Annotated in this window: 94 protein-coding genes and 2 pseudogenes; 58 read left to right on the forward strand and 38 right to left on the reverse strand. The window is 63.7% G+C overall.

What is annotated here, in order from left to right:
• Nucleotides 1-139 precede the first annotated feature (139 nt).
• The 6 genes and pseudogenes from UP10_RS39870 to UP10_RS39895 all read left to right on the forward strand — a co-directional run bounded on the left by UP10_RS39870 (nt 140) and on the right by UP10_RS39895 (nt 6,905).
• Complete coding sequence (locus UP10_RS39870) at nt 140-979, forward strand: aldo/keto reductase (RefSeq protein WP_044592632.1); 840 nt, start codon at nt 140-142, stop codon at nt 977-979.
• A 175-nt stretch (nt 980-1,154) separates the two neighbouring features.
• On the forward strand, nt 1,155-2,144 hold the full coding sequence (locus UP10_RS39875; protein ID WP_156180725.1) for a DMT family transporter: 990 nt from the start codon (nt 1,155-1,157) through the stop codon (nt 2,142-2,144).
• Nucleotides 2,145-2,396: 252 nt separating this feature from the next.
• A complete protein-coding gene (locus UP10_RS39880; RefSeq protein WP_156180727.1) occupies nt 2,397-2,912 on the forward strand; it encodes a hypothetical protein in 516 nt (171 codons plus the stop codon).
• Complete coding sequence (locus UP10_RS39885) at nt 2,909-3,304, forward strand: hypothetical protein (RefSeq protein ID WP_044592634.1); 396 nt, start codon at nt 2,909-2,911, stop codon at nt 3,302-3,304. Before UP10_RS39880 ends, UP10_RS39885 begins: the two co-directional genes overlap by 4 nt.
• Nucleotides 3,305-3,844: 540 nt before the next feature.
• Nucleotides 3,845-5,782, forward strand: a pseudogene (locus UP10_RS46835) (autotransporter family protein).
• Between the two features lie 40 nt (nt 5,783-5,822).
• Entirely contained in the window at nt 5,823-6,905 is a 1,083-nt protein-coding gene (locus UP10_RS39895; protein ID WP_044592635.1) for a zinc-binding dehydrogenase, read from the forward strand.
• Nucleotides 6,906-7,058: 153 nt separating this feature from the next.
• On the opposite strand, the gene UP10_RS39900 is transcribed toward UP10_RS39895, so the two are convergent.
• From UP10_RS39900 to UP10_RS39915, 4 genes are read right to left on the reverse strand one after another with little or no spacing between them, the layout of a single operon-like run.
• Nucleotides 7,059-7,805 (reverse strand): SDR family NAD(P)-dependent oxidoreductase, encoded by a 747-nt coding sequence (locus UP10_RS39900; RefSeq protein WP_044592708.1) that lies wholly within the window; start codon nt 7,803-7,805, stop codon nt 7,059-7,061.
• A 10-nt stretch (nt 7,806-7,815) separates the two neighbouring features.
• On the reverse strand, nt 7,816-8,730 hold the full coding sequence (locus tag UP10_RS39905) for a polysaccharide deacetylase family protein (RefSeq protein ID WP_044592636.1): 915 nt from the start codon (nt 8,728-8,730) through the stop codon (nt 7,816-7,818).
• A gap of 22 nt (nt 8,731-8,752) precedes the next feature.
• Nucleotides 8,753-9,508, reverse strand: a complete 756-nt coding sequence (locus tag UP10_RS39910) for an SDR family NAD(P)-dependent oxidoreductase (protein WP_044592637.1) — start codon at nt 9,506-9,508, stop codon at nt 8,753-8,755.
• A gap of 18 nt (nt 9,509-9,526) precedes the next feature.
• Nucleotides 9,527-10,816, reverse strand: coding sequence for an MFS transporter (locus UP10_RS39915; protein ID WP_044592638.1), 1,290 nt, complete (start codon nt 10,814-10,816; stop codon nt 9,527-9,529).
• A 242-nt stretch (nt 10,817-11,058) separates the two neighbouring features.
• Here UP10_RS39915 and UP10_RS39920 point away from each other — a divergent pair, with 242 nt between their 5' ends.
• Complete coding sequence (locus UP10_RS39920; protein WP_044592639.1) at nt 11,059-11,817, forward strand: SDR family NAD(P)-dependent oxidoreductase; 759 nt, start codon at nt 11,059-11,061, stop codon at nt 11,815-11,817.
• 82 nt (nt 11,818-11,899) lie between these two features.
• Complete coding sequence (locus UP10_RS39925; protein WP_044538748.1) at nt 11,900-12,568, forward strand: amino acid ABC transporter permease; 669 nt, start codon at nt 11,900-11,902, stop codon at nt 12,566-12,568.
• A 197-nt stretch (nt 12,569-12,765) separates the two neighbouring features.
• Here UP10_RS39925 and UP10_RS39930 read toward each other — a convergent pair whose 3' ends face one another.
• Nucleotides 12,766-13,644 carry a transporter substrate-binding domain-containing protein gene (locus UP10_RS39930; RefSeq protein ID WP_044592640.1) on the reverse strand — a complete coding sequence of 293 codons (879 nt, stop codon included), beginning with the start codon at nt 13,642-13,644 and terminating at the stop codon, nt 12,766-12,768.
• A 320-nt stretch (nt 13,645-13,964) separates the two neighbouring features.
• Entirely contained in the window at nt 13,965-14,873 is a 909-nt protein-coding gene (ppk2, locus tag UP10_RS39935) for a polyphosphate kinase 2 (RefSeq protein WP_044592641.1), read from the reverse strand.
• Nucleotides 14,874-15,018: 145 nt separating this feature from the next.
• Between ppk2 and UP10_RS39940 the strand changes: the two genes are divergently transcribed.
• Complete coding sequence (locus UP10_RS39940; RefSeq protein WP_044592642.1) at nt 15,019-16,191, forward strand: fumarylacetoacetate hydrolase family protein; 1,173 nt, start codon at nt 15,019-15,021, stop codon at nt 16,189-16,191.
• A gap of 698 nt (nt 16,192-16,889) precedes the next feature.
• On the opposite strand, the gene UP10_RS39945 is transcribed toward UP10_RS39940, so the two are convergent.
• From UP10_RS39945 to UP10_RS39955, 3 genes are all read right to left on the reverse strand, one after another.
• The gene (locus tag UP10_RS39945; RefSeq protein WP_044592643.1) at nt 16,890-17,315 is read right to left on the reverse strand and encodes a lipocalin-like domain-containing protein; all 426 of its coding nucleotides are present in this window, start codon (nt 17,313-17,315) and stop codon (nt 16,890-16,892) included.
• A 151-nt stretch (nt 17,316-17,466) separates the two neighbouring features.
• The gene (locus UP10_RS39950; protein WP_044592644.1) at nt 17,467-17,976 is read right to left on the reverse strand and encodes a DUF2867 domain-containing protein; all 510 of its coding nucleotides are present in this window, start codon (nt 17,974-17,976) and stop codon (nt 17,467-17,469) included.
• 953 nt (nt 17,977-18,929) lie between these two features.
• The gene (locus UP10_RS39955; RefSeq protein ID WP_044592645.1) at nt 18,930-19,391 is read right to left on the reverse strand and encodes an Lrp/AsnC family transcriptional regulator; all 462 of its coding nucleotides are present in this window, start codon (nt 19,389-19,391) and stop codon (nt 18,930-18,932) included.
• A gap of 131 nt (nt 19,392-19,522) precedes the next feature.
• On the opposite strand from UP10_RS39955, the gene UP10_RS39960 reads away from it, so the two are divergent.
• Entirely contained in the window at nt 19,523-21,889 is a 2,367-nt protein-coding gene (locus tag UP10_RS39960) for a thiamine pyrophosphate-binding protein (protein WP_044592646.1), read from the forward strand.
• Nucleotides 21,890-22,164: 275 nt separating this feature from the next.
• Nucleotides 22,165-23,598 (forward strand): aldehyde dehydrogenase family protein, encoded by a 1,434-nt coding sequence (locus UP10_RS39965; protein WP_044538740.1) that lies wholly within the window; start codon nt 22,165-22,167, stop codon nt 23,596-23,598.
• Nucleotides 23,599-23,655: 57 nt separating this feature from the next.
• On the opposite strand, the gene UP10_RS39970 is transcribed toward UP10_RS39965, so the two are convergent.
• Entirely contained in the window at nt 23,656-24,618 is a 963-nt protein-coding gene (locus UP10_RS39970) for an SMP-30/gluconolactonase/LRE family protein (protein WP_044592647.1), read from the reverse strand.
• 112 nt (nt 24,619-24,730) lie between these two features.
• On the opposite strand from UP10_RS39970, the gene UP10_RS39975 reads away from it, so the two are divergent.
• Nucleotides 24,731-25,555: an NAD-dependent epimerase/dehydratase family protein gene (locus UP10_RS39975; RefSeq protein ID WP_044592648.1), complete on the forward strand. Its 825-nt coding sequence runs from the start codon at nt 24,731-24,733 to the stop codon at nt 25,553-25,555.
• Here UP10_RS39975 and UP10_RS39980 read toward each other — a convergent pair.
• Complete coding sequence (locus UP10_RS39980) at nt 25,552-26,244, reverse strand: GntR family transcriptional regulator (protein WP_044592649.1); 693 nt, start codon at nt 26,242-26,244, stop codon at nt 25,552-25,554. The genes UP10_RS39975 and UP10_RS39980 overlap by 4 nt on opposite strands.
• A gap of 170 nt (nt 26,245-26,414) precedes the next feature.
• Between UP10_RS39980 and UP10_RS39985 the strand changes: the two genes are divergently transcribed.
• From UP10_RS39985 to UP10_RS40000, 4 genes are all read left to right on the forward strand, one after another.
• Nucleotides 26,415-28,118 (forward strand): IlvD/Edd family dehydratase, encoded by a 1,704-nt coding sequence (locus UP10_RS39985; protein ID WP_044592650.1) that lies wholly within the window; start codon nt 26,415-26,417, stop codon nt 28,116-28,118.
• Between the two features lie 144 nt (nt 28,119-28,262).
• Entirely contained in the window at nt 28,263-29,264 is a 1,002-nt protein-coding gene (locus UP10_RS39990; protein WP_502692434.1) for a TRAP transporter substrate-binding protein, read from the forward strand.
• A gap of 49 nt (nt 29,265-29,313) precedes the next feature.
• Nucleotides 29,314-29,898, forward strand: a complete 585-nt coding sequence (locus UP10_RS39995) for a TRAP transporter small permease (protein WP_044592651.1) — start codon at nt 29,314-29,316, stop codon at nt 29,896-29,898.
• Nucleotides 29,895-31,235, forward strand: a complete 1,341-nt coding sequence (locus tag UP10_RS40000; RefSeq protein WP_044592652.1) for a TRAP transporter large permease — start codon at nt 29,895-29,897, stop codon at nt 31,233-31,235. Before UP10_RS39995 ends, UP10_RS40000 begins: the two co-directional genes overlap by 4 nt.
• Before the next feature lie 8 nt (nt 31,236-31,243).
• Here the strand turns inward: UP10_RS40000 and UP10_RS40005 are convergent, their stop codons facing one another.
• Nucleotides 31,244-32,041 (reverse strand): enoyl-CoA hydratase/isomerase family protein, encoded by a 798-nt coding sequence (locus UP10_RS40005; protein ID WP_044592710.1) that lies wholly within the window; start codon nt 32,039-32,041, stop codon nt 31,244-31,246.
• Between the two features lie 261 nt (nt 32,042-32,302).
• Here UP10_RS40005 and UP10_RS40010 point away from each other — a divergent pair, with 261 nt between their 5' ends.
• Nucleotides 32,303-33,523: an NAD(P)/FAD-dependent oxidoreductase gene (locus UP10_RS40010; protein WP_044592653.1), complete on the forward strand. Its 1,221-nt coding sequence runs from the start codon at nt 32,303-32,305 to the stop codon at nt 33,521-33,523.
• Nucleotides 33,524-33,612: 89 nt separating this feature from the next.
• Here UP10_RS40010 and rbsK read toward each other — a convergent pair whose 3' ends face one another.
• Both rbsK and UP10_RS40020 read right to left on the reverse strand, forming a co-directional pair.
• The gene (rbsK, locus tag UP10_RS40015; RefSeq protein ID WP_044592711.1) at nt 33,613-34,521 is read right to left on the reverse strand and encodes a ribokinase; all 909 of its coding nucleotides are present in this window, start codon (nt 34,519-34,521) and stop codon (nt 33,613-33,615) included.
• Nucleotides 34,522-34,554: 33 nt separating this feature from the next.
• Nucleotides 34,555-35,448: a sugar kinase gene (locus UP10_RS40020; protein WP_044592654.1), complete on the reverse strand. Its 894-nt coding sequence runs from the start codon at nt 35,446-35,448 to the stop codon at nt 34,555-34,557.
• A gap of 221 nt (nt 35,449-35,669) precedes the next feature.
• On the opposite strand from UP10_RS40020, the gene UP10_RS40025 reads away from it, so the two are divergent.
• From UP10_RS40025 to UP10_RS40070, 10 genes are all read left to right on the forward strand, one after another.
• A complete protein-coding gene (locus UP10_RS40025; RefSeq protein ID WP_044592655.1) occupies nt 35,670-36,518 on the forward strand; it encodes a VOC family protein in 849 nt (282 codons plus the stop codon).
• Nucleotides 36,519-36,810: 292 nt separating this feature from the next.
• Complete coding sequence (locus UP10_RS40030; RefSeq protein WP_197087021.1) at nt 36,811-37,518, forward strand: TetR/AcrR family transcriptional regulator; 708 nt, start codon at nt 36,811-36,813, stop codon at nt 37,516-37,518.
• Between the two features lie 265 nt (nt 37,519-37,783).
• Nucleotides 37,784-38,593: an ABC transporter permease gene (locus UP10_RS40035; RefSeq protein WP_044592657.1), complete on the forward strand. Its 810-nt coding sequence runs from the start codon at nt 37,784-37,786 to the stop codon at nt 38,591-38,593.
• 37 nt (nt 38,594-38,630) lie between these two features.
• On the forward strand, nt 38,631-39,629 hold the full coding sequence (locus UP10_RS40040) for an ABC transporter substrate-binding protein (RefSeq protein ID WP_044592658.1): 999 nt from the start codon (nt 38,631-38,633) through the stop codon (nt 39,627-39,629).
• Nucleotides 39,630-39,792: 163 nt separating this feature from the next.
• Nucleotides 39,793-40,641 (forward strand): ABC transporter ATP-binding protein, encoded by an 849-nt coding sequence (locus UP10_RS40045; RefSeq protein WP_044592659.1) that lies wholly within the window; start codon nt 39,793-39,795, stop codon nt 40,639-40,641.
• A gap of 12 nt (nt 40,642-40,653) precedes the next feature.
• The gene (locus UP10_RS40050) at nt 40,654-42,057 is read left to right on the forward strand and encodes an enolase-like domain-containing protein (protein WP_044592660.1); all 1,404 of its coding nucleotides are present in this window, start codon (nt 40,654-40,656) and stop codon (nt 42,055-42,057) included.
• Nucleotides 42,054-43,205, forward strand: coding sequence for a Gfo/Idh/MocA family protein (locus UP10_RS40055; protein WP_044592661.1), 1,152 nt, complete (start codon nt 42,054-42,056; stop codon nt 43,203-43,205). Before UP10_RS40050 ends, UP10_RS40055 begins: the two co-directional genes overlap by 4 nt.
• Nucleotides 43,206-43,219: 14 nt before the next feature.
• A complete protein-coding gene (locus UP10_RS40060; RefSeq protein WP_044592662.1) occupies nt 43,220-44,413 on the forward strand; it encodes a dihydrodipicolinate synthase family protein in 1,194 nt (397 codons plus the stop codon).
• Nucleotides 44,413-45,276, forward strand: a complete 864-nt coding sequence (locus UP10_RS40065) for a sugar phosphate isomerase/epimerase family protein (protein ID WP_044592663.1) — start codon at nt 44,413-44,415, stop codon at nt 45,274-45,276. The genes UP10_RS40060 and UP10_RS40065 overlap by 1 nt, the downstream gene beginning before the upstream one ends.
• Nucleotides 45,277-45,391: 115 nt before the next feature.
• Nucleotides 45,392-46,537 (forward strand): alpha-hydroxy acid oxidase, encoded by a 1,146-nt coding sequence (locus tag UP10_RS40070; RefSeq protein WP_044592664.1) that lies wholly within the window; start codon nt 45,392-45,394, stop codon nt 46,535-46,537.
• An 84-nt stretch (nt 46,538-46,621) separates the two neighbouring features.
• On the opposite strand, the gene rocD is transcribed toward UP10_RS40070, so the two are convergent.
• The 3 genes from rocD to UP10_RS40085 all read right to left on the reverse strand — a co-directional run bounded on the left by rocD (nt 46,622) and on the right by UP10_RS40085 (nt 49,954).
• Nucleotides 46,622-47,836, reverse strand: a complete 1,215-nt coding sequence (rocD, locus tag UP10_RS40075) for an ornithine--oxo-acid transaminase (RefSeq protein ID WP_044592665.1) — start codon at nt 47,834-47,836, stop codon at nt 46,622-46,624.
• A 212-nt stretch (nt 47,837-48,048) separates the two neighbouring features.
• Nucleotides 48,049-48,726 (reverse strand): potassium channel family protein, encoded by a 678-nt coding sequence (locus tag UP10_RS40080; protein WP_044592666.1) that lies wholly within the window; start codon nt 48,724-48,726, stop codon nt 48,049-48,051.
• A gap of 4 nt (nt 48,727-48,730) precedes the next feature.
• Nucleotides 48,731-49,954: a cytochrome P450 gene (locus UP10_RS40085; protein ID WP_044592667.1), complete on the reverse strand. Its 1,224-nt coding sequence runs from the start codon at nt 49,952-49,954 to the stop codon at nt 48,731-48,733.
• A gap of 209 nt (nt 49,955-50,163) precedes the next feature.
• On the opposite strand from UP10_RS40085, the gene UP10_RS40090 reads away from it, so the two are divergent.
• From UP10_RS40090 to cnbZ, 6 genes are all read left to right on the forward strand, one after another.
• Nucleotides 50,164-50,697, forward strand: a complete 534-nt coding sequence (locus tag UP10_RS40090; protein WP_044592668.1) for a thiamine pyrophosphate-binding protein — start codon at nt 50,164-50,166, stop codon at nt 50,695-50,697.
• Entirely contained in the window at nt 50,694-51,284 is a 591-nt protein-coding gene (locus UP10_RS40095; RefSeq protein WP_044592669.1) for a thiamine pyrophosphate-dependent enzyme, read from the forward strand. Before UP10_RS40090 ends, UP10_RS40095 begins: the two co-directional genes overlap by 4 nt.
• 65 nt (nt 51,285-51,349) lie before the next feature.
• On the forward strand, nt 51,350-52,051 hold the full coding sequence (locus UP10_RS40100; RefSeq protein ID WP_044592670.1) for a TetR/AcrR family transcriptional regulator: 702 nt from the start codon (nt 51,350-51,352) through the stop codon (nt 52,049-52,051).
• 1 nt (nt 52,052) lies between these two features.
• A complete protein-coding gene (locus UP10_RS40105) occupies nt 52,053-53,246 on the forward strand; it encodes an efflux RND transporter periplasmic adaptor subunit (protein ID WP_044592671.1) in 1,194 nt (397 codons plus the stop codon).
• 82 nt (nt 53,247-53,328) lie between these two features.
• Nucleotides 53,329-56,430, forward strand: coding sequence for an efflux RND transporter permease subunit (locus UP10_RS40110; protein ID WP_044592672.1), 3,102 nt, complete (start codon nt 53,329-53,331; stop codon nt 56,428-56,430).
• Nucleotides 56,431-56,611: 181 nt separating this feature from the next.
• Nucleotides 56,612-57,355, forward strand: a complete 744-nt coding sequence (gene cnbZ, locus UP10_RS40115) for a 2-amino-5-chloromuconate deaminase CnbZ (protein ID WP_044592673.1) — start codon at nt 56,612-56,614, stop codon at nt 57,353-57,355.
• A 288-nt stretch (nt 57,356-57,643) separates the two neighbouring features.
• Here the strand turns inward: cnbZ and UP10_RS40120 are convergent, their stop codons facing one another.
• The 13 genes from UP10_RS40120 to UP10_RS40180 form a co-directional block, all read right to left on the reverse strand.
• Complete coding sequence (locus UP10_RS40120) at nt 57,644-58,501, reverse strand: hypothetical protein (protein WP_156180731.1); 858 nt, start codon at nt 58,499-58,501, stop codon at nt 57,644-57,646.
• A 210-nt stretch (nt 58,502-58,711) separates the two neighbouring features.
• Nucleotides 58,712-59,599, reverse strand: coding sequence for an ABC transporter permease (locus UP10_RS40125; protein WP_044592675.1), 888 nt, complete (start codon nt 59,597-59,599; stop codon nt 58,712-58,714).
• 4 nt (nt 59,600-59,603) lie between these two features.
• Nucleotides 59,604-60,545 carry an ABC transporter permease gene (locus UP10_RS40130; RefSeq protein WP_044592676.1) on the reverse strand — a complete coding sequence of 314 codons (942 nt, stop codon included), beginning with the start codon at nt 60,543-60,545 and terminating at the stop codon, nt 59,604-59,606.
• A gap of 148 nt (nt 60,546-60,693) precedes the next feature.
• Nucleotides 60,694-62,217 (reverse strand): ABC transporter substrate-binding protein, encoded by a 1,524-nt coding sequence (locus UP10_RS40135; protein WP_082077535.1) that lies wholly within the window; start codon nt 62,215-62,217, stop codon nt 60,694-60,696.
• Nucleotides 62,217-63,341: an ABC transporter ATP-binding protein gene (locus UP10_RS40140; RefSeq protein WP_044592677.1), complete on the reverse strand. Its 1,125-nt coding sequence runs from the start codon at nt 63,339-63,341 to the stop codon at nt 62,217-62,219. The genes UP10_RS40135 and UP10_RS40140 overlap by 1 nt, the downstream gene beginning before the upstream one ends.
• On the reverse strand, nt 63,338-64,327 hold the full coding sequence (locus tag UP10_RS40145; RefSeq protein ID WP_044592678.1) for an ABC transporter ATP-binding protein: 990 nt from the start codon (nt 64,325-64,327) through the stop codon (nt 63,338-63,340). The genes UP10_RS40140 and UP10_RS40145 overlap by 4 nt, the downstream gene beginning before the upstream one ends.
• Nucleotides 64,324-65,034, reverse strand: a complete 711-nt coding sequence (locus UP10_RS40150) for a DUF1028 domain-containing protein (RefSeq protein WP_044592679.1) — start codon at nt 65,032-65,034, stop codon at nt 64,324-64,326. The genes UP10_RS40145 and UP10_RS40150 overlap by 4 nt, the downstream gene beginning before the upstream one ends.
• Before the next feature lie 13 nt (nt 65,035-65,047).
• Nucleotides 65,048-66,853, reverse strand: a complete 1,806-nt coding sequence (locus UP10_RS40155; protein ID WP_044592680.1) for a gamma-glutamyltransferase family protein — start codon at nt 66,851-66,853, stop codon at nt 65,048-65,050.
• A gap of 97 nt (nt 66,854-66,950) precedes the next feature.
• Nucleotides 66,951-67,946 (reverse strand): ABC transporter ATP-binding protein, encoded by a 996-nt coding sequence (locus UP10_RS40160; protein ID WP_044592681.1) that lies wholly within the window; start codon nt 67,944-67,946, stop codon nt 66,951-66,953.
• Nucleotides 67,943-68,926, reverse strand: coding sequence for an ABC transporter ATP-binding protein (locus UP10_RS40165; protein WP_044592682.1), 984 nt, complete (start codon nt 68,924-68,926; stop codon nt 67,943-67,945). Before UP10_RS40165 ends, UP10_RS40160 begins: the two co-directional genes overlap by 4 nt.
• On the reverse strand, nt 68,923-69,891 hold the full coding sequence (locus tag UP10_RS40170; protein ID WP_044592683.1) for an ABC transporter permease: 969 nt from the start codon (nt 69,889-69,891) through the stop codon (nt 68,923-68,925). The genes UP10_RS40165 and UP10_RS40170 overlap by 4 nt, the downstream gene beginning before the upstream one ends.
• Before the next feature lie 14 nt (nt 69,892-69,905).
• Complete coding sequence (locus UP10_RS40175) at nt 69,906-70,886, reverse strand: ABC transporter permease (protein WP_044592684.1); 981 nt, start codon at nt 70,884-70,886, stop codon at nt 69,906-69,908.
• A 116-nt stretch (nt 70,887-71,002) separates the two neighbouring features.
• Nucleotides 71,003-72,601 carry an ABC transporter substrate-binding protein gene (locus tag UP10_RS40180; protein WP_044538700.1) on the reverse strand — a complete coding sequence of 533 codons (1,599 nt, stop codon included), beginning with the start codon at nt 72,599-72,601 and terminating at the stop codon, nt 71,003-71,005.
• Between the two features lie 388 nt (nt 72,602-72,989).
• On the opposite strand from UP10_RS40180, the gene UP10_RS40185 reads away from it, so the two are divergent.
• From UP10_RS40185 to UP10_RS40210, 6 genes are all read left to right on the forward strand, one after another.
• Nucleotides 72,990-73,244: a DUF6489 family protein gene (locus UP10_RS40185; RefSeq protein WP_044538699.1), complete on the forward strand. Its 255-nt coding sequence runs from the start codon at nt 72,990-72,992 to the stop codon at nt 73,242-73,244.
• Nucleotides 73,241-74,044, forward strand: coding sequence for an alpha/beta hydrolase (locus tag UP10_RS40190; protein WP_044592713.1), 804 nt, complete (start codon nt 73,241-73,243; stop codon nt 74,042-74,044). The genes UP10_RS40185 and UP10_RS40190 overlap by 4 nt, the downstream gene beginning before the upstream one ends.
• Nucleotides 74,045-74,120: 76 nt before the next feature.
• Nucleotides 74,121-75,671 (forward strand): WS/DGAT/MGAT family O-acyltransferase, encoded by a 1,551-nt coding sequence (locus UP10_RS40195; protein ID WP_044592685.1) that lies wholly within the window; start codon nt 74,121-74,123, stop codon nt 75,669-75,671.
• A 9-nt stretch (nt 75,672-75,680) separates the two neighbouring features.
• Entirely contained in the window at nt 75,681-76,676 is a 996-nt protein-coding gene (locus UP10_RS40200; protein ID WP_044592686.1) for an alpha/beta fold hydrolase, read from the forward strand.
• Nucleotides 76,677-76,803: 127 nt separating this feature from the next.
• Nucleotides 76,804-80,037: a bifunctional cytochrome P450/NADPH--P450 reductase gene (locus UP10_RS40205; RefSeq protein ID WP_044592687.1), complete on the forward strand. Its 3,234-nt coding sequence runs from the start codon at nt 76,804-76,806 to the stop codon at nt 80,035-80,037.
• Nucleotides 80,038-80,066: 29 nt separating this feature from the next.
• Nucleotides 80,067-80,741: a polyamine aminopropyltransferase gene (locus tag UP10_RS40210; protein WP_044592688.1), complete on the forward strand. Its 675-nt coding sequence runs from the start codon at nt 80,067-80,069 to the stop codon at nt 80,739-80,741.
• 145 nt (nt 80,742-80,886) lie between these two features.
• Here UP10_RS40210 and UP10_RS40215 read toward each other — a convergent pair whose 3' ends face one another.
• Together UP10_RS40215 and UP10_RS40220 are read right to left on the reverse strand one after the other, a co-directional pair.
• Nucleotides 80,887-81,354, reverse strand: a complete 468-nt coding sequence (locus UP10_RS40215; protein ID WP_044592689.1) for a nuclear transport factor 2 family protein — start codon at nt 81,352-81,354, stop codon at nt 80,887-80,889.
• Between the two features lie 103 nt (nt 81,355-81,457).
• The gene (locus UP10_RS40220) at nt 81,458-82,384 is read right to left on the reverse strand and encodes an alpha/beta fold hydrolase (RefSeq protein ID WP_156180737.1); all 927 of its coding nucleotides are present in this window, start codon (nt 82,382-82,384) and stop codon (nt 81,458-81,460) included.
• A gap of 171 nt (nt 82,385-82,555) precedes the next feature.
• Between UP10_RS40220 and UP10_RS40225 the strand changes: the two genes are divergently transcribed.
• The 17 genes from UP10_RS40225 (at nt 82,556) to UP10_RS40305 (ending at nt 98,266) form a co-directional block, all read left to right on the forward strand.
• Nucleotides 82,556-82,939, forward strand: coding sequence for a hypothetical protein (locus UP10_RS40225; protein ID WP_044592690.1), 384 nt, complete (start codon nt 82,556-82,558; stop codon nt 82,937-82,939).
• Nucleotides 82,936-84,018, forward strand: a complete 1,083-nt coding sequence (locus tag UP10_RS40230; RefSeq protein ID WP_044592691.1) for a PHA/PHB synthase family protein — start codon at nt 82,936-82,938, stop codon at nt 84,016-84,018. The genes UP10_RS40225 and UP10_RS40230 overlap by 4 nt, the downstream gene beginning before the upstream one ends.
• Nucleotides 84,015-84,608 carry a GNAT family N-acetyltransferase gene (locus tag UP10_RS40235; protein ID WP_044538690.1) on the forward strand — a complete coding sequence of 198 codons (594 nt, stop codon included), beginning with the start codon at nt 84,015-84,017 and terminating at the stop codon, nt 84,606-84,608. Before UP10_RS40230 ends, UP10_RS40235 begins: the two co-directional genes overlap by 4 nt.
• 187 nt (nt 84,609-84,795) lie before the next feature.
• Nucleotides 84,796-85,272 (forward strand): phasin, encoded by a 477-nt coding sequence (locus UP10_RS40240; protein ID WP_044592692.1) that lies wholly within the window; start codon nt 84,796-84,798, stop codon nt 85,270-85,272.
• Nucleotides 85,273-85,494: 222 nt separating this feature from the next.
• Nucleotides 85,495-86,778: a DUF445 domain-containing protein gene (locus UP10_RS40245; RefSeq protein WP_044592693.1), complete on the forward strand. Its 1,284-nt coding sequence runs from the start codon at nt 85,495-85,497 to the stop codon at nt 86,776-86,778.
• Between the two features lie 201 nt (nt 86,779-86,979).
• Nucleotides 86,980-87,750 carry an esterase/lipase family protein gene (locus tag UP10_RS40250; RefSeq protein WP_044592694.1) on the forward strand — a complete coding sequence of 257 codons (771 nt, stop codon included), beginning with the start codon at nt 86,980-86,982 and terminating at the stop codon, nt 87,748-87,750.
• A gap of 84 nt (nt 87,751-87,834) precedes the next feature.
• Nucleotides 87,835-88,704 carry a phenylacetic acid degradation operon negative regulatory protein PaaX gene (paaX, locus tag UP10_RS40255; protein WP_044592695.1) on the forward strand — a complete coding sequence of 290 codons (870 nt, stop codon included), beginning with the start codon at nt 87,835-87,837 and terminating at the stop codon, nt 88,702-88,704.
• Between the two features lie 75 nt (nt 88,705-88,779).
• On the forward strand, nt 88,780-89,772 hold the full coding sequence (paaA, locus tag UP10_RS40260) for a 1,2-phenylacetyl-CoA epoxidase subunit PaaA (RefSeq protein WP_044592696.1): 993 nt from the start codon (nt 88,780-88,782) through the stop codon (nt 89,770-89,772).
• A gap of 12 nt (nt 89,773-89,784) precedes the next feature.
• Complete coding sequence (gene paaB, locus UP10_RS40265) at nt 89,785-90,072, forward strand: 1,2-phenylacetyl-CoA epoxidase subunit PaaB (RefSeq protein WP_044538683.1); 288 nt, start codon at nt 89,785-89,787, stop codon at nt 90,070-90,072.
• A 150-nt stretch (nt 90,073-90,222) separates the two neighbouring features.
• The gene (gene paaC / locus UP10_RS40270) at nt 90,223-90,999 is read left to right on the forward strand and encodes a 1,2-phenylacetyl-CoA epoxidase subunit PaaC (RefSeq protein WP_044592715.1); all 777 of its coding nucleotides are present in this window, start codon (nt 90,223-90,225) and stop codon (nt 90,997-90,999) included.
• On the forward strand, nt 90,993-91,496 hold the full coding sequence (paaD, locus tag UP10_RS40275; protein WP_044592697.1) for a 1,2-phenylacetyl-CoA epoxidase subunit PaaD: 504 nt from the start codon (nt 90,993-90,995) through the stop codon (nt 91,494-91,496). The genes paaC and paaD overlap by 7 nt, the downstream gene beginning before the upstream one ends.
• A gap of 2 nt (nt 91,497-91,498) precedes the next feature.
• Nucleotides 91,499-92,575, forward strand: a complete 1,077-nt coding sequence (paaE, locus tag UP10_RS40280; protein WP_044592698.1) for a 1,2-phenylacetyl-CoA epoxidase subunit PaaE — start codon at nt 91,499-91,501, stop codon at nt 92,573-92,575.
• Between the two features lie 167 nt (nt 92,576-92,742).
• Nucleotides 92,743-93,213 (forward strand): hydroxyphenylacetyl-CoA thioesterase PaaI, encoded by a 471-nt coding sequence (gene paaI / locus UP10_RS40285; RefSeq protein WP_044592699.1) that lies wholly within the window; start codon nt 92,743-92,745, stop codon nt 93,211-93,213.
• 19 nt (nt 93,214-93,232) lie between these two features.
• Complete coding sequence (gene paaK / locus UP10_RS40290; RefSeq protein WP_044592700.1) at nt 93,233-94,564, forward strand: phenylacetate--CoA ligase PaaK; 1,332 nt, start codon at nt 93,233-93,235, stop codon at nt 94,562-94,564.
• A gap of 35 nt (nt 94,565-94,599) precedes the next feature.
• Complete coding sequence (gene iaaH, locus UP10_RS40295) at nt 94,600-96,030, forward strand: indoleacetamide hydrolase (protein ID WP_044592701.1); 1,431 nt, start codon at nt 94,600-94,602, stop codon at nt 96,028-96,030.
• 152 nt (nt 96,031-96,182) lie between these two features.
• Nucleotides 96,183-97,193 carry a quinone oxidoreductase family protein gene (locus UP10_RS40300; RefSeq protein ID WP_044592716.1) on the forward strand — a complete coding sequence of 337 codons (1,011 nt, stop codon included), beginning with the start codon at nt 96,183-96,185 and terminating at the stop codon, nt 97,191-97,193.
• A 17-nt stretch (nt 97,194-97,210) separates the two neighbouring features.
• Nucleotides 97,211-98,266 carry a YeeE/YedE family protein gene (locus UP10_RS40305; RefSeq protein WP_044592702.1) on the forward strand — a complete coding sequence of 352 codons (1,056 nt, stop codon included), beginning with the start codon at nt 97,211-97,213 and terminating at the stop codon, nt 98,264-98,266.
• A gap of 3 nt (nt 98,267-98,269) precedes the next feature.
• On the opposite strand, the gene UP10_RS40310 is transcribed toward UP10_RS40305, so the two are convergent.
• A complete protein-coding gene (locus tag UP10_RS40310) occupies nt 98,270-99,196 on the reverse strand; it encodes a DMT family transporter (protein WP_044592703.1) in 927 nt (308 codons plus the stop codon).
• 65 nt (nt 99,197-99,261) lie between these two features.
• On the opposite strand from UP10_RS40310, the gene pdxR reads away from it, so the two are divergent.
• Nucleotides 99,262-100,752: a MocR-like pyridoxine biosynthesis transcription factor PdxR gene (pdxR, locus tag UP10_RS40315; RefSeq protein ID WP_044592717.1), complete on the forward strand. Its 1,491-nt coding sequence runs from the start codon at nt 99,262-99,264 to the stop codon at nt 100,750-100,752.
• 590 nt (nt 100,753-101,342) lie between these two features.
• Here the strand turns inward: pdxR and UP10_RS40320 are convergent.
• The 4 genes from UP10_RS40320 to UP10_RS40330 all read right to left on the reverse strand — a co-directional run bounded on the left by UP10_RS40320 (nt 101,343) and on the right by UP10_RS40330 (nt 103,956).
• Nucleotides 101,343-102,164 (reverse strand): alpha/beta fold hydrolase, encoded by an 822-nt coding sequence (locus UP10_RS40320; protein WP_044592704.1) that lies wholly within the window; start codon nt 102,162-102,164, stop codon nt 101,343-101,345.
• Nucleotides 102,165-102,247: 83 nt separating this feature from the next.
• A complete protein-coding gene (locus UP10_RS40325; protein ID WP_044592705.1) occupies nt 102,248-103,219 on the reverse strand; it encodes an MBL fold metallo-hydrolase in 972 nt (323 codons plus the stop codon).
• Between the two features lie 231 nt (nt 103,220-103,450).
• Nucleotides 103,451-103,786 (reverse strand): lipocalin-like domain-containing protein, encoded by a 336-nt coding sequence (locus UP10_RS46840; RefSeq protein ID WP_082077534.1) that lies wholly within the window; start codon nt 103,784-103,786, stop codon nt 103,451-103,453.
• Nucleotides 103,783-103,956, reverse strand: coding sequence for a hypothetical protein (locus UP10_RS40330; protein WP_156180741.1), 174 nt, complete (start codon nt 103,954-103,956; stop codon nt 103,783-103,785). Before UP10_RS40330 ends, UP10_RS46840 begins: the two co-directional genes overlap by 4 nt.
• A gap of 390 nt (nt 103,957-104,346) precedes the next feature.
• On the opposite strand from UP10_RS40330, the pseudogene UP10_RS43735 reads away from it, so the two are divergent.
• Nucleotides 104,347-105,105, forward strand: a pseudogene (locus UP10_RS43735) (IS5 family transposase).
• 20 nt (nt 105,106-105,125) lie between these two features.
• Here the strand turns inward: UP10_RS43735 and UP10_RS40335 are convergent.
• Nucleotides 105,126-106,463: an IS701 family transposase gene (locus UP10_RS40335; protein ID WP_044591888.1), complete on the reverse strand. Its 1,338-nt coding sequence runs from the start codon at nt 106,461-106,463 to the stop codon at nt 105,126-105,128.
• Between the last annotated feature and the right edge of the window lie 5 nt (nt 106,464-106,468).

The raw sequence follows: 106,468 nt of genomic DNA on the forward strand, positions 1-106,468 counted from the left end.
TGCTGGCCGATGCAGCCATCCCGTCGCAAGCAGCGCGACTTCTCGCACAGCCTGCTGCGCCGGGACGACGGTGTGGAGACATTGTCGTTCGTTTGCACTATCGTTCCGTGCGGGGCACGACACGCAGAACGAGACGACCATGCAGACAAAAAAATTCGGCAACAACGGCCCGCAGGTTTCGGTGATCGGGCAGGGCACCTGGTATCTCGACCGCGGTGACCGCAAGGCGGCGATATCAGCACTCCAGCGCGGCATCGATGCCGGCATGACGCATATCGACACCGCGGAGATGTATGGCGACGCCGAGCTGGTGATCGCGGATGCGATCGCGGGCCAGCGTGACAAGCTGTTCCTGGTCTCCAAGGTGCTGCCGAGCAATGCCTCGCGGCGCGGCACCATCGCCGCCTGCGAGCGTTCGCTGAAGCGCCTGAAAACCGACCGTCTCGATTGCTATCTCTTGCACTGGCGCGGCTCCTATCCGCTCGCCGACACCGTCGCGGCATTCGACGAGTTGATCGCGGCCGGCAAGATCCGGTCCTGGGGCGTCAGCAATTTCGACGTCGACGATCTCGATGAGCTGCTCGACGTCGCCGGCGAGGGCAAGATCGCCTGCAACCAGGTGCTCTATCATCTGCAGGAGCGCGCGATCGAACACGCGGTGATCCCGTGGTGCGATGAACACGGCGTCGCTGTGGTCGCCTACTCACCGTTTGGCCACAATGATTTTCCGTCGCCATCGAGCAAGGGCGGCGCGGTGCTGCAGTCGATCGCAGCGACGCACAAGGCGACCGCGCGTCAGGTGGCGCTGAGCTTTCTTACGCGTGTTTCATCGGTGCTTGCGATACCGAAGGCATCGAACGCGGATCATGCGGCGGAGAATGCGGCGGCGGGAGATATCAAGTTGAACGACAGCGAGATCGCCGCGCTCGACAAGGCGTTTCTGCGTGGGCCGAAGCCGCGCGGCTTGCCGATGCTCTAGCGCCGCACACACAATTGCTAAGAAACAGTTTCAATCGCGGGCCCGCGTGGCCTGCGGCAGGCCGTCGCGCACCCCGACGCATATCGGAGTCCCGTTTTCAGGCATTGTTCTCCGGGCGGAATTGGAGTTTTTGAGAGCCTCGCCAGATTCGTTTTGTTTTGCCATCGAGATTGCCGTGACTCCGCCCCCCGCCGCAGCCGCCAGGCTGGACAGTGCCTATTTGCCATTGCCTGAAAAGACGACCGTCGCGCGCAAAGCACCTGCGCGCACCGACCGGCCGTTCAAGGGCATCGCGCTGATGCTGCTGTCGACGGTGTTTCTGGGTACCTCCGACGTCACCGCCAAATATCTGTCGTCGACGCTGCCCTCGATCGAGATCACCTGGATCCGCTTCGTGGTGTTCGCGCTGATCATGCTGCCTTCGATGTTGCCGGGCTCGCCACTGTTTGCGCTGCAAACCAAGCGTCCGGGCCTGCATGTGCTGCGCGGTTCGGCGCTGCTCGGCTCCTCGCTGCTCTTCATCACCGGCTTAAGCTTCCTGCCGATCGCGGAGGCGTCTGCGACGAGCTTCGTCGCGCCGCTGTTCGTCACCGCGTTGTCGATCGCCTTCCTCGGCGAGAGGGTCGGCCTGCGCCGCTGGATCGCGACCGCCGTTGGTCTGTTTGGCGTGTTCATCATCCTGCGGCCGGGTACCGCCGCGTTCCATCCCGCGGCGTTCTTCCCGATCTTTTCGGCGCTGGCCTGGGCCGGCACGCTGATCCTGACGCGCAAGATGAGCGGCGGCGAACGTCCCGCCACCATCATGGCTTATTCGTCGATCGTGGGCGTCGTCATCGTCTCCGTACTGGTGCCGTTCGTCTGGGTCACACCGACCTGGCACGACATCCTGTTCGGCCTCCTGATCGGAGTGGCGTCGACTGCGGGCCAGTGGATCGTGGTGCTGGCGTTCCGCTACGGCGATGCCTCGGTGTTGGCGCCGTTCTCCTACACGCAGCTGGTGTGGGTCAGCATCCTCGGCTTCTTCGTGTTCGGCGAACTGCCCGATGGCTGGACCATCGCGGGCGCCGCCTTCATCGTGGCCTCAGGCCTCTACACCGCCCACCGCGAGCGCATCCGCCGCTCGCAATTGCTGGCCGTGGCCGGCGAGCCGTCGCCAAACGCCTGACCGACTGGCCGAAATCGTGCGCTGGTTGCGAAGCCGGGCGCTCTGAACGTTGCACGGGTACAACAGATCGGCCGAAAAGCTTCGTTTCGGAAGCCGGCTCGGCGGCATTCGTGAAACAAACAGCAAAACTACGGGGGGCCGCGTGCTAGCCTAAGCCCAGAAGCGCCGCAGAGCGCTGGGGAATATTGGGGCGGTACGGTGCATTTTTTTCGTTTGTTTCTTTTTGATTTGCTTCAGATCCGGCTGCCTTGCTTGTTTCAAGCGCGGCTGCGTCGATGCGCGACTCGGCTCCTCGCTGGCGCTGCAGCAGCTCTGCTGTCGATCAGCGCGGCGCAGGCCCAAGGCTATACCTGGGGCGGCGCCGGTAGCACGACCAACACGGCGGACTACAACCTCAGCACCAACTGGTCGAATGCACCAGCCGGTGCGCCGCCGGTTTCAGCCGGGAAGGGCGCCTATTTCGATTCGACCGGATCGAGCAGCGTCAACATCACAGGCGGCTCGATTGCTCCCGACTTCTTCAACTTCACCGTTCCGTCGCAGTCCTACGCGTTCACCGGCGCGGACATCAAATTCAGTTCGGCCGCGGCGGTCTTCGGCGGCATCTTCGACAATGCCAATTTCGGCCAGACAATCTCAATCGCCAACAATATCGGGGAATCGGTCGCCGGCGTTCAGGTGATGTTGCAGGGGTCCAGCACGTTGGTTCTGTCCGGCACCAACACCTATTCGGGCGGACCTATGTCGGTGTCGGCACGCTGCAGGTGACCAACAACAATTCGGTCGGCACCGGAACGGTGACGCTGGGGGACGGTCTGTTCCAGGCCGAGGGTAAGAGCGACCTGACCTTCGCCAACAATTTCAAGATCGACAATTCGGCATCCGGCAGCGCGATCGACGCCAATGGCGTGAGCCTGACCATCGCCGGCAACATCACCGACGGTGCCGGCTCCGGCAAGCTCACCATTCTGGGCAGCTCGTTCGGCGGCGGTGTCGTGACGTTGCTCGGCACCAACACCTATAGCGGCGGCACCACGATCTGCTCCTGCGCGACGCTGGTGCTGGCGACGCCACCCATACCGCGTCCATCATCGGCAAAGTCATCAATGAAGGACAGTTCGCCATCCAGAATGCCGACATGTCTGGAGTCACCGCGCTGACCAATTACGGTCTCACGGAGTTCCTCGGCACGACGTCCGCAAGCACTATGACCATCACCAATGCCGGCGCCCTGTTGTTCCTGGACGCGAGCAGCGCCGGCAGCGCCACGATCAAGAACACCAGCGGCAGCGTGATCTACTTCGGCACTCCCGGCGGCACGGATACCAGCACGGCGGGGAGCGCCAGCATCGACAACAAGGGTTCCGGCACGATCTTCGCCGCTTTCACCAACGCCGGCACTGCGACGATCACCAACCACAATGGCGGGCGGCACCGTGTTCCTGGAGCAGTCGTCGGCGGCAAACGCCACGATCACCAACGGCACGGGCGGCACCACATCGTTCGGCACGGCCTACGGCACGGACCCGCCGACCGCTGGCAACGCAGTCATCACCAACAACTATCGCGGTGCGACCGAGTTCAACGCGTTTTCGACCGCCGGAAGCGCGGTCATCACGACCAATTCCGGCGGCGCGACCTTCTTCTACGACAACTCGACCGGCGGCACCGCGCAGTTCATCACCAACGGTACCGGCTTTGTGGATTTCGGCGGCAGCCTCGGGCTGAATGGTGACGGCCGCATCACGGCGGGCTCGATCGCAGGCTCCGGTACTTATTACATCGGCGGCGGCAATACACTGGTCGTCGGCGGCAACAATCTGTCGACGACGGTCAGTGGCGTGATTGCCGACAATGCACCGTGCGGCTGCGGAGGGCTCACCCTCGCCAAGGATGGGCTTAGCACTTTGCCCAGCGTCGGCAACCTTGAGAAGACCGGCAGCGGCACGCTGATCCTTTCGGGCATCAACACCTATTCCGGCACCACCAGCATCAATGGCGGGATCCTGCAGGTCGACGGCTCGATCGCCTCATCGAGCCTCACGACGGTGAATGCCGGTGGCCTGCTGAGCGGCGTCGGTACCGTCGGCAATGCGACGATCGCAAGTGGCGGCATCTTCCTGCCTGGCAATGGCACGCCTGGTACGTCGATGACCGTCTCGGGCAATCTCGCCTTCCAGTCGGGCGCGCTCTATCTGGTCGGAATCAATTCGACGACGTCGACGTTCACCAATGTGACGGGCACCGCAACGCTCGATGGATCGGTCCGTGTCGGCGTCGCCGCCGGCAGCACGGTTGTGAAGCAATATACCATCCTTTCGGCAAGCGGCGGCCGCAGCGGCGCGTTCACTGGCGTCGATACGCTTGGCCTGCCGTCCGGTTTGGTTGCCAGCCTGAGCTATGACCCCACGCACGCCTACCTAAAACTTCGCGCTCAATTATGGCGCCAAGTCGAACCTCAACATCAATCAGCAGAACGTCGCGACCACGCTGCAGAACTTCTTCAACGCCAATGGCGGCATCAGCGCCGTCTTTGCTGGACTGACGCCGAACGGGTTGACGCAAGCCTCGGGTGAGCCCGCAACCGGTTCGCAGCAGACACGTTCAACGCAATGGGCCTCTTCCTCGGGCTGCTGACCGATCCCTTCGTCGCTGGGCGCGATGGCGGCTTTGGTGGCGGCACGGGCGCTGTGCCGTTCGCCGACGAGAGCACCTCGCTCGCCTATGCCGCGCGCAAGACTGACTCGCGCGATGCGTTCGCTGGCATCAACAAGGCGCCGCCGCGGCCTGACTTCGAGCAGCGCTGGAGCGTCTGGGCGGCGGGCTATGGCGGATCGCAGACCACCAGCGGTAACGCGGGGCTCGGGTCGAACAACACGACCAGCAGCGTCTACGGCTCCGCGGTCGGTGCTGACTACCGCTTCTCGCCGAACACCATCGCAGGCTTTGCGCTGGCCGGTGGCGGTACCAATTTCAGCGTCAATGGTCTCGGCTGGGGCCGCTCCGACCTGTTCCAGGTCGGTGCGTTCGTGCGGCACACGGTGGGTCCGGCGTATATCAGCGCCGCACTCGCCTATGGCTGGCAGGACATCACCACCGATCGCATCGTCACGGTGGCGGGCGTCGATCATTTGCGCGCCGAGTTCAACGCCAATGCCTGGTCAAGGCGGCTCGAAGGCGGCTATCGCTACGCCACGCCGTGGATCGGTTTGACGCCCTACGCCGCGGCGCAATTCACGTCGTTTGAGCTGCCGAACTATGCGGAGTCCGTCGTCTCCGGCGGCGGTGCCTTTGCGCTCACCTACGCCGCCAAGAGCGTGACCGATACCCGCAGCGAACTCGGCCTGCGCACCGACAAATCGTTCGCGCTCGATAGCGGTATCGTGACGCTGCGTGGCCGGCTCGCCTGGGCGCACGACTACAAGCCGGATCGCACCATCGGTGCGGTGTTCCAGACGCTGCCGGGCGCCGCCTTCGTGGTCAACGGCGCGGCGCAGTCGCGTGATTCCGCGCTCACGACCGCATCCGCCGAGATCAAATGGCGCAACGGCTGGTCGGCGGCAGCAACCTTCGAAGGCGAGTTTTCCAACGTGACGCAATCCTACGCCGGCAAGGGTGTTATGCGCTATTCGTGGTGATCCCTGTGCTACTGTTCCGAAAACAGAGCAGGGAGCGATCATGCGCGCAGCGATCTTCAGGAACGGCGAGATTGTCGTCGACACCATGCCGGAACCTGTGCCTGATACCGGCCAGGTGCTGGTCAAGACACTGGTCTGCGGCATCTGCGGCTCCGATCTGCACGCGCGCAAGCACGCCCACCGCATGGTCGAGCTGACGAAATTCTTTCCGGGCCGCACGCCGATGGATCTCTCCCGCGACGTCGTATTCGGCCATGAGTTCTGCTGCGAGATCCTCGACTATGGCCAGGACACCGCGCGCAAGCTGAAGCCGGGCACAAGGGTCTGCTCGCTGCCGGCGCTGCTGACGCCGCAGGGCCCGAAGGGCATCGGCTATTCCAACGAGAATGTCGGCGGCTATGCCGAGCAGATGCTGCTCAGCGAGGCCCTGCTGCTGGAGGTGCCGAACGGGCTCGCGCCCGAGTACGCCGCATTGACCGAACCGCTCGCAGTCGGCGTGCACGCGGTGGCGAAAGCCAATATCAGCGGCGGCGAGGTGCCGCTGGTGATCGGTTGCGGCCCGGTGGGCCTGGCGGTGATCGCGGCGCTGAAGATCAAGGGCCTGCATCCGATCGTCGCCGCCGACTACTCGCCGATGCGGCGCCGGCTCGCCGAGCAGATGGGCGCCGATGTCGTGATCGATCCCGCAAAAACGCAGCCGTATGCGAGTTGGGCAGAGCATGCCCAGATGTCGCCGGAAGAGAAGGCCGCGCGGCCGCCCATGCAGGCAATGCTGCCGCCGCTGAAGCCCGCGCTGATCTTCGAATGCGTCGGCGTGCCCGGGCTGTTGCAGCAGGTGTTCGAGGGCGCGCCGCGCGCCGCCCGCATCGTCGTGGTCGGCGTCTGCATGGAGACCGACCGCTCCGAGCCGATGCTCGGCATCCTCAAGGAGCTCAACGTCCAATATGTGCTCGGCTACACGCCCGAGGAGTTCGCGTATTCGCTGCGACTGATCGCGGAAGGGCAGGTCGATGCCGGATCGCTGGTGACCGGCCGCGTCGGCATCGGCGGCGTCGCGCAGGCGTTCGCCGACCTCGCCAATCCCGAGGCCCACACCAAGATCCTCGTCGAGCCCTGGCGGTGAGTTGATTTCGTAAGGTGGGGTTAGTTAACTCAGCCTACGAATTCAGGTCTGTATCAGCGCAGATTTGCATTTCACGACGCCGAACCGGTAGTTCGCTGTCCTCTTGAAACAGCCCGGCATCCGCGCAACCAGGCAATCGTGGCGCAGCTCTGCTCAGCAGCTCCATTGAAATCCATCGACCACGAAATGCTGGCCGGTCATGAACATGTGCGCCTCGACGGCCAGATAGCGTACGATACTGGCGACGTCCTCAGGCGTGCCGACCCGTCCCATGGCAATGCCTGCGGTCAATTCTGCCTCCCGATCACCGAGCAGACCGCGCAAGAGGTCGGTGGCGATGAGGCCCGGGCAGATCGCATTCACCGACACTTTGGGTCCAAGCTCCTTGGCGAGCGACCGCGTCAGGCCCAGGATTCCGGCCTTGGCAGCCGCATAGGCATGCTTGCTGACGGCGCTCGTGACACCGCCCGACAGCGCGTTGATCGATGAAATCGAGATGATCCGCCCGCCGGTGTCCTGCTTCAGCATGATCGGCGCGGCCGCATGAATAAAGTTGAAGCAGCTTTTCAGATTGATTGCGATGGTGCGGTCGAATTCCGCCTCGGTGATGTCGAGAATCGGTTTTGGGTTCGCTGCGCCCGCATTGTTCAGGAGCACGTCGAGATGTCCCCATTTCGCGTTGACCTGTTCGACGGTCGCATGGGCGCGCGAAAAATCACTCACATCGGCCTGAAAGGTCAACGTACGCCTGCCCCGCGCCTCGATATCGCGCGCGGTTGCTGCCATCTCCTTGTCCAGCAGATCGACGAGGGCGATGTCGAGTCCGGAATCGGCAAGCGCCAGCGCACAGGTGCGGCCGATGCCGCGTGCGCCGCCGGTGACGAGGGCCGTCTTTGTCATGAGCAAATCCTCAGGCAGCGTGGTCGCGCGCGTAGCGGACCACATCGGCATGGGTTGCGCACCAGACGTCGCCCTTGGCCTTGGCCAGCCCAATGAGCTCCTCGATGATCCACAGCCGCGAACGGTAGCCGATCATGTGCGGATGGCAGGTGAGCTGGAAGACTCCGCCCTCCTCATAGGCCGCCTCGAACTCGCGCCGAAACACGTCGAAGACGTCCGACGGTGGCGTATAGGGACGCAAGCCCTGGAACCGGTGCATCATGAAATAGACCGCGTCGTCGCGGATCCATTCCACCGGAAATTCGATGACGCCGGTCGGTTCGCCTTCCAGGAGCAGCTCGTAGCAATCGACGTCGGCCATCAGCGAAGAATCGTAGAGCAGGCCGGCCTCCTTGGTGATCCGCAGCGTATGCGGCGAGAAATCCCAGGACGCTGTGCGCGCGCCGACCGGCCGCACCTTGGTCGTCTTCTCCAGCACGTCGGCCGCGCGCGACATCAGGTCCTTTTCGGCCTCATAGGGCAGCACCGAGTTCAGCTCGTGGATCCAGGAATGGATGCCGATCTCGTGGCCTTCGGCGATGATGCGGCGCTGCTCGTCGGGGTAGATCAGCGCGCATACGGCCGGCACGTAGAAAGTCGCCGGCACCGAGTATTTCGCCAGCAGCTTGAGAATGTTCGGGACGCCGACACGATTGCCGTATTGTCCCCACGCCATGCGCCCGATCGATTTGCCGCCGTCGCGCAGCTCGTTGGTCTCGTGGTCGGAATCGAACGACAGCGCGAACGCGCAGCGCGCACCGTCCTTCCAGCTCTTGGGCCGATAGGTCCTTCCGGCGCGGACCTGGTTGACCAGACCGCGCCAGTGGCTTTCCGGCCACTGCCAGGGCTCGAGCTGCAAAGGTTCGAGCTTCGATGTCTCGTTCATGATGGTCCTCCCGAATGATTTGCTACAGCGGGCCGCCGGTGACGGGGATGGTCTGCCCCGTGATCCACGAGGCGTGGTCGGAGGCGAGAAACGTCACCGCATCGGCGATGTCCTGCGGCGCGCCCATGCGCCGCATCGCAATCGTGTTGACGAAATTGTCGCGGAAGTCGGCCGGCCAGTTGTTCCACTGCCGCTCGTAATCGGGGCTGGTCGCCATGAAGCCGGGCGCAACCGAATTCACGGTGATGCCGAACGGCCCGAGCTCCTGGGCAAGCTGTTTGACCAGACCGATCTGTCCGTGCTTGGCGGCCGGATAGCTCTGGAGGCCGGTCAAGCTGGTGGCAAGGCCAGCACGGCTCGATATGGTGACAATGCGGCCGCCTCCCTTTGTCTTCATTCCGGGCGCGACGGCCTTGATGAACAGGAACGCACCCTTGAGGTTGGCGTCGACGATGGCGTCGAAATCGTCCGCGCTCACCTCCTCCAGCGGCCGGGGCCGCTGGCCGCGCACGCCTCCTGCCACATAGACCAGGATATCGACGCCGCCGGCCGTGTGCACGACCTCGGCAATGGAGGCCTCGTTGGTGACGTCGACCCTGGCAGCGATGATCTCGCCACCGCCATCGGCGCGGCCTGCGATCGGGGCGAGGTCATCGACCAGTAGGTCGCAGGCGACGACGCGCGCGCCGTCATTGGCCAGCGATCGAGCGATGCTCTGGCCGATGCCGCGCGCGGCTCCCGCCACGATCGCGGTACGTCCATCGAATCGAATGAGCATGGTGAGCTCTTCAGCTTCTCATCGCAGTTTTGTCCCGGCGGTTTCCTTCAGGCTCCAGATCACGAGCAGCGAGATCACCGCCGAAGGCAACAGATAGAGATAGGTCGGCGACACCGGTGATCCCGTGGCCTGGATCAGCCAGGTCGCGATGAACGGCGCGAAGCCGCCGAAGATGGCGACCGAGAGCGCGTAGCCGCTCGACATCCAGGTCGAGCGCAGATGGGTCGGAAAGATTTCTGAGATCGCCGCGGGTCCCGCGCCTGAATAGAGCGCAAGCAGGATGCCGAGCAGGATCTGGAGCGGTATCACCAGCGCGAACCCGGTGCCGTTGGTCATCAGCGAGAACAACGGATAGGCGAGCAATCCGATGCTGATCGCGCTCGCCATCAGGAGCGGCTTGCGGCCGACCTTGTCCGACAGCGCACCCCAGAAAGGAACCGCGATCACCATGGCGATCAGGCCGATCGTGTTCGACCACAGCGCCTGCGAGGGGGTCAGCCCGGCAAAGCGCTGGGTGAAGCTCGGCATCCAGGCGAGCAGCGTGTAATAGGCGACGGTCCAGAAGATGGTGAAGCCGAACGCGAGGGCCCCGAGCGGCAACCCGGCGACAACAGGCTGTTCGGCGGCCTTGCGGCTCGCTTCATAGGACGGCGTCTCCTCGACGTTCCGGCGCAGATAAGCGCCGACGAAGAGCAATAGTACGCCGAGCAGAAACGGTACGCGCCAGCCCCAGTCGAGCATCTCCGCCTGACTCAGCGATGAGGTCATGATGGCGGCGACGGCCGAGCCGAGCAGCGAGCCGCCGGCGGTCGAGACCTGCTGGAAACTGCCGAACAAGCCGCGGCGGTCCGGCGGCGCCCATTCCACCATGAAGGCGGTCGAGGTGCCCCATTCGCCGCCGGCAGCGAGCCCCTGCACGATGCGCAAGCAGACCAGCAGGATCGGCGCCCAGACGCCGATCGCCTCATAGGACGGCAACACGCCGAGCCCGACCGTGCCCAACGCCATCAGGAAGATGGTGAGCAGCAGCGCCGCCTTGCGGCCTTTGGTGTCGCCGAGGCGGCCGATCACGATGCCGCCGAGTGGCCGCGCCAGGAAGCCGACGCCGTAGGCGGCGAAGGCAGCGAGCAGCGAGGCGGTCGGATCGCTGTTCGGGAAGAACTTTGTCGCGATCAGTCCGGCGAGATAGGCATAGACACCGAAATCGTACCACTCGAGCAGGTTGCCGATCGCCGCGGCCGAGATCGCCCTGCGGGAGTTGTCCACCAGATCCGCGCTCGGCGCGGCCAGAACAGAAGCTTCCGCCATTGCATCACCCCGCCACGTGCATTTTCGCAGCAATATTCCACATGACTATCCCGGCGGTGTCGAGGGGCAAGGCGCGCGCCATGACGGCTCTGCGGTGATGGCTGACAGTTCCCCGCGGCATGGCTCTTGGTCATGGCTCTCGATCCGGAAGATGTGGGCATCGCGACGGCGCGCCAATTTGCATTTCACGGCACCGAACCTATAGTTCGCTGTCCTCCGGCAACACAGACCTCACGCGGTTCATGCGAGTTTCAATCATCACGGGAGGCGGCTCCGGCATTGGCGCTGCGGTTGCGCGCCGCCTCGCTGCATCGGATCAATGCCTGATGCTGCACGGGCAGGGCGCCGAGGCCGCCGGCCTAGCGCGGTTGACATCGGTTGCGGATGCGTGCCGCAGCGCCGGCGCAAAAGTCGAGATCCGCACCGGCGATCTGGCCAAGGCCGGCACCGGTGCCGAGCTCGTCGACGCCGCGCGCGCGGCGTTCGGACCGGTCGATACCATCGTGCACGCCGCGGGCTTTGCCGACCGGCGCGATTTTGCCAGCCTGCCGCGTGAAGGCCTCGAGCGCGCCTTTGCCGTGATGGCGGCGGCATTCCACGAGATGGCGGCCGCCGCGCTGACTGACCTGACGCGGAACGCGCATGGGCGCGTCGTCGCAGTCTCCAGCTTCGGGCCGCATCGCTTCGTGCCCGGCGCGACCTATCCTGGATCGGCGGCGGCCAAGGCCGCGCTCGAAGTGCTGGTCAAGTCGCTGGCGATCGAGCTTGCGCCCTCGGGCGCCACCGCCAACGCCGTGATGCCCGGTTATACGCAGAAGGATCCCGGCCTGGTCGGCGCGCTGGATCCTGCGACCTGGCAGCGGGTGGCGAAAGCCAATCCGATGCAGCGGCTGGCCCAGTCAGACGAGGTTGCCTCTGTGGTCGCCTTCCTGCTGTCGCCGGACGCGGCCCATGTCACCGGCGCCATGCTGCCGGTCGATGGCGGGCTGACTTTGATGTGATTGCGTGACTCGCTCCGGTCCGCCTGCGATGCTGAGACGTCACATCAGCGGACGCTGAGAAATCCGGTCATCGAGGGGCAGCATGAACTACGTTTGGGATTTTGCGATCCTCGGCAAGTACAGCCATTTGTTCTGGCTCGGGCTCGGCTGGACCATCGCCTACACGATCGGCACCATCATTTTGGGATCGCTGATCGGCTTGATCGTCGGCATGCTGCGCTTGAAGCGCATTCCGGTGATCGACTGGCTCTTGATCGCCTATATCGAACTGTTTCGCTGCACGCCGCTCTTGGTGCAGATCATCTGGTTCTATTACGCGTTCCCGGTGGTGATAGGCGTCAACATCCCCGCGCATGTCGCAGCCGTCAGCGTGCTCTCGCTCTACGGCGGCGCGTTCTATGCCGAGATCGTGCGCGGCAGCATCGAAAGCGTGCCGATCGGGCAGTGGGATGCCGCCAAGGCGCTCGGCTTCCGCGGCTGGCGCCTGATGCGGCTCGTGATCCTGCCGCAGGCGATGAAGCCGATGATGGCGCCCTACGTCAACCAGTCCGTGACGCAGCTGAAGAACACCTCGCTGGTGTCGATCATTGCGGTGCCCGACCTCGTCTACAACGCGACCCTGATCAACGCCGACACCTACCGGCCGCTCGAGGTCTACACCGTCGTGGCGCTGATCTATTTCGCGATCCTGTTCCCGTCGACGCTGGTGGCGCGTCGCCTCGAGCGCGGCCTGACCTACGACAAGGTGTGATGACTGTCCTTCTCCCTCTCCCCGTTCTTACGGGGTCGAGACGAGCGAAGCTCGCTCTTAGAGGGTTGGGATGAGGGGCTCTCAACGCGACTGTCGAAGATCGAGAGGCCTGTACCCCCTCACCCGGATCGCATTCCGCTGCGCTGCATGCGATCCGACCTCTCCCCGCAGGCGGGGCGAGGTGAAAAGAGCTCACATCAAATATTCAGCTCCACCGGCACGTCCTCCGGCTTGACACCACTCAGCGTCAGGCCCTTGACGAACCATTCGCGCATCTGGCCGACGCCTCGGTTATAGTCGACCCACACCGACAGGAAATCGCGCCAGCGCTTGTCCGGCTCGCGCCGCACCGCCATGCCGCTCGCGATCGTCACCGACGGCGACGTCAGGATCTTGTAGGTGCCGAGGTTCGGGTTCTTGGCGATCGCGGTCAGCCCCAGCACCAGCGCGTTGACCACGCAATCGACCCGGCCCGACGACATTTCCAGCATCACCTCGTCGCGCGACTTCAGCGACTTGATGGTGGCATTGGGCGCAAACCGCCGCGCGACCGCCTCATTGGCCGATCCGACGTCGACCGCGATGTTCACCTCCGGCTTGCTGATGTCGGCCCAGGTCCTGGCCTCGAGGCCCTTCTTCAGCATCGCGCCGAACGGATGCGGAAACACCGGACTGGTGAAGTCGACCACCAGCGCGCGCTGCGGGGTCGGGTTGAGCGCAAAGCCGAGATCGATCTTGTTGGCCTGCAAATCGAGGATCGAATTGCCGTAGGTCGACTCGACATATTCCAGCTTGACGTCGAGCAGCATTGCCAGATCGTTGGCCATCTCGATCGAGAAGCCGGACCAGGTGCCTGAGGCAAGATCCTTGTTGAAATAGGGCAGTTCGCCCGGCAGCACGGCGATGCGCAGCGCCTTGTTGGCGCGGATGCGGTCGAGCGTGTTGTCCGCGGCCGTCTGCGCCGACACCGGCGTTGCCATCGCGGACGCCAGCGCGGCGCCGCTGCCGATCCCGAGCGCAAAACGCAGCGCGTCGCGGCGATCTTCTGAAATCTTGACGTCGTCGGATTGAGTCACGAAGGCCTCCCTGCTCCAGATCGGGGAAGCCTAGCGTCGGCGTTTGGCCGCAGCAAGTGTGCCGGCCTGCGCCATTAGTAGGCGAGATGACTGTGTGATTGCCCATCTCTTCACCTTGCCCCGCTTGCGGGGAGAGGCGTAGGCCGCCTTCGGCGGCCGTCTATCAAGAACGCTGAAGCGGAGCTTCAGTTATGTTGCATCGAAGATGCAATCCGGGTGAGGGGGAGTCTCCGCAAACTCATTTGCTGTCGCATTTGCCGAAGCAGCCCCTCACCCTGACCCTCTCCCCGTAAGAGCGGGGAGAGGGGAAACTGCGAGCATTAAAACTTCGCCGGCACGTACATCTCCGGCGGGACCGGGCCGCGGTGATAGTCGGGATTGCGCACCCGCGGCGGCAGCGTGACGGGGGCGTGCTCGACCTGCTGATAAGGAATCTGGCCCAGCAGATGCGAGATGCAGTTGAGCCGGGACCGCTTCTTGTCGACGGCATCGACGATCCACCACGGGGAATCAGGCAGATGCGTGTGCTCCAGCATCGTTTCCTTGGCCTTGGTGTACTGCTCCCAGCGGCTGCGCGCCTCGACATCCATCGGGCTCAGCTTCCACTGCTTCAGCGGATCCTGGATTCGCATCGTGAAGCGGAACTGCTGTTCCTCGTCGGTGATCGAGAACCAGTATTTCAACAGGATGGTGCCGGAGCGGATCAGCATGCGCTCGAATTCCGGCACCGACTTGAAGAACTCCTGGTACTGCTCCTCGCTGCAGAACCCCATCACCTTCTCGACGCCGGCGCGGTTGTACCAGGAGCGGTCGAACAGCACGATCTCGCCGCCGGCCGGCAGATGCGTGACATAGCGCTGGAAGTACCATTGCGTGCGTTCGCGCTCGCTCGGCGCCGGCAGCGCCGCGACGCGGCAGATGCGCGGGTTGAGCCGCTGGGTGATGCGCTTGATGACGCCGCCCTTGCCGGCGGAATCGCGCCCCTCGAACAGCACGACGACCTTCTTCTTCTCGTGGTGCACCCAGTCTTGCAGCTTCACCAGTTCGCCCTGCAGCCGCAGCAGTTCGCGGAAGTAAAGCTTGCGGTCGAGCCCCGGCCCCGCCTCATGGTCGAGTTCGTCGAGCCTGGTGTCGTCGAGCTCGAGTTCGAGCTCCTCGTCGAGGCTGTCGGCCATCTCCTGGTGGATGCGCGCGCGAAGTGCTTCGTCGGTGAGGGCGGAGGCAGTCATGAATCCGTCTTTCCATGATATGTGGATCGCGCCGGAGCATTGACGGCCCATGTTACCTTCGTGTGACATCGCGGTGACGGCCGTTTCACAGCGATGACGAGACTGTGCTAACAAGCGCCGACAAGAGCAAAAAGGGGAGAAGCCGATGATCACGCTCATGCCAAACGACGTCCTGCCGGCCGATACGACCGCCGGTACGCTGGTCGGACGGGTCTGGCTGCCGCAGGCGGGCGGTCCGGCCGTAGTAGCCGTGCGCAATGACGGTGTGTTCGACGTCACTGCGCGTTTCCCCACGGTGAGCGCGCTCTGCGAGGAGCCCGATCCCGCGGCCGCGTTGCGTGCGGCAGGTGGCACGCGGATCGGCGATCTCGCGGCGATCCTCGCCAACACGCCGCCCGATCGCCGCGATCCGCAAAAACCCTGGCTGCTGGCGCCGGTCGATCTGCAGGTGCTGAAGGCCGCCGGCGTCACCTTCGCCATCTCGATGCTGGAACGCGTGATCGAGGAGCGGTCGCGCGGCAATCCGTCGTCCGCCGAGGCGATCCGCAAGGAAGTCGTGCGCCTGGTCGGCGACGATTTCTCGAAGCTGAAGCCCGGTTCGGCGGAGGCAAGCAAGCTGAAGCAGGTGCTGATCGAGCAGAACGCCTGGAGCCAATATTTGGAGGTCGGCATCGGGCCCGACGCCGAGGTCTTCACCAAGGCGCCGACGCTGTCCTCGGTCGGCACCGGCATGGATGCCGGGCTGCATCCGAAATCGACCTGGAACAACCCGGAGCCGGAGGTCGTGCTGGTCGTCTCCAGCGGCGGCAAGATCGTCGGTGCCGCGCTCGGCAACGACGTCAATCTGCGCGACTTCGAGGGCCGCTCGGCGCTGTTGCTGTCGAAAGCCAAGGACAACAACGCCTCCTGCGCGATCGGCCCGCTGCTGCGGCTGTTCGACCAGACATTCACGCTCGACGACGTGCGCAAGATGGACGTCGGTTTGACCGTGAAGGGAGCAGATGGATTCGTGCTCGAGGGCCATTCCTCGATCAGCAAGATCAGCCGCGATCCGACCGATCTAGTCGCCCAGACCATCGGCCCGGTGCATCAATACCCTGACGGTTTCGCGCTGTTCCTCGGCACGATGTTCGCACCGGTCAAGGATCGCGACGCCAAGGGTGAGGGCTTTACCCACAAGCGTGACGACATCGTCACCATCGCAGCCCCCCAGCTCGGCAAGCTCGTCAACCGGATGCGTCACAGCGACGAGTGCGAGCATTGGACGTTCGGCCTCAGTGCGCTGATGAAGAATTTGGCGCAGCGGAAGGTCATCTGACGAATCCGTCCACCACATTCTCCACCCGTCATTCCGGGGCTCGCGAAGCGAGAACCCGGAATCCATTGGGCCGCAGGCTTTATGGATGAATGGATTCCGGGTTCGCGCCAAGAGGCGCGCTTGGCCTGAATTAGTAAAGATGCGAAGTTCTTGAAGAGCGTTCTGCAATCTTGTGAAGATTGCGAAGCGATCAGCATTTCCCTTTGGGCTACCAACCGCTCGCGCTACGATCGACAACAGGACACGACGTTGATTCGGAGGCACCTATGCCAAGGCAGTTCGGCCTGAAACGCGTAACGGCAGCGGAACGGCCAGCGTTGGCGTCATCGGCCAAATGCTGCCCCGAAGTGTCGGACCCCGCGATGACCAACGAACCGTCATCACCGCAGCAAGGGTCTCCGCAGACTGAACCTCTGTATGCGCCTGCGAGCTGGCGGGGCAATTCCGACCGCCGCTGCATCTCGGCGAGTTGATCATCGCGCCTTCGTCACCCTACGGTCGGTTGTCGAGGCCTCTCAAGTTAGCCCGACATCGTCAAGCACGTATCGAGCCGAGTTATGCAGACCTTCCCTGGAGGCCGCGATAATGCGGTCATTCGATAATGCGGTCATTCAATGGTAGCTGCCCGGTTGCCAGACTCACCGCCGAGTTGATGACCTGCCAACGAGCGACCAGTTGCGAACTCAGCGTAGGGAAAATTACTCGCGCCTAAAACTGAGAATACCTCTTCCTATTGGATTTCCTGATACTAACGGATTCGGCATCCAGGCCGTAAAGACGTCGAGCGTGTCTCCATCAAGCTTGTAGAATCGTTCCTGCTCACTGCCGTTCCAGGCTTCATTCCAAGATGAGTCGATCTTTGTGATGAACCTATCCCCATCGATCCGATACCGTCCGGTATAGGCCATCAGAGTACGGAAAAGTGCCACCAGTTTCTCATCTGTATTCCCTGGCTCCCGCGCCTCTGCGGTAACGAGCACCATCATTCGCCCATCAGAGCTGAAAATAAGGTACCCATTGGGGTCGGCGCCCCACGGTTGACTGCGCTCCTTTGAATCCTGAAGCTCAGTATCAAAAGAAACCAACCGCCAGCAACCGTGGAGCTTAGTGTCGCGCTCAGACATATTTCGCTCTTGTAGTAGTTTGCCTAAATGTACCCACCTGTCGAAAGTAGAGTATGTTGCCATGCAAATTGTAAAGCACCATCAAATTCGCGGGATGCGCCACGGAACGCCAATGGCCGACGACAGCCAGTTGCGACCACCAAAAGCATGCCTAAATCTTCATTGCTCTTGCCGCCTGTTCTAAACTCGCCCGCACAATCACGCGATGAAACGGCGCTATCGTCGCAAGATAGATACGCCCCAGTCGGTTATGGCAATGCACCACAGTACCCACGACCAGCTCGCGCCCATTTGCTGCATCGGCGCGAAGTTGGATGGTGGCGCGGAAGTCGAGATGCCGGTCATCCTCGCCCACTACCAGCTCCGTCGCGCTCTTTGACAGCACCGGGAAGTAGCCGATAACCGGCCCACGCGCCGCTGCGGCAAGACCGATGGCGCGCGACGATTTGACGGCAACTGCCGCCATCACCACATCGCGGACACGAGTGAGCGCACGAATCCACCCCGCCTGTCGCTCGAACGCGGCGCGTGCCAGCACCTCTAGATCATCGCTGGCCCCCGCCGGCAGTCGAATTGCAAAGGCGTCCAAAAGGTCCGCGCCCACGTAAAGCGGCGCAAGCACGCTGTTGCTGGGCATGGGCACGGCGCGCGCTCTGGTCATGCGATCAGGCACCGGATGCGGGGGAGGGCGTAGCAATCGTGCAAGCACGGTAGATCAAGATGCTTCTCCTCGATAAGGCCTACAGCAGGTGTTAAATCGTATCATTCGATCTGATAGGAACGACACCCGCTGAACGAGCCCATCCAAAAATTACTGTGGCACCCTAGGAGGCTGACTGAAAGAGAAATTGGGTGATTTTAGCGCTGCCGGGTATAAGCGGAACGGTCGACCACTCCGTGCTCACCGTGGTTCCCAATCACTGAGTTGCCCGACATGGCAAGGCCTCGCGACAGAAGTGATTTCGTTTTTTCGGAAGTTTTTCTTGACACCAACCCCAACTCAGCCGTTTAATGCACCCGTCTCACCCGATTGAGGGGCGTGCGCACGTCACGAACGCGCGGTGGGATGCGGTGGACGCCGATTGCGCAACTGACGAGTGCGCATGAAGCGGACGGTGAAGTCGTGTGGTTCGGACGCCCCAGTGGTTGGTGTCCTCTCGTGAAGTACGCGAAAGCGTCTTTGCGAGGGCGGTGACAAGCAAGCCTAGCCTCGCCGGGGAGCACGTATAAGCCGTAACCCATCGCGCAGGGAAAGCCGGAGTGCCTCCGCGGAACCTGCATGCTCGTGTGCGCTTCTTTCTCTCACTTTTGCACACGGGACCGCGGGTGCAGCGTGCACCCGGCTTTCCCTGCGCCCTGCTTCCAAAGAGGGTGAAACGAAATGCAAAGCTCGGACAATCATGTCGCGAGAATGCTGATGCATGATCCGCAGGCGGCCCCACAAACTCGCTGTCGTCCCGGGCTTGACCCGGGACCCATAACCACAAATGCAAATTGCTTCACGTCGCTGGGGCCACAGCCTTCTTTAACAACACAACCGTGTGGTTATGGGCCCCGGCCTTCGCCGGGACGACGGGGTGGTTTTGGCGCGAGCGAAGCCCGACACAAACAAACTCACACCGGCAGCGCCGTCGAATACTTCACCTGGCTCAGCGCAAAGCTCGACTCGATCGACGCAATGCCGTCGAGCCGGGTCAGCTTGTTTTTCAGGAACGCCTCATAGGACGAGAGGTCGGCTGCGACGACGCGCAGCAGATAGTCGCGGTTGCCGGTCATCAGATAGCATTCGAGCACCTCGTCCCATTTGGAGATCGCGCGCGCAAAACGATTCAGGTCCTCCTCCTTCTGCCGCGCGAGCTTGATCGAGATGAAGACGGAGACATGCAGCCCCAGCGATTTCTGGTCGACGGTGGCGATATAGCGGCAGATCACGCCGCGCTCCTCGAGCAACTTGACCCGGCGATGGCAGGGCGACACCGAAAGCCCGACCCTGTCGGCGAGCGCCTGCATGGTCATGCGGCTGTCGGTCTGCAGCAGGCTGAGGATCTTGCGGTCGATGGCGTCGAGGGCAGGCATTGGGATGAACTCATTGGTTGAGGCCGGATCGTGGGAATTTATCCCAATTTTTCCTGTGCTGTCGCGTGGAATTGAGATTTTAGCCGCCCGCGCCGGCAGTAACATCAGCGATATTGCCCCGGAGTCTCGTCATGGGAATCGCGCCTGAACGCCTCGACACGCTGTCCGCCCTGTCCCGTAAGGTGCTGTGGCTGTCGTCGTGGACCATCCATCACGCCAACCATGTCAGGCCCAGCACTGACGGGCTGAAGGTCGGCGGCCACCAGGCCTCCTCGGCCTCGCTCGCCAACATCATGTCGGCGCTTTATTTCTCGGTGCTGCGGCCGCAGGACCGCGTTGCGGTGAAGCCGCATGCCAGCCCGGTGTTCCATGCGATCCAGTATCTGTTCGGGCACCAGACCCGCGACAAGCTGGAGAATTTCCGCGGCTACAAGGGCGCGCAGTCCTATCCGTCGCGCACCAAGGATGTCGACGACGTCGATTTCTCCACCGGCTCGGTCGGCCTCGGTGTCGCGCAGACGCTGTTCGCCTCGCTGGTGCAGGATTACGTCAAGGCGCATGGCTGGATGAAGGAGCGGCCCGAGGGCCGCATGATCGCGCTGGTCGGCGACGCCGAGATGGACGAGGGCAACATCTTCGAGGCGCTGCTGGAGGGCTGGAAGCACGGCCTGCGCAACACCTGGTGGGTGGTCGACTACAACCGCCAGTCGCTCGATGCCGTCGTGCGCGAAGGGCTGTGGGCCAAGTTCGAATCCATGTTCCGCAATTTCGGCTGGGACGTGGTGATCGTGAAGTACGGCAAGCTGATGCTTGACGCCTTCGCCGAACCCGGCGGCGAAGCGCTCAAGCGCTGGATCGACAATTGCCCGAACCAGATGTACGCGGCGCTGTGTTTCCAGGGCGGGGCTGCGTTCCGCAAGCATCTGCAGGACGACATCGGCGATCAGGGGCAGGTCACGCAATTGATCGACCGGCGCAGCGACGAGGAATTGCTGGCGCTGATGTCGAATCTCGGCGGCCACGACATGGCGAGCATGATCGAGGCCTTTGAAGCGATCGAGCATGATCGCCCGGTCTGTTTCATCGCCTACACCATCAAGGGCGTCGGCCTGCCGATGCAGGGCCACAAGGACAACCATGCCGGCCTGATGACCGTGACGCAGATGGAGAAGTGGCGCGCCAGCCAGAACATCCGCGTCGGCCATGAGTGGGACAAGTTCGAGGGCCTGTCGCAGGAGCCGGCGAAGCTCGAAGCCTTCCTGGCGGAGGCACCGTTCAACCGCGAGGGCCGCCGCCGGCTGTCGGCGCCTGTCATCGACGTGCCCGAGCGGCTTGCGTTCAAGGCATCGGCGCAGATGTCGACGCAGCAGGGTTTTGGGCTCGTGCTGCACGAACTCGCAAAGGGCGACACCGCGCTGGCCGCCCGCATCGTCACCGCGTCGCCCGACGTGACCGTGTCGACCAATCTCGGCGGCTGGGTCAACCGCCGCGGCCTGTTCGCCAAGGCGGAGAACCATGACCTGTTCCGGCAGGAGAAGATCCCGTCGGCTTTCACCTGGGAATACTCGCCGAAGGGACAGCATCTCGAGCTCGGCATCGCCGAGATGAACCTGTTCATCATGCTGTCGGCGCTCGGCTTGTCGCACCAGATCAATGGCGTGCGGCTGTTGCCGGTCGGTACGCTCTATGATCCCTTCATCGAGCGCGGCCTCGATGCGCTGAACTATGCCTGCTACCAGGACGCCCGCTTCATGGTGGCGGCGACGCCGTCGGGCGTGTCGCTGGCGCCGGAGGGCGGCGCGCACCAGTCGATCAAGACGCCGCTGATCGGGATCGGGCAGGACGGGCTTGCCTCGTTCGAGCCGGCCTTTGTCGATGAACTTGCCGTGATCATGGGCTGGGGTTTCGGCCACATGCAGCGCGAAGGGGCGGAGGGCGGCTCGGTCTATTTGCGGCTCTCGACGCGCACGCTCGAGCAGCCGCAGCGGATCATGCCGCCGGATCTGCAGCGCGACATCACCGATGGTGCCTATTGGTTGCGCAAGCCAGGCCCGAACTGCGATTTGGTGGTCGCCTATACCGGCACGGTCGCACCCGAGGCGGTCGAGGCCGTCGGCCTGATCGGCGAGAGCCATCGCGATGTCGGTTTACTGGCGGTCACCTCCGCCGACCGGCTCTATGCCGGATGGTCCGCCGCGCGGAATTTGCGCCGCGATCGCCACGGTGTGCAGCATTTGAGTCATATCGAGCGGTTGCTGGCGCCGCTCGGCCGCGACTGCGGCATTGTGACCGTGATCGACGGCCATCCGGCCGCGCTCGGCTGGCTCGGCGGCGTCCGCGGCCATCGCGTCGAGGCGCTCGGGGTCGAACATTTCGGCCAGACCGGCACCATCGGCGACCTCTACCGCCACTACGGCATCGACGCCAACGCCATCATCGACGCGGCGGAGGGGCTCAGTTCGGGGGCCCCGGTGCGGCATCGCAAAATGGCGGTGTGAACTTCTCATTCCGGGGCGCGACGAAGTCGCGAACCCGGAATCCATTGGGCCGCAGGTATTGCGGTGAAATGGATTCCGGGCCTGCGCCAAGAGGCGCATCCCGGAATGACGGCGGAGGGAGCCTTGCCACGCCTGTGGCCCCGACCTTATATCCAGCGTCTGCCGCACCGGCGACATCCGCATATGGCGGGTTCAATTTTCGGGACTTTCGTGCAAGGATGCCTGCCGAACGCTTCCGTTCCCCCACTCCATACGCCCCCTACAAGAGGTTTCCGATGGTCAATCGTATGCAATTCTACATCGACGGCGCCTGGGTCGACCCCGTCGTCAAAGGCAAGTCCACGCCCGTCGTCAATCCGGCGACCGAAGAAGCGATGTATGAGGTTGCGCTCGGCTCCAAAGCCGATGTCGACAAGGCAGTCGCCGCCGCCAAGCGCGCGTTCGTGACGTTTTCCCAGACCAGCCGCGAGGAGCGCGTCGCGCTGCTCTCCAAGGTCATCGAGATCTACAAGGGCCGCATGAAGGAGATCGGTGCCGCCGTCTCCGACGAGATGGGTGCTCCGCTGCCGATGGCTGAGAAGCTGCAGGCCGGTGCCGGCCTCGGCCACCTCATGAACACCCTCGACGTGCTCAAGAAGTACGAGTTCGAGGAGACCATGGGCACCGCCGTGATCGTGCGCGAGCCGGTCGGCGTGATCGGCATGATCACCCCCTGGAACTGGCCGCTGAACCAGATCGCCTGCAAGGTCGCGCCCGCGCTCGCCGCCGGCTGCACCATGATCCTGAAGCCCTCGGAGTTCACCCCGACCTCGGCGCTGATCTTCGCCGAAATCCTTCATGAAGCCGGCGTGCCGAAGGGCGTGTTCAACCTGCTCAACGGTCTCGGCCCGGAGGTTGGTGCCGCGATGAGCGAGCACCCTGACATCGACATGATCTCGTTCACCGGCTCGACCCGCGCCGGCGTCGACGTCGCCAAGCGTGCTGCGCCCACCGTGAAGCGCGTCAGCCAGGAACTCGGTGGCAAGTCGCCGAACGTGATCCTCGACGGCGCCGATCTCGCCAAGGCGGTGACCGGCGGCGTGATGCACATGTTCAACAACTCCGGCCAGTCCTGCAACGCGCCGTCGCGCATGATCGTGCCGCTCTCCAAGATGAAGGAAGTGGCCGCGATCGCCAAGGGCGTCGCCGACAAGACCAAGGCGGGTGACCCGCGTGGCGATGGCACCACCATCGGTCCGGTCGTCAACCGCGGCCAGTGGGACAAGATCCAGGCGCTGATCCAGAAGGGCATCGACGAGGGCGCAACCCTCGTTGCCGGCGGAACGGGTCTGCCCGAGGGCGTCAACAAGGGCTTCTATGTCCGTCCGACCATCTTCGCTGACGTCACCAACGACATGACGATCGCCCGCGAGGAGATCTTCGGACCGGTGCTGACGATCCTCGGCGCCAAGGACGAAGCCGAAGCCGTCAAGATCGCCAACGACACGCCGTATGGTCTCGCCGGTTACGTTTCCGCCGACACCGTGGAAACCGCGCGCCGCGTCGGCCGCCAGATCCGCGCCGGCAACGTCAACCTGCAGGGCGTCCCGAACGAGCGCTCCGCGCCGTTCGGTGGCTACAAGCAGTCCGGCAACGGCCGCGAGTGGGGCCGCTACGGTCTGGAAGAGTATCTCGAAGCCAAGGCCGTCGCGGGCTACAACGCGGCGTAAGGTTTCGTGACGCAAATGCGACGCCGGAGCGAGAGATCGCTCCGGCGTCGCTCGTTTCTAACCGCCGAGCGCGCCTTGGGTGTTGACGTAAAGCGCATAGATCGACTGGCTCGCCGCCATGAACAGGCGGTTGCGCTTCAGGCCGCCGAAGCAGAGGTTGGCGCAGCGCTCGGGCAGCGCGATGCGGCCGATCATGACGCCGTCGGGCGCGAACACGACGACGCCGTCGAGCTCGGGATCGCCCATGCCCCAGCCGCACCACAGATTGCCGTCGATGTCGCAGCGCATGCCGTCGGGCGTGCCGGGGCCGGCATCGATGAACACGCGCTTGTTCGAAATTTTGGTGCCGTCCGGGGAGACGTCGTAAGCAAGAATCTTGCGGTTCGGCTCGCCGCGGGATTCCACGACGTAGAGGATCTTCTCGTCCGGCGAGAAGCACAGTCCGTTCGGCCCCAGCACGCCTTCGGCAACGATGGTGGCCTTGCCGGTTGCCGGATCGAGCCGGTAGACATTCGGGTCGATCTCGGACTCGACCTTGTAGCCCTCGTAATTGCCGAGCAGGCCGAACGTGGGATCGCTGAACCAGATTGAGCCGTCGGATTTCACCACGACGTCGTTGGGCGAATTCAGCCGCTTGCCGTCGAAGGCGTCGATCAGTACCGTAATGGATCCGTCATATTCGGTGCGCACCACGCGCCGGCCGCCGTGTTCGCAGGTGACCAGTCGGCCCTGGCGGTCGCGGGTGTTTCCGTTGGCGAAATTGGAGGGCTTGCGGAAGATGCTGACCGCGCCGGTCTCTTCCTCCCATTTGAGGATGCGCTGGTTCGGGATGTCGCTGCAGAGCAGATAGCGCCCGTCGCCGAACCACACCGGGCCTTCGGCCCAGCGCAGGCCGGTGGTCAGCCGCTCCACCGCGGAGAGCTTCAGCCAGTATTTCTCGAAGCGCGGGTCGAGCGCATGGATCGCGGGATCGGGATAATAAGTCGCGGGACGCCAGCCGGCGGAATGGGCATCGGACATTTGCTGTTCTCGTTGTTGTGTTTCCTTGAGCGATGGTTTGCTATCATTGTCAGCCTGCGACCGCAATTCAGCCCAATGATTCCCTTGGGCAGCAGCACAGACGAGGGACGGAATGCCACGCATATTGATGACCGGCGCATCGGGTGGAATTGGCAGGAGCCTGCGGACATTGCTGCCGCCGATCTATCCGGACCTGATCCTGAGTGACATCAAGCCGCCTGCCGATCTCGCCAAGGGCGAGACCTTCAAGGCCGCCGACCTCGCCGACCTCGCGCAGGTCGAGGCGATCTGCGAGGGCGTCGACGGCATCCTGCATTTCGGCGGCTACTCGGTCGAAGGATCGTGGGACCAGATCCACCAGGCCAATATCATCGGCTGCTACAATCTATTCGAGGCAGCGCGAAAGCAGGGTGTCAAACGTGTCATCTTCGCGTCTTCCAATCACGCGGTCGGCTTTTACCCGCGTCATCACCGCATCGGCACCGACGTCACGCCGCGGCCGGACAGCCGCTACGGCGTCAGCAAGGTGTTCGGCGAGGCCGTTGGCGCGCTCTTCGCCGACAAGCATGGGCTCGAGGTCACCTGCATCCGGATCGGTAATTTCGGCGAGGCGCCGCTCGATCATCGCCGGCTTTCGATCTGGCTCAAGCCGGAAGACCTGGTCCAGCTCTGCCGCATCGGGCTCGAGCATCCCGACATCCATTTCGAGATCTTCTACGGCGCCTCCTACAATGAGCGCTCCTGGTGGGACAATCACCGCGCCTACGATCTCGGTTATCGCCCGACCGGACGGGCCGAGGATTTTCGCGAGCACGCCATGGCCGAACAGGCCAAGCTACCACCGGATCCGGTCGGCGATTTCTACCAGGGCGGCGCGTTCTGCGGCATGGAGTTCGATGGCGACAAGAGTTCAATTATCGATTGGACCAAGCGTTAGCGCTTGGTCTCGTCCCCAGCAATGCGGTCGAGATAATCCGCCTTGCTGTACTGCATATGATCGACGCAGAGCTGCGCCAGCGCCCAGCTGTCGCGGCCTTTCAGCAGTTCGATCATCAATTCGTGCTGCCGCCGCGACAGCGCGAGACCTTCGCTGTCGGCGAGATTCTTGGCGCGCATCGGCAGCGTCAGGTTCATGTAGTCCTGCAGCGAGCGGACCAGATAGGGATTGCCGCAGGCGGCGAACAGCGCGACGTGGAACGCATCGTTGGTTTCGTGGATGCCGCGCATGTCCTGCGCATCGGCCCTGGCGCAATAGTGCCGCTGCAACTCGCTCAGTTGCGCGATCAGGTCTGCGGGCGCGGGCAGGGCGATCATCAGCGCGGCCTGGCGCGTCAGCATCTCGCGCACCTCATAGATCTGCCGCACCTCGTCTGCGGAATAGAACCGCACAGTGGCGCCGACATTCTTCTCGCGGAGCACGATGCCCTGGCGCTCGAGCTGGAACAGGGCCTGGCGCACGAAATGCCGGCTCGCGGCGTAGCGCTGCATCAGAGTATCCTCGACCAGCCGCAGACCGGGTGCGAAACGGCCGAAGATGATGTCTTCCTCCAGCCGGCGGATCACTTCGGCCTGTTCCTCCTCGCGCGAGGGGGGCTGGATGTCGGGTGATGCAGGCTGGACTTTCATGTGGGTCCGCTTTGGATCGGTGGCCGACGTCACCACAGCGCAGCGGTCATTGTCAATAATAGGAGCGGTCCGGCCGTGAGAAGCGTGATTTCCAGCCCTGAATTATCTCGTATTGACAATAATTCCGACCACTCCTTAAGTGCGAGCGAATGACGATAGGGAACAAGAAAATGGCTGACGGACTTCGCAAGGGACTGACGAGCTATGGTGACGCCGGCTTCTCGCTGTTCCTGCGCAAGGCCTTCATCAAGGCGATGGGCTATTCGGACGATGCGCTCAATCGCCCAATCGTGGGCATCACCAACACCTACAGCGACTACAATCCGTGCCACGGCAACGTTCCGCAGATCATCGAGGCGGTGAAGCGCGGTGTGATGCTGTCGGGCGCGATGCCGTTCGTGTTCCCGACTATTTCGATCGCCGAGAGCTTTGCGCATCCGACCTCGATGTATCTGCGCAATCTGATGGCGATGGACACCGAGGAGATGATCCGCGCCCAGCCGATGGATTCGGTGATCGTGATCGGTGGCTGCGACAAGACCTTGCCGGCGCAGATCATGGCTGCCGTCAGCGCCGATCTGCCGACCGTCGTGATTCCGGTCGGACCGATGGTGGTCGGCCATCACAAGGGCGAGGTGCTCGGCGCCTGCACCGATTGCCGCAGGCTGTGGGGCAAATACCGCGCAGGCCAGATCGACGACGTCGAAATCGAGGCGGTGAATGGCCGTCTCGCGCCGTCGGTCGGCACCTGCATGGTGATGGGGACGGCCTCCACCATGGCCTGCGTCACCGAGGCGCTCGGCCTGTCGCTGCCGATGAGCGCGACCATCCCGGCGCCCCATGCCGAACGCTTTCGCCTGGCGGAAGCAAGTGGCCGCGTCGCCGCCGCGATGGCGAGGTCCAAGGGGCCGAAGCCGAGCGAGATCCTGACGCCGGCCTCGTTCCGCAATGCCCAGGTCGTCATGCAGGCGATCGGCGGCTCCACCAACGGCCTCATTCATCTCACCGCGATCGCCAATCGCACATCGTACAAGATTGATCTCGAGGCGTTCGACAAGCTTGGCCGCGAGGTGCCGGTGCTGATCGACCTGAAGCCGTCGGGCGAGCATTACATGGAGCATTTCCATCACGCCGGTGGCGTGCCGAAGCTGATGGCGCAGCTCGGCGGCCTTCTTGATCTCGACGCCAAGACCATCACCGGCCAGACGTTGCGCGAGGTGGTCGCGGGCGCGGAGGAGGTGCCGGGACAGGATGCGATCCGCTCCACGGCGAACCCGATCAAGGCGGAAGGCGCGATGGCGATTTTGCACGGCAATCTCGCGCCGCGCGGTGCCGTGATCAAGCACTCGGCCGCGAGTCCAAAGCTCTTGCAGCATACCGGCCGGGCGGTGGTGTTCGACTCCGTCGAAGACATGACGCTGCGGGTCGACGATCCCGCGCTGGAGGTCACGGCCGACGACGTGCTGGTGCTACGCAACGCCGGCCCCAAGGGCGCGCCCGGCATGCCGGAGGCGGGCTATCTGCCGATCCCAAAAAAGCTCGCGCGCACCGGCGTCAAGGACATGGTCCGGATCTCCGATGCGCGGATGAGCGGCACCGCGTTCGGCACCATCGTGCTGCACATCACGCCGGAATCCGCCGTCGGCGGTCCGCTGGCGCTGGTACGGAACGGCGACATGATCCGGCTCGATGTCGCCAAGCGCAGCATCGATCTGCTGGTCGACGAGGCCGAGCTGCAGAAGCGCCGCGCCGCGCTGACGCCGGCAGGGGCGCCCGAATGGGCCAAGCGCGGCTATGCGCATCTCTTCAACGAGACGATCCTGCAGGCCGACGAAGGCTGCGATTTCGATTTCATGCGCGCCAAGGGCAAATAGCTGATCGTCGCGACCGAATTGTCGATAATTCCCGTCGTGCGGCGCCTGATGTGCGTCGCCGCTGCTCATATCTCGCTGTTTTATTGACAATCCCGCAGAACTGATGGGATGATCGCGGCAAATAAAAGCAGGGGGAGCGTCGCGATGGGCAATCGGACCAAAATGATCGGGGCCGCGATGGCCGCGGCAGCGTTGCTGCTGTCGGCGAGCGCCGGGGCGCAGGAAGTTAAGCATTTCCGTTTCGCCTACGACCAGCCGCGCAACACCGGCTATTCGATCGCGGGCGATCTGTTCGCTGACAAGCTCAAGGAATTGAGTAAGGGCACCTTGATCATTGATCAATATCCCGGTGCGCAGCTCGGGCAGGAGCCGCAGCTGCTGCAGCTGGTCAAGTCCGGTGACATCGAGTTTGCGATCATCTCGTCCGCCAACACGGCGACGATCTCGCCGCAGGCCGGCGTGATGTCGCTGCACTTCCTGTTTCGCGACGAAAAGCACGTGATCAACGGACTGGCCGATCCGAAGGTGTTCGAAGCGCTCAAGACCATGATCGACGAGACAACGCAGGGCCTGCATGTCATCGCCACCGGCTCGCAGGGCGTGCGGCACATGTATAGCAAGAGGGAAATCCACGGTGTCAACGACATCAAGGGCCTGAAGGTCCGGGTGCAGGCGACCGCGACCGAAGACACCATGTTCCCGGCCTATGGCGCGCAGACGGTTCATATGCCCTTCGGAAGCGTCTACACGTCGCTGCAAACCGGCGTGGTCGACGTCGCCGAAAACAGCATCAACGTCTACCTCGTCAACAAGCACTACGAGGTCGCGCCGGTACTGAACATCACCGAGCATGAAGCCAACAACGCACTGGTGTTCGTCTCCGACAAGCTCTGGCAGAGCCTCTCCGCCGAGCAGAAGCAGTGGGTGCAGGCTGCCGCCAACGAGGTCAGCGCCAAGGAACCGGCGAAGGCGTTCGACCTCGAGCGGACCGCGCTGACCAAGCTGAAGTCGCTCGGCGTCAAGGTGGTCGATGACGTGGACAAGAAGAGCTTTATCGCGATCGCCGATCCCTATCTCGACAAGCTTGCCAAGGATCTCGGACCGCACGCGGAGAAGATCAAGAATCTGATCCGCGCAATCAACTGAGCCTCGCGTCACGTCGCCGGGACGGCCAACGAGGACGACGGAGTATTCGATGGCCATCGCCGACAAACTGGTGCTGCAGCGGCAGCGGCATCTGAAATGGCCGGCGTTGGACAGGCTCGAACTCGGCTTGATGGTGCTGTGCGGCCTGCTCTGCTTCGGCTTTTCGTTGTCTGTCACCGCCGACATCGTCACCCGCACCATCGGCCATCCCTGGCTGTGGCTGCAGGAAGTCACCTCGACGCTGTTCATCTACGCAATTTTCATCGGTGCTGCGGCCGCGACGCGACGCAATGATCACCTCTATCTCACCGCTATCTCGGACGCGATGCACGGCACGCCGCGTTTGATCATCGAGATCGTCATTCGCCTGGTGGTGTTGGGCGTTGCATTCTGCCTGGTCTGGTATGGCTATCTGAACTACCTCCGTGGCTTCGGCAGTTTCCGGCTGCCGTCGGGTACACCGATCGCTTCGCTGTACGTGATCATTCCGCTGTCCGGCATCCTGATCGGCCTGTTTACGATCGAGCAGCTCGCCAACGGTATCCGCAACGGCTTTGACCATCCGGAACCACCCGACGAGGACCTTGCGATCCCCCCGATCGGCACCAGCTCGCCGACTGGAGCACAGCCGTGAGCGCTCCCGTCGTCCTCGTGCTGATGTCGTCCTGCTTCCTGTTCTTCGGCTATCTCGGCGTCCCCGTGCCGTTCTCGCTGATGGCCGGCGTGTTCATCGGCGCGTTGCTGTCGGATGTCTCGCTGGCCGCGATCATCCAGAAGATCTTTGACGGCGTCGATTCCGAGGCGCTGCTGGCGATCCCGTTCTTCCTGCTGGTCGGCGAACTCATGAGTTCGGCGAATGTCGTGGTGCGGATCGCCAATCTGTCGGTTTCGCTGGTCGGCCATATCAGGGGCGGGCTGTCGCAGGTCGTCGTGGTCTTCAGCATGTTCTTCTCGGAAATGTCGGGATCCACCACTGCCGACGTCGCCGTGATGAGCCGGGCGCTCGGCGGGCCGATGAAGCGGGAGGGTTATGAGCCGGCCTTCATCGCCGCGATCATCGCCTCCGCTTCGACGATCGCCGCGCTGGTGCCGCCGAGCATCACGGCCGTGGTTTACGGCGCCGTCGGCAACGTCTCGATCGCCGGCCTGTTCATGGCGGGCGTGGTGCCCGGGCTGATGATCGGCTTCGGGCTGATGATCTACTGCTACTTCTTCGGCCCTTCGGGGCTGCGCAAGCCGCGCGCACCGCTGCGCCAGATCGCCTTCGCCGCCGGCGACGCGGCGCTGCCGCTGATGATTCCGGTGATCCTGCTCGGCGGCATCCTCACCGGCTGGTTCACACCGACCGAGGCCGGCGTGGTCGCGGTCGTCTATATCACCATCGTCGTGATCCCGGCGCTGAACCGCGGGCACCTGAAGAAGATCCCATACGACTTCTGTCTTGCCGGTCTGATCTTCTCGCTGCCGCTGATCACGATCGGCGCGGCGAATGCCTTTGGCTGGATGCTGGCCTATCTCCGTGGGGCGATCTACATCGCCGACTTGATCACCTCGATCGCGGGCAACGACCCGCAGCTCATCATGTTGCTGATGGTGCTGCTGTTCACCGTGGTCGGCGACTTCATCGAGCCGGTGCCCACCATCATCATCTTCATGCCGTTGGTGAACGCGTTGACCCAGGCCGGCGACATCAACGGCGTCCATATGGGCGTGGTGCTGATCGCGACGCTGGCTTTCGGCCTGATCACGCCGCCTTACGGGCTGGTGCTGCTGATGGCCTCGAAATTCGTCGGCGTCAGCTTTGGGAAAGCGTTGCGCGCGGCGCTGCCGATCTATGTCGTCTTCCTGGTCACCATCTGCTTCACGATCTACTTCCCGAAGGTTGTGCTGTGGCTGCCCAAGCAGGTGATCCCGGAATCGGTCGGCTGCTTCAAGGCACCGGGTAGCACGGGCTATATCTGTCCGAATTAGCCAGTCTCCTACTTCGACTTGCTGGTGAACTTCTTCACCGCGACGCGGAACTCCTCGGTGTTCATGCAGCCGATGATCGCATCGCGCTCGGCGTCAAGCTGCGCCTCGATCGTCGTGGTCGGCGCCTGATGGATCAACGCCTTGGTGGCGGCGAGCCCGGCGGGCGCGTTCTGCGCCAACCGCAGCGCGAAGTCGCGGGTCGCGGCCTTCAGTTCGACGGCCGGCACCACCTTGGCAACGAGCCCCCATTGTTGGGCCTGCTGCGCGGTAAAACTGTCCTCGGCGAGGAAGATCTGCAGCGCGCGGCGCGGGCCGACGCTGGCAGCCAGGCCCACGGTGCCGCCGCCATCCGGCGAGACGCCGATCTTGGCGTAGGCCGGCGTGAAGCGCGCATCCTCGGCGGCGATGCAGAGGTCGGCAACGAAGGCGAGCGACAGGCCGGCGCCGGCCGCCGAGCCGTGCACGCTTGACAGCACCAGCTTCGGCATCCGCCGCAGCGCTGTGATGAAAGCGTGGTAATGCCCGAGCATCTCGCCGACGACCGGCGCAATAGTGTTGGCTTCGGCCGCGGCGCCGATGGTCTGCAGATCGCCGCCGGCACAGAAGGCACGACCTTCGCCTTCAATAACCAGCACGCGGACGTCGTTGTTGGCCTCGACCTCGGCGCCGAGCTGTTCGAGTTTTTTCGCAATCGCCATGTCGATCGCGTTGAACGCGGCCGGCCGGTTCAGCGTGATGGTCGCGATGGGGCCGTCGATCCGGAGCAGGGCTGGGTCAGCGGTAGGGGTGGTGACGGGTTCTGGCATCTTGAAGACCTTGGGCTTGTTGTTTCCCGCCATTTAAGTCCCTCGCGGGAGAGCTGGCAATCCGGACTGCCTCAGGCGCGGGCGCTCCTGTGGTCCCGATTTGGCGGAGACCCCCTTGCGTCCGCGCGAGCCATGAGGCCAAATGGCACCCGCCTTCGGTACGCAGACACGAGCGCTGTGGGGTCGGGGCAAGCAAGCTAACATCAATGGTGAGGAAAACGGCATGGGTCACTGCTGCTCGCTCGCATCTGGGTTGAACCGATGACGGCAAATGGGGTCATCATCGTCGGCGCGGGACACGCCGGCTTCCAGCTCGCGGCGTCGCTGCGCCAAAGCGGCTATTCTGAGCGCATCGCGCTGCTCAACGACGAGGGGCACCTGCCGTACCAGCGGCCACCCCTGTCCAAGGCCTATCTGAAGGGAACCGGTGGGCCCGACAGCCTGATGTTCCGGCCCGACAAATTCTACCAGGACAACCGGATCGAACTGATCACCGATCGTGCCCATGCGGTCGACCGCCATGCGCGGAAGGTCGCGCTCGCCTCCGGCGTCTCGCTCGACTACGGCCATCTGGTGCTTGCGACCGGCGCGCGGAACCGGCTGCTCGACATTCCGAACGCGAAGCTCGACGCGGTGCGGTATCTGCGAACGCTCGACGAAAGCCAGGCGCTGCGCCATCTGCTTGCGCCCGATATGCGCGTCGTCGTGGTCGGTGCCGGCTTCATCGGACTCGAATTCGCCGCCACCGCACGCGGCAAGGGTCTCGAGGTCGATGTGGTCGAGTTGGCCTCGCGCGTGATGGCGCGGGCCGTGACCGCCGAGATTTCCGAGTTCTCGCAATCCCGGCACACCGCGGCCGGAATCCGCATTCACCTCGGCGTGCAGGTCACCGGCATCGAGGCCGACGGTGCCAACGTTACCGGGGTCAGCCTGAGCAATGGCACGCATATCCCGGCCGATCTCGTCGTGGTCGGCGTCGGCGTGCTGCCCAATGTCGAACTCGCTGCGGAGGCCGGGCTGCCGGTCGCATCCGGCATCATCGTCGATGAGCATCTGTCGACCGCCGATGAGAACGTGTCCGCGATCGGCGATTGCGCGCTCTACACCAGCAAGCGCTTCGGCGGTTCGCTGCGGCTGGAGTCGGTGCAGAACGCGACCGACCATGCGCGCTGCGTGGCCGCGCGGCTGACCGGCAAGACCGAGGTCTATGACGGCCTGCCGTGGTTCTGGAGCGACCAGGGCCCCGACAAGCTCCAGATGGTCGGCCTCACCACCGGCTACGACCGCGTCGCGGTGCGCGGCGACCGCGCGCAGGGGGCGTTCTCGGCGTTTTGCTACCGCGGCGACAAATTGCTCGGTATCGAGTCCGTCAACCGCGCCGGCGATCATATGTTCGGCCGCCGACTTCTCGGCGCCGGCCGCTCGATCACGCCGGAGCAGGCCGCGGATGCAAGTTTCGATCTGAAGGGGGCGCTCGGGTAGCGTGTAGGGTGGGCAAAGCGATAGCGTGCCCACCACTCCTTGCGTTGCTCTTGATGGTGGGCACGGCGCTGTAGCGCCTTTTGCCCACTCTACGCATTGAGCACACCCTCCACCTCTTCCGCCGTCGGCATCGACGGCGCGGCGCCCATCCGCTGCACGCAGATTGAGGCGGCGACATTGGCGTAGGAGAGCGCGTCACGCAGCGGCTTTCCGCTCGCGAGCTGCGATGCGAGTGCGCCGACGAAGCAATCGCCGGCGCCGGTGGTGTCGACGGCCTTGACCTCGCGCCCGGGCACCAACACTGGATGCCCTTCGACCAGCGCCAGCACGCCGCGTCTGCCGAGCGTGACGCAGACGATCTTGCCCTGTGCCAAACTGCGTGCCGCCTCGGCGAAGCGCGCCGGCGTGTCGCTGTCGGAGAGCTCCGTTCCAGTGAGGAAGCCGAGTTCGGTCTCGTTGAGGATCAGGATGTCGACGAGATCGAGCAGGTCCTTGTCGGCCTGTTTCGCCGGCGCTGGATTGAGGATCGTGGTGGCGCCGGCGGCGCGGGCGCGTTTGAAGAAGGTCGCAATCGTCGGCAGCGGGATCTCGAACTGGCTGACCGCGACGTCGCCCTTGGCCAGCACGGGCGCGGCGACGTCGTCGGCATCGACCCGTGCATTGGCGCCCGGTACGACCACGATGGTGTTGTCGGCGTTGGCGATGGTGATGATCGCCGTGCCTGAATGCGTGCCGGCGGTGTCCTTGACGAAGGCGAGATCGACGCCTTGCGCGGCGAGGAAGGTCCTGAGCTCTTGCCCGAACGCATCGGCGCCGAGCCGGCCGACCAGCGTGGTCGGGACGCCTTGCTTGGCCGAGGCCACCGCCTGGTTGGCGCCCTTGCCGCCGGGAAAGTAGAGCACGGCCTCGCCGGCGACGGTCTCGCCGACCCGCGGGTGGCGCTCGGCGGTCGCCACCACGTCCATGTTGATGCTGCCGGCGACGAACACGCGTCCCAAGGTCAACGCCATGGCTGGCCCCGCTCGACCACGTCAGACCGCAGCACGAAACTCCTGCTTGACCGCCTCGATGTCGGCGAGCGTCGGCAGGCCGGCCTCGTTGCCGAGCTTCTGGATCTTGAAGGTCGATGCGGCGCGGGCGAACTCGAAATGCTCATGCCAGCCTTTGCTCGGATTGGCGAGATAGGAATAGATGTAGGCGCCGTGGAAGACGTCGCCTGCGCCGTTGGTGTCGATCACACGCTTGCGCGGGATCGGAAATGCCGGAAGGGTGCTGACCACGCCGGCCTCGTCATACCAGAGCAGGCCGCGCTCGCCCATGGTGATGCCTCCGACCTTGCAGCCCCGGCTCTTCAGATAGTCGAGCATGTGCTCGGGCGTCTTGTCCATCTGCTCGCACAGCCGTTCGGCGACGATCGCCACATCGATGAATTCGAGCAGCTCGTGGGTGTTGGTGCGCAAGCCGCCGCCGTCGAGCGAGGTCATGATGCCAGCCTCGCGACAGAGTTTTGCGTAGTGGATCGCAGCGTCCGGCTGGTGGCCGTCGATATGCAGTGCGCGGCAACCCTCGATGTTCAGGAGTGGGAAGGGATGGATGTGCTGGTCGTCGCGGCAACGGACGATCGCGCGCTTGCCGTCATTGGGCATGATGAAGGAGAGCGAGGAGGAGTTCACTTTGCGGGGGTGGAACGAGATGCCGTACCTGTCGGCCATGTCCCAGAACATGCGCCCCAGCCAGTCGTTGGCCATGGTGGCGATCAGGTCCGGCTCGACGCCGAGCTTGGAGCAGCAGAATGCTGCGGTGACGGCGTTGCCGCCGAACGACACGGCATAGGCGTCGGCGACGTGTTTCTCGTCGCCAACAGGCATGTGGTCGGTGATGAAGGTGACGTCGATATAGGTCTGTCCGATGAAGAGAGCCTGCATTCGCTTTCCGTCGTGGCTTGGGGGCCGGCGTTGCAGACTAGCACTGCTGGTCGGCCGAGTTCGCTGAAAATATTCGCAATCCTGCTCGGTTTGCGGCTAGAAATTGAGGAGGTGGACTGAGGCCGTTCTGGCATTCGGCAAAACGGGCGGTTGTTGCCCGTGGTTCCTGACTGGGCCTGAGGGGAGAGCATCATGAAGGCCAATTCGGGGACATCGCGGCCATGATCACCGGTCTTGATCACGTCGTCGTCCTGACCGGCGACATCGCCGCTGCCAGCGCCGCCTACGAGACCTTGTTTGCGCGGGCGCCTAGCTGGCGCAACCGCGGCGACGGCGCGGACCGGGTGCTGTTTACGCTCGACAACACCACGCTGGAATTGCTGGCGCCCCACGGCGACGATGCCGCAGCCCAGCGTGTCCGCAGCGCGCTCGCCACCCAGGGCGAGGGGCTCGCGAGCCTCTGCTTCCGCACCAGCGATATCGCAAAGACGCACCGCCGGCTTGAGCGGCTGACGCTGAAGCCCGAACCGGTCGCCGAGGTCGAGAGCAGCGACGAGACCAGCGGCGCCGTGCTGTCGTGGAAGCGCACGCGGGCCGCAACCGATGCGACGCGGGGCATCCGCATGTTCTTCCTGGAGCGCGAGCAGGAGCGGCCGCTCTCGGTGCGCACGTCGCCGGGCTCGATCACCGCGATGGACCATGTGGTTGTTGCCACGGCCGATCCGGAGCGCGGCGCCGCGCTCTATGGCGCGCGGCTCGGGCTCGACATGGCGCTCGACCGCTCGCATCCGGACTGGGGCCGGCTGATGTTCTTTCGTTGTGGCGACCTGATCGTCGAGGTCACGCATCGGCCGGGCAAGGTGGATTCGAATGCGCCCGATCGCCTGCGCGGCCTCTGCTGGCGCGTCGCCGACATCGAAGCCACCCATGCGCGGCTCGCCGCCGCCGGTGTCGACGTCTCCGAGATCAGAACCGGCCGCAAGCCCGGCACTCGCGTGATGACGGTGCGCAGTGGCACAAGCGGCGTGCCGACGCTGCTGGTGCAGCCATCGGCGGGGAAGGGGGAGTAGGCGACAGACCATCCGCGCGTCGTCCCGGCCTAGTGCGCAATTGCGCACGGGGGGCCGGGACCCATATTCCGCGGCGGATGTTGTAGGCGGGACTCGTCGTTCCAGCTTCGCGCGATAATCAACATTTGTGGTTATGGGTCCCGGGTCAAGCCCGGGATGAATGACGGGCGGGAGTGGGCGGCCATCGCAACCGCAAGAACGCTCCGCATTCACCCACCATCACGACAACATTCGTTCTCAAACGCCGCGGGTCGTGCTACATTCATCAGTCCAGCATCACCGAGCAATCGATTTGGCCAAAGCGAAGCGAATATTGAAGTGGCAGCGCGACCCCGCGGGCATGCGGCAGCGCATTCTCGAGGCGGCGAAGCAGGAATTTGCCGCCCATGGCCTCGCCGGTGCGCGTGTCGACCGCATCGCGGCCAACGCCGACGCCAACAAGCGGATGCTATATTACCACGTCGGCAACAAGGAGGATCTCTATCTCGAGGTGCTGGAAGGCGCCTATGAGAAGATCCGCGCCGAGGAGCGCACGCTCGACCTCGAGCACCTCGATCCTCCGGAGGCGATCGCGCGCCTGATCGACTTCACCTGGAACTATTTTCTGCGCAACCCCGAGTTCCTGGCGCTGCTCAACACCGAAAACCTCGCGAGAGCAAAGCACCTGAAGCGCTCGACCAAGGTCAAGTCGATGCACTCGCCGTTCGTCGAGATGATCCGCACGGTGGTGACGCGGGGCGTCGAGAGCGGCGACTTCCACGTCGCGGTCGATCCGGTGCAGCTCTACATCTCGATCGCCGGGCTCTGCTTCTTCTATCTCTCCAACAGCGCCACGCTGAGCGTGATCTTCGGCCGCGACCTCTTGAAGAAGGACGCTCGCGACGAGCGTCTGAGCCACATGGTCGCGCTGGTGCTGGCGGCGCTGACCGGAAAATCCACGGCGTCGTTTGGCAAGGCCAGGATGCCGGCGCTGCTGTCGGCGGAACGTCAGGTGAGTTGAATTTTCGTCGTCCCGGCGGAGGCCGGGACCCATACGCCGCGGCCCATCGGTTTTAAACGGTGCGCGTTGGCTTCTGTTCTCCACAACAAGCATCGGTGGTGATGTCCCGGCCCCCCGTGCGCAATTGCGCACTAGGCCGGGACGACGCCAATCTTGACCCAAGTCGAAGTTCTCGCCCCGATTTTACCGCCTGTGAGGGGCTGGACAGTATTTATCCAACGGGTTAATTTCTTCCCCGAAGAACTGAAATGCAGGGGAGCGTGACGTGGCGGAGGCGAAGAGCCCTTCAGGCGTGTCGAGGGTGCTGAATGCGGCCTGGCTGCGGCCGTTCCTGTTTTTGGCCGTCATCGTGGCCGCCTGGGACCTCTCGATCCGCCTGTTCCATATTCCGGCCTACCAGATCCCGTCGCCCGGCGACGTCGTCGCGGTGCTCTGGACCGACTGGCCGGAGCTGCTGTGGCAGTCCTGGCCGACCACTTATGCGACGATCTGCGGCTTCGCGCTCTCGGCGCTGTTCGGCATTCCCACAGCGATGCTGATCGCGGGCTCGAGGACGGTGGAGAGTTACGTCTATCCGCTGCTGGTGTTCTCGCAATCGGTGCCGAAGATCGCGATCGCCCCGCTGTTCGTGGTGTGGTTCGGTTTCGGCATCATTCCGAAGGTGATCTCGGCGTTCCTGCTCGGCTTCTTCCCCGTGGTGGTCTCTGCGGTGCAGGGCTTCAAGTCCGTCGACCCCGACATGGTCGATCTTGCGCGCGCGATGCAGGGCAGCCGCTTCCGGGTGTTTTGCGCGGTGAACCTGCCGCATGCGATGCCCGCGATCTTTTCCGGCCTGAAAGTGTCGGTGACGCTTGCCGTGGTCGGCGCCGTCGTCGGCGAGTTCGTCGGCTCCAATTCCGGCATCGGCTATGTGTTGCAGCGCTCGATCGGCACCTTCGACCTGCCGACGATGTTTGCAGCACTGGTGATCCTGGCACTGCTCGGCGTAATTCTGTTCTGGATCGTCGACCGTATCGAGCGGTTGGTGATCCCCTGGCACGTCAGCCAGCGCGCGGACATCATCTTTGCTGCGTAGGGTCACTGCATAAGAACAAGAACAACGGGAGGATTATCTGATGCGTTTGATCACTGCAGTTATTGCAACATTGGCCTGGACCGCACTGGCGGTTGCGCCGGCCGCCGCGGCCGACAAGGTTGTGCTGATGCTGAACTGGTACGTTTATGGCGAGCACGCGCCGTTCTATTACGGCAAGGCCAAGGGCCTTTACGCTGCCGAAGGCATCGACCTCGAGATCCAGGAAGGCCGCGGTTCGGCTGCGACCACGCAGGCCGTCGCCGCCAAGACCGCCGATTTCGGCTATGTCGACGTGCCCACCATGATGCGCGCAGCGGTAAAGGGCGCGCCCGTGATCGCGACCGGCGTGCTGCTGCAGACCAGCCCGATGTCGGCGATGGGGTTTGTCGACAAGAACATCAGGAAGCCCGAGGACATCAGGGGCAAGACGGTCGCGATCACGCCGGCGGATTCGATGACGCAGATCTGGCCGCTGTTCCTGAAGAAGACCGGGCTGAAGGAAAGCGATTTCCAGACGGTCGCCGGCGACGGCCAGACCAAGCTCAACGCCGTGATCAACGGCCAGGCGGACCTGCTGCTCGGCTACGTCATGGACCAGTCGATGAAGATCAAGGACGCGACGGGGAAGGACGTCTATCCGATCAAGTTCGCCGACTACGGCATCAACATGGTGTCGTCGGGCATCATCGCGAACTCCGATTATGTGAAAGCCAACGCCGATTTGGTCCGCCGCTTCATGTCGGCGACAACAAGGGCTGTGGAAGCCGCCGAGAAGGTGCCGAAGGCCGCGGCGCAATCGATCCTCGATGCCAACCCGAAGGGCGGCAAGATCGACACGCTGACCCAGGGTTTTGAGCTGACGATCCCGCTCTATCGGACGCCGGAGACCAAGAACAAGCGGCCGTTCCAGGTCACCGACCAGAACATGACCGAGTCGGTCAATCTGATGGTCGAATATGGCGGTCTCGACGCCAAGGCCAAGGACAATCCGAAGGCGTTTTACAGCAACGACTATTTGCCGAAGGGCGACTCGTGAGTCACACCACACTGTCGTCCCTGCGAAGGCCGGGACCCATAACCACCGGCCACGCGTGTTGCGGAAGGTCTCTCCCTCCGTGCCCGATCGAGAAGGCACGGCGTATGGGTCCCTGCTCCGTGCGCAACAGCGCACTCGGCCGGGACGACGAGTGGAGACTGCGATGAACCCTGCAACGAAGCCAACCGATCTCAGCCAACCCGGGGCGCATCTGCGCCTGGTGTCGGACCGCGCGGCCGGCGGCACGCCGGGCATCACACTGTCAGGCGTCTCGAAGACCTACCGGTCCCGCGACGGCGACGTGCCGTCGCTGCGGCCGCTCGACTTCACCATCAATGATGGCGAGTTCTTCGTCGTGGTCGGTCCGTCCGGCTGCGGCAAGTCCACGCTTCTCAAGATGATCTCGGGTCTGCTGCCGCCGACCACTGGCGAGGTGCTGGTCGATGGCGAACTGGTGACAAAGCCGCACGGCAATGTCGGCATCGTGTTCCAGAACGCGCTGCTGCTGCCATGGCGCAACATCCTGTCCAACGTGATGCTGCCGATCGACATGAAGGGGCTGCCGCGGGCCGAATATCTTGCCCGCGCCAAGGCTCTCTTGAAGCTGGTCGGGCTGGACGGCTTCGAGAAGAAGCTGCCGTGGCAGCTCTCCGGCGGCATGCAGCAGCGCGCCTCGATCTGCCGGGCGCTGGTGCACGATCCCAAGATCATGCTGATGGACGAGCCGTTCGGCGCACTCGACGCCATGACGCGCGAGCGCATGAATGTCGAGCTGATGCGGATCCAGCGCGAGACCGGCAAGACCGTGCTGCTGATCACCCACTCGATTCCGGAAGCCGTGTTCCTCGCCGACCGCGTGCTCGTGATGACCGAGCGTCCCGGCGCGATCGCCGCGATCTATGACGTGCCGCTGCCGCGGCCGCGCTCGCTGGATTCGATGTCCGATCCCGTCTTCACCGAGCTGGTGCAGCGGATCCGGAAACATTTCTTCACGCAGGGTACGCTGGACTAGGCCAGACCATCGATGTTGCTTCGCGTCGCTGTCAAAGATATCGCCTTCTTCGAACGTCCGGTCGCTTTCGCCCGGCCGTTCCGCTTTGGCGCGGTGACGATGAACGCGGCAACGCAGATGTTCGTGCGGGTCGAGATCGAGGTGGAGGGCAAGGGCCGCGCGACTGGCGCCGGCGCCGAACTGCTGGCGCCGAAATGGTTCGACAAGCGACCGGAGCTGACGCCGGAGCAGACGATCGATGAGCTCCGCCGCTCGCTGCTGATTGCGCGCGAACTCTATCTGGCGAACAAGGGATTTGACACGGCGTTCGGTCTGCATGCGGCTTGCATCGGTGCGCAGGTCGTGGCCTGCGCGAAGGAGGATATCCCGCCGCTTGCCGCGGCCTTTGGTCCGGCGGAAATCGACAAGGCGATCCTGGATGCGCTGTTGCGCGTGGCCGGTGTGAGCTTTTTCGACGGCATGGCGCAGAATATCGCAGGGCTCGACGCGCGACTGGCGCCTGATATCGACGATGTTGCGATTGCCCGGTTCCTCACGTCTCGCAGGCGGCTCGATCGCGTCGCGGTCAGGCACACGGTCGGAATGGACGACAGGATCGAAGGCGAGGGCGGTGTCGCGGACCCGAAGGAGAATGCCGGCACTCGCTATTTCAAGCTCAAGCTGAACGGCGATCCCGTACATGACGCGGCGCGGCTGGCGCGGATCGGCAAGGAGTTGGCGACGCGGCCTTACGCCATCAAGGTGACGCTCGATGCCAACGAGCAGTATGCCGATTTGGCCGCACTGAATGCGCTGGTCGACCGGCTCGACCATGATTCTGCGCTCGCGCCGATCGCTTCAAACTTGCTCTATATCGAGCAGCCGATGCCGCGCGACATCACCAAAACCTCGCCGCTCGGCCGGCTTGCCGCGGGCAATGTCATCATTGACGAGGCCGACGATTCCTATGACGCATTCCCCGCGGCGCGCGCGCTCGGCTATCGCGGCATCTCCTCGAAATCCTGCAAAGGCTTCTACAAATCGATCATCAACGCGACCCGCGCGGCAGGATGGAGCGCGGATGGCGACTGCTATTTCGTCAGCGGCGAGGATCTGACCTGCCAGGCCGGGCTCGCGGTGCAGCAGGATCTCGCGCTCGGCGCCCTGATCGGCGTGACCCATGCCGAGCGCAACGGGCACCATTATGTCGACGGCTTTGCCGAGACGCCGGCGAGCGAAGCCGATGCCTTCCTCGCCGCGCATCCCGATCTCTACGCGCGCGATGGCGGCAAGGTCCGCCTCGCGATCCATGACGGCGATCTCCTGACGGGATCGCTGATCGCACCAGGCTTTGCCAGTTCGGTCCATCCGGACTGGTCCACGATGCAGCCGCTCAAGCGGCCAAGACAACGCGTTTTGCAGGAGCAAGCACTATGACGACCAAACGCCTCGGCCTGATCATGAACGGCGTCACCGGCCGGATGGGGCTCAACCAGCATCTGATCCGCTCGATCGTTGCGATCCGCGACCAGGGTGGCGTACAGCTTGCGAACGGCGACCGCATCATACCCGATCCGATTCTAGTCGGCCGCGACGCCGAGAAGGTCGCTGCACTGGCAAAACGCTTCAAAATCGAGCGCCACACCACCGATCTCGACCGGGCACTATCAGACAAGGGCGACACTGTGTTCTTCGACGCCGCGACCACGCAGGCGCGGCCCTCGCTGCTGACCAAGGCGATCAACGCCGGCAAGCATGTCTATTGCGAGAAGCCGATCGCGACCAATCTGGAAGAGGCGGTCGCGGTCGTGAAGCTCGCCAATTCAAAAGGCCTCAAGCACGGCACGGTGCAGGACAAGCTGTTCCTGCCGGGGCTTAAGAAGCTCGCCTTCCTGCGCGATTCCGGATTCTTCGGCCGCATGCTCTCGGTGCGCGGCGAATTCGGCTACTGGGTGTTCGAGGGCGGCTGGCAGGAGGCGCAGCGGCCATCCTGGAACTACCGCAATGAAGATGGCGGCGGTATCATTTTGGACATGGTCTGCCACTGGCGCTACGTGCTGGACAACCTGTTTGGCGAGGTCGAGAGCGTGGTCTGCATCGGCAACACCGATATCCCCGAGCGCTTTGACGAGAAGGGCAAGCAATACAAGGCAACCGCCGACGACTCAGCCTATGCCACCTTCAAGCTCAAGGGCGGCGTGATCGCGCATATCAACATGAGCTGGGTGACGCGGGTCTATCGCGACGACCTCGTCACCTTCCAGGTCGACGGCACCCACGGCTCGGCGGTCGCGGGTCTGACCGACTGCGTGATCCAGGCGCGCCAGGCGACGCCGCGGCCGGTGTGGAATCCGGACGAGAAGCGGCTGCATGATTTCTATGGCGACTGGCAGAAGCTGCCGGAGAATGTCGTCTACGACAACGGTTTCAAGGAGCAGTGGGAGATGTTCATCCGCCATGTCTGCGAGGATGCGCCCTACAAATATACGCTGCTCGAAGGCGCCAAGGGCGTGCAGCTTGCCGAATGCGCGCTGAAGAGCTGGAAGGAACGGCGCTGGATCGACGTCGCGCCGATCGTGGTCTGAGGAGGACTTTTGTCATGAACAAGCCCGTCCTGCCGATGTCCTCATTGTCGTTGAAGCTGCCGACCGCGGGTGGTGGCCTCGAGACCTATCGCCTCGCGGCGTCGCGGACCTTTCCGGCGAAGCTTCAAGGCACACTCAATCGCGTGGCGTTCTCCGCGGCGCATGTGGTGGCCGATCCGCGCGCCGACGTCGATCCGTGGCTGACGGCGGCGATCGACTGGGACCGGACCATTGCATTCCGCGAGCATGTCTGGGACCTCGGCCTCGGTGTTGCCGAAGCGATGGACACCGCGCAGCGGGGCATGGGGCTCGACTGGCCGACCTCGCTCGAATTGATCCAGCGTTCGGTGAAGGCGGCAAAGGCGAAAGGCAACGCGCTGGTGTTTTCAGGTGCCGGCACCGACCACCTCGCGGTGGAAGATGCCAAGTCGATCGACGATGTGATCCGGGCCTATGAGGAACAGGTCGCCGCCGTCGAGAAGGCCGGTGGCCGCATCATCCTGATGGCGTCGCGTGCGCTGGCAAAGCTTGGCAAGAGTGCCGAGGATTACGCCAGGGTTTATGATCGCGTGCTGTCGCAGGTCCGCAAACCCGTGATCATCCACTGGCTCGGTGACATGTTCGATCCGGCGTTGGCTGGCTATTGGGGTACCGCCGATCTCGACAAGGCGATGGACACCGCTGTCACCATCATCAACGCCAACGCGGCCAAGGTCGACGGCGTCAAGGTCTCGCTGCTCGACAAGCAGCGCGAGATCGACATGCGCCGGCGGCTCGATGCGCGGGTCAAGATGTATACCGGCGACGACTTCAACTATTCCGAACTGATCGCCGGTGACGACAGGGGATATTCGCACGCGCTGCTCGGCATTTTCGACGCGATCGCGCCAGCGGCGTCCTATGCACTGTCGCGGCTCGCTGCGGGCGATGAGGCCGGCTTCCACGACGTGCTGGGACCGACGGTGCCGCTGTCGCGCCATATCTTCAAGGCGCCGACGCGGTTCTACAAGACCGGCATCGTGTTCATGGCCTATCTCAACGGCCACCAGGATCATTTCACCATGGTCGGGGGACAGGAGAGCGCGCGCTCGACGCTTCATCTGGCCGAGCTGTTTCGTCTTGCCGACAAGGCCGGGCTACTAGCCAATCCGGAACTGGCGACGCGGCGGATGACGACGATCCTTGCCACACGCGGTATCGAACTCTGATGCGCGACTTTTCCAATGACCACCGCTGGTTGTCGCTGAACACGGCAACCGTCCGCAAGCAGGGCGATCTCATTGAGATCATCGAGGCCTGCGTGCGTCACGGCATCCGCGCCATCGATCCCTGGCGCGACCAGGTCGCCGGCGTTGGCCTCGATCGCGCCGTTCGCGCGGTCAAGGACGCCGGGCTCGATCTGTCAGGCTATTGCCGCGGCGGCATGTTTACGGCTGATACCGCGCATCGGATCGAGGCGCGCGACGACAACCGCCGCGCGGTTGACGAGGCGAAGGCGCTCGGCGCGCCCTGTATCGTGCTGGTGGTCGGTGGCCTGCCGCAATATTCGCGGCCGGGCAGTGCGGCATCAAAGGACATCGCGGCGGCGCGCAGTCAGGTGCATGACGGCATCGCGGAGATGCTGGAGTATGCAAAGCAGGCCAAGCTGCCGCTCGCGATCGAGCCGCTGCATCCGGCCTATGCCGCCGACCGCGCCTGCGTCAATACCACCAGGCACGCACTCGACATCTGCGACGCGCTCGATCCTGAGAGGACCGGCGCGATCGGCGTCGCGCTCGACGTCTATCACATCTGGTGGGATCCGGAGCTGAAAGCCCAGATCGCACGCGCGGCCGCGGATCGCCTGCTCGCGTTCCACGTCTGCGACTGGCTGGTGCCGACCAGGGACATCCTCAACGATCGTGGCATGATGGGCGACGGCGTCATCGATATCCGATCGGTGCGCGCAGCCGTCGAAGCACAAGGCTTTGCCGGCTATTCGGAGATCGAGATCTTTTCGAATGATTGGTGGGACCGGCCGATGGACGCGGTCTTGACGGCGTGCATCGAGCGGCACCGCTCGGTCGTTTGACCCAACGACTCGTTCGGTGGACAAGGCGACGCATGCCCGTTATTCCGGGTGCTGTGGGTGTGAACGGCACAAGAAAGCCGGTTGAACTCCGCGGTCCGGACCTTCGGAGCACGACATGCGTTTGAGCGATTGCCACAATTTCCATGACTTCCGCGAACTGGCGCGGCGGCGGCTGCCGGGGCCGATCTTCGATTATATCGACGGCGGGGCGGACGATGAGGCGACGCTTCGGCAGAACACCGCGAGCTTTGATCGTTGCGACCTGGTGCCCAATGTCCTTCGCGGCGTGGAGAAGGTCGATCTCTCGGTCACCGTGATGGGGCAGAAGCTGGCAACGCCATTCTATTGTTCGCCGACCGCGCTGCAGCGTCTGTTTCATCATCAGGGCGAACGGGCCGTCGCGGCCGCAGCCTCGAAATACGGCACGATGTTTGGCGTGTCTTCCCTTGGTACCGTGAGCCTGGAGGAATTGCGCAAGGCGCACGATACGCCGCAGGTTTATCAGTTCTATTTCCACCGGGATCGCGGTCTGAACTTCGCGATGATGCAACGCGCCAAGCAAGCCGGTGTCGACGTGATGATGTTGACCGTCGACAGCATCACCGGCGGCAACCGCGAGCGTGACCTGCGCACCGGCTTTTCGATTCCGTTTCGGCTCACGCTCGGCGGCATGCTTCAATTCGCCATCAAGCCGGCGTGGGCCATCAATTACGTGACCCATGAAAGCTTCAAACTGCCGCAACTCGACGAGCATGTCGACATGAGCGGCGGTGCCATGTCGATCGGGCGATATTTCACGGAAATGCTCGATCCGGCCATGACATGGGAGGACGTCGCCGAAATGGTCCGGCAGTGGAATGGCCAGTTCTGCCTGAAGGGCGTGATGTCGGTTGAGGATGCCAAACGGGCGGTTGAAATCGGTTGTACCGGCATCGTTCTGTCCAATCACGGCGGCCGGCAGCTCGACGGCTCGCGGGCAGCGTTCGATCAACTGGCCGAGATCGTCGATGCCGTGGGCGACCGGATCGATGTGATGATGGACGGCGGCATCAAGCGCGGCAGCCATGTGCTGAAGGCATTGTCGCTGGGCGCCAAGGCCGTCGGCCTCGGACGCTTCTATCTCTATCCGCTGGCATCGGCCGGCCAGGCCGGGGTCGAGCGAGCGCTTGGTCTTCTGCAGGCGGAACTGGTGCGGGACATGCGGCTGATGGGATGTTCCTCGATCAGCCAGCTCTCGCGTGCGAACTTGCGCTTCAGATAGCCGTCCGATGCGCTCGCGTCAGCTCGCGACTTTGGCCGCGCGACGCTCGGATTGCCGTTACTGCCCACCTCACATGTTCCGCCGTCACGAGAAATCCCGCTTCAGCGCGGCATCGATCCGCTCCAGCGCCCAATCGACCTGATCGTGCGTGATTACGAGCGGCGGGGCGATGCGGATGGTGTGATCATGGGTGTCCTTGGCGAGGATACCGCTCTCGCGCAGCGCCTCGCAGTAGCGGCGGGCGAGGCCGGCCTCGGGGTGAAGCTCGACCGCGAGCATCAGCCCGCGGCCGCGCACCTCGCGGACCGTGTTGGCGCGGATACTGCGTAAGCCTTCGAGGAAGCGCGCGCCCTCGGTGGCTGCGTTCTCGATCATGCCTTCGCCAACCAGCACGCGCAGCGCCGCGCGTGCCACCGCGCAGGCGAGCGGGTTGCCGCCGAAGGTCGAGCCGTGCTGGCCGGGCTTCAGCGTACCGAGGACCTCGTTGTTGGAAAGCACCGCCGAGACCGGATAGAAGCCGCCGGACAGCGCCTTGCCGAGCAACGTGACGTCGGCCTCGATGCCCTCGTGCTGCTCCGCCAGCAGTTTTCCGGTGCGGCCGAGCCCGGTCTGGATCTCGTCGAGGATCAGCATCACGTCATTGACGGTGCAGAGTTCGCGGACGCGGGTGAAATAGCCCGGCGGCGGAATGACGACACCGGCTTCGCCCTGGATCGGCTCGACCAGGAAGGCCACGGTGTTGGGCGTGATCGCGTCTTCGAGCGCCTTGGCGTCGCCGAACGGGATGATCTTGAAGCCCGGCGCGAACGGCCCGAAATGCGCGCGCGTCGCAGGGTCGGTGCTGAAGCCGACAATCGCCAGCGTGCGTCCGTGGAAATTATCGGCGCAGACGATGATCTCGGCCTCGCCGTCAGGCACGCCCTTGACCTCGTAGCCCCATTTGCGCACCGACTTGATCGCGCTCTCCACTGCCTCGGCGCCGCTGTTCATCGGCAGCACCTTGTGGGAGCCGGTGAGATGAGCGAGTTCCTCGTAGAAAGGTGCAAGCTGGTCGTTGTGGAAGGCACGCGAGGTCAGGGTCAGCCGGCCCGCCTGCTGCACCATGGCGGCGAGGATCTTCGGATGGCAGTGGCCCTGATTGACCGCCGAATAGGCCGACAGGCAGTCGAGGTAGCGGTTGCCATCAGTGTCCCACACCCAAACGCCTTCGCCGCGCGACAGCACGACGCCGAGCGGCGCGTAGTTCTGGGCGCCGAACTGCGCTTCTCTCGCGATGAAATCGGTGACTGGCGGACGCATGTGTCGTCACTCCAGTTGTGGCGCGGCGGGTGCGGTCTGATCGCACTATACCTGATTTAGGTACCGCTCAGCGTGGCTTTAAGTAGATTGCATAGGTTGCGCCACCGGGTGCAGGAACCGTAGGGTGGGCAAAGGCGCGAAGCGCCGTGCTCACTATCAACGCTGTTCTCGCGGTGGTGGGCACGCTTCGCTTTGCCCTACGCACTTGCGCGTCACGAATCCTGATCCCGGTGCGCGAGTTCCAGCGTGACCAGCCGCGCCAGCAGCGTTGCCGGGTAGAGCTGGCCGAAGATCGCCTCGACATTGCACAGGCTGCGCGCAATCGGGTGCAGCGGCGCGACGTCGCCATAGCCTGTCGTCGTCAGCGTGGCGAACGAGAAATAGATCAGCTGGCTTGCGAGCTTGGGGCTGTCCTCGACCTTCATGCCGGAAAAGGCTGATGGTACCAGCGTGCCGACGAAGGTGTAGAGCGCCGCGAAGATCACCGCGACCGTGAGATAGAGCAGGACGGCGCCGATCACGCGGTGATAGGTGACGCGTCCCGGCGCGAAGGTCGCGCGCGCCACCGTCACGGCCATGGTGACGCCGACGATCAGCCACGAGCCGGCGAACAGATTGAGGTCGAGGATCGAGGGCGAACGAATCCGCAAGACTGCGCCGACCACGATCATTGCCAGCGCGACCAGCATCGCGATGACGGCGAGCGCGCTGCCGGACATCAGGAAGACGCCGCCGACCAGGAAGATCGCCAGCAACAGTTCAAACACCTGGAACTCGAACAGGCCGAGCGCCTGCAGCGGCGCCACCACGAACATCATGACCAGGATCACCCCGGTCAGCACTGTCAGCAGTGAATCGCCCCAGCGCTCGCGCAGTTGCTCGACGCTCATCGAATCACGCCTCGCGCCGGCATGGCACGCTGAGGAAGCCGCGGAAACGGACGCGGCCGCCGCGCACCGGCTCGCCGTCGCGCGCATAGTTCGGGAAGCGCTTGAGGAATCGTGAGATTGCGACCGCGCCCTCGAGCCGCGCCAGCGCCATCCCTGCGCATTGATGCGCGCCGGTGCCGAAGGCGAGATGGCGGTTCGGCGTGCGCGCGACGTCGAAACTTTCAGCGTCGGGAAATTGCGCGCCGTCGCGGTTGGCGGCGCCGATGCACAGCGTCACCAGCGTGCCCGCCGACAGCTTGACGCCGCCGAGCTCGATGTCCTCGACGGCCATGCGGTTGCCGAGTTGGTTCGAGCTTTCATAGCGCAGCATTTCCTCGACCGCGGTCTTGATCAGGTCGGGTTGCTCGATCAGGCGCTTCTTCTGTTCCGGGAAGTCCAACAGGGTTACGAGCCCGTTGCCAATCAGATTGGTCGTGGTCTCGTGGCCGGCATTGAGCAGGAAGATGCAATTGTGCAGCAGCTCCTTCGCGGTCAAGCGCTCGCCATTCTCTTCACCCTGGATCAATCGCGTCAGGACGTCGCGCTCGGGATTGCCCGGTTTTGCGCGGCGGCGTTCGACGAGGGTGTCGAGATAGGCGAGGAAGTCCTTCACGGCATTGTTGCCGCGCTCGAACGCCTCTTGGCTGATGACCGGCTCCAGAGCGCCGAGGATCGCCAGCGACCAGTCGCGCAACGGCTCGCGTTCGTCGCGCGGCACGTCGAGCAGATTGCCGATCACCTCGATGGGAATCGCGGACGCAAAATCGCCGATCAGCTCGAAGCGGTCCTTGGGGCTGATGCGGTCGAGCAGGGAGTCCACCAGTGCGATCAGGTCGCCCTCCATCCCGGCAATCGCGCGGGGCGACAGCGCGCCCATGATCAGCCGCCGCACGCGGGTGTGCGCCGGCGGATCGTTAAAGACGAGGCTGGTGGTGTGGTGTTCGTAGAGCAGGGAGTTGCCGTATTTCGGCAAAAACTCCTTCTTCTTGTCGGACGAGAACGCCTTGGTGTTCTTGTAGGCGGTGACGAGGTCGTCATAGCGGGTCAGGAAATAGCAGCCGTTCGGCAGAAGCTTGACCGGCGCGGTCTCCCGCAATGCACGATAGGTCGGGTAGGGGTTGGCGTAGAACTCCGGCGTTAGATGTGCCAGGTCGAACCCGTCAGCCAGCTCGCGCGCGTGCCTGTCCATACCGGAGTTTCCAACCTTTATTAGTTTCACTTGCAACTATCTTAGGCGGGAGGCGAACGCCGCGCAACAGGATTTGCGGGGTGTCCGCAAGCGCGCGGCGGCGCGCGATGTGGTGCGGAAATCGCAGAGCCATATGCGGCTTTGCGCTTTGATGAAAAGCGCCGGCCCCTCTACAGTCGCGGCCAAACAATCTGGGACTGGAAACGCCGATGCATGCCCGCGCAGAAACTGCGGCCTCCTGGCCAGAGGAGATCTTTGCGATATTGCAGCGCTTCGAGGTGCGCCAGGTGCCTTATGTGCCGGATGCCGGCCATTCGGAGCTGATCGAGCGCGTGCTGAGCTCGTCGACGATGCGGGGCATCTCGCTGACGACCGAGGAGGAGGGCGTGGCGCTGCTCGCAGGCGCCTGGGCCGGCGGCCAGCGCGGCGTGCTGCTGATGCAGTCGAGCGGGGTCGGCAACTGCATCAACATGCTGTCGCTGACGCAGATCTTCCGCTTTCCGTTCCTGACGCTGGTGACGATGCGCGGCGAATGGGGCGAGTTCAATCCCTGGCAGGTGCCGATGGGCTCGAGCACCCAGGCGGTGTTCGAATTGTCGGGAATCAAGGTGCTGCGCGCCTCGCACCCCGACGAGGTGCGCGAGGTTGTCGATGCCGGTGCGGCGCAGGCCTACAACGCCTGCACGCCGACCGCCGTGTTGCTGTCGCAGCGCCTGATCGGGGCAAAGGTCTTCACCAGATGAGCAAAGCCAATCTCCTCGACCGCCGCGCCGTCGTTGCGCAACTGCTCAAGGACCGGAACGGCGCCATCGCCGTCGGCGGCCTCGGCGCCTCGACCTATGACATCGCCGCCGCCGGCGACCATGACCGCAACCTCTATCTCTGGGGCGCCATGGGCGGCGCGGTGATGATCGGTCTCGGGCTTGCGCTGGCGCAGCCGTCCCTGCCGGTGGTCGTGATAACCGGCGACGGCGAGATGTTGATGGGCATGGGCAGCCTCGCCACCGTCGGCCTGCAGAAGCCGGCCAATCTCTCGATCGTCGTGCTCGACAACGAGGCCTATGGCGAAACCGGCGGTCAGATCAGCCACACCGCCGCTTCCGCCGATCTCGTCGGGGTTGCCAAAGCCTGCGGAATCAAGGACAGCAAGGCGATCGGTACAATGGCCGAGGTCGAGGCTTTTGCCCTGTCTTTACAGGATGTTACGACAGGGCCCCGGTTCGCCAGCGCTAAGATCGACGGCGCCAATCTGGAGCGGGTGCTGTCGAGCCGCGATGGAACCTACATCGTGAACCGCATCCGCGGGTCTTTCGGACGCACTCCGATATAAAACTGCTTTCGCGGTGCAATAGAACCTTGACATCAGGCAAGGTGAGTGATTACTCACGACCCCAAATGTCGACCTTACGCATGACGAGTGACTTGCGGCGTCAGTTGATCCTGAGCGCTGCCAAGCGGTGTTTCTCCCGCAACGGCTTTGCCGGCACCACGACCAAGAGCGTGGCGGCTGCGGCTGCCATTTCGGAAGGGCTGTTGTTCAAGCACTTCCCGTCGAAGGCTGCGCTCTACGCCGAAATTCTTGCCGAGGAGTGCGAGGCGGATCCCGATCTCGCGCACCTGCTCGGCCAGGAGCCCTCGACCGCGACGCTGGTCGAACTGGTGCAGGGCATGGTCGGTCACTTCATGCAGCTTCGTGACGCGCCGGACCAGGAAGAAGCGCAGCGGATGCGGCTGATGGTGACGAGCCATCTCGACGATGGCGAGTTCGCGCGGCTGCTTTATGACAAGATCGGGAAGCTGATCGGGCCGACCTTTACCGCCTCGATCGAGAGCGCGGTTGCCTCGGGCGACGCGACAGCGATCGGCGACGAGCCGCTCAACCTGTTCTGGTTCGCCCACCACACCGTGCTGATGGCGGCGCTGACGCAGATGCCTGCGACACCATGCCTCGTCTTTGGCGATGCCGCCGCCGCCGAACGGCAGCTTTGCCAATTCATCCTCCGCGGCATCGGACTTGGCGACGCCGCAATCGCTACACATTTGGGCCGACAGCCGTCACCGGGTCACGGACAGTCGGTAACTGCAGAAAGTGCATGACATGAATATTCAGACCGAAAGCCACCTCTCGGGGAAACCGCTCAAGGAAAAGCAGGCCAAGCGCCCCGTCCGCATGCTGCGCTGGTTCATCATCGTGGGCCTGCTGCTGGTCGTGCTGGTGGGCGCGCTGGTCGGCTTCAACGCCTTCCGCAGCCACATGATCGCGCAGTTCTTCGCCAACAATAAGCCGCCGCCGTCGAATGTGACCGTGGCGGAGGCGAAGTCCGAGGTGATTCCGAACCTGCTGACCGCGGTGGGTGGCCTCGTCGCGGTGCATCAGGTCAATGTCACCTCCGACGTATCAGGCCGCATCACCGATATCCTGTTCACGGCCGGCAGCCACGTAAAGGCGGGTACGCCGCTCGTGCAGTTGTTCGACGCGCCCGACCAGGGCGACCTCGCCAGCTTCAAGGCGCAGGCCGTCGTGGGAGAGCTCCAGCTTGACCGCGCCAAGCAGCTTGCGGCACGCCAGTTCGGGCCGCAGTCCACCGTCGACACGGCGCAGGCGACATTCGACCAGGCCAAGGCGGGCATCGCCAAGACCGAGGCGATCATCTCGCAGAAACTGGTGCGGGCGCCGTTTGACGGCGACCTGGGCGTTCGTCAGATCGAAGTCGGCCAGTATCTGACGGCCGGCACGCAGATCGTGTCGCTGACCGATCTGTCGGTGCTGTATGCGAACCTGACCGCTACCGAGAAGCAGAGCTCGCAGATCAAGGTTGGCCAGACCGTGCGGGTCGCGGTCGACGCCTATCCGGGCCGTACCTTCGAGGGAAAGATCACGACCATCGAGCCGCAGATCGCGACCGATACCCGCAACATCCGCGTTCAGGCGACGGTCGAGAACCCCGAGAACATCCTCAAGCCCGGCATGTTCGCGACCGCCACGATCGTGCTGCCCGAGAAGCCGGAGGTCGTCACCGTTCCGGAAACGGCGGTCGATTACACGCTGTACGGCGACTCGGTCTTCCTCATCACCGAGAAGAAGGCTGACGACGGCAAGACCAGCCTGACGGCGGTGCGCACCTTCGTGAAGACGGGCAACCGTGTCGAGGGACGTGTCGAGATCCTCAAGGGTCTGAAGCCCGGCGACAAGGTTGTTGCGGTCGGACAGATCAAGCTGCAGTCGGGGATGGCGGTTGCGATCTCGGCTGATCCGCCGCCGCCGATTCCGGCTGAGCCGCCGCGTTACTAAGGCGACCGCTTCGATTCGGAGGGCCATCGGGCCCTCCGCCACATGTTGCCGCAAATCGGCAGACAACAAGAATAGGTTGGCGATGGCCTTCACTGATATCTTCATCAAGCGCCCGGTGCTGTCGGTCGTCGTCAGCCTGCTGATCCTGCTGATCGGCCTGCGCGCGGCGATGGTGCTGCCGATCCGGCAATATCCGAACCTCTCGAACACCGTCGTGACGATCACCACGTCGTATCCGGGTGCGTCGCCCGAACTGATCAACGGCTTCATCACGACGCCGATCGAGCAGGCCGTCGCCTCGGCCGAAGGCGTCGACTACATGACGTCGAACTCGGTGCTCGGTACCTCGACGATTCAAGTTTACGTCAAGCTAAATCACGATCCTAACCAGGCGCTGACCGAGGTGCTCGCCAAGGTCAACTCGGTCAAATATTTGATCCCGAAGGAAGCATTCGACCCTGTTGTCAGCAAGGCGACCGGCGACACCATCGCGGTGATGTATCTCGGCTTCTCCAGCGAGGAACTGACCGGGTCGGCGATCTCGGATTACCTGACCCGCGTCGTGCAGCCGGTGCTCTCGACGGTCGACGGTGTCGCATCGGCCGACATTCTCGGCGGCCAGACCTTTGCGATGCGCGTCTGGCTCGATCCGACCCGGATGGCTGGACGTGGCGTGTCGCCCAACGACGTTGCCGCCGCGATCGCCGCCAACAACTTCCAGGCGGCCGCCGGCCAGACCAAGGGCTTTTTCATCGTCTCCAACGTGTCGGCCAACACCGACCTTCAGAACATCGATCAGTTCAAGCGAATGATCGTGAAGTCGAAGGACGGCGGGTTCGTGCGCATCGAGGACATCGCGACGGTAGAACTCGCGGCGCAGAGCACGGACTCCAGCGTCGCCTTCAACGGCGAGCATGCGATCTTCATCGGCATCAAGGCGACGCCGCAGGGCAACCCGCTGACGCTGGTGAAGGGCGTGCGCGATCTGTTCCCCAGCCTCGAGCGCAATTTGCCGCCGTCGATGAAGATGAAGGTGGCCTATGACTCCACCAAGTTCATCCAATCGTCGATCGACGAGGTCGAGAAGACGCTCTCCGAAGCGGTTCTGATCGTCGTCGTCGTGATCTTCCTGTTCCTGGCATCGTTCCGGTCGGTGATCATCCCGGTCGTGACGATCCCGCTGTCGCTGGTCGGCGTCTGCATCCTGATGCTGGCCGCCGGATTCAGCTTCAACCTGCTGACGCTGCTGGCGATGGTGCTGGCGATCGGGCTCGTGGTCGACGACGCCATCGTCGTGGTGGAAAACATCCATCGCCATCTCGAAGAGGGCCTGCCACCAGTGCAGGCTTCGCTGAAAGGCGCGCGAGAAATCGTGGGCCCTGTCGTCTCCATGACGATCACGCTCGCAGCGGTGTACGCGCCGATCGGCTTCCTCGGCGGCGTGACCGGCACGCTGTTCCGCGAATTCGCCTTCACGCTGGCCGGCTCGGTGATCGTGTCGGGTGTGATCGCGCTGACGCTGTCGCCGATGATGTGCTCGGTGTTCCTCAAGAATACGGAAGAGGGGCGTTTCGCCAAACTGGTCAATCGCGTGTTCGGCGCGATGACTCGCGCCTATGGCCGCCAACTCGACCGCTCGCTTGACTACCGCCCGATCACGGCCCTGTTCGCGCTGACCATTTTTGGCCTCGTGGGCTTTCTCTTCATGCACACCCAGAGTGAACTGGCGCCACAGGAGGACCAGGGCATCGTGTTCGCGGTGACCAAGGCGCCGAAATACGCCAACATCGACTACATCGACTTCTACGGCGACAAGATGGACAAGGAGTTCCAAAAGTTTCCGGAAACCGACCTGCGCTTCGTCCTGAACGGCCTCACCGGTCCGCAGGGCGGCTTCGCCGGCATGCTGCTCAAGCCTTGGGATGAGCGCAAGCGCTCCGCGCAGGCGCTGCAGCCGCTGGTTCAGGCGGAGCTCTCGAAGATCGAGGGCGTCAATGCGTTCGCCTTCAGCCTGCCGCCGCTGCCCGGCGGACCAGGCGGTCTGCCAGTCCAGATGGTGATCAGCTCGACGGCCGGGTTCGAGCAGGTGTTCGACCAGATGAACAAGCTGAAGACTGCCGCGCGCAGCAGCGGCCTGTTCATCGTCAGCGACAGCGACCTCGACTTCAACCAGCCGGTGGTCAGAGTGAAGGTCGATCGCTCCAAGGCGAGCGACCTCGGCATCACCATGCAGTCGATCGGTGGCGCGCTGGCGACGCTGCTCGGCGGCAACTATGTTAACCGCTTCAACCTGGAAGGGCGCTCCTATCAGGTGATCCCGCAGGTGCCGCGCATCAACCGGCTGGCGCCGGAGTCGTTCGATAACTATTACGTGCCAACCGCGACCGGGCAGCAGGTGCGGCTCTCGACCGTTGTTACGGTCGAGACCGGCGTCGATCCGAACGCGCTGACCCATTACAACCAGCTCAACTCGTCGACTTTCCAGGCCGTTCCGATGCCGGGCGTCTCGATGGGGCAGGCGGTCGACTTCCTGACAGGCGAAGCCAAGAAGCTGCCGTCCGGCTTCACCTACGACTTCCTCGCCGATTCCAGACAGTATGTTCACGAAGGCGGTCAGCTGCTTGTCACCGGCATATTCGCTGCGATCATCATCTTCCTGGTGCTGGCAGCGCAGTTCGAGAGCTTGCGTGACCCTTGCGTGATCATGATCAGCGTGCCGATGGCGATCGTCGGCGCCCTGATCCCGTTGTTCTTCGGCTTGGCGACCATGAACATCTATACCCAGGTGGGCCTGCTGACGCTGGTCGGACTGATCACCAAGCACGGTATCCTCATGGTGGAATTCGCCAACGAGCTGCAGCTCAACGAGGGGCTCGACCGCCGCGCGGCGATCGAGATGGCGGCCCGCATTCGTCTGCGTCCGATCCTGATGACGACGGCCGCGATGGTGACCGGCTTGCTGCCGCTGCTGACGGCCTCAGGCGCCGGCGCTGCCAGCCGTTTCTCGATCGGTCTCGTTATTGTCGCCGGCATGACGATTGGCACCCTGTTCACGCTGTTCGTGCTGCCAATGGTCTACACGGTGATCGCGACCGACCACCAGGCTGCGGCCAACTCGGAACGCGCCAAGCAGATCGCCGATTTCGATGTCGGCGGTGGTCAGGGTGCGCTGAAACCGACCTGAGCCCTCGAGGCTCGTACTCAAAGAAAAGGCGGCACTGGCGAAAGCCATTGCCGCCTTTTCTTTGTGCCGTAATATCGTCTCTGCGCAGGGCAGGAACTTTTTCGTTTGACGCGTTTTCTTCACGCGAACCGGGATCCACTTCGCTCGAAAACGCTATGGAACAAGATCTGGAGGAACAGACATGGTAAGCGATTTCGCGGCCGGCAATTACCGGTTCATTCCCGCCGTATTCCAGTATTCAAGCGGCGCGCAGGCGAGCCCCGGCTATGAGATCGAGCGGGTGCGGTTCGATCAACCGGTGCCGCTCGCCGAAGGCTTTGCGCGGATCGCCGCAACCATCCAGGGCGCAGGCCGGCCGTTGACTGCGTTCTGCGCCTGCGAGTTGCGCTCGCCCGCCGCCTTCACCGAAGACGGCTTTCGCGCCTTCAACCAGCATTACGTCAAGACGCTCGCGGAATGGGACCTGTTCGACGGCACCACCAATCCGGTGGCGCGCAGCAATGTCTGCCCCGAGATCGACCCGCCGTCGGAGCCGTCATTCTACGCGTTCTCGTTCACGCGGCCGAGCGCGACCGAGTCACCGTCCTTCGTGATCGCTGGAGGTGCCGAGGCGCGCGGCGGCCCTGGCAGCTACCCGGAGCGCATCGTGCGCTATCGCGACCTCAGCCCCGACGCGTGGCGGGAGAAGGTTCGCTTCACAGCGAGCGAGATGGAGCGCCGCCTTGCCGAATTCGGCTTCGGCTGGAAGGAGACGACAGCCGTGCAGGCCTACACCGTGCACGATATCCACCCCGTGATCGCAGACGAACTGGTCCGCTGCGGCGCCACGCGCTCCGGCCTGACCTGGCACTTCGCCCGCCCGCCGGTGGTCGATCTCGAATACGAGATGGATTGCCGGAGGGTGCTGCGGGAGGTGGTGATTTAGCGTTCTCCGTCATTGCGAGAAGCCAACGGGTCGCGCGAATGCGCGCCCGATGACAGGCTCCGCGACGAAGCAATCCATCGCGCCGTGCGTTCGGTGACAATGGATTGCTTCGCTTCGCTCGCAATGATGTGGATAGTGCGGTGCGCACAATTCATCTCCGTCATCCTGAGGCGCGAGCGGAGCGAGCCTCGAAGGATGAATCGGCCACAGCCGGGCCGTGCATCCTTCGAAACGCGCGCAAGAGCGCGCTCCTCAGGATGACGGTGCTTTCCGCCGCAGCGCTTGTACTCAATCGCGCACGAACAGCTTCTGCTTTGTCGCATCTATTGTTTTACCCACGAGCGCCGACAGATCTTCGGCACTGAAGACGATTTCGACACCACGAACGGTGTCGATGACATCAGGTGGAACCTCGGACTTCCAGTAGGCGCCGAGTATCCAGCCGGCCCCTTGGCTGGACCAGGCGGCGTCGCCGGGCCCCTTGGATTTTTGCTCATGGGCCCAGCCGATCGCAGCGATCCGATCGCCTCCGGCCGCGCGACGAACCTCTCGCATGAACGATTGTATCAGCGCCAGTGCGGCATCGCTTAGTTTGACGGAGCCGAGAGGTGGAGCTCCCTTGCGAAAGTCGGCGTCCCGCTCGGCCGTGCGGGGCTGAGCGGGGACCTTGTCGCCCTCCTTTGCGAACAGCTCGGGATACGCATCGAATGTAATCTTGCCGGCGAATGAGAGTTCGATGGCGGCGTCGATCAAAGCCTCAGCCGCTTTCCTGGCGGCGCTCTCATCGACCGACCTGTCAGACCCATCGCCACCGAGCTCAACGATGCTCTTCTGCAAGCGCGCCACTTCGATCGTAAGGCGGTTGGCTGCCGCTCTTCCGATATCTCGCGACGTGGCGCTGACGACCTTGGGAATCGCTGACGGCGAAAACGGCTGCTCGACGACGTCCGGATGGGCTCGGTAGATCGGAACGAGAAGGGTGCGATAAAGATCGTCACGAACTGAATCCGACCGTGAGCGACCGTCGTCTGCGTCGGCTAACAATCGACAGGCTTTCCGAACGTGTTGGACGACGTAGACCGCGGCGCGGCGGCTGATCTGCATTGGTGCGGCCGGCTTGGTGCGCTCCACGGCGGCATCGTCCACGCGGCACGGCTCGCCGCGCGCGATCGGCGTGCTCCTGGGAAGGTCGAGCGAAGCGGCATGCGCCGCTGTGACCAATCCGCCGATCAAGATTGCTGAAATGAGGAACCGCATGAATGCCTCGAACGGAAGCCATGGCCGGCTGGCGCTGTGAGGATCGTCGCCCCACGTAAACAATCCGTGCATCCCGTAGTTGCGATTTGAGCGATGTGCTCACCGCGCCTTCGGGTCCAGCGCGTCGCGCAGGCCGTCGCCGACCAGGTTGAAACTGAGCACCACCAGGAAGATCGCGAGCCCCGGCCAGATCGCCATCCAGGGCGCGTTGGTGAGGAAGCGCTGGGCGGCGTTGAGCATGCTGCCCCAGGATGGCAATGGCGGCTGCTGACCGAGACCGAGGAAGGAGAGCGCGGCTTCCGCAATGATCGCGGCCGCGATCGACAGCGTCGCCTGCACCAGCAACGCCGGCATGATGTTCGGCAGGATGTGGAACAGCGCGATGCGCCAGCGCGGGTTGCCCATGGCGCGAGCGGCCTCGACATAGTCCTCGACCTTGACGCTCATCACCTGGCCGCGGGTCAGCCGGATGAAGACCGGCGTCGCCGAGATGCCGATTGCGATCATCGCATTGCCGAGGCTGGGCCCAAGGAAGGCCGCGAGCGCGATCGCGAGGATCAAAAACGGGCAGGCCAGCATCGCATCGGTGATGCGCCCGATCAGCGCATCGATGAAGCCGCCGCGATAGCCGGCGAGCAGCCCGAGCGGAACGCCGATCGTGAGTGCGATGCCGACCGAGATTGCGCCCGCCAGCAGCGAGGCGCGGGCGCCGAACACGACGCGCGCGAGCACGTCGCGGCCGAGATCGTCGGTGCCGAACCAGTGCTGCGCCGACGGGCCCTTGCGCACCAGCGACCAGCTGGTCGCGATCGGATCGTAGGGCACGACCAGCGGCGCTGAGATCGCCAGCAGAACGAAGATTGCAATCACGATGAGACCAATGACGGCGCCCTTGCGTTTCATCAACCGTCGCCAGGCGCGGCGCGCCGGGCTTTCCAGCTCGTCTGTTGCGGTGAGGGGGATCGCGCCGAGGGCGGTGTCGGTCATCGCGTCAGCCCCTCAGCCGCGGGTTGACGAGGATGTAGGCGATGTCGGCAATCAGGTTGAGCGCGATGTAGATCGTCGCGGTGGTCAGGACCACGCCTTGCACCACGGCGTAATCGCGGTTGAATACGGCGTCGACGATCAGCTTGCCGAAGCCGGGGATCGAGAAGATCTGCTCGGTCAGCACTGCGCCCGACAGCAGCGTGCCAAGCTCGAGCGCGCCGAGCGTGATGATCGGCGTCAGCGCGTTGCGCATCGCATGCTTGAGGATTACCGCCCGCTCCGACAGGCCCTTGGCGCGCGCGGTGCGGACATAGTCGCTTTCCAAGACCTGCAGCATGGCGCTGCGGGTGTGCCGCATCAGGATCGCCGCGATCGCGTTGCCGAGCACGAAAGCCGGCATGATCGACGCGGCGAGACTGGCGCGCCAGTCCTCGCTCAGCGGCACGTAGCCGGAGGCCGGCAGCCAACCTAGTTTGATCGAGAACAGGAAGATCAGCATGATGCCGAGCCAGAAATTCGGCGTCGAGATGCCCCACAGCGCGAACAGATTGGCGCCATAGTCCCAGGCGGTGCCTTTCTTGACCGCCGAGATAATGCCGGCGGGAATGCCGATCAGGAAGGCGATCACGATCGCCATACCGGCGATCTGCATCGTCACCGGCAGTTTCTGCGCGATCAGGCTCAGCACCGGCATCTTGTTGCGCAAGGACTCGCCGAAGTCGCCGGACAGCACGCCCTTGATCCAGTAGACATATTGCACCGGGATCGGCTGATCGAGGTGATATTGCTGGCGGATCTGCTCGATGACGGCGGGGTCGCGCTCCTCGCCGGCCATCACCAGCGCGGGATCGCCCGGCAGCAGATGCTGCAGCGAGAAGATCAGGACCGAGACGAAGAACAGCGTCGGGACGATCTGGACCAGCCGCTTGGCGAGGAAGTTCAGCATGAGTTCCCTCGTGTCCCGGGCGCAGCGCAGCGCAAAGCGATGCGGTGCAGAACCGGGACCCATGCTTGCCTCGCGATGGGTCCCGGAACAGCATTGCACCGCTGCCGCGCTGCAACGCATCCGGGACGCGAGCGCCGGGCGTGCATCTTCATTTCAGCTTCAGCCCGACCACCCGCACCAGTCCGTCCGGCATCTGCCGGTAGCCTTCGACCTTGGTGGTGTGAGCGATCAAGAGCTTGCGGTGAAACAGGTAGATGATCGGCTCATCATTGAGCAGGATCTTGGTCAGCTTCTCGTAGATCGCCTTGCGCTGCGCGGGATCGGCGATCAACCGCGCATCCTCCATTAGTTGGTCGGCGTCCGGACTGGAATAGCCGCCGTCGTTCTGCGGCGCCTTTGAGTGCATGAAGACGTAGGAATTGCCGTCGGGATCGATCCGGCCGCTCCAGTTGATCTGGAATACCTGGAATTCGCCGGCCTGGGCCTGCTTGAAAGTGGTGGCAAACTCGACGACGCGGATCTTGAGGTCGAAGCCGGCTTCGGCCGCCATCGATTGCACGACCTGGGCCACTGCCTCATACTCCGAGCCCTTGGGGATCATGTAGTCGACGGTCACAGGCAGTGCGACGCCGGCTTCCTTCAGCAGCGCCTTGGCCTTGGCGATGTCGCTGCCGCGAACCGGAAACGCCTTCTGATAATAGGGATGGGTCGGAGAAACCCACTGATTGCCCGGCGTGAATTCGCCGTTGAACACGACCTGGTTGAGCGCCTCGCGATCGATCGATAGATCAAGTGCCTGGCGCACCTTTTCCGACTGACTGAGCGGTCCTTTGGCCTTGTCGTTGCCGATATTGATGGTGAGGCCGAGATAGCCGAGCTCGGGCGCGGTCGACAGCACGAGCTTCGGATCGGCGCGGACATCCTTGATGTCGGTCGCCAGCACGCGTTCGATCAGATCAAGCCCGCCGGATTTCAGATTGGCGAGCCGCACGGTGGCGTCGACGATCGGCAAATAGACGATGCGGTCGATGAAGATGTTGTCTTTGTTCCAGTAGTCGGCGAACTTCTCGAACACGATGCGGTCCTGCTGCACCCGCTCGACGAATTTGTACGGCCCGGCGCAGACCGGATGCAGGCCGAACTTGTCGCCGGCCTCCTTGGCCGCCTTCGGCGACACCATCATGCCGGCGCGGTCGGTGAGCTGGGCAACCAGCGGCGAGTACGGCGTCTTCAGCACCAGCTTGATGGTGAGCGGGTCGACCACCTCGACATGATCGACGCTGGCAAGCTCCGACTTGCGGAACGAGGTCGGCATCGTCATGTGGCGTTCGATCGAGAACTTTGCCGCTTCCGCGTCGAACAGCTCGCCGTCCTGGAATTTGACGCCGGGGCGCAGCTTGATCGTGACTTCCTTGCCGTCCGCCGAAGTCTCGTGCGAGAGCGCAAGCTGCGGCACGATGTTGAGTTTCTCGTCGATGTCGAACAGCTTGTCGCAGAAGGCGGCGAATACGATGCGGCCGACATAGGTGCGCGCGGTCGAGGGGTCGAGGATGTCAGGGTCCTCGGCGAGGCCGATGCGCAACGTGGTCTGGGCTTGAGCCTGGCTCTGGACGCCTGCGCCGAGCGCCAGCAACAGGGCCGCGGCGGTCGCCGCCTTCAGAAACATCCTCATCATACCGTTCCCCATGTTGACGCGCCGGCCGGTGTCCCGATAGTACCAACCCCGGAACGTGCGGCCCCTTCCGAAGGGCCGCTGAAAGCCGCGATCAATTTCTCCAGCGCCGGTGAGAAGCCGCCGTCGGACGGGACGATCGCATCCGCCGGCGGCAGCTCTGCGGTCCGGTGACACGCCGTTGCATGTCCGGTGCCATCATCGCTAAGCTGCGGCACTTCGGCGCGGCAGCGCGCGACCACATAGGGGCAGCGGGTGTGGAAGCGGCAGCCGGAAGGCGGATCGAGCGCGCTCGGCATGTCTCCCTGCAGCACAATGCGGCTGCGCTTCGCCTTCGGTTTAGGCACCGGGATCGCCGACAGCAGCGCGCGGCTATAGGGATGGCGCGGGGCGGCGAACAGCGCATCGGCGTTCGCGGTTTCGACGATGGTGCCGAGATTCATGACGGCGACGCGGTCGGCGATGTGCTTGACCACCGCGAGGTCATGCGAGACGAAAATATACGCAAGCCCGAGGCGATCCTGCAGGTCGCGCAACAGATTGAGGATCTGCGATCGGATCGAGACGTCGAGCGCGGACACCGGCTCGTCGCAGATGATCAGCTTCGGCTCGACCGCAAGCGCCCGGGCAATCGCGATGCGCTGGCGCTGGCCGCCGGAGAATTCATGCGGGTAGCGGCGGGCGAAGCGCGGCTCGAGCCCGACCAGGCGCAGCAGCTCCTCGACTCGCTCGCGGCGGCGCGTTGATGGCACCAAATCATGCAGTGCCAGCGGTTCGATCAGGATCTGGCTCACCGTCATCCGCGGGTTGAGCGAGGCATAGGGGTCCTGGAAGATGATCTGCGCGTCGCGGCGGAACGCGCGCAACTGTGTAGCATTGAGCGCGCCGAGATCGCGGCCCTCGAAACGGACGGTGCCTGCGTCGGGCTCGATCAGCCGCAGCACCAGCCGGCTGACGGTGGATTTGCCGCAGCCGGATTCGCCGACCAGCGCGAGCGTCTTTCCGGCCTCGACCGTGAAGCTGACGCCGTCGACGGCCTTCACATGGGCGGTCGGGCGGCCGAACACCGAGCGCGCGGCGACGAAGTGCTTGACCAGGCCCTCGACCTCGAGCAGCGCGGTCATGACACCAGCCGTTCTAGCGGCGCCCTGATGCAGCGCGAGGCGTGGGTGGCGCTCAGCATCGCGAGCGGCGGCGGGGTCTTGATGCAGTCGTCTTCGACGAACGGGCAGCGCGCGGCGAAGCGGCAGCCCGCCGGCGGGTTCGCCATGTTCGGCACCATGCCCTCGATGGTGGCGAGATGGGTGGTGCGGCGGTCGAGCCGCGGGATCGAGCCGAGCAGGCCGACCGTATAGGGATGCTGCGGATTGGCGAAGAGATCGTCGACGGGTGCGCGCTCGACGATCTCACCGGCATACATCACCGCGACCTCGTCGCAGACTTCGGCGACGACGCCGAGATCGTGGGTGATCAGGATGATCGCCGCCCCGCTCGCATCCTTCAGCTCGCGCATCAGATCGAGGATCTGCGCCTGCAGGGTGACGTCGAGCGCGGTGGTCGGCTCGTCCGCGATCAGAAGCTGCGGGTCGCAGGCCAGCGCCATCGCGATCATCACGCGCTGGCGCATGCCGCCGGAAAGCTTGTGCGGATAGTCGTCGATGCGCTTGTCGGGTGAGGGGATGTGGACGCGGCGCAACAGCGCGATGGCGCGCTCGCGCGCACTGCGCCGCGAGCCGCCGCGGTGACGCAGGATGGTCTCGACGATCTGGTCGCCGATCGTAAAACTCGGGTTGAGCGAGGTCATCGGCTCCTGGAAGATCATCGCAAGCCGATTGCCGCGCAAATCGCGCAGCGTCTGGTCGGGAACGTCGAGCAGATCGAAGCCGTCGAAGCGGATCGCGCCGGTGACGGCGGCGGATTGCTTCGGCAGCAAGCCCATGATCGCAAGCGAAGTCACGCTCTTGCCGCAACCGGATTCGCCGACCAGGCCAAGGGTTGCGCCCTTGGCGACGCTGAGATCGACCCGATCGACGGCGTGCGTGGTGCGGCCGTCATCGCCGTGGAAGATGACGCGCAGGCCCTCGATCTCGATCAGCGGGCCAGCCGTCATCCCTGGCTCTTCGCTGCGGCATCGATGGCGGCGTCAATGATGGTACGGTCGGTGATCCCGGCGGGATTGTCGCGGGTCGGCATGAATTTTCGGAAATGCACCCAGCGCTCGCGGCTGACCGCCTCCAGCCGCTCCAGCTCGCGCAGGGGATCGGCATGGTCGTCGACCCGCAGGTCGAGATCGGACCATTCCTCCGTGCCATGGATCAAGAGCGCCGCCGATTGCTTGCCGCGCTTGTCGCCCCCGGCGGCCTCGCCGGCGAACATGGCCTTGATCAGGCGCTGCGCGAACGGCAGCGTCGCATTGGCGGCATAGGCTTTCGCGGTGTCGTCGAGCACCGCGGGACCAACCAGCATGTTGCCGGCGATCGAAAAGCCATCGCCCGAGATATGGCCAAACCAGTCGACGCAGTCGCTACCGGAATGCGCTGATATGCGGCCCTTGACGTCCATGACATGGACCTGCCGGCTCTCGCGTCCGGCATCAGTGGCGAGCAGCGCCGCGATGACGTCGTCCGGACTCTTGCCCTCGCGCAGCAGTGTGACACCGTCGATGCCGTAATACGGATTGACCATCGCCTGCGTCGCTATCGCGCCGATGCCGGCCGCGATATGGGGCACGCGGGCACCGACCGCAAAGAACCGCGTCGCAACCGCGATGCCGAACTGGCCGGTGGCGCTATCGCGGGCGATGATCGACCAGGTCATCTCAAGCCTCTATCTAGCGGCCCGCCGCGTAGCCCTGCATGCCGCGCGGGTTGGCAGCGGCGCGGCGGCGGGGGCCGACTTTCGAGGCCGCGGTGAGGCGGCCTTCCGACCAATCGGGGCCGATCTCCACCACATGGCCACGCCGCTTCAATTCGTCGACGGTCGGCTTCGGTACGCGATTTTCCAGCACCAGCACGCCGGGTCGCGCGGTGCGTGGCCAGAACGAAATCGGGAAATGCTCGGAGTGCCAGGCCGGCGCGTCGATCGCCTCCTGCAGATTCATCTTGGCGTGAACGTGCCGCAGGAAGAACTGCGTGATCCACTGATCCTGCTGGTCGCCGCCTGGCGAACCCCATGCGAGATACGGCTCGCCGTCGCGCAGCGCCATGGTCGGCGACAGCGTGGTACGCGGCCGCTTGCCCGGCGCCAGCGCGGCCGGGTGGTTTTCCTCCAGCCAGAACATCTGCGCGCGGCTGCCGAGACAGAAGCCAAGTTCGGGAATGACAGGCGAGGACTGCAGCCAGCCGCCGGACGGCGTCGCCGAGATCATGTTGCCGGCCTTGTCGATGATGTCGAAATGCACGGTGTCGCCACGCACCTCGCCGAAGCGGCCGACCGTTGGCTCGCCGGCACCCATGGCGCCGACGGCTTCGCGGTGCCCCTCCGCGCGGCGCAGCTTGACGACGGCACCGAAGCCCTCGACCGAGCCGGGAATAAAGTCGAGCGACGCCTTGTCCTTTGAGATCAGCTTGCGGCGTTCGTCATTATAGGCGTCCGACAGCAGCGTCTCGATCGGGATCTCGGTGAATTTGGGATCGCCGTAGAACGTCTCGCGGTCGGCATAGGCAAGCTTGGCGCATTCGATCTGCAGATGGATGAAGTCGGGACCGACAGGATCGAGCCCGTCGAGATCAAAGCCCTTCAGCAGCGCGAGCTGCTGCAGCATCACCGGGCCCTGGCTCCAGACGCCGGCTTTTTGGACGGTGTAGCGGCCGTAATCATAAGTGAGCGGTGCTTCGATCGTCGGTTGCCAACGCGCCATGTCGTCGGCGGTCAGCACGCCACGATGCGGTGAGCCCGAGACGTCCATGACGTCCTGGGTGCGGCAGAATTTGTCGATCGCCTCGGCGACAAAACCCTTGGACCAGGACTGGCGCGCACGCTCGATCTGCGCCACACGGTCGCCGCCGGCGCTCTCGGCCTCGTTAAGAATGCGGGTGTAGGTCTCCGCAAGCCGCTTGTTGGTGAAGATCGTGCCGGGCTTCGGCACTTCGCCGTTAGGCAGATAGACATCCGCCGAGGTGGTCCAGTATTTCCGGAACAATTGCTCGACGATCTGGATGGTGGCGGAGGCGCGCTCGACCAGCGGATAGCCGTCGCGCGCATAGATGATTGCGGGCTCCAGCACGTCGCGGAGCTTCACAGTTCCGTAGTCGCGCAGCAGCAGCATCCATGTCTCGAACGTGCCGGGCACGCAGGCAGCAAGTAGCCCGGTGCCGGGCACCATCTCGAGGCCCTCGCTGCGGTAATGCGCGATCGTCGCCTTGGCCGGCGCCGGACCCTGGCCGCAGATCACTTCGCTCTTGCCGCGCTTCACATCGTGCACAATGATCGGAACGTCACCGCCGGGTCCGTTCAGATGCGGCTCGACCACCTGCAGCGTGAAGGCCGCCGCGACGCCGGCGTCGAAGGCATTGCCGCCCTTCTCCAGGATCCCCATGCCGACCGCGGTGGCGATCCAGTGCGTCGAGGTGACGACGCCGAACGTGCCTTCGATTTCAGGCCGGGTGGTGAACGGATCGGGATTGACGTTGCTCATGCGGCTTCACTGTCCAAGGGCTTGTTGCGGCGCACTTGATCACAGGCGGCCTGGGATGCCAACCGTCTGGTGCACATGGCTGCTCGCATCCGCGTGATCACGCCGGAACAGCCGCGACCGGGCTGTTGACGGCGTGGCAGGCCACGCCATTGATCAGATCCGGCGCCTTCTGGCGGCACAACTCGAATGTCAGCGGGCAGCGCGGGTTGAAGGCGCATCCTGGCGGCGGATCGATCGGGTTGGGGATTTCGCCCTTGACCGGAATGCGCTGGCGGCCGGACATCGCCAGATCGGGAACCGCGCCGAGCAACATCCTTGTGTAGGGCATCTGCGGATCATCGAACAGCTTTCGGCTTTCGGCGATCTCGACGATGCGGCCGAGATACATCACGCCGATCCGGGTCGCCATGTGGCGGACCACGGCGAGGTTGTGGCTGATAAAGAGATAGGTCAGGCCGAATTTGTCCTGCAAGTCGCGCATCAGATTGAGGATCTGCGCCTGCACGGAAACATCGAGCGCCGAGGTCGGCTCGTCGCAGACGATGAACTCGGCTTCCGAGGCCAGCGCGCGGGCGATCGCGATGCGCTGGCGCTGGCCGCCGGAAAATTCATGCGGGAATTTCAGGCCGTCGTCGGGGTGCAGTCCGACCAGCGTTAGCAATTCGCCGACGCGCGCCTTGATGTCGCGCTCGCCCTGGATCAGCGCGAAGGCGCGGATCGGCTCGGCAACGATGGCATCGACGCGGTAGCGCGGATTGAGGCTCGCATAGGGATCCTGGAAGATCATCTGGATGCGGCGGCGCAGACGGCGGCGCTCCTGGGCTTGCCGCGGGTTGGTCATCGAGACACCGTCGATGACGACTTCGCCGGAGCTTGGCGGCAACAGACCTACGACCATGCGCGCGACCGTGGTCTTGCCGGAGCCGGATTCACCGACCAGCGCGAAGGTCTCGCCGCGCTTGATGTCGAAGGTGACGCCGTCGACCGCCTTCAGGAATTCGAGATGGCCGCCTTCGAGCACGCGGTTGAGCCACGGCTTCGAGACGTCGAAGACGCGGCGCAGGTTCTTCACCTCGATCAGCGTCCCGCTCATGCCGCTGTGACCTTCGCGGGCTCGAACAGATGGCAGGCGACCGCTTGCGTGCCGTGCAGAATCGGCTCGGGCCGCTCGACGCGGCAGCGGTCGAACACAAAGGCGCAACGCGGATTGAACGGGCAGCCCGGCGGGATCGCCGACAGCCGCGGCATCGATCCGGGAATCTGCACCAGCCGCTTGTCCTCGCCCGCGAGCGTCGGGATCGCGCCCATCAGGCCCTTGGCGTAGGGATGCAGCGGATTGCGCACGACGTCCTGCACCGGACCGATTTCGGCGATGCGGCCCGAATACATCACGGCGACGCGGTCGCAGGTTTCGGCGATCACGCCCATGTCATGGGTCACCAGCATCACCGCGGTGCCGTGGTCACGCCCGAGCCGCTTGATCAGCGCGATGATCTGCGCCTGCACCGAGACGTCGAGCGCGGTCGTCGGTTCGTCGGCGATGATCAGTTCGGGCTCGGCACAGATCGCCAGCGCAATAACGACGCGCTGGCGCATGCCGCCGGAGAATTCGTGAGGGTAGCCGTCGATGCGTTTCTCCGGCGCGGGAATCCCGACCTCGGCGAGCAGGTCGATGGCGCGTTTGCGCGCTGCGCTCTCGCCGAGATTGGTGTGGGTGCGGATGGTCTCGATGATTTGATCGCCGATCCGGTACAGCGGATTGAGGCTGGTCAGCGGATCCTGGAAGATCATGCCGATCCGTTTTCCCCGGATGCGGCGGATTTCTTCCGGTGGCAGACGATCGATCCGCATGCCCGACAGCTCGATCTGGCCGGCGGAGATGCGGCCCGGCGGATCTATCAGCCCGATCACGGCAAGGCCCGTCACCGACTTGCCGGCGCCGGACTCGCCAACCACGCCGAGCACCTCGCCCTTGGCGATATCGAACGACACGCCGTTGATCGCGTGCAAGACGGCGCGCCGGGTGACGAATTCCACCTCGAGGTTGCGGACGGAGAGGACAGGCTGGGTCATCGGAGCTTTGGATTGAGCGCGTCGCGCAGCCAGTCGCCGAGCAGGTTGATGGACAGGATCAGGCCAGCCAGCGCAATGCCTGGAAAGGCGACGATCCACCATTCGCCGGCGAACAGGTAGTTGTTGCCGATCCGGATCAAGGTGCCGAGCGAAGGCATGGTGTCGGGCATGCCAGCGCCGAGGAACGACAGCGTTGCCTCGGTGATGATCGCAAGCGCGAGATTGATGGTTGCGATGACAAGGATCGGGCCCATGGTGTTCGGCAGCACGTGCCGCAGCATGATGGTCGGCGCCGGCAGGCCGATCAGTTGCGCGGCCGCCACGTAATCCCTGTTCTTCTCGACCATGACCGAGCCGCGTACGGTGCGGGCATACTGCACCCAGAAGCTGAGGCCGATCGCGACCACGAGCACGCCGAGCGTGCTGGTTTCGTCAAGCCGGTTGCCGAGCAGCGATTTGGCGACCCCGTTGACCAGAAGCGCGATCAGGATCGCCGGAAAGGTGAGCTGCACGTCGGCGATCCGCATGATCAGGCTGTCGATCGCGCCGCCGAAATAGCCGGCGATCAGCCCGAGCGCGATGCCGAGTGCGCCGGCAAAGACCACGCCGGCGACACCCACGGCGAGCGAGACGCGCAGGCCGTAGAGGATGGCCGAGAAGACATCGCGGCCCTGCTCGTCGGTGCCGAGCAGGAACGGGCTCTGGCCATCGGCAGTCCACAGCGGCGGAATCCGCGAATTCATCAGTTGCAGTTGCGCGGGATCGAACGGGTTTTGCGCAGATAGCAAGGGCGCGAAGATTGCCAGCAGGAAGAACAGCAGCGTCACGATGGCCGCCGCCATGGTCATCTTCGAGCGGCGGAACGAGTAGAAGATGTCGCTGTCGAGCGCGCGCCGGAACCAGCCGGCGCCGGGCGGGGTCTGTGCACCCTCTTCGCTGCGATGGGGAACAACCGCGTCAGACATGGTTCATCCTTGCCCTATGACGCGCGGCTGACGGTGGCGCGCAAGCGCGGATCGACCACCGTATAGAGGATATCAACCACGAGATTGATGGTGACGAAGATCAGCGAGACCATCAAGAGATACGCGGCCATGATCGGAATATCGACGTTTTGCACGGCCTGCACGAACAGAAGTCCCATGCCCGGCCACTGGAACACGGTTTCGGTGATGATCGAAAATGCAATAACCGAGCCAAACTGCAGCCCGGCGACCGTGATGACGGGAACCAGTGTGTTCTTCAGCGCATGGCCGAAATGGATCGCGCGGGTGGTCAGCCCGCGGGCACGGGCGAAGCGGATGTAGTCGGTGCGCAGCACCTCCAGCATTTCGGCGCGTACCAGCCGCATGATCAGGGTCATCTGGAACAGTCCGAGCGTGATTGATGGCAGGATCAGCGCCTTGAGGCCGGAGAGGGTGAGAAGCCCGGTGGTCCACCAACCGAGCTTCACCACCTGGCCGCGGCCGAAGGAGGGCAGCCAGCCCAGCGTCACCGCGAACAGATAGATCAGGAGGATACCGATCAGGAAGGTCGGCAGCGAGATGCCGACCAGCGAAACAGCCTGGAATAATTTGGCCAGGACGGTGTCGCGCCGCAACGCGGAATAGACCCCCATCAGGATGCCGAACACCATGGCGAGAATGGTGGCGGAGACCGCAAGCTCGAGAGTCGCAGGCAGGCGCTCCTTCAGCAGGTCAGCGACCGGCAGGCGGAATTGATAGGACACGCCGAACTTGAACTGCGCGGCGTTGATGAAGTAGCGGCCGAACTGCACCAGCACGGGATCGTCGAGGCCAAGCGACTGCCGGATCGAGGCACGCTCCGCGGCCGAGGTGTCGATCGAGACGATCTGGCTTACGGGGTCGCCCGCGAAGCGGAACATCGCGAACGAGATGACGCCGACAGCGATCATGACGCCGATGGCCTGCAGCGCGCGGCGAAGAGTGAAAGCGAGCATCTCTACCTTTCACTGCTTTTCAGACTTGTTTTCAAACCAGTCGAGCGACGCTGCGCGGCCGGAAAACGACAAGTCCCGGAAGCAGGGGCTTCCGGGACCGAATTCGCTGGCGTCACTCACTCACCTTGTTTGGTCGCCCAGTACAGCAGGACCTGGTTGTCCGCGCGCTGGGTCAGCTTGACTTTGTTCGATACGCCCCACGCCAGCGCCTGCTGGTGCAACGGGATGTAGCCATATTCCTTGATGACGATCTCGTAGGCCTGCTTGATCAGCTGATCACGCTTGGCGGTGTCGGGTTCGACCAGCACCTTGTCGGTGAGCGCGTCGACCTCCTTGTTGCAATAGCCGCCGAGATTGGCTTCGCCGCGGGTGGAATCCTTTGGATCGTCACGGCAGCCGAGGATATCGTGTAGCACGTTGTGCGAATCGGAGGTGGCGGGCGTCCAGCCGAGCATGAAGAGCGAGGTCTGGTAGCCGCCGGGCTTCAGCACCTTGGCGAAATACTGCGCCTTCGGCTGCGCCAGCAGGTTCACCTTGACACCGATGCGGGCCAGCATGCCGACCACAGCCTGGCAGATCGCGGCGTCGTTGACGTAGCGGTCGTTCGGGCAATCCATGGTGACTTCAAAGCCGTTCGGATAGCCGGCGTCGGCCAGGAGCTTCTTGGCTCCGTCAGGATCCAGCTTCGGCCGAGTGAACTCCTTCGATAGCGGGTAGAGCTGCGGTGCGACCATCAGCACCGAGGGGGTCGACAACCCCCGCATGACGCGGGTCTTGATCAGCTCGACATCTATGGTCTTGTAGAAGGCTTCGCGGACGCGGATGTCTTTGAACGGGTTCTTGCCCTTGACGTTCGAGTACAGAAGCTCATCGCGCGCCACGTCCATGCCGATGAAGAGGGTGCGGATTTCCGGTCCGGTCAGGACGGTGGCATTGCCGCTTGAATTGACGCGCTGGATGTCCTGGATCGGAACCGGCTCGATCACGTCAACGTCGCCCGAGAGCAGCGCGGCGACCCTTGTGGCGTCGGAGCCAATCGAGGTGAAAATGATCTCCTTCAGATTATGCTCCGGCTTGCGCCAGTAGTCCGGATACACCTTGAACACGGTCTTCACGCCGGGCTGGTGGCTCTCGATCATGAAGGCGCCGGTGCCGTTCTCGTGCAATGCAGCGTAGCTCGGCGTGGTCGCGGAGGCCGGCGTCGGCGCGACCGCGTTGTTGTCCTCGCACCACTTCTTGTCCATGATGAACCAGCTATCCCACTGCGAGGTCAGGATGGGATTGGGCGAGTCCAGCGTCACGTCGACCGTATAGTCGTCGACCTTGGTGAACTTGGCGTCGCCCGGAACGTTGCTGAGGAAGTTGGAGCCCTTGGCGCGGACGCGATCGGCGGAGAACAGCACGTCGTCGGCGGTGAAGGGATCGCCATTGTGGAATTTCACGCCCTTGCGCAGATGAAAGCGCCATTTGGTCGGGCTTGGCGTCTCCCAGCTTTCCGCCAATGCCGGGATGATCTTCAAATCCTTGTCGCGCGCGACCAACCCTTCATAGACATGGGCGTGGTGGGCGATCGTCGTGGTTTCCTTCAGCGTATAGGGATCGAGCGATTTGAGTTCGCCCTGGTTGGCGTAGCGCAATGTCTGGGCCGATGCCGGCACAGCCCATGCGACCAGCGCGACTGTTGTCGCTGCAACCAAACTCCAACGTACCGACATCTGACCCCGTTCCCGTTATTGTCCGCCGGTTGCACACGCCCGGTCGGTATTATCGTCCATGTTGCCAGAGTTTGCCCGACGCGCAAGCGCGATTTCCCAAAGGGTTAACCGGTTTGCGCGGGCGCAGCGCAATGACTGGGATTTGAGGATACGCGGTCACCGCAAGCGCGTGACATTCAACTTTCGGAGTGCCAACGTTCATTTCGGCCGCCAGCACCATGGCCTGACGTTCGGACCGGTCACCGAACCGCCTGCCAGCGGAGCTGGTTTGGTTGACCATAACGGATGATTGAGGCTGACTGGGTCCGGGGGTGGGTTGGGGTCGCTTGCGTGACTCACCCTGTCGCGGTGATACTGAGGCGGGTCAGGCGCATTTGAGGAGGCGGACATGAAGGTCAATGTCGAGATAGATTGTACGCCGATCGAAGCGCGACAGTTCATGGGCTTGCCGGACGTGGCGCCGATGCAGGCCGCGGTCATGGACAGACTGCAGCAGCAGATGATCTCGAACATCGACAAGGTTTCGCCAGAGGCCCTGATCCAAAGCTGGTTCACTTTCGATCCCAAGATCGCCGAACGCTTCCAGGACATGTTCGTGACGATGGCCGGCCTCGGCGGCATCGGCAAGAAGGACAAGAAATAGTGGCCGGCGCGGACGGGAGCGCTGAGGTGACCGAACGCCGGTTGCGCCCGCCGGGCCTGTTCCTGATGCTGGCCGAGGCGCGCAGCGTGCTCGAGTTCAACACGAGCCTGTTGCTGTCGCCGCTGCTGATGCAGGCGCCAAAGGGCGACGGCCATCCGGTGCTCGCGTTGCCGGGCTTCCTTGCCAGCGACCTATCGATGGCGCCGATGCGGCGCTATCTGAAGGAGCTCGGCTATGACGCCCATGCCTGGAACCTGGGCCGCAATCTCGGCGGCGTCGCCTCCAAGCGGGGCGCGCTGCGCGATCTCCTGAAGCGGATCCATGAGGCATCCGGGCGCAAGATATCGATCATCGGCTGGAGCCTCGGTGGCGTCTATGCGCGCGATCTCGCGCTGCAGATGCCGGAGCTGGTGCGCTCGGTCATCACGCTCGGTAGTCCGTTTGCCGATGACATCCGCGCAACCAATGCGACGCGACTCTATGAGCTGTTGTCCGGCGAAGGGGTGAACGACATCCCCGAGATCCGCGAGGCGATCGCCGGCGACATGCCGGTGCCCGCGACCTCGATCTATTCTCGTACCGACGGCGTCGTGAACTGGCGTACCACCCAGTTGCGGCCATCGGCGACCGCGGAGAATATCGAGGTGCATCTCGCCAGCCATGTCGGGCTTGGCGTCAACCCGGCGGCCCTCTGGGCGATCGCCGACCGGCTGGCGCAGCCGGAAGGCGAGTTCCGGCATTTTGACCGATCCGGTCCCTTTGCCATTGCCTATGGGCCTGCGGAACAGGCACTATCCTGACTGCAGACACTGTCCTGACTATATGACGAGAAGCGCCGCCAAGGCGCCCGTATCAGTTGATTCTCTGGAGGAAATCATGAGCGACGCCAAGAAGCTGTCCTCGCTGGACGCATCGTTTCTCTATCTGGAAACGCCGGAAATGCCGATGCATGTCGGCAGCATGGCGATCTTTCGCCTCCCCGAAGGCTACAAGGGCGACTTCTTCGAAGAGTTCAAGGCGATGCTCGCCTCGCGGCTGCATATCGCGCCGATCCTCAAAGCGCGCCTGCAGAAGGCGCCGCTCGACATCGACCATCCGTCCTGGGTCGAGGACGACCAGTTCGACATCGACCGTCACATCTTCCGCGCCAGTCTGCCCGCGCCGCGTGATCGCGCGACGCTGGAGCGCATCGTCGGCTGGATGCACGCCAAGCTGTTGAACCGCGCTCGCCCGCTCTGGGAGTTCTACGTCTTCGAGGGCATGAAGGACAACGAGATCGGGCTCTATTCCAAGATGCACCATGCCTGCATCGACGGTGGCGCGGGCGCTGCGCTGACCAGCATGATCTACGACGTGACACCGGTGCCGCGGGAGATCGATCCGCCGGCGGCCAGGAAGGTGGCGCCCGAGCCGCGCGATATCGCAGCCAATTTGATCGATGCCTACCAGCAGCTCTGGACCCAGCCATTCGAGGCGGCGGCCACCGCGAAGAAGAGCCTGGAGTTGCCGCGCTCGGGCAAGAGTGACCTCGGCTCGATCCTGTTCGACAACGCCATGTTCCAGATCGAGAGCGCGGTGAAGTTCGCCGGCGCCATGCCGACCATGTTGAAGAGCCTGTCCGATGTTGTGGCCAAGGTCGCAGACCCCAAATCGCGCGAGAGCCTGCAGTCGATGTCCTCGCCGCCGACCATCCTCAACAAGGCGATCTCATCGGAGCGCAGTTTTGCCGGCACCTCGATCTCGCTGTCGCGCGCCAAGGCGGTGGCGAAAGCGTCTGGCGGCAAGCTCAACGACGTCGTGCTCGCGATCGCCTCCGGCGTGGTGCGGCGTTATCTGATCAGCCAGGGCGCGCTGCCGAACAAGTCGCTCACGGCAGGCGTCCCGATCTCGCTGCGTGAGGAGGGCAACGCCGACTCCAACAACCAGGTGTTCGGCATGATCTGCTCGATCGCGACCGACGTCGAAGACCCGAGGAAGCGGCTGGAAACCATCATCGCGCAATCGACCAAGTCCAAGGAGATGTCGCATCCGTTGCGCGCCCTGATGCCGCAAGTCTCCAACATCTCGATGCTGGGCACGCCGATCCTGGTGCAGATCATGGCGCTGCTTTACAGCCGCTCCGACCTGTCCAACGTGCTGCCGCCGGCGACCAACATCACGGTATCGAACGTGCCGGGCCCGCGGCAGACGCTGTACGCCGCCGGCGCGGAACTGCTGCACATCTTCCCGGTCTCGATCTCGACCCACGGCATCGCGCTCAACATCACCGTGCAGAGCTATCGCGACCAGCTCGATTTCGGCTTCATCGTCGGCGCCAACGTCATTCCCCATGTGCAGGTTTTGTGCGACATGCTGCCGCTCGAATTCGATGCACTCGAGGCGGCGTTCGCGCCTCCGCCTGCCGACATCAAGGGCGCGGCCGAATAGGATTTTGCAATGATTGAAATGCCGCCGCTGCAGTTCGCCGAGACGAACGGCATCCGTATGGGGTTTTATGAAGCCGGCCCGAAGACCGACACACCGCCGGTGGTGCTGTGCCACGGCTGGCCGGAGCTTGCCTTCTCCTGGCGCCACCAGATCAAGGCGCTGGGGGACGCCGGAATCAGGGTGATTGTGCCGGATCAACGTGGCTACGGCGCGACCGACCGCCCCGAGCCGGTCGAAGCCTATGATATGGAGCATCTGACCGGCGACCTCGTCGGCCTGCTCGATCATCTCAAGATCGACAAGGCGATCTTTGTCGGCCACGACTGGGGCGGCTTTGTCGTCTGGCAGATGCCGCTGCGGCACCCGTCGCGCGTCGCCGGCGTCGTCGGCGTCAACACGCCGCATTGGGATCGCGCGCCGGTCGACCCGATCGCGCTGTTCCGCCAACGCTTCGGCGACCAGATGTACATCGTCCAGTTCCAGGATCCGGCGCGGGATCCCGACCGTATCTTCGGCAGCCGCGTCGAGCAGACCTTCGACGCCTTCATGCGCAAGCCGGTCGCGCGCCCACCAGGCACCCCGGAGGAAACGCCGATCGCCGGCGTCGGCGCGTCGGCGCGGCTTAACCTGGCGTTCCCGCAGATGATCGCGAACTATGACGCCAGGCACGATCCGCGGACGCCGATCCTCTCAGTGGAGGAGAAGAAGGTGTTCGTCGACACCTTCACGACGACCGGCTTCACCGGCGGTATCAACTGGTATCGCAACTTCACCCGCAACTGGGAACGCTCATTGGGGCTGGACCATAACGTGCGCGTGCCGTCGCTGATGATCATGGCTGAGAACGACGCAGTGCTGCCGCCGTCGGCCGCTGACGGAATGGAGAAACTGGTGCCGGACCTGGAAAAGTACCTAGTCCGTGACAGCGGCCATTGGACGCAGCAGGAAAAGCCCGAAGAAGTCAGCGCCAAGCTGATCGAGTGGCGTAAACGAAGGTTCGGTTAGACGATAGAGTTTGTCATTCCGGGGCGATGCGTAGCATCGAACCCGGAATCTCGAGATTCCGGGTCTGGTCCTTCGGACCATCCCGGAATGACGAGAGGAGTACGAGGCTAGAGGGGGCACTTCCACAATGGCATCCGGCAACAGACTGAGTCCGATCCCGCAGCCGCCGACGAAGCCGGTGGTCGGCAACATGCTGTCGCTGGATTCGACCGCACCCGTGCAGGATCTGGTGCGGCTCTCGAAGGAGCTCGGGCCGATCTTCTGGCTCGACATGATGGGCGCGCCGATCGTCATCGTCTCCGGCCATGATCTCGTGGAGGAACTCTCCGACGAGAAGCGCTTCGACAAGGCGGTGCGCGGCTCGCTGCGCCGGGTGCGCGCGGTCGGTGGCGACGGCCTGTTCACCGCCGACACCAAAGAGCCGAACTGGAGCAAGGCGCACAACATATTGATGCAGCCGTTCGGCAACCGCGCCATGCAGTCCTACCACCCGAGCATGGTCGATATCGCCGAGCAGCTGGTCCAGAAATGGCAGCGGCTGAACGCCGACGAGGAGATCGACGTCGTCCACGACATGACGGCGTTGACGCTCGATACGATCGGCCTTTGCGGCTTCGACTACCGCTTCAATTCGTTCTATCGCAGGGATTACCACCCCTTCGTGGAATCGCTGGTGCGCTCGCTTGAGACCATCATGATGACCCGCGGCCTGCCGCTCGAAGGGCTGTGGATGCAGAAGCGGCGCAAGACGCTCACCGAAGACGTCGGCTTCATGAACGGGATGGTCGACGAGATCATCGCCGAGCGGCGCGGCAACACCGACGCGACCTCCGACAAGAAGGATATGCTGGCGGCAATGATGACCGGCGTCGACCGCTCTACGGGTGAGCAACTCGACGACGTCAACATCCGCTACCAGATCAACACCTTCCTGATTGCCGGCCACGAGACCACGTCCGGCCTGTTGTCATGCACGATCTATGCGCTGCTGAAGCACCCGGAGATCCTGAAGAAGGCCTATGAGGAGGTCGATCGCGTCCTTGGCTCCGACGTCGATGCGAGGCCGACCTATCAGCAGGTGACGCAACTCACTTACATCACGCAATGCCTGAAGGAGGCGCTGCGGCTGTGGCCGCCGGCGCCGGCCTACGGCATCGCGCCGCTGGCCGACGAAACCATCGGCGGCAAATACAAGCTCCGGAAGAACACCTTTATCACCATTCTGGTGATGGCGCTGCACCGCGACCCCTCGGTCTGGGGTCCGAATCCCGACGTGTTCGATCCGGAGAATTTCAGCCGCGAGGCTGAAGCAAAACGCCCGATCAATGCCTGGAAGCCGTTCGGCAACGGCCAACGCGCCTGCATCGGCCGCGGATTTGCGATGCATGAGTCGGCGCTGGCGATCGGGATGATCCTGCAACGCTTCAGGCTGATGGACATCCACCGCTACCAGATGCAGCTGAAGGAGACGCTGACGGTCAAGCCCGACGGCTTCAAGATCAAGGTACGGCCGCGCGACGACAGGGACCGCGGCGCATTTGCCGGAAGCGCGGGTGCCGTTACCGCTGCGCCAACGGCGCCGCGTGCGCCGATCGCACGTCCAGGCCACAACACGCCGATGCTGGTGTTGTACGGCTCCAACCTCGGTTCGGCCGAGGAGCTGGCGACGCGCATGGCCGATCTCTCCGAGATCAATGGTTTTGCCACACGGCTCGGCCCGCTCGACGACTATGTCGGCAAGCTGCCGGAGGAGGGCGGCGTCCTGATCATCTGCGCCTCCTACAATGGCGCACCGCCCGACAGTGCCACGCAGTTCGTCAAATGGCTCGGCGACGACCTGCCGAAGGATGCCTTTGCCAAGGTGCGCTACGCGGTGTTCGGCTGCGGCAACAGCGATTGGGCGGCGACCTATCAATCCGTGCCGCGCTTCATCGACGAGCAGCTCATCGCGCATGGCGCGCACGCCGTCTATCCGCGCGGCGAAGGCGATGCGCGCAGCGATCTCGACGGCCAGTTCCAGAAATGGTTCCCGGAGGCCGCGAAGGTTGCAACCAAAGAATTCGGCATTGATTGGAATTTCACCCGCACCGCCGAGGATGAGCCGCTCTACGCGATCGAGCCGGTGGCGCAAGGTGCGGTCAATACCATCGTGACGCAAGGCGGCGCGGTGCCGATGAAGGTGCTGATCAACAACGAGCTGCAGACCAAGACGGGTGCCCATCCATCTGATAGGTCGACCCGGCATATCGAGGTCGAGCTGCCGGCGAACCTGAGATATCGCGTTGGCGATCACCTCAGCGTGGTGCCGCGCAACGACCCGACGCTGGTCGATTCCGTTGCACGCCGCTTCGGCTTCCTGCCGGCCGATCAGATCCGTTTGCAGGTCTCGGAGGGCCGCCGCGCGCAATTGCCGGTCCGCAACGCAGTGTCGGTCGGGCGGCTGCTGACCGAATTCGTCGATCTCCAGCAGGTCGCGACCCGCAAGCAGATCCAGATCATGGCCGAGCAGACCCGCTGCCCGGTGACCAAGCCGAAACTGATGGCCTATATCGGCGACGACGATGCCTCTGCCGAGCGCTACCGGGCCGAGGTGCTGGCCAAGCGCAAATCGGTGTTCGATCTGCTCGAGGAATATCCGGCCTGCGAGCTGCCGTTCCACCTGTACCTCGAGATGCTATCGCTGCTCGCGCCGCGCTATTACTCGATCTCGTCGTCACCGGCGGGCGAGGCGCAGCGCTGCAGCGTCACCGTCGGCGTGGTCGAGGCACCCGCAAGCTCGGGCCGCGGCACCTATAAGGGCGTCTGCTCGAACTATCTGGCGCGCCGTCGCGCCGGCGATACCGTCCACGCCACCGTGAAGGAAACCAAGGCCGGCTTCCGCCTGCCCGACGACAACGCCGTGCCGATCATCATGATCGGGCCGGGGACAGGACTGGCGCCGTTCCGCGGCTTCCTGCAGGAGCGCGCGGCCCGCAGGGCGCAGGGCGCAACCCTGGGACCCGCGATGCTGTTCTTCGGCTGCCGCCATTCGGAGCAGGATTTCATCTACGCCGACGAGTTGAAGGCGTTCGCGGCCGACGGTGTCACGGAGCTGCACACCGCGTTCTCGCGTGCCGACGGGCCGAAGACCTATGTGCAGCATCTCGTCGCCACGGAGAAGGATCGGGTCTGGGAGCTGATCCAGCAGGGTGCGATCATCTATGTCTGCGGCGATGGCGGGAAGATGGAACCCGACGTCAAAGCGACGCTGATGTCGATTTATCGCGAACGTTCCGGTGTCGATGCTGACGCCGCCGCGCGCTGGATCGAGGAGATGGGTGCGAAGAATCGATACGTGCTCGACGTCTGGGCAGGTGGGTAAGCTAGGGTGGTCATGCTAAACGTCATCGCATGATTCCATGGGAAAAAATCGACACAGCGGGGATTCCCGGCACTGACGATGAATTACGTCTGATGCGGAGGGGCCGCGAATTTTCGATCATGCTCGGCACCAACGAGTTGATGAACAGCCGCCTGTCTGGCTCGGAAGCTGCGCTGGCGACGCTTGCTGCGAAGCAGATCGAAAAAATCAAGAAGCCGCATTTTCTCATCGGCGGCCTCGGCATGGGCTTTACGCTGCGGGCTGCGCTCGCCGTGCTCGGGAGCGAAGCGCAAATCGTGGTGGCCGAACTGGTACCGGCGGTCGTCGCCTGGGCGCGCGGCCCGATGGCGGAGATATTCGGTAACAGCCTGAGCGACCCGCGCGTGAGCATCCAGGAGGTGGATGTTGCGAAGCTGATCGCGCGGCATCCGCTCACCTTCGATGCGATCCTCCTGGATGTCGATAACGGTCCCGAAGGACTGACCCGCAAGGCCAATGACGCGTTGTACGATGTTGCCGGGCTCAAAACCGCACACACCGCGTTGCGGCGCGGCGGCGTGTTCGCCGTCTGGTCGTCCGGGCCGAATGCAAAATTTCCGAAGTCGCTTCGTCAGGCGGGATTCGAGGTCAACGAAGTTGCGGTCCGTGCCACCGGAAAAGGTGGCGGCGCGCGGCACGTGATCTGGATCGCGACGAAGCAATAACTTCTTCGTCATTCCGGGGCGTGCGAAGCACGAGCCCGGAATCCATTCATCCTCTGCATCGGCGGCGCGATGGATTCCGGGCTCTCGCTTCGCGAGCCCCGGAATGACGAGGGGACCCGACCCATCGGCCTGATCTGGTCCGCGGCTAAAACATCGTGTTGTTGTTCGCCGGGTTCTCCGGGATCGGTTGCACCACGTCCCAATGCTCGACGATCTTGCCGTTCTCCAGCTTGAAGATGTCGACGATCGCGTTGCCGCGGGTGCCGGGCTCGCGCACCGCATGGACGTGAAGGATGACGTAGTCGCCATCCACGAACGAGCGCTTGATCTCGCTGTGCGAGTTCGGGAATTTCTCGCGCAGGAAGGCAATGAACTTGCGGAAGCCGTCAGGACCGTCGGGGGCACCCGGATTGTGCTGCACATAGCGGTCGCCGACATAGGCAAGCGCCGCGTCGGCATCCTTCTGGTTCAGCCCCTTCTCGTAGAAGGCCAGCACTGCCTTGCGGTCGGCTTCTTGCTGGGCTTCGCTCGGCGCAGCCATCGCGACCGGAGAAGCGAGCGCAAGAAAGATTGCGGCGGCGACGGCGGCCCGCAGCCGGAAAATGGTGTTCATCTCTGAAAGCTCCCGGTGACTGATCGCGCGCTCTCTACAGGCTTCGCGTCTTGCGCGGAAGAGCGCACCTCGGGCTTACATGGTTACCCCGGAGAAACTCACCTTACGCTGCCTTGGCCGTCGCCCCATGCGCGTGCTTGTCGATCGCGTCGATGATCTCGGGCCACATAGGAATCGGCAATGCATGTCCCATGCGCTCGATCATCAGGAGTCTTGCGCCCGGGATCGAGGCCGCGGTGTCCTTGCCGCCCTCGGGATTGACCAGCGGATCGACGGTGCCATGGATCACCAGCGTCGGCGCCTTGACGCTGCGCAAACGTGCCTTGCGGCTACCTGAGGCAAGAATGGCGCGGAGCTGGCGGCCGACGCCGGGCGGATTGAGGCCACGCTCATAGGTGCGTCTGGCGCGCGCGGGGTCGAGCGCTTCGTCCTCGGGGAACGAGCCGTTGCGCAACACCTTCCAGGTCTGCGCGTAGCGCGCGAAATACTCCTCCTTGGTCGCCGGCGGTGGCGCCATCAGCACCGCGGCCGCCTCGCGGGTCGGCGGCGGCACCTTGGGATTGCCGGTTGTCGACATGATCGAGGTCAGCGACCGCACCCGTTCCGGGAACGTGATCGCGATCTCCTGCGCGATCATGCCACCCATCGACGCGCCGACGACATGCGCCGATTTGATGCCGAGTTTATCCATCAGCCCGATCGTATCCTGTGCCATGTCGCTCAGTTTGTACGGCGCTGCGACCGGGATCTTCAGGAAGCGCAGCTTGAGCAGTTCGAGCGGGGTTAGGCGCTTGCCGCCGCTCATATGGGAGGACTTGCCGATGTCCCGGTTGTCGAATCGGACAACGCGAAAGCCGCGCCCGGCGAGCTGGCGGCAGAAATCGTCGTCCCAGTGAATCATCTGGGCGCCGAGGCCCATGATCAGCAACAGCGGTTCCGCGTTCGCATCCCCAAATATCTCGTAGCAAATGTCGATGCCATTGGCGTGGATGATTTGCGGCGGCTGATGGGCGAGCGTGGTCACGGGCATCCCCTGCTGGTATCGCGGTCAAAACCCTCTATGCCATGGTTTGACGCAGCGCAGAAGGCTTTCGGTGTCGCTGGTCGCGCCGTGCAGTTGACTCGCCCCACGCGAACGGTGTCGTATGGCGCAAACAAGCGGAAGCGCGGCAAGCGCTCGGGATGGTGTGGAGGACGCCGAATGGCCGACAAGGGCAACGACCCTGCCGTGATCTGGCAGACGATGATGGGCGAGATGGAGAAGGGGTTCAACTCCTTCGGCAACCAGCTCATGGCATCGCCGGAATTTTCGCGCGTGATGAACCAGGCCAGCGGCGCCGCGGCGGGGGCGCAGAAGCAGCTTGGCGAGCTGATGGAGAAATATCTGCTGGCGATGAACCTGCCGAGCCGCGCCCAGCTCGTCGGCATGGCCGAGCGCATCCAGTCGATCGAAGGCCAGCTCAGCGAGATCAAGGCGCTGCTGCAGCAGGTGCACCACAACTCGCTGGCGCCGGAGGGCGGCTATGGCACGCCCCAGCGTCCGCCGCGCACCAAACAGCCACCGCCGGAGGGAGAGCGAAAATGAACGCTCCCACAGGATTTGACGTCGGCTCGATCGCGGAGCGCGTGCAGTCCGAGGTGCAACGCGCGATCCAGCGCAGCATCAAGGGTGTCGAGTATATATCGAGCTCCGGTCCGTCGCTCGGCTCGACGCCGAAGGATGTGCTGATTTCGCGCGGCACCATGAACCTCTATCACTACCGGCCGATGGCAAGCGAAGTCTATCGCGTGCCGATCCTGATCGTGATGGCGACCACCAACCGCGGCTACATTCTCGACCTGGTGCCCGGCCAGAGCTTCATCGAGTTCCTGCTCAAGCGCGGCTACGACATCTATATGCTGGACTGGACCGCGCCGAAGCCCGAGGAAAAATCGCTGGCGATGGAGGATTACGTCCTCGACTTCATCCCGGACTGCGTCCGCCGCGTGCAGCAGGATTCCGGCGAAACGGACATCTCGGTCATCGGCTATTGCTTCGGCGGCGTGCTGTCGCTGCTCTACGCCTCGATCTTCAACGACGGGCCGATGAAGAACCTGATCTGCTTCACGACGCCGATCGATTTCCGCGAGATGAAGCTGTTTCAGAGTTTCTCGGACCGGCGATATTTCGACGTCGACAGGCTGGTGGACAGCGTTGGCAACGTGCCGGGCGACATGATCATGACGTCGTTCGACATGCTGCGGCCGGCGTCACGCGTATTCAGCCAGGTGCAGTTGTGGGACAACATCTGGAACGACGAATACGTCAAAGGTTACCGGATGATGGATCGCTGGGGCACGGACACGCTGCCGCTGGCGGGCGAATATTTCCGTCAGACCGTCAAGAACCTGATGTGGGACAACAAGCTCTTCAACGACACCATGACAGTCGGCGGCCGCGAGGCGAAGCTCGCCAACATCAAGGTGCCGATCCTGCATGCGGTCGCCGAGCACGACCATATCGTGCCGTATGACGCGGCAAAGCACCTGATCACCAAGATCGGCTCCGAGGACAAGGAGGAGGTGATGCTGAAAGGCGGTCACGTCTCACTGGTTGCCGGCGCCAACGCGATCAAGCGGCTGTGGCCGAAACTGGATACCTGGTTGAGCAAGAGATCGACATGACCGAACAACGTTCCTATCCGCGCCACGTCAAGACCGAGGCGGGCGACATCGAATTCCATCTGATGACGCGTGCGGACGAGGCCGCGGTGCTCGCCTTCGCGCAAAAGCTGCCGACGCATGATCTGCTGTTCCTGCCGCGCAACATCAGCCAGCCCAAGGTGCTGTCGGCCTGGGTCAACGAGATCGACCGTGGCGACATCACGAGCCTGCTGGCGATCAAGGAGGGCAAGGTGGTCGGCTGCGGCACGGTGGTGCGTGATCCGCATTCCTGGTCGCCCCATGTCGGCGAAATCAGGATGGTGGTGTCGCTGGATGTGCGCGGGCAGGGCGTCGGCCGGGCGCTGTCGCAGGAGACCTTCGCCATTGCGCTGGGGGCCGGGCTGGAGAAATTCTCGGTGCAGATGACTGTCGACCAGCGGGCGGCGATCGCGCTGTTCGAAAGCCTCGGCTTCAAGGCGGAGGCCCTGCTGCGCGACCACGTCCGCGACGTCGAGGGCAAGACCCACGACATCGTCGTGCTCGGGCACAATGTGGCGCAGGTCCGGGCCCAGATGGAAGCCTATGGGCTTCCCGGGGCAGTCCAGCAGTAATTAGGCACCTTTTGCCGCCGGTTCCGCAGGCAATCTGCCGGATATTTACACTACTCACGCGTTCGTGATATCGCGATGCACCATTGATATTGCGATGCACCATTAACTGTGTCACAACACTCTTGCCCCGGGCCAATCCGGACGGGGTGAGCCCATAGCTCAAACCTGAGGATGGAGAGAGACCCCAATGACCACCGAAACCAATTCCGTGCTGAACACCGTCAAGGATGCCTTCGCGCCCGTCACCGAGGCGTTCACCAAGCTCCAGAACCTGGAAGTTCCGGAAGCCGCCCGTGAGTTCGTGAAGAAGCAGGCCGAGACCGCCAAGACCCGCGCTGCCGATGCGTATGCCGGCTCCGAGAAGGTGACCGCCGCGATCGAATCCGCCGTTGCCGGTTCGGTGACCGAGGCCGCCAAGATCAGCCGTAACATCCAGCAGGCGATTTTCCAGGACGCGGAAGCGTTCTTCTCCGGCATCGACAAGCTTGCTTCGGCGAAGTCGCTGAGCGAAGCCGCCCAGATCCAGTCGGAAATGGTCCGTGCGCGTGGCGAACTGTTCGTCTCGCGGGCGAAGGCGACCACCGAGTATCTCGGCAAGCTCGTCACCGACGGTGCCAAGACCGCGCAGGACAATTTCGCCAAGGTCTACACCAAGACCGCCTGATCGCGATCCGACCAACTGACCAATTCGAAGGCCCGCCGTTTCGCGGGCCTTCTTTTTTGGGCGCCGCGCCATAGATCGTCGCCGTATCCTCCGTCATTCCGGACGACGCGAAGCGGCGATCCGGAATCTCGAGATTCCGGATTCGTGCTTCGCACGCTCCGGAATGACGATAATGGGGGCGGTGCGCTCCGGCTTAATGCATTTGTCCCTACGAAAAGTCCCATGACCCTTCCCGCCGCCCTCAGTGCAACTCCCGTCGACGTTGAACGCGCGGCCGAGCTGCGGCGCGTGAAGTGGCTGGCGACGGGCGTGCTGGCGGCGACCTTCGTCATCTTCATCGCCTCCAAGGCGCTGCTGCCGATGCATCCCGCCTTCGGCTTCATCGCGGCGTTCGCGGAGGCCGCGACGATCGGCGGGCTCGCCGACTGGTATGCCGTCGTCGCCCTGTTCAAGCGGCCGCTGGGACTGCCGATCCCGCACACCGCCATCATCCAGAGCAACCAGCAGCGCATCGCCGAGAAGCTCGGCGAATTCATCGAGACGAATTTCCTCGACAGCGGGCCGGTCGACGCCAAGCTGCGCGAGATCGATTTCGGCAGCTTCATCGCCGACTGGCTGCGCGACCGCAAGCGGGCCGAGGATCTGGCGCGCTTCGTGTTGCGGATGCTGCCCGAGGCGTTATCGGCGACCGAATCGTCGGGCCTGATGCAGTTCATCAGCCGCCGCATCACGACGCAGATCCTCTCGGTCGATCTGGCGCCGCTTGCGGCCGGCGCACTGCGCGGCTTCGTGCAGGAGGGCAAGCATGCGGGCCTGCTCGACGACATCCTGCGTGTGATGCATCAGACGCTGACGCAGCAGGAGACGATGGCGCTGATCCGCGACAAGGTTCGCGCCGAGATGCCGACGCTGCTTAGGCTCTACCGCGCGGACAAGTTCGTGGTGAACCGGATCATCGCCTCGGCCACGAAGTTCTTCGAGGAAGTGCGTGATGACCCGAAGCATCCGTTCCGCGGCGAATTCGATCGCATGCTGCTGTCATTTGTCGACCGGCTCGGCAGCGACCAGGCGTTCGCCGATCGTATCGAGGGTCTCAAGCGCGACCTGATGGCGCGGCCGGAGCTCGGCAATCTCGGGCGCACCATCTGGGCCAACGTCAAGGACTTCATCGAGCGCAGCGCCTCGGGCGAGTCGCAGGTGTTGCAGCATCAACTCGCAAGAATGTTCACCGAGGCCGGCGAGGCGCTGGCCGGCGACGCCGAGCTGCGCGGTGAGATCAACCAGGGGCTGGCCGCGATTCTGCGCACGGTCGTCGCCGAGCAAAAAAGTGGCGTCTCGACCTTCATCGCCGACCAGATGAAGAGCTGGGACATGGAGCAATTGATCGCGTTGATCGAGGTCAATGTCGGCAAGGATTTGCAGTACATCCGCTTCAACGGCTCGCTGATCGGCGGGCTTGCCGGGCTTGCACTTTACACGCTGGAATATGTGCTGCGGCTGCTGTGACCGATTAGGCACGGAAGCGCTTTTAGTTGTGGCGGATGTGACGTAGGGCGCTTGCAAGAAAGTGATCGGTTCCCTAGCTTTTCACGACAGATTGTTGCGTTGCGGAACGATTTCGCCGGATTTGCGTCAATCCCTTTGACCTATCCTGTTGACCATTGCCGGCTGCCGGGACCTCAGGGCAACGCCGGAAGAGGAGTTGAAATGTCCGTTGCTGCGCAGACGCTACGCCCGCCGTCCAGGACGCTGATGTTTCTGGAAGGCCGCGCCATTCACGAACTCGGTGCCTTCCTCGGCGCATTGCCGCTATTGAGCCTTGCTCCACGCGGCGACGGCCATCCGGTGCTGGTGCTGCCCGGGCTCGTTGCGTCCGACACGTCGACCCGTCCGCTGCGCAGCTTTCTCAACAGCAAGGGCTACGCCGTCAGCGGCTGGCGCCAGGGCCGCAATCTCGGGCTTCGTGATGGCGTGCAGAACGCGATGGTCGATCTGCTGCAGGAGATGAACGAGACGAGCGGCCGCAGGGTCTCGCTGGTCGGCTGGAGCCTCGGCGGCCTGTATGCGCGCCAGCTCGCCAAGATGATGCCGGAGCGCGTGCGCCAGGTGATCACGCTCGGCAGCCCGTTTGCAGCGGGTCCGAAGGCGACCAATGCCTGGCGCGTCTACGAGATGGCCAGCGGCCGCCGCGCCGACGAAGACGATGCCCGTTTCGGCGGTTCGCTCGCTGGCGCGCCGCCGGTGCCGACCACCGCGGTGTTCAGCCGCACCGACGGCATCTGCGCCTGGCAGGGCTGCCGGGAGCAGACATCCGCCACGACCGAGAGCATCGAGGTCGAGAGCAGCCATTGCGGCATGGGCCATCATCCGGCCGCCGTCTACGCGGTCGCCGATCGCCTCGCGCAGAAGGAAGGCGAATGGGCCCCGTTCGATCGCGGCGGCTGGCGCAGCATGGTCTATCCGGATCCGAACCGCTGATCTGCGGCCCTCTCCCCGCAAGAGCGGGGCGAGGGAGAGGAGCCCGCATTGTCGTGAATCGACAAAACGCGGTATGCGTGGAGCATGCCGCAGCCGCTTGCCCGCATCATCGACCAGTTGAAGCGTGAGCCGTCGCGCACGGGCTCGATCATCATCACCGTGTTCGGTGACGCCATCGTGCCGCGCGGCGGCTCGGTGTGGCTCGGCACGCTGCTGGAATTCTTCCAGTCGCTCGACATCGACGGCAATGTGGTGCGCACCGCGATGTCGCGACTCGCCGCCGATGGCTGGCTCGAGCGCAGCAAGGTCGGCCGCAACAGCTTCTATCGGCTGATCAAGAAGGGCCGGCAGACCTTCGATACCGCGACGCAGCACATCTACGATCCGCCGCCGTCGGACTGGACCGGTCGCTTCGAGCTGTTGCTGATCGGCAATGCCGAGGAGCGCGACGCCTCGCGCGAGGCGCTGAAGAACGCCGGCTTCGGCAGTCCGTTGCCCGGCGTCTGGGTCGCGCCGTCAGGCGCGCCGATCCCCGATGAGGCGGCGCGCGCGATCCGTCTCGAAGTCTCCGCGGAAGACGATAGCGGGCGGCGATTGCTCAGCGAAAGCTGGCCGCTCGATCGCACCGCGGATGCCTATCTGAAATTCATCAAGACGTTCGAGCCGCTGCGCGGATGGATCGCCCGCGGCGAGGCGCTCAGCGATGCCGATGCCTTCACCGCGCGCATCCTGCTGATCCACCACTACCGCCGCGTCGTGCTGCGCGATCCGCTGCTGCCGTATCAGCTGTTGCCGAAGGACTGGCCGGGCAGGGCGGCGCGGGAGCTCTGCGGTGAGATTTATCGCGGGCTGCTTTCGCCGTCAGAACAATGGCTTGACGACCACGCAACCAACGAGGACGGCCCGCTGCCGAAGCCCAACGGCGCCGTTTCGCGCCGCTTTGAGGGCGTGTGAATATGTTACAGAAACTCCTTGCATTTAGAAAATAGTGTTATATGTTGATTGCAATAACACACCGGGAGGTCGGCCATGTATACGCAGGCGCTCAATTCATCCGACGGCGATGATCGCGGAATTGAGGATGCTGCCCGAGCCGCGCAATTCCAGGCGCGCATCGACGACGACGAGCGCATCGAGGCGAACGACTGGATGCCGTCAGCCTATCGCAAGACGCTGACCCGGCAGATTTCCCAGCACGCCCATTCCGAAATCGTCGGCATGCTGCCGGAAGGCAACTGGATCACCCGCGCGCCCAGCCTGCGCCGCAAGGCTGCGCTGCTGGCAAAAGTGCAGGATGAATGCGGCCACGGGCTCTATCTCTACGCCGCCGCCGAGACGCTCGGCACCTCGCGCGAAGAGCTCGTCGACCTGATGCTCTCGGGCAAGGCGAAATATTCCTCTATCTTCAATTATCCGACGTTGACCTGGGCCGACATCGGCACGGTCGGCTGGCTGGTCGATGGGGCGGCGATCATGAACCAGATCCCGTTGTGCCGCTGTTCCTACGGTCCCTATGCGCGCGCGATGATCCGCGTCTGCAAGGAAGAGTCGTTCCACCAGCGCCAGGGCTTTGAGATCATCGTGACGCTGTGCCGCGGCACCGAAGAGCAGAAGGCGATGGCGCAGAATGCGCTGGAGCGCTGGTGGTGGCCGGTGCTGATGATGTTCGGCCCGCCCGACAAGGCGAGCCAGCACAGCGACACCTCGACCAAGTGGAAGATCAAGCGCTTCTCCAACGACGAGTTGCGCCAGAAATTCGTCGATGCCACCGTGCCGCAGGCGCAATATCTCGGACTGACCATCCCGGATCCCGGCATGAAGCAGAACGAGAACGGCAACTGGGAATACAGCCCGATCGACTGGGAAGAGTTCAACCAGGTGCTTGCCGGCAACGGCCCCTGCAACCGCGACCGTCTCACCGCACGCCGCAAGGCGCATGACGAGGGCGCCTGGGTGCGCGAGGCCGCGATGGCCTATGCCGAGAAGCGCGAGAACCGCAAGCTCGCGCAAGCCGCCGAATAGGGGAGCACTGAGATGGCCACGCCGAACACCCCGCTCTGGGAAGTCTTCATCCGCAGCCGCAACGGGCTCGCGCACAAGCATGTCGGCTCGCTGCACGCGACTGATGCGACGCTCGCGTTGCAGGCCGCACGCGATATCTACACCCGCCGCGGCGAAGGCCTGTCGATCTGGGTGGTGCCCTCGAATGCGATCACCGCGTCCGATCCGTCCGAGAAGGGCATGATGTTCGAGCCGTCGGAGTCGAAGATCTATCGTCACCCGACGTTCTACGATGTGCCGGACGAAGTCGGACATATGTGAGTTTTCTCCGTCATTGCGAGCCAACGGGTCGGGCGAATGCCCGCCCGATGACAGGCTCCGCGAAGCAATCCATCGGGCCGCAAAGCAAGTGTGGATTGCTTCGTCGCTTCGCTCCTCGCAATGACGCCTGAGCAAACAGGTTTTATGAAAATGACCGCTGCCAACATCAAAGTCGCCGAAACGCCGCTGGTGCTCTACGCGCTGCGTCGCGCCGACGATGCGCTGATCCTCGGCCATCGGCTCTCCGAATGGTGCGGCCATGCGCCCGCGATGGAAGAGGACATGGCGCTCGCCAATATGGGCCTCGATTTGCTCGGCCAGGCCCGCGAGCTTTACAGCTATGCCGCCAAGGTCGAAGGCAAGGACAATGACGAGGACAAGTTCGCTTATCTGCGCGACGTCCGCCAGTACCGCAATCTCCTGCTGCTGGAGCAGCCGAACGGCGACTTCGCCCGCACCTTGGTGCGGCAGTTCTTCTACGCGGCGTTTGCCGATCTCTACTGGCGCGCAATGTTGGGGTCATCGGATCCGACGCTCGCCGCGATCGCGGCGAAGTCGGAGAAGGAGACGGCGTATCATTTGAGGCATTCGTCGGAATGGATCGTCCGGCTCGGCGACGGCACCGAGGAGAGCCATCGCCGCGCGCAGGATGCGATCGATGATCTCTGGGCCTATACCGGCGAGATGTTTGCGGTCGACGACAGCGAGCGCGGCCTGATCGATGCAGGCATCGCGATCGACCCGGCGGCGCTGCAGCCACGCTGGTCGAAGACGGTGACTGGCGTGGTCAATGAGGCGACGCTGTCGCTGCCGAAAAGCAATTGGATGCAGCAGGGCGGCCGTAGCGGCCGGCACAGCGAGCATCTCGGCCATCTCCTCAGCGAGCTGCAGTCGCTGCCGCGGACCTTTCCGGGGGCAACATGGTAACGGCTGCGATCAGCGATGCCGACCTGCGCCGACGCGCCTGGAGCGCGGCTGCGCAAGTGGTCGATCCTGAGATCCCGGTGCTGACGATCGCCGATCTCGGCGTGCTGCGCGATGTCGCCGTCCACGATGGCCATGTCGAGGTCGCGATCACGCCGACCTATTCCGGCTGCCCCGCGATGAACATGATCGCGCTGGAGATCGAGCTCGCGCTGGAACGCGAAGGCATTCATCAGCCCAAGGTGCGGACCGTGCTGTCGCCGGCCTGGACCACGGACTGGATGAGCGAGGACGGCCGCCGCAAATTGAGGGATTACGGCATCGCGCCGCCGCTGCCGGGCTCGTCCCGCCGCGCGCTGTTCGGCGAGCAGCAGGTGATGTGCCCGCAATGCAGCTCTGGTGATACTGAACTTCTGTCCGAATTCGGCTCGACCTCCTGCAAGGCGCTGTGGCGTTGCAAGAGCTGCCGCGAACCCTTCGACTACTTCAAGTGTCATTGACCATGTCAACTCCGCGCTTTCACCGTCTGGCCGTCAACGATCTGCGCCGCGAGGCGTCGGATGCGGTCTCCATGACCTTCGCGATCCCCAGGGATTTGCAAGGCGATTACAGCTTCACGCCCGGTCAGTATTTGACGCTGCGCACCACCATGGACGGCGAGGAGATCCGCCGTTCCTATTCGATCTGCTCGGGTCCTGATGACGGCGAACTGCGCATCGCGGTGAAGAAGGTCGATGGTGGCGCGTTTTCGGGCTGGGCGGCGGACGAATTGAAGGCCGGCGACGAACTCGACGTGATGACGCCGACCGGCCGCTTTGGGATTACGCACGCACCGGATCAGGCGCGCGTCTATGTCGGCTTTGCCGCCGGCAGCGGCATCACGCCGATCCTATCGATCGTCAAGGGCGTGCTGGCGCGCGAGCCTGACAGCCGCTTCTTCCTGTTCTATGGCAACCGCTCGACCGAGAGCATGCTGTTCCGCGAGGCGTTCGAGGAACTGAAGGATCGCTTCATGCAGCGGCTCTCGGTATTCCACGTCATCTCGGGCGAGGAACAGGACATTCCGATCCTGCAAGGCCGGCTCGACGGCGACAAGGTGCGGGTGCTGTTGCGCTCGCTGGTGCCGGCCGCAAGCGTCGATCACGTCTTCATTTGCGGTCCGACCGGGATGAGCGAGACGATCGAGGCAACCTGCCGCGAGATCGGCATCGCCGACGAGCGCATCCATGTCGAGCGCTTCGTCTCGGAATTCGGCGGCAAGCCGCGGCCGAAGACGGTGGTCGCAGCGGGCGCGCCGCCCAAGGCGATCGCCTCTTTGGTCATCGACGGCAAACGCCGCGAGGTGCCGGTGGCCGACGGTGAATCAATCCTCGACGCCGCGCTGCGCGCCGGCATGGACCTTCCGTTCGCCTGCAAGGGCGGCATGTGCTCCACCTGCCGCGCCAAGCTGGTCGAGGGCGATGCGAAGATGGATCTGAATTATTCGCTGGAGCCGTGGGAGCTGAAGGCGGGATTCATTCTCACCTGCCAGGCCAAGCCGTGTTCTGAGAAGGTCGTGGTCGATTACGATCACGTGTAGTTTGTCATTCCGGGGCGTCCGAAGGACGAACCCGGAATCTCGAGATTCCGGGTTCTCGCTTCGCGAGCCCCGGAATGACGGAAGTTGGTAGCGTTGACAACTTTGTTGCTGCGCCCAAGATGAGACGAAGAGGCCCTTGCAACGGGTCCGCTGACAGGGAGTTCGACGTGAACGTCAAGGCCACGCTATCGCCCGAAGACATGACGCGGGAAGATCTGGCCCGCGCTTGCGCGGAAGCGATGTGGAAAGAGGACGATGCCAGCAAGGGCCTCGGCATGGAGCTCGTTGAGATCAAGCCGGGGCTGGCTGTGATGGCGATGATCGTGCAGCCGCACATGGTCAACGGCCAGCGCATCTGTCACGGCGGATTCATCTTCACGCTGGCCGATTCCGCTTTCGCCTTTGCCTGCAACAGCCACAATGAGCGCGCGGTGGCAGCCCAAGGCAACATCACCTTCATTCGTCCGGGCAAGCTCGGTGACCGTCTGGTCGCCACCGCGCGCGAGATCTCGCGCAGCGGCCGCTCCGGCATCTACGACGTCCGCGTCACGGCTTGCGATAGTGTGATCGCCGAATTCCGCGGCCATTCGCGCGTGATAGCGAGCACCTGGCTGCCAGAGACCGACAACAAGAGATAACGACCTCGGGGGATATGTGATGGCGACGGCAAAGCTGAAGGTCAAGGAGGGCGGTTACCGCGCCGAGCTCGACGACGCCGAACGCGCCTCGCGCGACGAGATCATGGCGTTGCAAGCCAGGCGGCTGGCCTGCTCGCTCAAGCATGCCTACGATAATGTCACGCATTACAAGAAGGCGTTCGACGCGGCCGGCGTGCATCCGTCCGATTTCAGGCAGCTCTCGGACCTCGCCAAATTCCCGTTCACGGTGAAGACGGATCTCCGCGACAACTATCCTTTCAACATGTTCGCGGTGCCGCGCGAAAAACTGGTCCGGATCCATGGCTCGTCGGGCACCACGGGCAAGCCGATCGTGGTCGGCTACACCAAGGGCGACATCGACGTCTGGTCGGATGTGATGGCGCGCTCGATCCGCGCGGCCGGCGGCCGCACCGGGATGCTGATGCACAATGCCTACGGCTATGGCCTGTTCACCGGCGGTCTCGGCGCGCATTACGGCGCCGAGCGGCTCGGCTGCACCGTGGTGCCGATCTCCGGCGGCATGACCGAGCGGCAGGTGCAGCTGATCAACGACTTCCGGCCGGACATCATCACGGTGACGCCGAGCTACATGCTGGCGATCCTCGACGAGTTCAAGAAGCAGGGGCTCGATCCGCGCAAATCGTCGCTGAAGTTCGGCATCTTCGGCGCCGAGCCCTGGACCAACGCGATGCGTGTCGAGATCGAGCATGCCTTTGATATGGACGCCACCGACATCTACGGCCTCTCCGAGGTGATGGGCCCCGGCGTCGCGCAGGAATGCGTGGAGACCAAGGACGGCCTGCATATTTGGGAGGACCACTTCTACCCTGAAGTGATCGACCCCGAGACCGGCAAGGTGCTGCCGGATGGCGAAAAGGGCGAGCTGGTCTTCACCTCGTTGACCAAGGAAGGTTTTCCGATCATCCGCTACCGCACCCGCGACCTGACGCGGCTGTTGCCGGGCACGGCGCGGCCCGGCATGCGGCGGATGGAAAAGGTGACCGGCCGCTCCGATGACATGATCATCCTGCGCGGCGTCAACGTGTTCCCGACCCAGATCGAGGAGGCGTTGCTCGCGACCGACTGGTGCGGCGGCCACTTCATCATCGAGCTGACCCGCGACGGCCGAATGGACGAGATGACCGTGCTCGCCGAAGCCCGCCCTGAGATCTGGGACGGCAGCGGGCTCGTCGCCCACGCTGAAAAGGTCTCGGTCTTCATCAAGAACACGATCGGTATCACCGCCCGCGTCCGCGCCGTCGCCCCCGAAACGCTGGAACGTTCACTCGGCAAGGCGAAACGGGTTTACGACAAGCGGCCGAAAGCCTAGCTTCGCGCCCGCAATCCAAGAGGGCGCAGGGTTCGATGGCAAATTCCAGTGACGTGACGGCCGCGGAGATCGTGGCTTCGATCCGCGACAAGAAGGTGTCGGCGGTCAGCGTCGTGCAGGCCGCGCTCGATCGCGCCGAACGGCTCAAGGATCTCAACGCATTCATCCTGCTGAACCGGGACGGCGCGCTCGCAGCGGCGCGCCAGGTCGATGCGGGTGCGCGGACCGGTGCGCTCGCCGGCCTGCCTGTTGTCGTCAAGGACAACATCAACACCGCCGATCTCCCGACCTCGGGCGGCACGCCGGCGTTGCAGCATGCGCGACCGGCGCGGAATGCGCCGTCGCTGCAGAAATTGCTCGATGCCGGCGCTGTCGTCATCGGCAAGACCAATCTTCACGAACTCGCATTCGGCATCACCAGCACCAATTTTGCGCCGTTCGCTGGGACGGTGAAAAACCCGTACGACACGACCCGGATTCCCGGCGGGTCGTCGGGCGGAACGTCGGCGGCGATCGCCGCGCGCATCGCCACCTGTGGCCTCGGATCTGACACCGGCGGCTCGACCCGCGTGCCCGCGGCGCTGACCGGGACCGTCGGCCTGCGGCCGTCGGTCGGCAACGGCGGCGCCGAGCGGCGCTATCACGACGACAATCAGGTGGTTCCGATCAGCCATACCCGCGATACTGTCGGTCCGATGGGTCGGACCGTGGCGGATGTCGCATTGCTCGATGCCGTGATCACGGGCACGCAGCAGGCCACGGCCATTCCGTTGCGTGGCAAGCGCCTCGGCATCCCCGCGATCTTCTGGCGCGGATTGGATCGCGATATCGAGGCCGTCTGCCGCGCGGCCTGCGCCCGGCTGAGCGAGGCCGGCGCAGTGCTGGTTGACGTCGACATGCCCGGTTTGTTCGCGCAGAACGAGAAGGTCTCGTTCGTGGTCGCGCTGCATGAACCGATCGCCGATATCCCAGCCTATCTCGAAGCGTCCGGGCTCGCGGGCATCACGCTTGCCGACATCGCCGCAAAGGTCGCCAGCCCCGATGTGGTCGGCGCGTTCGGAGCCATTACCGCTGATGCCTTCGGTGCGGCCTATGACGACGCGATGCGGGTGCAGCGGCCGGCGCTGCAGGCGATCTACGCCGCGTATCTCCGCGACAACGGTCTGGATGCGATCCTGTTTCCGACCACCATTGCCCCAGCACCAGTGATCGATGCCACCAACGGGTCCGGCGATATGTCGGTCAATGGCGGCGAGCCGGCGCAAACCTTCGGCACCATGATCCGCAACACCGATCCCGCCAGCAATGCCGGCCTTCCCGGCCTGTCGCTCTATGCCGGCATGACGCCGGGTGGATTGCCGGTCGGGCTCGAGATCGATGGTCCAGTTGGAAGCGATACCCGGTTGCTCGGGCTCGGACTGTCGATCGAGACGATCCTGGGCTCGGCTCCTCCGCCGAACTTGTGACCCGTCATCATCGCGGTGCGGCAAGTCTGTCGCGCCGCGGTTTGACGCAACAAGCCCCTTGAATTGAACGGTCAGTCGATTAGTCATGACGCCAAGCCGCCTGGCGGCAATGATCCCTGTGGGCGTGGCGTCACGCCAGAACTGGAATGCCCATGCCGTCGGCTCTCTCCAATCGTTATCAGGTCGAAGCGCGCTGCGTGCGCCTGGTGACGAAGGCGGAGAATGCGGCAGCGGTGTCGCCCGTTGTCGAGACGCACACGCTGTCGCGCGGCGACAATGACCTCTTGATCGAGGTCAAGGCCGCCGCGGTCAATCCGTCCGATGTGAAAGCCGCGACCGGGCTGATGCCCTATGCCGTGTTTCCGCGCACGTCGGGGCGTGACTATGCGGGTGTCGTGCTCGACGGCCCGCCGGGCTGGACCGGGCGCGAGGTGTTCGGCTCGTCCGGCGACCTCGGCATCCGCCGCGACGGCACCCATGCCACGCATCTCGTGGTCGAGGCCGACGCCGTGGTCGAGAAGCCCGGCAGCATCTCGTGGGAGGAGGCGGCGGGGATCGGCGTGCCCTTCGTCACCGCGATGGAAGGCCTGCGCCGCGCGGGGTTGCCGCAAAACGGCGAGACCCTGCTGGTGATGGGCGTCAACGGCAAGGTCGGGCAATCAGCGGTGCAGATCGCGAGCTGGCACGGCGCGCGCGTGATCGGCGTGGCGCGCAAGAGCGAGCCCTATGAGGGCCACAGCAATTCACCGGTCGAGGTGATCGATGCCTCTGTAACCGATGTCGCCACCCGGGTGCGCGAGCTGACCGGCGGCAGGGGCGCCGATATCGTCTTCAACACCGTCGGTGATCCCTATTTCCAGGCCGCGCACAAGTCGCTGGCGCTGCGCGGCCGCCAGATCCTGATCGCGGCGGTCGACCGCATCGTGCAGTTCAACATCCTCGAATTCTATCGGGGACAGCACACCTATGTTGGCATCGACACGCTCGGGCTGTCGTCGGTTGCGACCGGTGCGGTGCTGCGCGTACTTGTGCCGGGGTTTGCCAGCGGGCATCTGAAGCCGTTTCCGATCAAGCCAAGCGCGGTCTATCCGCTGGAGCAGGCCAAGGCAGCCTTCGTCGCGGTGGCCGGCTCGTCCCGCGATCGCGTGATCCTGCGGCCTTAGGAAGCGAAGGCAGCCACATGAACTCCGCCACGACAGTCATCCTCTCCGCCCTGGTCATCGGCCTGATCTATGGCTCGGTCGGGTTGCTCAGCGGCTTCTGCATGATGAGCAGCCTGCGCGGCTGGTGGGCGCAGGGTGATCGCCGGCTGGTGCGCACCTTTGCATTGGCGATGGGTGTCGGGATTGCGGCCTCGCAGCTCCTTGCAGCCGCCGGGCTCGTCGATCTCGGCAAGTCGATCTATTTGCAGCCATCGTTCTCGGCGCCGGTGATGTTCCTCGGCGGCCTGCTGTTCGGTTACGGCATGGTGCTGTCGAACGGTTGCGGCTCGCGCGCGCTGGTGCTGCTCGGGCGCGGCAATCTCCGTTCGTTTGTGGTCGTGATCGTGCTCGGCATCTTTGCCGAGATGACGCTAAAGGGACTGATCGCGCCGGCGCGGATCGCGATGGTGCAGGTGTCGCAAGTGACCCTGACGACCAATTCAGCGCCGGCGCTGCTTGCGGCCCTCGGCCTCAGTGCCGCGCACGCGCGGATGGCTGCGGCGTCGGTGCTCGCTGCTGCGCTGATCATCTTTGCGTTTGCGCATGCGCCGTTCCGGAAATCGTTTGGCCAGATGTTGGCCGGCCTGATCGTCGGCCTCCTTGTGGCCGCCGGCTGGTATGCGACTGGCTTTCTCGGCGCCGATGATTTCAACCCGACGCCGGTGACCTCGCTGACCTTCGTCGCGCCGATCGCGGACTCGCTGCAATATGTGATGCTGTCGACCGGCTCGACCCTCAACTTCGGCATCGTCACGGTGTTCGGCGTGTTCGCCGGCAGCCTGGTCACGGCACTCGCTACCGGGCGCTTCCGCCTCGAGGGCTATCAGTCGCCGTGGCACATGCTGCGTTCGGCCGGTGGCGCCGCGCTGATGGGCACGGGCGGTGTGATGGCATTCGGCTGCTCGATCGGCCAGGGGCTGACCGGCCTGTCGACGCTGTCGCTGGCATCGTTCGTCGCGGTCGCCGGCATCATGCTGGGCGCCGCCGCCGGACTGCGCGGCGCGCTCCGGGTTCGGCCGCTCGCGACAACCTGAAAATCACGCCCGCGACGGCGCGTCCGCGAGCGAACTCAGCGCGATGCCGCCGACGATCAGCGCCGCGGCAAGCGCCAGCGACAGATCGATGGGTTCGCCGAGCAACAGCGCCGCCGTGACGATGCCGACGATCGGCGTCCCGGTCGTGCCCAGCGACGTCGTCAGCGCCGGCAAGCTCTTGTTGACCATCGACATCGCCCAATAGGCCAGCGCCGTGCCGATGAAGCCGGAATAGAGAAACAACAGGGCGAGGTGGGGTGACCAGGTCACCTCGGGCACGCCCTCAACCACCAACGCCATCGGTGTCAACACCAGCGTGGCGACGAGCACCTGCCACAGCAGCAACTGCAGCGGGGTCGCGATCCAGCGGTGGGAGCGGATGTAGATGATGTTGGCGGCCCAGCAGATCGCGGCGAGGATGATCATGCCCGCGCCGGCAATGACGTGCAGATTGCTCCAGTCCAGCGATGCCGGGTTGAGGATCACGCAGAGGCCGGCCAGCCCCGATGCGACGCCGGCGAGTTTCAGCGGGCCGAGCCGTTCGGACCGCACAGCGCCGGCGGCCAGTGCGACCCAGAGCGGCGTGGTGTAGCCGAGCACGATGCCCTTGCTCGCCGGCAGGTAACGCAGGCCGGCGGCGACCAGGACCGAAAAGAACGTCATGTGCAGCAGCGCGACGCTGAGCACGACCGGGACGTCGGCGATTCTTGGAATAATCAGGTTTCCGCTGGCGCGCAGGATCACCAGCAGCGCGGCCAGGGCGATCCAGCTCCGGATGGCTGCGGTCCACAGCGGCGGGACCGCCTCGACCAGCGATTTCGTCACCGACCAGTTGATGCCCCAGGCCAGCACCACGACGAGGAACAGGAGGGTGGCTTTGGCTGATGACAGGGACTGGTTCACGGCAGAATCCTTGCGGGTGATACCCATTCTGAATAGGATCGTTCTGGCTCTCTCAAAAGAGCCAGATATGATAGATAGAGAGAGCCAGATTGATCCTCGCCGAATTGCTCGCGCTGAAGCGGACGGGCGATGCCGGGCTGGTCGGGCAACTGACGCATCAGCTCCGTGCGCTGATGGCGGACGGCCGGATCAGGAGCGGCGCCGTGCTGCCGTCGAGCCGCAGTCTTTCGGCCGAGCTCGATGTCTCGCGCAACACCGTGACGCATGCCTATGAGCAACTCGCGGCCGAAGGCTATTTGCGCGTCGCCGCGCGGCGTCGCCCGGTGGTGGCTGATGATATCGGCGAGCGGTTCGCCAAGGCAGCGTCTAAGGCAGCGTCTAAGGCAGCGTCTAAGGCAGATCCTGCGCCGCGACGCGAAGCGGTGCGTAAGCCGTCGCTGTCACCCTGGGCGTTGCGGCTGTCGGACACCGACTGGCCGCTGTCCTATCAGGCGGATTTCCGGCCGCTGCGTCCCGGGCTCGCCGATGCGCGCGAGTTTCCGCATGAGATCTGGGCGCGCTGCCTGCGCCGCAGCGCGCTGCGCCGTCGCTTCAACGAGCAGACCGTGATCAACCGGCCCAGTCTGCGTGAAGCCTTGCGTGACTACCTCGAGGTCAACCGCGGCGTGCGCGCCGAGGCAGACCAGATACTGATCCTGCCGACGGCGCAGGCGGCGCTGACGCTGATCGCCGCGACCGCGATCGTGCCTGGCGATGCGGCGTGGACCGAGGACCCCGGATATCCCGGTGCCGCGGCAGCGTTTCGCGCGGCCGGCGCCAACGTCGTCGGCGTCAGGCTGGACAATTGCGGCATGATACGGATGCGCGAGGCGCGGCCGCCAAAACTGATCTTCACGACGCCCTCGCATCAGCATCCGACCGGCCGGGTGATGCCGGTGGCCCGCCGCACCGAGCTGCTGGCGGCCGCCGAGTCCGGCAAGACCTGGATCGTCGAGGACGATTACGATGGCGAGTTTCACTATGACAGTCGGCCGATGCCGGCGCTGCAGGGGCTCGATCGGGAAGGGCGCGTACTCTATGTCGGCACCTTCGCCAAGGCGATGACCGCCGATATCCGTCTCGGTTATCTGGTGGTGCCAGCGTCGCTGGCGCGAACGATGGAGATCGCGCAGCGGCATCTCGGGCTGATCGCCTCCGTGCATGTCCAGGAGGCGCTGGCAAGTTTCATGACGGACGGACATTTCCTGGCGCATATCAGGCGCACGCGGCGCATCTACCGCTCGCGGCGGGACCATCTCGCCTCGGCGCTGACACGGCATCTGAGCGAGGTGCTGGTGGCCGAGGTCCCGCCTGGCGGGATGCAACTGGTCGCCCGCCTGAAACATGGCACCGCCGATCGCGACGTCGTGAGCCGGCTCGGCGCCGCCGGCGTCGAGGTGCGTGCGCTGTCGAGCCTCGCCGTGGAGCGGCCGCGCGACCATGGCCTGCTGCTCGGCTTCGCCGCTTGGCGCGAGGCCGAGATCGGCGCCGCGGTCCGGATCATGGCGAGCGCGCTTGCCGGCAAGCGCGCGATCCGCGGCTAGCCAGGGCGTGAACCCATAAACTTGGAGCGGCCGGCGGACGTCCGCTTTGGTGCCGATAACGGACTCATGTCGGACATGGCCCCATGTCCGAAAAGGGCCAAGCGGACCCGATCGAATATCCGCGCTACCGTCCCGCGGCTTCCATCGCCGTGATCAGGATCGACACATCATGATCAAGATCGGTGCGCGGCAAAATTATAAGACTACCCGTCTGCTTCGCCGGCTCTCGACCAGCAATGATCATGCTCGCCCTCGCGCCACCATCGATAGCCGTCGTGTCGTTCGACCACCGCTGCGCGACTCCAATTCCGCATCTCGTGACCGGCCGACCGGGCTCGTCGCCTCACCGGTCGTCTTCCAAACAGGCATCCAACGTACGTCGGCAACAGACCGCCAGCATCGAAATCCCCATAGCGTCTGACGCCCCACACTGCCACACCTCCCGCGGTTTCCTCCTTTGGAGGTTTGCGTACGCCGGCCCCCGGTGTTCGCCGCGCCACCATCATGGGGCCGGCATCCGAAAACCTTCACAGAAGCGGAGAACAGACAACAAAACGGCGTCCGGCGAACTGAACGCCGCCTGTTGTTGCTTACGCCTTCAGGAAGGCCAGCAGGTCGGCGTTGATCGTTTCAGCCTGCGTGGTCGGCATGCCATGCGGGAAGCCCTTATAGGTCTTCAGCGTACCGTTCTTGAGGAGTGTTGCTGAAAGAGGCCCGGCAGCCACATAGGGAACGATCTGATCGTCCTCGCTGTGCATCACCAGGACCGGGACATTGATCTTCTTCAGGTCCTCGGTGAAATCGGTTTGTGAGAAGGCAACGATGCCGTCGTAATGCGCCTTCGCGCCGCCCATCATGCCCTGCCGCCACCAGTTCTCAATGGTTGCTTCGGATGGCTTGCCCGTCTTGTTGTAGTTGTAGAACGGGCCGGCGGCCACGTCACGGTAGAATTGGGAGCGGTTCGCTGCGAGCGCCACCTGGAAATCGTCGAATACCTTCTTCGGCAGTCCTTTGGGGTTTGCCGGCGTCTGCACCATCAACGGCGGCACCGCGCTGATGATGGCCGCCTTCGACACCCGGCTTTCGCCGTGGCGCGCGATGTAATGCACAACCTCGCCGCCACCGGTTGAGTGGCCGACATGGATAGCACTCTTGAGATCCAGATGCGCCGTCACCGCGGCGAGGTCATCGGCATAGTGATCCATGTCGTGGCCGTCGCCGACCTGGCTGGATCGGCCGTGGCCGCGGCGGTCATGAGCAATGACGCGATAGCCGTGATTGAGGAAGAACAACATCTGCGCATCCCAATCATCGGCCGACAGCGGCCAACCATGGCTGAAAACAATGGGCTGACCTTTGCCCCAGTCCTTATAGTAGATCTCTATCCCTTCGTCAGTTGTAACTGTACCCATGTGATACCTCCTTGCTTGGGTTGCTGACACTAGCGACCAAGAGCGCATGCTGCTCAAATGCTATCCCGAGGCGACCGCCATGATCACACGCCCTCGTAAACCAGCCTCGTGAAGAAAGCGGGATCGATAGGAAAATTGCCCCGCTTGGCATCAAAGGCTGCGGTCGGCTTGGCCGCCACGATCTCGTCTCGCGATCTTCCCTGCTGCTTGAGTTTTACGACGCTTTCTCTGATGGCGACGAGCATGTCGCGGAACTCTTTCAACTCGGCCTTGTTGCTGACTGGGTGACCATGTCCTGGAACGATGATTGTCTCGTCCGTCGTCGCCGCAAGGTTGGCATCGGAGGCTGCGATCATACCGTCGATGCTGCCACCCGTCGAATAGTCGATAAACGGATAGATGCCATTCCAATAGGTATCGCCGGTATGCAGGATGTTCGCCTCGCCAAAGGTGACGGAGATGTCGCTATCTGTGTGCGCCGGCGTGTAACGTTTCAGGCCGATGGTGGCGCTGTTGAGCTTTAGGCTATGTTCGGCCGCAAACACCTCGCTCGGAACCCCGCCCGGGGACAAGGGAAGGAAATTATAGTCCCAGTCATCAACGCGCTGGACTTCGGACAAATACTTGCGCGTGTTCTCTTGAGCGATAATCTTTGCGCCAGCAGCATGCAGCCATTCGTTGCTGGAGGTATGATCGAAGTGCCAATGCGTATTGACCAAGTGCGTGATGGGATCGGCGCCGAGATTGGTCAGAGCTTTGGTGAGTTGGGGACGCGACGCACCGATGCCGCCATCGATGAGCACTTTGCCGTCCGGCCCGGTCAGTACGGCGATGTTGCCGCCAGAACCCTCAAGAACGGTGATATTATCCCGTAGCTTGTGGGTTGTGATCTGCGATACCGCAGCGCCATCCTTAAACAAACTGACGAGGCCTCGCGCCTCCGCAAATGCTTCTCGGGGGGTAAGCCATCCACCCGTCGCCGTGTAAGCTGCAGCACCGACGCAACAGAGGCAAAAGCTTCGTCGCGAAACTGACCTTTCCCGTGAAAATGGCATTACGTGCTCCTTTCCTGCCGTTGACGGGGCCGCCAACATACTCGCAGAAGGGCCCCCCGTCTTTCGGATTCAAGCGTTCTTGCGTTTTCCGCAGCTTCGGCTTTCGGACAAACTGAGACCTCGCACCGGCGGGTCGGCCCTTCCGGTCTTCGTTTGGTAGCGGACATCGTCACGGCCGTTCGGCATGTTTCAAAAGGGCCAACACGGGACCTGCTCAATTATCAAAGTCTTCTAAGGCGCTGCTGCGCGCTTCCATGTGGTTCGTAGCGTCCTGCCATTTGGGGTACGGGGATTGTCGAATTTAAGTTCGTCTGAGGTTAGCAAAGTAATCGCTCTCTTTTGGTTGGGGATGGCCGCAACGTTCGCGTAAGTATTGGCGGCAAGGTTGACCAACATCGCTTTTGTATTTTCGTCAATCGAGTATGTACCGTAGTACGCAATGCTGGATGCTACGATGCTTTGTGCTTCTTCAGGCGTGGCCTTCGCTCGATCATTGGCCGCGATCTTCGGGATGTCCGCGCGCGATTGAAAGAGTGAGAAATGGCCGTCGCTTGAGAAAATTATCACCCCTTTGGGGAAGGACCGAAGGGTTCGCCTTTTTGGCCGTCGTCCATTTCACTCGTAACAGCGACAAGGGTCCACGCCCCAACAATCTGTTCCTTAGCCGACTTCTGCTGAGCGAATGCTGCGCTTGACAGGGCAAGCCCCAGCCCGATGGCAATAATGGCTTTGTTCATTATGTCCTCCACTGCAAAAGCTAGATTGTGCAACGATGGTCACGCGGGAGCAAGGCGAACGTCCGCTACGGGTCAATCGCATCGGTTTGCGCCTCAGCCTGTGACTTCCGGTCTACCCCAGCGAGCGGACATTCTAAGGCCTCGTCCGCATGTCTCAGACGGGCCATAAGCGGATGCTCAGGCGCTTGGCTGCCACCACCCAAGTATCGCAACAGCGAGGCACGCAAGAAAGGCTACAGTCTGGTGGCCCATTTCCATCCAGTACCGGACCGGCGCGGTGTCTCTGTGAAAAACCTGACTCGGCCAGCCCAAAAGACCGTCTACGACCCAGTCCAAAATACCAGGCATCGGGTTGGACGTGATTCAAGCGTCCAAACCGGGCCTCGAATCATGCGGTATGAACTCACGGACTTTGAATGGGCTGTCATCCGTCGTTTCTGCCTAACAAGCCGCGTGGCATTCCCCGTGTTGACGACCGGCGCGTCCTGAACGGCATCTTTTGGGTTCTGCGCTCAGGCGCTCCCTGGCGCGACCTGCCGGCATACTATGGCCCCGCACCACTTGCTATAATCGCTTTGCCCATTGGCGGCAGGCCGGCGTCTGGGACCGGATCATGGATGCCCTGGCCGCAGGTCACGACGCGGCGGTGCAGATGATAGATACCTCGGTCGTGCGGGTGCACCAGCACAGAGCCTGCATCGCAGATAGCAATCACCAAGATATAGGGCGCTCGCGAGGGGCCTAACGAGCAAGATCCACGCGGTGGTGGACACCAATGGCCTGCCGGTCCATCTCGCCCTCACGCCCGGTGAAGCGCATGACAATCGGCTATGTTCGGTTCTGCTCAGCGCGTTGCTCCCACAAACAATGTTGCTCGCGGATCGTGGATACGACGCGAACTGGATCAGGGAGCTTGCCCGACAGCAAGGAGCTTGGGCGAACATTCCGCCGAAACGAAATCGGAAAGACCCAATCTGCCTTAGTCCCTATCTGTATCGTGCCCGCAACTTGATCGAACGGTTCTTTAACAAGATCAAGCAATGTCGGCGTGTTGCGACTCGATATGACAAGCTCGCAGCTAACTATCTCGCGTTCGTCAAACTCGCCTCAATCCGAGTTTGGCTGCGTGCTAATGAGTCCACACCCTAGCACTACTTTGGCAGATTTATTCACGCCGCTGCTTTCCGCCGATTTGTCTTCTGCAGTGCGGGCATCGCTGAGGTCGTGGTTGAACGATGAGATCGACGATGGCTTGGCGTACGGCCGGTAGGCTCGGCTGAGGTGGTGGACCGTTGATTCTTTTTTTTCCGCCCCGCTTGTGCGAGACGGCGATGCTGGAGGAATGCGTAAGCGATCATAGTCATGAGCGCATGACGATGAAGGCCCTGCCAGGATCGTCCCTCGAAGTGATCAAGCCCGAGTTCCTCTTTCAGCTGCTGATGGGCCTGTTCGCAAATCCATCGAGCTTTGATCGTAGCAGCTAACGTGCGCAGATTCGTCTTGGCCGGCATATTGGCGAGATAATATTTCTTCTCTCCCGACGTCCTGTGTTCGCCGATGAGCCAGGCTTCGTCCCCCGGAAGATGCTGCTGGCCCATGTCCTTGATCCGCTGCGGAGGTCCATCAGCGGTTCGCACGCGAACCGCGGCGAAGCGAGCTTCCAGCCGGCCCTTGGTCCCGTTTCGCCAACTCACATTTTGCCACTTAGCATTGGCCAGCATGTCTTCGGCCGCCGTCGACAATACGTCGGGAATGTGCCGCTTGCGGGGACGACCTCGACCGGCGACCGGCCAGATCAATTTAACCTCCACCGGATAAACCTTCTGATGACGAGGGATACCGACGGCCCAGGCCAGGCCGCGTGTCGTGAGCCCCTGACGGAACGGCGCGCTGAGGCCGTAACCGGCATCGGCCAGCACACAGCCAAAGCGCATACCGGCTGCCATCACGCGATCGATCTCCGCCAAGGCGATCTCTGGCTTGGTCCGCGCTGCGCGGTACTCTACAGGAACGCCCGCACGCTTCAAACGCACCGGATTGCTCGTCCAACTCTCGGGAACGAAGAGACGTAATGCCACCATGACCGGCACTTCACCCCGCGCAAGCGTCAGCGACACCAATGTTTGGCAATTAGCCGTCTTGCCGAGAGACGAGGCATATTGTGGAGCGACGCCAACCGAACGATCGCCCTTCTTCGGCATCGCCGTGTCGTCGATGACCAGCACCGCATCTTTGCCGCCGACCAGGCGATCGGCCTGAACGAGCAATTCTGCCTCCAATGGCGCCGCATCCCAGAGGCCATCAGCGATGAAATGGTGCAACTGGTCATACTCGCCCGGTGCCAGCCGCGCCGCCATTGGCTGGACGCTCTTGCGATCGCCCGGTCCAATCAATCCCGAGATATAAAGCGGACACATCCGCCGCCGCGCCTTGTGACCTAAACGATCCAGGAATGGCTTGAGCCAGCGCCCAAGCTCGTCTTCCCACTTCGACTTCGTGTCCACCATGGTCG

This window comes from Bradyrhizobium sp. LTSPM299 (assembly GCF_000938235.1).
Lineage (GTDB): Bacteria > Pseudomonadota > Alphaproteobacteria > Rhizobiales > Xanthobacteraceae > Bradyrhizobium.

Bases quoted from the DNA above. Each gene is read 5' to 3' on its own strand.
- UP10_RS40005 (WP_044592710.1), bottom strand. From the start codon at position 32,041: ATGCCAGAACCCGTCACCACCCCTACCGCTGACCCAGCCCTGCTCCGG.
- UP10_RS40070 (WP_044592664.1), top strand. From the start codon at position 45,392: ATGCGTTTGAGCGATTGCCACAATTTCCATGACTTCCGCGAACTGGCG.
- UP10_RS39920 (WP_044592639.1), top strand. From the start codon at position 11,059: ATGCGAGTTTCAATCATCACGGGAGGCGGCTCCGGCATTGGCGCTGCG.
- UP10_RS40225 (WP_044592690.1), top strand. From the start codon at position 82,556: ATGGCCGACAAGGGCAACGACCCTGCCGTGATCTGGCAGACGATGATG.
- UP10_RS40175 (WP_044592684.1), bottom strand. From the start codon at position 70,886: ATGCTCGCTTTCACTCTTCGCCGCGCGCTGCAGGCCATCGGCGTCATG.
- UP10_RS40240 (WP_044592692.1), top strand. From the start codon at position 84,796: ATGACCACCGAAACCAATTCCGTGCTGAACACCGTCAAGGATGCCTTC.
- UP10_RS40220 (WP_156180737.1), bottom strand. From the start codon at position 82,384: ATGCCCGTGACCACGCTCGCCCATCAGCCGCCGCAAATCATCCACGCC.
- UP10_RS40110 (WP_044592672.1), top strand. From the start codon at position 53,329: ATGGCCTTCACTGATATCTTCATCAAGCGCCCGGTGCTGTCGGTCGTC.
- UP10_RS40050 (WP_044592660.1), top strand. From the start codon at position 40,654: ATGTTGCTTCGCGTCGCTGTCAAAGATATCGCCTTCTTCGAACGTCCG.
- UP10_RS39910 (WP_044592637.1), bottom strand. From the start codon at position 9,508: ATGCTCATTCGATTCGATGGACGTACCGCGATCGTGGCGGGAGCCGCG.
- UP10_RS40325 (WP_044592705.1), bottom strand. From the start codon at position 103,219: ATGCCATTTTCACGGGAAAGGTCAGTTTCGCGACGAAGCTTTTGCCTC.
- UP10_RS40105 (WP_044592671.1), top strand. From the start codon at position 52,053: ATGAATATTCAGACCGAAAGCCACCTCTCGGGGAAACCGCTCAAGGAA.
- cnbZ (WP_044592673.1), top strand. From the start codon at position 56,612: ATGGTAAGCGATTTCGCGGCCGGCAATTACCGGTTCATTCCCGCCGTA.
- paaK (WP_044592700.1), top strand. From the start codon at position 93,233: ATGGCGACGGCAAAGCTGAAGGTCAAGGAGGGCGGTTACCGCGCCGAG.
- UP10_RS40235 (WP_044538690.1), top strand. From the start codon at position 84,015: ATGACCGAACAACGTTCCTATCCGCGCCACGTCAAGACCGAGGCGGGC.
- UP10_RS40205 (WP_044592687.1), top strand. From the start codon at position 76,804: ATGGCATCCGGCAACAGACTGAGTCCGATCCCGCAGCCGCCGACGAAG.
- UP10_RS40130 (WP_044592676.1), bottom strand. From the start codon at position 60,545: ATGCTGAACTTCCTCGCCAAGCGGCTGGTCCAGATCGTCCCGACGCTG.
- UP10_RS40150 (WP_044592679.1), bottom strand. From the start codon at position 65,034: ATGACCTGGTCGATCATCGCCCGCGATAGCGCCACCGGCCAGTTCGGC.
- UP10_RS40195 (WP_044592685.1), top strand. From the start codon at position 74,121: ATGAGCGACGCCAAGAAGCTGTCCTCGCTGGACGCATCGTTTCTCTAT.
- UP10_RS40160 (WP_044592681.1), bottom strand. From the start codon at position 67,946: ATGAGCGGGACGCTGATCGAGGTGAAGAACCTGCGCCGCGTCTTCGAC.
- UP10_RS40010 (WP_044592653.1), top strand. From the start codon at position 32,303: ATGACGGCAAATGGGGTCATCATCGTCGGCGCGGGACACGCCGGCTTC.
- UP10_RS40155 (WP_044592680.1), bottom strand. From the start codon at position 66,853: ATGAGCAACGTCAATCCCGATCCGTTCACCACCCGGCCTGAAATCGAA.
- UP10_RS39915 (WP_044592638.1), bottom strand. From the start codon at position 10,816: ATGGCGGAAGCTTCTGTTCTGGCCGCGCCGAGCGCGGATCTGGTGGAC.
- paaC (WP_044592715.1), top strand. From the start codon at position 90,223: ATGACCGCTGCCAACATCAAAGTCGCCGAAACGCCGCTGGTGCTCTAC.
- UP10_RS40245 (WP_044592693.1), top strand. From the start codon at position 85,495: ATGACCCTTCCCGCCGCCCTCAGTGCAACTCCCGTCGACGTTGAACGC.
- UP10_RS39950 (WP_044592644.1), bottom strand. From the start codon at position 17,976: ATGACCAGAGCGCGCGCCGTGCCCATGCCCAGCAACAGCGTGCTTGCG.
- UP10_RS39960 (WP_044592646.1), top strand. From the start codon at position 19,523: ATGGGAATCGCGCCTGAACGCCTCGACACGCTGTCCGCCCTGTCCCGT.
- UP10_RS40185 (WP_044538699.1), top strand. From the start codon at position 72,990: ATGAAGGTCAATGTCGAGATAGATTGTACGCCGATCGAAGCGCGACAG.
- UP10_RS40250 (WP_044592694.1), top strand. From the start codon at position 86,980: ATGTCCGTTGCTGCGCAGACGCTACGCCCGCCGTCCAGGACGCTGATG.
- UP10_RS40080 (WP_044592666.1), bottom strand. From the start codon at position 48,726: ATGAGCGTCGAGCAACTGCGCGAGCGCTGGGGCGATTCACTGCTGACA.
- UP10_RS40045 (WP_044592659.1), top strand. From the start codon at position 39,793: ATGAACCCTGCAACGAAGCCAACCGATCTCAGCCAACCCGGGGCGCAT.
- UP10_RS40215 (WP_044592689.1), bottom strand. From the start codon at position 81,354: ATGAACACCATTTTCCGGCTGCGGGCCGCCGTCGCCGCCGCAATCTTT.
- UP10_RS40125 (WP_044592675.1), bottom strand. From the start codon at position 59,599: ATGACCGACACCGCCCTCGGCGCGATCCCCCTCACCGCAACAGACGAG.
- UP10_RS40170 (WP_044592683.1), bottom strand. From the start codon at position 69,891: ATGTCTGACGCGGTTGTTCCCCATCGCAGCGAAGAGGGTGCACAGACC.
- UP10_RS40135 (WP_082077535.1), bottom strand. From the start codon at position 62,217: ATGAGGATGTTTCTGAAGGCGGCGACCGCCGCGGCCCTGTTGCTGGCG.
- ppk2 (WP_044592641.1), bottom strand. From the start codon at position 14,873: ATGACTGCCTCCGCCCTCACCGACGAAGCACTTCGCGCGCGCATCCAC.
- UP10_RS40055 (WP_044592661.1), top strand. From the start codon at position 42,054: ATGACGACCAAACGCCTCGGCCTGATCATGAACGGCGTCACCGGCCGG.
- UP10_RS40085 (WP_044592667.1), bottom strand. From the start codon at position 49,954: ATGGACAGGCACGCGCGCGAGCTGGCTGACGGGTTCGACCTGGCACAT.
- paaX (WP_044592695.1), top strand. From the start codon at position 87,835: ATGCCGCAGCCGCTTGCCCGCATCATCGACCAGTTGAAGCGTGAGCCG.
- UP10_RS39995 (WP_044592651.1), top strand. From the start codon at position 29,314: ATGGCCATCGCCGACAAACTGGTGCTGCAGCGGCAGCGGCATCTGAAA.
- UP10_RS39970 (WP_044592647.1), bottom strand. From the start codon at position 24,618: ATGTCCGATGCCCATTCCGCCGGCTGGCGTCCCGCGACTTATTATCCC.
- UP10_RS40100 (WP_044592670.1), top strand. From the start codon at position 51,350: ATGTCGACCTTACGCATGACGAGTGACTTGCGGCGTCAGTTGATCCTG.
- UP10_RS40065 (WP_044592663.1), top strand. From the start codon at position 44,413: ATGCGCGACTTTTCCAATGACCACCGCTGGTTGTCGCTGAACACGGCA.
- UP10_RS40305 (WP_044592702.1), top strand. From the start codon at position 97,211: ATGAACTCCGCCACGACAGTCATCCTCTCCGCCCTGGTCATCGGCCTG.
- UP10_RS40025 (WP_044592655.1), top strand. From the start codon at position 35,670: ATGATCACCGGTCTTGATCACGTCGTCGTCCTGACCGGCGACATCGCC.
- UP10_RS40180 (WP_044538700.1), bottom strand. From the start codon at position 72,601: ATGTCGGTACGTTGGAGTTTGGTTGCAGCGACAACAGTCGCGCTGGTC.
- UP10_RS39945 (WP_044592643.1), bottom strand. From the start codon at position 17,315: ATGTCTGAGCGCGACACTAAGCTCCACGGTTGCTGGCGGTTGGTTTCT.
- UP10_RS40095 (WP_044592669.1), top strand. From the start codon at position 50,694: ATGAGCAAAGCCAATCTCCTCGACCGCCGCGCCGTCGTTGCGCAACTG.
- UP10_RS40090 (WP_044592668.1), top strand. From the start codon at position 50,164: ATGCATGCCCGCGCAGAAACTGCGGCCTCCTGGCCAGAGGAGATCTTT.
- iaaH (WP_044592701.1), top strand. From the start codon at position 94,600: ATGGCAAATTCCAGTGACGTGACGGCCGCGGAGATCGTGGCTTCGATC.
- paaA (WP_044592696.1), top strand. From the start codon at position 88,780: ATGTATACGCAGGCGCTCAATTCATCCGACGGCGATGATCGCGGAATT.
- UP10_RS39905 (WP_044592636.1), bottom strand. From the start codon at position 8,730: ATGAACGAGACATCGAAGCTCGAACCTTTGCAGCTCGAGCCCTGGCAG.
- UP10_RS40335 (WP_044591888.1), bottom strand. From the start codon at position 106,463: ATGGTGGACACGAAGTCGAAGTGGGAAGACGAGCTTGGGCGCTGGCTC.
- UP10_RS40230 (WP_044592691.1), top strand. From the start codon at position 82,936: ATGAACGCTCCCACAGGATTTGACGTCGGCTCGATCGCGGAGCGCGTG.
- UP10_RS40320 (WP_044592704.1), bottom strand. From the start codon at position 102,164: ATGGGTACAGTTACAACTGACGAAGGGATAGAGATCTACTATAAGGAC.
- UP10_RS39955 (WP_044592645.1), bottom strand. From the start codon at position 19,391: ATGCCTGCCCTCGACGCCATCGACCGCAAGATCCTCAGCCTGCTGCAG.
- UP10_RS39980 (WP_044592649.1), bottom strand. From the start codon at position 26,244: ATGAAAGTCCAGCCTGCATCACCCGACATCCAGCCCCCCTCGCGCGAG.
- UP10_RS40200 (WP_044592686.1), top strand. From the start codon at position 75,681: ATGATTGAAATGCCGCCGCTGCAGTTCGCCGAGACGAACGGCATCCGT.
- UP10_RS39965 (WP_044538740.1), top strand. From the start codon at position 22,165: ATGGTCAATCGTATGCAATTCTACATCGACGGCGCCTGGGTCGACCCC.
- UP10_RS40330 (WP_156180741.1), bottom strand. From the start codon at position 103,956: ATGAACAAAGCCATTATTGCCATCGGGCTGGGGCTTGCCCTGTCAAGC.
- UP10_RS40020 (WP_044592654.1), bottom strand. From the start codon at position 35,448: ATGCAGGCTCTCTTCATCGGACAGACCTATATCGACGTCACCTTCATC.
- UP10_RS40210 (WP_044592688.1), top strand. From the start codon at position 80,067: ATGATTCCATGGGAAAAAATCGACACAGCGGGGATTCCCGGCACTGAC.
- UP10_RS39990 (WP_502692434.1), top strand. From the start codon at position 28,263: ATGGGCAATCGGACCAAAATGATCGGGGCCGCGATGGCCGCGGCAGCG.
- paaE (WP_044592698.1), top strand. From the start codon at position 91,499: ATGTCAACTCCGCGCTTTCACCGTCTGGCCGTCAACGATCTGCGCCGC.
- UP10_RS40300 (WP_044592716.1), top strand. From the start codon at position 96,183: ATGCCGTCGGCTCTCTCCAATCGTTATCAGGTCGAAGCGCGCTGCGTG.
- UP10_RS40060 (WP_044592662.1), top strand. From the start codon at position 43,220: ATGAACAAGCCCGTCCTGCCGATGTCCTCATTGTCGTTGAAGCTGCCG.
- paaB (WP_044538683.1), top strand. From the start codon at position 89,785: ATGGCCACGCCGAACACCCCGCTCTGGGAAGTCTTCATCCGCAGCCGC.
- UP10_RS40140 (WP_044592677.1), bottom strand. From the start codon at position 63,341: ATGACCGCGCTGCTCGAGGTCGAGGGCCTGGTCAAGCACTTCGTCGCC.
- UP10_RS39940 (WP_044592642.1), top strand. From the start codon at position 15,019: ATGATCACGCTCATGCCAAACGACGTCCTGCCGGCCGATACGACCGCC.
- UP10_RS40145 (WP_044592678.1), bottom strand. From the start codon at position 64,327: ATGACGGCTGGCCCGCTGATCGAGATCGAGGGCCTGCGCGTCATCTTC.
- paaD (WP_044592697.1), top strand. From the start codon at position 90,993: ATGGTAACGGCTGCGATCAGCGATGCCGACCTGCGCCGACGCGCCTGG.
- UP10_RS40165 (WP_044592682.1), bottom strand. From the start codon at position 68,926: ATGACCCAGCCTGTCCTCTCCGTCCGCAACCTCGAGGTGGAATTCGTC.
- UP10_RS39900 (WP_044592708.1), bottom strand. From the start codon at position 7,805: ATGACAAAGACGGCCCTCGTCACCGGCGGCGCACGCGGCATCGGCCGC.
- UP10_RS40310 (WP_044592703.1), bottom strand. From the start codon at position 99,196: ATGGGTATCACCCGCAAGGATTCTGCCGTGAACCAGTCCCTGTCATCA.
- UP10_RS39925 (WP_044538748.1), top strand. From the start codon at position 11,900: ATGAACTACGTTTGGGATTTTGCGATCCTCGGCAAGTACAGCCATTTG.
- UP10_RS39870 (WP_044592632.1), top strand. From the start codon at position 140: ATGCAGACAAAAAAATTCGGCAACAACGGCCCGCAGGTTTCGGTGATC.
- UP10_RS39975 (WP_044592648.1), top strand. From the start codon at position 24,731: ATGCCACGCATATTGATGACCGGCGCATCGGGTGGAATTGGCAGGAGC.
- rocD (WP_044592665.1), bottom strand. From the start codon at position 47,836: ATGCGTCCGCCAGTCACCGATTTCATCGCGAGAGAAGCGCAGTTCGGC.
- UP10_RS39895 (WP_044592635.1), top strand. From the start codon at position 5,823: ATGCGCGCAGCGATCTTCAGGAACGGCGAGATTGTCGTCGACACCATG.
- UP10_RS39985 (WP_044592650.1), top strand. From the start codon at position 26,415: ATGGCTGACGGACTTCGCAAGGGACTGACGAGCTATGGTGACGCCGGC.